The organism is Falsiroseomonas algicola (assembly GCF_011040385.1).
Taxonomy (GTDB): Bacteria; Pseudomonadota; Alphaproteobacteria; order Acetobacterales; family Acetobacteraceae; genus Falsiroseomonas; species Falsiroseomonas algicola.
In genome coordinates this window covers 1-109,614 of record NZ_JAAIKB010000001.1, presented here as the reverse complement: position 1 = coordinate 109,614, position 109,614 = coordinate 1, and the positions used below count along the sequence as shown (strand labels likewise).

General features: G+C 71.3%; 110 protein-coding genes, 3 tRNA genes and 1 riboswitch. Of the genes, 51 read left to right on the top strand and 62 right to left on the bottom strand.

All coding sequences use genetic code 11. The features are described 5' to 3' along the window. Positions 1-70: 70 nt before the first annotated feature. The 6 genes from G3576_RS00565 to G3576_RS00540 all read right to left on the bottom strand — a co-directional run bounded on the left by G3576_RS00565 (position 71) and on the right by G3576_RS00540 (position 6,696). Positions 71-1,234, bottom strand: coding sequence for a WD40 repeat domain-containing protein (locus G3576_RS00565; protein ID WP_164692379.1), 1,164 nt, complete (start codon positions 1,232-1,234; stop codon positions 71-73). A gap of 73 nt (positions 1,235-1,307) precedes the next feature. After that, the gene (locus G3576_RS00560; RefSeq protein WP_164692378.1) at positions 1,308-2,720 is read right to left on the bottom strand and encodes a sigma-54-dependent transcriptional regulator; all 1,413 of its coding nucleotides are present in this window, start codon (positions 2,718-2,720) and stop codon (positions 1,308-1,310) included. Then, positions 2,713-2,982 (bottom strand): hypothetical protein, encoded by a 270-nt coding sequence (locus G3576_RS00555; protein ID WP_164692377.1) that lies wholly within the window; start codon positions 2,980-2,982, stop codon positions 2,713-2,715. Before G3576_RS00555 ends, G3576_RS00560 begins: the two co-directional genes overlap by 8 nt. A 100-nt stretch (positions 2,983-3,082) precedes the next feature. Next, on the bottom strand, positions 3,083-4,072 hold the full coding sequence (msrP, locus tag G3576_RS00550; RefSeq protein WP_164692376.1) for a protein-methionine-sulfoxide reductase catalytic subunit MsrP: 990 nt from the start codon (positions 4,070-4,072) through the stop codon (positions 3,083-3,085). 78 nt (positions 4,073-4,150) lie between these two features. Then, positions 4,151-5,599, bottom strand: coding sequence for a glycosyltransferase family 39 protein (locus G3576_RS00545; RefSeq protein WP_164692375.1), 1,449 nt, complete (start codon positions 5,597-5,599; stop codon positions 4,151-4,153). Next, a complete protein-coding gene (locus G3576_RS00540) occupies positions 5,596-6,696 on the bottom strand; it encodes a glycosyltransferase (protein WP_164692374.1) in 1,101 nt (366 codons plus the stop codon). The genes G3576_RS00545 and G3576_RS00540 overlap by 4 nt, the downstream gene beginning before the upstream one ends. A 151-nt stretch (positions 6,697-6,847) precedes the next feature. Here G3576_RS00540 and G3576_RS00535 point away from each other — a divergent pair, with 151 nt between their 5' ends. The 4 genes from G3576_RS00535 (at position 6,848) to G3576_RS00520 (ending at position 11,249) form a co-directional block, all read left to right on the top strand. Beyond that, entirely contained in the window at positions 6,848-8,563 is a 1,716-nt protein-coding gene (locus tag G3576_RS00535; RefSeq protein ID WP_164692373.1) for a hybrid sensor histidine kinase/response regulator, read from the top strand. A 156-nt stretch (positions 8,564-8,719) separates the two neighbouring features. Beyond that, the gene (gene kdsA, locus G3576_RS00530) at positions 8,720-9,550 is read left to right on the top strand and encodes a 3-deoxy-8-phosphooctulonate synthase (protein WP_328728186.1); all 831 of its coding nucleotides are present in this window, start codon (positions 8,720-8,722) and stop codon (positions 9,548-9,550) included. After that, positions 9,547-10,287 (top strand): 3-deoxy-manno-octulosonate cytidylyltransferase, encoded by a 741-nt coding sequence (locus G3576_RS00525; RefSeq protein ID WP_164692371.1) that lies wholly within the window; start codon positions 9,547-9,549, stop codon positions 10,285-10,287. Before kdsA ends, G3576_RS00525 begins: the two co-directional genes overlap by 4 nt. Next, the gene (locus G3576_RS00520) at positions 10,284-11,249 is read left to right on the top strand and encodes a KpsF/GutQ family sugar-phosphate isomerase (protein ID WP_328728184.1); all 966 of its coding nucleotides are present in this window, start codon (positions 10,284-10,286) and stop codon (positions 11,247-11,249) included. Before G3576_RS00525 ends, G3576_RS00520 begins: the two co-directional genes overlap by 4 nt. 85 nt (positions 11,250-11,334) lie before the next feature. Here the strand turns inward: G3576_RS00520 and creD are convergent, their stop codons facing one another. Beyond that, on the bottom strand, positions 11,335-12,600 hold the full coding sequence (gene creD, locus G3576_RS00515) for a cell envelope integrity protein CreD (RefSeq protein WP_164692370.1): 1,266 nt from the start codon (positions 12,598-12,600) through the stop codon (positions 11,335-11,337). Between the two features lie 133 nt (positions 12,601-12,733). On the opposite strand from creD, the gene G3576_RS00510 reads away from it, so the two are divergent. From G3576_RS00510 to G3576_RS00500, 3 genes are all read left to right on the top strand, one after another. Beyond that, positions 12,734-13,405 carry a response regulator transcription factor gene (locus tag G3576_RS00510; protein ID WP_164692369.1) on the top strand — a complete coding sequence of 224 codons (672 nt, stop codon included), beginning with the start codon at positions 12,734-12,736 and terminating at the stop codon, positions 13,403-13,405. Continuing rightward, positions 13,402-14,925 (top strand): sensor histidine kinase, encoded by a 1,524-nt coding sequence (locus tag G3576_RS00505; protein WP_164692368.1) that lies wholly within the window; start codon positions 13,402-13,404, stop codon positions 14,923-14,925. The genes G3576_RS00510 and G3576_RS00505 overlap by 4 nt, the downstream gene beginning before the upstream one ends. 99 nt (positions 14,926-15,024) lie before the next feature. Further along, on the top strand, positions 15,025-15,171 hold the full coding sequence (locus tag G3576_RS00500; protein ID WP_164692367.1) for a hypothetical protein: 147 nt from the start codon (positions 15,025-15,027) through the stop codon (positions 15,169-15,171). Between the two features lie 3 nt (positions 15,172-15,174). On the opposite strand, the gene G3576_RS00495 is transcribed toward G3576_RS00500, so the two are convergent. From G3576_RS00495 to G3576_RS00460, 8 genes are all read right to left on the bottom strand, one after another. After that, positions 15,175-15,990: a hypothetical protein gene (locus tag G3576_RS00495; protein WP_164692366.1), complete on the bottom strand. Its 816-nt coding sequence runs from the start codon at positions 15,988-15,990 to the stop codon at positions 15,175-15,177. A 37-nt stretch (positions 15,991-16,027) separates the two neighbouring features. Beyond that, positions 16,028-16,103, bottom strand: a tRNA-Lys gene (locus tag G3576_RS00490). Positions 16,104-16,145: 42 nt separating this feature from the next. Continuing rightward, complete coding sequence (locus G3576_RS00485; protein ID WP_164692365.1) at positions 16,146-16,682, bottom strand: peptidylprolyl isomerase; 537 nt, start codon at positions 16,680-16,682, stop codon at positions 16,146-16,148. Between the two features lie 42 nt (positions 16,683-16,724). Further along, positions 16,725-17,189: a peptidylprolyl isomerase gene (locus tag G3576_RS00480; RefSeq protein ID WP_207622641.1), complete on the bottom strand. Its 465-nt coding sequence runs from the start codon at positions 17,187-17,189 to the stop codon at positions 16,725-16,727. A gap of 119 nt (positions 17,190-17,308) precedes the next feature. Continuing rightward, on the bottom strand, positions 17,309-17,830 hold the full coding sequence (gene coaD / locus G3576_RS00475; protein ID WP_164692363.1) for a pantetheine-phosphate adenylyltransferase: 522 nt from the start codon (positions 17,828-17,830) through the stop codon (positions 17,309-17,311). Further along, a complete protein-coding gene (gyrA, locus tag G3576_RS00470) occupies positions 17,823-20,582 on the bottom strand; it encodes a DNA gyrase subunit A (protein WP_164692362.1) in 2,760 nt (919 codons plus the stop codon). The genes coaD and gyrA overlap by 8 nt, the downstream gene beginning before the upstream one ends. Before the next feature lie 254 nt (positions 20,583-20,836). After that, positions 20,837-23,398 carry a YbcC family protein gene (locus tag G3576_RS00465; RefSeq protein ID WP_164692361.1) on the bottom strand — a complete coding sequence of 854 codons (2,562 nt, stop codon included), beginning with the start codon at positions 23,396-23,398 and terminating at the stop codon, positions 20,837-20,839. 14 nt (positions 23,399-23,412) lie between these two features. Continuing rightward, positions 23,413-24,969, bottom strand: coding sequence for an NADH-quinone oxidoreductase subunit L (locus tag G3576_RS00460; protein WP_164692360.1), 1,557 nt, complete (start codon positions 24,967-24,969; stop codon positions 23,413-23,415). A gap of 103 nt (positions 24,970-25,072) precedes the next feature. Here G3576_RS00460 and G3576_RS00455 point away from each other — a divergent pair, with 103 nt between their 5' ends. Beyond that, complete coding sequence (locus G3576_RS00455) at positions 25,073-25,939, top strand: LysR family transcriptional regulator (protein ID WP_164692359.1); 867 nt, start codon at positions 25,073-25,075, stop codon at positions 25,937-25,939. Here the strand turns inward: G3576_RS00455 and G3576_RS00450 are convergent. The 4 genes from G3576_RS00450 to G3576_RS00435 form a co-directional block, all read right to left on the bottom strand. Further along, a tRNA-Arg gene (locus G3576_RS00450) sits at positions 25,940-26,013 on the bottom strand. A gap of 22 nt (positions 26,014-26,035) precedes the next feature. Next, positions 26,036-26,362: an ETC complex I subunit gene (locus G3576_RS00445; protein ID WP_164692358.1), complete on the bottom strand. Its 327-nt coding sequence runs from the start codon at positions 26,360-26,362 to the stop codon at positions 26,036-26,038. 88 nt (positions 26,363-26,450) lie between these two features. After that, positions 26,451-28,148, bottom strand: a complete 1,698-nt coding sequence (locus G3576_RS00440) for a methyl-accepting chemotaxis protein (RefSeq protein ID WP_164692357.1) — start codon at positions 28,146-28,148, stop codon at positions 26,451-26,453. A gap of 98 nt (positions 28,149-28,246) precedes the next feature. After that, positions 28,247-28,323 (bottom strand) — tRNA-Pro (locus tag G3576_RS00435). 170 nt (positions 28,324-28,493) lie between these two features. Between G3576_RS00435 and G3576_RS00430 the strand changes: the two genes are divergently transcribed. Then, positions 28,494-29,339 (top strand): serine hydrolase, encoded by an 846-nt coding sequence (locus G3576_RS00430; RefSeq protein WP_207622593.1) that lies wholly within the window; start codon positions 28,494-28,496, stop codon positions 29,337-29,339. Here G3576_RS00430 and G3576_RS00425 read toward each other — a convergent pair. Genes G3576_RS00425 through G3576_RS00410 form a run of 4 tightly spaced genes read right to left on the bottom strand, consistent with a single transcriptional unit; the run spans position 29,336 to position 33,697 of the window. Next, on the bottom strand, positions 29,336-30,898 hold the full coding sequence (locus G3576_RS00425) for an ABC transporter substrate-binding protein (protein WP_164692356.1): 1,563 nt from the start codon (positions 30,896-30,898) through the stop codon (positions 29,336-29,338). The two genes, G3576_RS00430 and G3576_RS00425, sit on opposite strands and share 4 nt — an antisense overlap. A 29-nt stretch (positions 30,899-30,927) precedes the next feature. After that, positions 30,928-32,010 carry an Ldh family oxidoreductase gene (locus G3576_RS00420; RefSeq protein ID WP_164692355.1) on the bottom strand — a complete coding sequence of 361 codons (1,083 nt, stop codon included), beginning with the start codon at positions 32,008-32,010 and terminating at the stop codon, positions 30,928-30,930. 2 nt (positions 32,011-32,012) lie between these two features. Further along, positions 32,013-32,798, bottom strand: a complete 786-nt coding sequence (locus tag G3576_RS00415; protein WP_164692354.1) for a fumarylacetoacetate hydrolase family protein — start codon at positions 32,796-32,798, stop codon at positions 32,013-32,015. After that, a complete protein-coding gene (locus G3576_RS00410; protein WP_164692353.1) occupies positions 32,798-33,697 on the bottom strand; it encodes a TauD/TfdA dioxygenase family protein in 900 nt (299 codons plus the stop codon). The genes G3576_RS00415 and G3576_RS00410 overlap by 1 nt, the downstream gene beginning before the upstream one ends. Before the next feature lie 205 nt (positions 33,698-33,902). Here G3576_RS00410 and G3576_RS00405 point away from each other — a divergent pair, with 205 nt between their 5' ends. Next, positions 33,903-34,505 carry a hypothetical protein gene (locus G3576_RS00405; RefSeq protein ID WP_164692352.1) on the top strand — a complete coding sequence of 201 codons (603 nt, stop codon included), beginning with the start codon at positions 33,903-33,905 and terminating at the stop codon, positions 34,503-34,505. A gap of 3 nt (positions 34,506-34,508) precedes the next feature. On the opposite strand, the gene G3576_RS00400 is transcribed toward G3576_RS00405, so the two are convergent. Genes G3576_RS00400 through G3576_RS00390 form a run of 3 tightly spaced genes read right to left on the bottom strand, consistent with a single transcriptional unit; the run spans position 34,509 to position 37,074 of the window. After that, a complete protein-coding gene (locus G3576_RS00400; protein WP_164692351.1) occupies positions 34,509-34,994 on the bottom strand; it encodes a DUF192 domain-containing protein in 486 nt (161 codons plus the stop codon). Next, positions 34,991-36,142 (bottom strand): acetoin utilization protein AcuC, encoded by a 1,152-nt coding sequence (locus G3576_RS00395; RefSeq protein ID WP_164692350.1) that lies wholly within the window; start codon positions 36,140-36,142, stop codon positions 34,991-34,993. The genes G3576_RS00400 and G3576_RS00395 overlap by 4 nt, the downstream gene beginning before the upstream one ends. Positions 36,143-36,162: 20 nt before the next feature. Next, positions 36,163-37,074 carry an alpha/beta hydrolase gene (locus G3576_RS00390; protein WP_207622592.1) on the bottom strand — a complete coding sequence of 304 codons (912 nt, stop codon included), beginning with the start codon at positions 37,072-37,074 and terminating at the stop codon, positions 36,163-36,165. A gap of 74 nt (positions 37,075-37,148) precedes the next feature. Continuing rightward, positions 37,149-37,252: riboswitch (TPP riboswitch) on the top strand. Here G3576_RS00390 and G3576_RS00385 point away from each other — a divergent pair. The 6 genes from G3576_RS00385 to G3576_RS00360 all read left to right on the top strand — a co-directional run bounded on the left by G3576_RS00385 (position 37,248) and on the right by G3576_RS00360 (position 42,396). After that, positions 37,248-37,976 carry an ABC transporter ATP-binding protein gene (locus tag G3576_RS00385; RefSeq protein WP_328728171.1) on the top strand — a complete coding sequence of 243 codons (729 nt, stop codon included), beginning with the start codon at positions 37,248-37,250 and terminating at the stop codon, positions 37,974-37,976. It overlaps the preceding riboswitch by 5 nt. Continuing rightward, entirely contained in the window at positions 37,976-38,740 is a 765-nt protein-coding gene (locus G3576_RS00380) for an ABC transporter permease (protein WP_328728469.1), read from the top strand. Before G3576_RS00385 ends, G3576_RS00380 begins: the two co-directional genes overlap by 1 nt. Next, the gene (locus G3576_RS00375) at positions 38,737-39,702 is read left to right on the top strand and encodes an ABC transporter substrate-binding protein (protein WP_164692349.1); all 966 of its coding nucleotides are present in this window, start codon (positions 38,737-38,739) and stop codon (positions 39,700-39,702) included. Before G3576_RS00380 ends, G3576_RS00375 begins: the two co-directional genes overlap by 4 nt. 61 nt (positions 39,703-39,763) lie before the next feature. Further along, the gene (locus G3576_RS00370; protein WP_164692348.1) at positions 39,764-40,243 is read left to right on the top strand and encodes a YaiI/YqxD family protein; all 480 of its coding nucleotides are present in this window, start codon (positions 39,764-39,766) and stop codon (positions 40,241-40,243) included. 10 nt (positions 40,244-40,253) lie between these two features. Then, positions 40,254-41,168, top strand: coding sequence for an alpha/beta fold hydrolase (locus G3576_RS00365; RefSeq protein ID WP_164692347.1), 915 nt, complete (start codon positions 40,254-40,256; stop codon positions 41,166-41,168). A 253-nt stretch (positions 41,169-41,421) separates the two neighbouring features. Further along, positions 41,422-42,396, top strand: a complete 975-nt coding sequence (locus tag G3576_RS00360; protein WP_235951333.1) for a Bug family tripartite tricarboxylate transporter substrate binding protein — start codon at positions 41,422-41,424, stop codon at positions 42,394-42,396. 65 nt (positions 42,397-42,461) lie between these two features. On the opposite strand, the gene prpB is transcribed toward G3576_RS00360, so the two are convergent. After that, positions 42,462-43,385 (bottom strand): methylisocitrate lyase, encoded by a 924-nt coding sequence (prpB, locus tag G3576_RS00355; RefSeq protein WP_164692345.1) that lies wholly within the window; start codon positions 43,383-43,385, stop codon positions 42,462-42,464. 180 nt (positions 43,386-43,565) lie between these two features. After that, the gene (locus G3576_RS00350; protein ID WP_164692344.1) at positions 43,566-44,000 is read right to left on the bottom strand and encodes a cupin domain-containing protein; all 435 of its coding nucleotides are present in this window, start codon (positions 43,998-44,000) and stop codon (positions 43,566-43,568) included. A gap of 135 nt (positions 44,001-44,135) precedes the next feature. On the opposite strand from G3576_RS00350, the gene G3576_RS00345 reads away from it, so the two are divergent. Further along, positions 44,136-44,498 (top strand): MarR family winged helix-turn-helix transcriptional regulator, encoded by a 363-nt coding sequence (locus tag G3576_RS00345; protein WP_207622591.1) that lies wholly within the window; start codon positions 44,136-44,138, stop codon positions 44,496-44,498. 6 nt (positions 44,499-44,504) lie between these two features. On the opposite strand, the gene G3576_RS00340 is transcribed toward G3576_RS00345, so the two are convergent. The 4 genes from G3576_RS00340 to G3576_RS00325 all read right to left on the bottom strand — a co-directional run bounded on the left by G3576_RS00340 (position 44,505) and on the right by G3576_RS00325 (position 48,065). After that, positions 44,505-44,957, bottom strand: coding sequence for a nucleoside deaminase (locus G3576_RS00340; RefSeq protein ID WP_164692342.1), 453 nt, complete (start codon positions 44,955-44,957; stop codon positions 44,505-44,507). A gap of 13 nt (positions 44,958-44,970) precedes the next feature. Then, positions 44,971-45,564 carry an MSMEG_1061 family FMN-dependent PPOX-type flavoprotein gene (locus G3576_RS00335; RefSeq protein ID WP_164692341.1) on the bottom strand — a complete coding sequence of 198 codons (594 nt, stop codon included), beginning with the start codon at positions 45,562-45,564 and terminating at the stop codon, positions 44,971-44,973. Positions 45,565-45,576: 12 nt separating this feature from the next. Next, entirely contained in the window at positions 45,577-46,551 is a 975-nt protein-coding gene (locus tag G3576_RS00330) for a Bug family tripartite tricarboxylate transporter substrate binding protein (protein ID WP_164692340.1), read from the bottom strand. 92 nt (positions 46,552-46,643) lie between these two features. After that, on the bottom strand, positions 46,644-48,065 hold the full coding sequence (locus tag G3576_RS00325) for a sodium:proton antiporter (RefSeq protein ID WP_235951331.1): 1,422 nt from the start codon (positions 48,063-48,065) through the stop codon (positions 46,644-46,646). Between the two features lie 313 nt (positions 48,066-48,378). Here G3576_RS00325 and G3576_RS31410 point away from each other — a divergent pair, with 313 nt between their 5' ends. Genes G3576_RS31410 through G3576_RS00295 form a run of 6 tightly spaced genes read left to right on the top strand, consistent with a single transcriptional unit; the run spans position 48,379 to position 53,895 of the window. Beyond that, positions 48,379-49,077 (top strand): CoxG family protein, encoded by a 699-nt coding sequence (locus G3576_RS31410; RefSeq protein ID WP_235951329.1) that lies wholly within the window; start codon positions 48,379-48,381, stop codon positions 49,075-49,077. Between the two features lie 2 nt (positions 49,078-49,079). Next, a complete protein-coding gene (locus tag G3576_RS00315) occupies positions 49,080-49,976 on the top strand; it encodes an AAA family ATPase (RefSeq protein WP_164692339.1) in 897 nt (298 codons plus the stop codon). A 19-nt stretch (positions 49,977-49,995) separates the two neighbouring features. Continuing rightward, on the top strand, positions 49,996-51,219 hold the full coding sequence (locus G3576_RS00310; RefSeq protein WP_235951327.1) for a vWA domain-containing protein: 1,224 nt from the start codon (positions 49,996-49,998) through the stop codon (positions 51,217-51,219). After that, complete coding sequence (locus tag G3576_RS00305; protein WP_164692338.1) at positions 51,216-51,557, top strand: XdhC family protein; 342 nt, start codon at positions 51,216-51,218, stop codon at positions 51,555-51,557. The genes G3576_RS00310 and G3576_RS00305 overlap by 4 nt, the downstream gene beginning before the upstream one ends. Continuing rightward, entirely contained in the window at positions 51,554-52,252 is a 699-nt protein-coding gene (locus tag G3576_RS00300; protein ID WP_328728161.1) for an XdhC family protein, read from the top strand. The genes G3576_RS00305 and G3576_RS00300 overlap by 4 nt, the downstream gene beginning before the upstream one ends. Then, entirely contained in the window at positions 52,249-53,895 is a 1,647-nt protein-coding gene (locus G3576_RS00295; RefSeq protein WP_164692337.1) for an NTP transferase domain-containing protein, read from the top strand. The genes G3576_RS00300 and G3576_RS00295 overlap by 4 nt, the downstream gene beginning before the upstream one ends. Before the next feature lie 705 nt (positions 53,896-54,600). Here G3576_RS00295 and G3576_RS00290 read toward each other — a convergent pair. Both G3576_RS00290 and G3576_RS00285 read right to left on the bottom strand, forming a co-directional pair. Beyond that, on the bottom strand, positions 54,601-55,503 hold the full coding sequence (locus tag G3576_RS00290) for an alpha/beta fold hydrolase (RefSeq protein ID WP_164692336.1): 903 nt from the start codon (positions 55,501-55,503) through the stop codon (positions 54,601-54,603). Then, positions 55,500-55,907, bottom strand: a complete 408-nt coding sequence (locus G3576_RS00285) for a hypothetical protein (protein ID WP_164692335.1) — start codon at positions 55,905-55,907, stop codon at positions 55,500-55,502. Before G3576_RS00285 ends, G3576_RS00290 begins: the two co-directional genes overlap by 4 nt. A 111-nt stretch (positions 55,908-56,018) precedes the next feature. Between G3576_RS00285 and G3576_RS00280 the strand changes: the two genes are divergently transcribed. Next, positions 56,019-56,825 carry an MmyB family transcriptional regulator gene (locus tag G3576_RS00280; protein ID WP_164692334.1) on the top strand — a complete coding sequence of 269 codons (807 nt, stop codon included), beginning with the start codon at positions 56,019-56,021 and terminating at the stop codon, positions 56,823-56,825. On the opposite strand, the gene G3576_RS00275 is transcribed toward G3576_RS00280, so the two are convergent. Next, positions 56,818-58,284 (bottom strand): methyl-accepting chemotaxis protein, encoded by a 1,467-nt coding sequence (locus G3576_RS00275; RefSeq protein ID WP_164692333.1) that lies wholly within the window; start codon positions 58,282-58,284, stop codon positions 56,818-56,820. The two genes, G3576_RS00280 and G3576_RS00275, sit on opposite strands and share 8 nt — an antisense overlap. A gap of 209 nt (positions 58,285-58,493) precedes the next feature. On the opposite strand from G3576_RS00275, the gene G3576_RS00270 reads away from it, so the two are divergent. Continuing rightward, positions 58,494-60,101, top strand: coding sequence for a methyl-accepting chemotaxis protein (locus G3576_RS00270; protein ID WP_164692332.1), 1,608 nt, complete (start codon positions 58,494-58,496; stop codon positions 60,099-60,101). A gap of 13 nt (positions 60,102-60,114) precedes the next feature. On the opposite strand, the gene G3576_RS00265 is transcribed toward G3576_RS00270, so the two are convergent. Next, entirely contained in the window at positions 60,115-60,501 is a 387-nt protein-coding gene (locus tag G3576_RS00265; protein WP_164692331.1) for a hypothetical protein, read from the bottom strand. Between the two features lie 145 nt (positions 60,502-60,646). After that, a complete protein-coding gene (locus tag G3576_RS00260; protein WP_164692330.1) occupies positions 60,647-61,915 on the bottom strand; it encodes an amidase in 1,269 nt (422 codons plus the stop codon). Between the two features lie 75 nt (positions 61,916-61,990). Between G3576_RS00260 and G3576_RS00255 the strand changes: the two genes are divergently transcribed. The 5 genes from G3576_RS00255 to G3576_RS00235 are packed head-to-tail and all read left to right on the top strand — an operon-like array spanning position 61,991 to position 65,565. Then, positions 61,991-62,488 (top strand): hypothetical protein, encoded by a 498-nt coding sequence (locus G3576_RS00255; RefSeq protein WP_235951325.1) that lies wholly within the window; start codon positions 61,991-61,993, stop codon positions 62,486-62,488. A gap of 20 nt (positions 62,489-62,508) precedes the next feature. After that, positions 62,509-62,961 (top strand): hypothetical protein, encoded by a 453-nt coding sequence (locus tag G3576_RS00250; RefSeq protein ID WP_164692329.1) that lies wholly within the window; start codon positions 62,509-62,511, stop codon positions 62,959-62,961. Positions 62,962-62,973: 12 nt separating this feature from the next. After that, positions 62,974-64,227, top strand: a complete 1,254-nt coding sequence (locus tag G3576_RS00245) for an MFS transporter (RefSeq protein ID WP_328728155.1) — start codon at positions 62,974-62,976, stop codon at positions 64,225-64,227. Between the two features lie 19 nt (positions 64,228-64,246). Further along, positions 64,247-65,224: a Gfo/Idh/MocA family protein gene (locus G3576_RS00240; protein WP_164692328.1), complete on the top strand. Its 978-nt coding sequence runs from the start codon at positions 64,247-64,249 to the stop codon at positions 65,222-65,224. 41 nt (positions 65,225-65,265) lie between these two features. Beyond that, positions 65,266-65,565 (top strand): hypothetical protein, encoded by a 300-nt coding sequence (locus tag G3576_RS00235; protein ID WP_164692327.1) that lies wholly within the window; start codon positions 65,266-65,268, stop codon positions 65,563-65,565. Here the strand turns inward: G3576_RS00235 and G3576_RS00230 are convergent. Beyond that, positions 65,547-65,828 carry a hypothetical protein gene (locus G3576_RS00230; protein WP_164692326.1) on the bottom strand — a complete coding sequence of 94 codons (282 nt, stop codon included), beginning with the start codon at positions 65,826-65,828 and terminating at the stop codon, positions 65,547-65,549. The genes G3576_RS00235 and G3576_RS00230 overlap by 19 nt on opposite strands. A gap of 89 nt (positions 65,829-65,917) precedes the next feature. Between G3576_RS00230 and G3576_RS00225 the strand changes: the two genes are divergently transcribed. From G3576_RS00225 to G3576_RS00215, 3 genes are all read left to right on the top strand, one after another. After that, a complete protein-coding gene (locus tag G3576_RS00225) occupies positions 65,918-66,268 on the top strand; it encodes a RidA family protein (RefSeq protein WP_164692325.1) in 351 nt (116 codons plus the stop codon). A 381-nt stretch (positions 66,269-66,649) separates the two neighbouring features. After that, positions 66,650-67,606, top strand: a complete 957-nt coding sequence (locus G3576_RS31400; protein WP_235951323.1) for a CHAP domain-containing protein — start codon at positions 66,650-66,652, stop codon at positions 67,604-67,606. Between the two features lie 62 nt (positions 67,607-67,668). Then, the gene (locus G3576_RS00215; protein ID WP_164692324.1) at positions 67,669-68,175 is read left to right on the top strand and encodes a cupin domain-containing protein; all 507 of its coding nucleotides are present in this window, start codon (positions 67,669-67,671) and stop codon (positions 68,173-68,175) included. A 9-nt stretch (positions 68,176-68,184) separates the two neighbouring features. Here G3576_RS00215 and G3576_RS00210 read toward each other — a convergent pair whose 3' ends face one another. From G3576_RS00210 to G3576_RS00200, 3 genes are all read right to left on the bottom strand, one after another. After that, positions 68,185-69,180, bottom strand: a complete 996-nt coding sequence (locus tag G3576_RS00210; protein ID WP_164692323.1) for a lysophospholipid acyltransferase family protein — start codon at positions 69,178-69,180, stop codon at positions 68,185-68,187. Next, complete coding sequence (locus G3576_RS00205) at positions 69,177-70,565, bottom strand: cytochrome P450 (protein WP_235951321.1); 1,389 nt, start codon at positions 70,563-70,565, stop codon at positions 69,177-69,179. The genes G3576_RS00210 and G3576_RS00205 overlap by 4 nt, the downstream gene beginning before the upstream one ends. Positions 70,566-70,642: 77 nt before the next feature. Beyond that, positions 70,643-71,710 carry an alcohol dehydrogenase gene (locus G3576_RS00200; protein ID WP_164692322.1) on the bottom strand — a complete coding sequence of 356 codons (1,068 nt, stop codon included), beginning with the start codon at positions 71,708-71,710 and terminating at the stop codon, positions 70,643-70,645. A gap of 127 nt (positions 71,711-71,837) precedes the next feature. Here G3576_RS00200 and G3576_RS31180 point away from each other — a divergent pair, with 127 nt between their 5' ends. Further along, positions 71,838-72,542 carry a YidB family protein gene (locus G3576_RS31180; protein ID WP_164692321.1) on the top strand — a complete coding sequence of 235 codons (705 nt, stop codon included), beginning with the start codon at positions 71,838-71,840 and terminating at the stop codon, positions 72,540-72,542. Here G3576_RS31180 and G3576_RS00190 read toward each other — a convergent pair. The 4 genes from G3576_RS00190 to G3576_RS00175 all read right to left on the bottom strand — a co-directional run bounded on the left by G3576_RS00190 (position 72,539) and on the right by G3576_RS00175 (position 75,623). Next, positions 72,539-73,507 (bottom strand): tripartite tricarboxylate transporter substrate-binding protein, encoded by a 969-nt coding sequence (locus G3576_RS00190; protein WP_164692320.1) that lies wholly within the window; start codon positions 73,505-73,507, stop codon positions 72,539-72,541. The two genes, G3576_RS31180 and G3576_RS00190, sit on opposite strands and share 4 nt — an antisense overlap. A 75-nt stretch (positions 73,508-73,582) precedes the next feature. Beyond that, positions 73,583-74,662 carry a toxic anion resistance protein gene (locus G3576_RS00185; protein ID WP_164692319.1) on the bottom strand — a complete coding sequence of 360 codons (1,080 nt, stop codon included), beginning with the start codon at positions 74,660-74,662 and terminating at the stop codon, positions 73,583-73,585. Continuing rightward, positions 74,659-75,429, bottom strand: coding sequence for a hypothetical protein (locus G3576_RS00180; RefSeq protein ID WP_164692318.1), 771 nt, complete (start codon positions 75,427-75,429; stop codon positions 74,659-74,661). Before G3576_RS00180 ends, G3576_RS00185 begins: the two co-directional genes overlap by 4 nt. Beyond that, positions 75,426-75,623, bottom strand: a complete 198-nt coding sequence (locus tag G3576_RS00175; protein WP_164692317.1) for a hypothetical protein — start codon at positions 75,621-75,623, stop codon at positions 75,426-75,428. Before G3576_RS00175 ends, G3576_RS00180 begins: the two co-directional genes overlap by 4 nt. A gap of 159 nt (positions 75,624-75,782) precedes the next feature. Here G3576_RS00175 and G3576_RS00170 point away from each other — a divergent pair, with 159 nt between their 5' ends. From G3576_RS00170 to G3576_RS00155, 4 genes are read left to right on the top strand one after another with little or no spacing between them, the layout of a single operon-like run. Further along, positions 75,783-76,643, top strand: coding sequence for a phosphate/phosphite/phosphonate ABC transporter substrate-binding protein (locus tag G3576_RS00170; RefSeq protein WP_164692316.1), 861 nt, complete (start codon positions 75,783-75,785; stop codon positions 76,641-76,643). Positions 76,644-76,671: 28 nt separating this feature from the next. Beyond that, positions 76,672-78,585, top strand: a complete 1,914-nt coding sequence (locus tag G3576_RS00165; protein ID WP_164692315.1) for an ATP-binding protein — start codon at positions 76,672-76,674, stop codon at positions 78,583-78,585. Positions 78,586-78,633: 48 nt separating this feature from the next. Continuing rightward, positions 78,634-78,999, top strand: a complete 366-nt coding sequence (locus G3576_RS00160; RefSeq protein WP_164692314.1) for an ArsR/SmtB family transcription factor — start codon at positions 78,634-78,636, stop codon at positions 78,997-78,999. Continuing rightward, positions 78,996-79,517, top strand: a complete 522-nt coding sequence (locus G3576_RS00155; RefSeq protein WP_164692313.1) for an SRPBCC family protein — start codon at positions 78,996-78,998, stop codon at positions 79,515-79,517. Before G3576_RS00160 ends, G3576_RS00155 begins: the two co-directional genes overlap by 4 nt. 16 nt (positions 79,518-79,533) lie before the next feature. Here G3576_RS00155 and G3576_RS00150 read toward each other — a convergent pair whose 3' ends face one another. From G3576_RS00150 to G3576_RS00095, 12 genes are all read right to left on the bottom strand, one after another. Next, positions 79,534-80,418 carry an ABC transporter permease gene (locus G3576_RS00150; RefSeq protein ID WP_164692312.1) on the bottom strand — a complete coding sequence of 295 codons (885 nt, stop codon included), beginning with the start codon at positions 80,416-80,418 and terminating at the stop codon, positions 79,534-79,536. Then, positions 80,415-81,362, bottom strand: coding sequence for an ABC transporter permease (locus G3576_RS00145; RefSeq protein ID WP_164692311.1), 948 nt, complete (start codon positions 81,360-81,362; stop codon positions 80,415-80,417). Before G3576_RS00145 ends, G3576_RS00150 begins: the two co-directional genes overlap by 4 nt. Before the next feature lie 64 nt (positions 81,363-81,426). After that, a complete protein-coding gene (locus tag G3576_RS00140) occupies positions 81,427-82,941 on the bottom strand; it encodes an ABC transporter substrate-binding protein (protein WP_235951319.1) in 1,515 nt (504 codons plus the stop codon). Between the two features lie 5 nt (positions 82,942-82,946). Next, positions 82,947-83,993, bottom strand: coding sequence for an ABC transporter ATP-binding protein (locus G3576_RS00135; RefSeq protein ID WP_328728144.1), 1,047 nt, complete (start codon positions 83,991-83,993; stop codon positions 82,947-82,949). A 23-nt stretch (positions 83,994-84,016) separates the two neighbouring features. Then, positions 84,017-85,006, bottom strand: a complete 990-nt coding sequence (locus G3576_RS00130) for an ABC transporter ATP-binding protein (RefSeq protein WP_207622590.1) — start codon at positions 85,004-85,006, stop codon at positions 84,017-84,019. Continuing rightward, positions 85,006-85,713: a DUF1028 domain-containing protein gene (locus tag G3576_RS00125; RefSeq protein WP_164692308.1), complete on the bottom strand. Its 708-nt coding sequence runs from the start codon at positions 85,711-85,713 to the stop codon at positions 85,006-85,008. The genes G3576_RS00130 and G3576_RS00125 overlap by 1 nt, the downstream gene beginning before the upstream one ends. 126 nt (positions 85,714-85,839) lie before the next feature. Then, positions 85,840-87,819 (bottom strand): methyl-accepting chemotaxis protein, encoded by a 1,980-nt coding sequence (locus tag G3576_RS00120; RefSeq protein WP_164692307.1) that lies wholly within the window; start codon positions 87,817-87,819, stop codon positions 85,840-85,842. Between the two features lie 72 nt (positions 87,820-87,891). Then, a complete protein-coding gene (locus G3576_RS00115) occupies positions 87,892-88,887 on the bottom strand; it encodes a branched-chain amino acid ABC transporter permease (RefSeq protein ID WP_164692306.1) in 996 nt (331 codons plus the stop codon). Between the two features lie 2 nt (positions 88,888-88,889). After that, positions 88,890-89,774, bottom strand: a complete 885-nt coding sequence (locus G3576_RS00110) for a branched-chain amino acid ABC transporter permease (protein WP_164692305.1) — start codon at positions 89,772-89,774, stop codon at positions 88,890-88,892. 73 nt (positions 89,775-89,847) lie between these two features. After that, positions 89,848-91,098: an ABC transporter substrate-binding protein gene (locus G3576_RS00105; protein WP_164692304.1), complete on the bottom strand. Its 1,251-nt coding sequence runs from the start codon at positions 91,096-91,098 to the stop codon at positions 89,848-89,850. A gap of 46 nt (positions 91,099-91,144) precedes the next feature. Then, the gene (locus tag G3576_RS00100) at positions 91,145-91,837 is read right to left on the bottom strand and encodes an ABC transporter ATP-binding protein (RefSeq protein ID WP_207622637.1); all 693 of its coding nucleotides are present in this window, start codon (positions 91,835-91,837) and stop codon (positions 91,145-91,147) included. Between the two features lie 40 nt (positions 91,838-91,877). Continuing rightward, positions 91,878-92,654, bottom strand: coding sequence for an ABC transporter ATP-binding protein (locus G3576_RS00095; protein ID WP_164692302.1), 777 nt, complete (start codon positions 92,652-92,654; stop codon positions 91,878-91,880). A gap of 297 nt (positions 92,655-92,951) precedes the next feature. Between G3576_RS00095 and G3576_RS00090 the strand changes: the two genes are divergently transcribed. The 11 genes from G3576_RS00090 (at position 92,952) to G3576_RS00040 (ending at position 103,757) form a co-directional block, all read left to right on the top strand. Beyond that, positions 92,952-93,992, top strand: a complete 1,041-nt coding sequence (locus G3576_RS00090) for an MBL fold metallo-hydrolase (RefSeq protein ID WP_164692301.1) — start codon at positions 92,952-92,954, stop codon at positions 93,990-93,992. 105 nt (positions 93,993-94,097) lie between these two features. Next, positions 94,098-95,072 (top strand): cytochrome c oxidase assembly protein, encoded by a 975-nt coding sequence (locus tag G3576_RS00085; protein ID WP_207622589.1) that lies wholly within the window; start codon positions 94,098-94,100, stop codon positions 95,070-95,072. Positions 95,073-95,083: 11 nt separating this feature from the next. Beyond that, complete coding sequence (locus G3576_RS00080; protein ID WP_164692300.1) at positions 95,084-95,824, top strand: gluconate 2-dehydrogenase subunit 3 family protein; 741 nt, start codon at positions 95,084-95,086, stop codon at positions 95,822-95,824. 10 nt (positions 95,825-95,834) lie between these two features. Beyond that, on the top strand, positions 95,835-97,613 hold the full coding sequence (locus tag G3576_RS00075) for a GMC family oxidoreductase (protein WP_164692299.1): 1,779 nt from the start codon (positions 95,835-95,837) through the stop codon (positions 97,611-97,613). Beyond that, the gene (locus tag G3576_RS00070; protein WP_164692298.1) at positions 97,610-98,317 is read left to right on the top strand and encodes a c-type cytochrome; all 708 of its coding nucleotides are present in this window, start codon (positions 97,610-97,612) and stop codon (positions 98,315-98,317) included. The genes G3576_RS00075 and G3576_RS00070 overlap by 4 nt, the downstream gene beginning before the upstream one ends. Further along, a complete protein-coding gene (locus G3576_RS00065; RefSeq protein ID WP_164692297.1) occupies positions 98,314-99,012 on the top strand; it encodes a c-type cytochrome in 699 nt (232 codons plus the stop codon). The genes G3576_RS00070 and G3576_RS00065 overlap by 4 nt, the downstream gene beginning before the upstream one ends. Further along, on the top strand, positions 99,009-99,362 hold the full coding sequence (locus G3576_RS00060; protein ID WP_207622588.1) for a c-type cytochrome: 354 nt from the start codon (positions 99,009-99,011) through the stop codon (positions 99,360-99,362). Before G3576_RS00065 ends, G3576_RS00060 begins: the two co-directional genes overlap by 4 nt. Further along, positions 99,359-100,294 carry a cytochrome c oxidase subunit II gene (locus G3576_RS31175; RefSeq protein WP_164692296.1) on the top strand — a complete coding sequence of 312 codons (936 nt, stop codon included), beginning with the start codon at positions 99,359-99,361 and terminating at the stop codon, positions 100,292-100,294. Before G3576_RS00060 ends, G3576_RS31175 begins: the two co-directional genes overlap by 4 nt. After that, positions 100,291-102,819, top strand: coding sequence for a cbb3-type cytochrome c oxidase subunit I (locus tag G3576_RS00050; protein ID WP_328728139.1), 2,529 nt, complete (start codon positions 100,291-100,293; stop codon positions 102,817-102,819). The genes G3576_RS31175 and G3576_RS00050 overlap by 4 nt, the downstream gene beginning before the upstream one ends. After that, entirely contained in the window at positions 102,819-103,103 is a 285-nt protein-coding gene (locus tag G3576_RS00045) for a hypothetical protein (RefSeq protein ID WP_164692294.1), read from the top strand. Before G3576_RS00050 ends, G3576_RS00045 begins: the two co-directional genes overlap by 1 nt. 60 nt (positions 103,104-103,163) lie before the next feature. Beyond that, positions 103,164-103,757, top strand: coding sequence for a type 1 glutamine amidotransferase domain-containing protein (locus G3576_RS00040; protein WP_164692293.1), 594 nt, complete (start codon positions 103,164-103,166; stop codon positions 103,755-103,757). Here G3576_RS00040 and G3576_RS00035 read toward each other — a convergent pair. From G3576_RS00035 to G3576_RS00015, 5 genes are read right to left on the bottom strand one after another with little or no spacing between them, the layout of a single operon-like run. Next, on the bottom strand, positions 103,754-104,488 hold the full coding sequence (locus G3576_RS00035) for an ABC transporter ATP-binding protein (protein WP_164692292.1): 735 nt from the start codon (positions 104,486-104,488) through the stop codon (positions 103,754-103,756). The two genes, G3576_RS00040 and G3576_RS00035, sit on opposite strands and share 4 nt — an antisense overlap. Beyond that, on the bottom strand, positions 104,485-105,318 hold the full coding sequence (locus G3576_RS00030; protein WP_164692291.1) for an ABC transporter ATP-binding protein: 834 nt from the start codon (positions 105,316-105,318) through the stop codon (positions 104,485-104,487). The genes G3576_RS00035 and G3576_RS00030 overlap by 4 nt, the downstream gene beginning before the upstream one ends. Continuing rightward, positions 105,315-106,208, bottom strand: coding sequence for a nickel transporter permease (gene nikC, locus G3576_RS00025; protein WP_164692290.1), 894 nt, complete (start codon positions 106,206-106,208; stop codon positions 105,315-105,317). The genes G3576_RS00030 and nikC overlap by 4 nt, the downstream gene beginning before the upstream one ends. After that, the gene (locus G3576_RS00020; protein ID WP_164692289.1) at positions 106,205-107,212 is read right to left on the bottom strand and encodes an ABC transporter permease; all 1,008 of its coding nucleotides are present in this window, start codon (positions 107,210-107,212) and stop codon (positions 106,205-106,207) included. Before G3576_RS00020 ends, nikC begins: the two co-directional genes overlap by 4 nt. Further along, positions 107,209-108,807 (bottom strand): ABC transporter substrate-binding protein, encoded by a 1,599-nt coding sequence (locus G3576_RS00015; RefSeq protein WP_164692288.1) that lies wholly within the window; start codon positions 108,805-108,807, stop codon positions 107,209-107,211. The genes G3576_RS00020 and G3576_RS00015 overlap by 4 nt, the downstream gene beginning before the upstream one ends. Positions 108,808-109,212: 405 nt before the next feature. Here G3576_RS00015 and G3576_RS00010 point away from each other — a divergent pair, with 405 nt between their 5' ends. Both G3576_RS00010 and G3576_RS00005 read left to right on the top strand, forming a co-directional pair. Beyond that, entirely contained in the window at positions 109,213-109,389 is a 177-nt protein-coding gene (locus tag G3576_RS00010; protein ID WP_164692287.1) for a Flp family type IVb pilin, read from the top strand. A gap of 34 nt (positions 109,390-109,423) precedes the next feature. Then, positions 109,424-109,606, top strand: coding sequence for a Flp family type IVb pilin (locus G3576_RS00005; protein WP_164692286.1), 183 nt, complete (start codon positions 109,424-109,426; stop codon positions 109,604-109,606). Positions 109,607-109,614: the final 8 nt, after the last annotated feature.

Genomic DNA, 109,614 nt, shown 5'->3' with positions numbered 1-109,614 from the left:
GTGAGATCGACGCGACCAGGCCCTGGATCAAGGGCTGCGGCACCCCGGTCACATCGCAGGGGAAGCGCTGTCAAGCACCCAGGCGTTCATGGACGGCCACCGCGGATCCTTGCCCGATGGCGAGCCGGCGTCCGTCATCGGAAAAGGCGACCTGATGGACGATGTCGCCACGCACCCCGATCCCACCTGCCACCGCATCGCGTCCCGGCGCCAGCAGGCGAACCGCCCCATCAACAGCACCCGCTGCGACGGCGAGCATGCTGCCATCCGCCGTCCATGACACGTCCTTGGCGGAGGCCTCGTCGTCCGGCCAGACCCAGCTTTGCAGGCGCTCACCGGTTGTCGCTTCGACCAGATGCACGCGGGCGATGGGTGTCCCGCGCGGGGCGGGCGTGATGCCGTCCGGCATGTTGGCGAGCAGGCTACCCGTGCCGACCGCGATGGTCGTGGTGCCAGGTCGCCAGGCGGGACGGGACAGTACGAATTGGCCAAGCCCCCCGATCGAGCGGATCTCCCGACCGGCGCGCCAATCCCACAGGACAAGGGGAAATCTCTCGCGCGGATCCAGGACGCGGTAACGTTGGCCAACAAGGGCCATGACGGTGCCGTCAGGGGAGAAAGCCAGGTTGACGCCGCCGAACCCAGGTGTGTCGAAAGCGGACACGACTGACCAGGTCACGGTGTCGTAGACGGTGATCCGATCGCGGCTGAACAGGACGGCCAGGAAGTGGCCATCCGGGCTCAGCGAGAAGGCCTGCGCGCCCCCAGTCAGGCCCGGCCGAAGGCCTTCCCGTATGACGTGCAGTTCCGCGCCGGTCTCGGCGTCGCAGACGGTGAAGCCGTAATCAATTGGCCCTGACGGAGACCGGCGATGGAGAGTCACCGCGACGTAGCGGCCATCCCGCGTGAAGGCGGCGGCGTTGGTCGTTGTCTGGCTGCGCGGGATGCGGATGACCTCGCCGGTAGCAAGATTGAAGATGTGGAAGGGACGGAGCGAGACGGCGCCCACGGCGATCCGTTGTCCGTCGGGATGCCAAGCGACGCTTTGCACCAGGCTGCCCGTGAGGAAGCCGCGTGACGGCGGACGGTCCGGATCGCTTGGCTGGAAGGACCCGATCCGGCGCCAGCCGAGGCCCGTTCCCGTGGCGCAGGAGGCGATTGCGGGGAGCGCGGAGGCGATCAGGGAACGGCGGGCCAGGGCGCCGGTGGTCATCAGCGCAGTCAGTCGCAGCATCGCGCCGTCTCCGTTCCGGGCGACGATCGAAGCACTGCCTTGCCGGGCGGCCAAGGGCCGCGTGATGTCCGCCCTACCCCGCCACCCCCCAGGCGAGGCGCTTGCGGTAGAGCGTGCTAGGGCTGATGCCGAGATGGGCGGCGGCCTTCGGGATGTTGCCGTCGCAGAGTTCGACCGCGCGCTCGATCGCCTCCCGCTCGATCTCCGCCAGCGGGCGGATCTGGCGCAGTCGGTCGGCTTCCGTCGTCGAAGGGCGCGGAGGGGTCGCGCGGGGCGCGTCCTCGCGCGGCGGGACCTCACGCAGGGGCGCATCGCGGAGCGTGGCGGGCAGCATCGCGGCGGTCACCCATTCGCCGTCATGCAGCACCACGGCGGTGCGGACCGCATTCTCCAGCTCCCGCACATTGCCGGGCCAGCGATGGGCCAGCAGCGCGGATTTGGCGTCCTCCGCCAGGCCGCGGAAGGCGCGGCCTTCCTCGGCGGCGCTGCGGGCCAGCATCGCCTCCGCGATCGTCACCACATCGGCGCCGCGATCGCGAAGCGGCGGCAGCGCCACGGGGACGACGTGCAGGCGGTAGTAGAGGTCCTCCCGGAACCTTCCCTCCCGCACCTCCAGCAGCGGGTCGCGGTTGGTGGCGCAGACGAAGCGGACATCGGTGCGGCGGAGCTGCGTGGAGCCCACGGGCTGGAAGGTGCCGGTCTGGATGAAGCGCAGCAGCTTGCCCTGCAGGCCGAGATCCATCTCGCAGAGCTCGTCGAGGAACAGCGTGCCGCCATCGGCCGCGGCGGCCGCGCCCTGGCGGTCCGCGACGGCGCCGGTGAAGGCGCCGCGGACATGGCCGAAGACCTCGCTCTCGATCAGATCCTTCGGAATGGCGGCGCAGTTGATGGCGATGAAGGGACCGTCGCGCCGGGGCGAGAGCTTGTGCACCGCCTCCGCCGCCAGTTCCTTGCCGGTGCCGCTCTCGCCCGTGATGAAGACGGTGGCGCGGGAGGAGGCGGCGGTTTCCAGGATGCGATACACCGCCTGCATGGCCGGTGCCGCGCCGATGAAGCCCTGGAAGGCGGTGCGGGGACGGGCGGCGGCGAGGTCCCTCACCTCCCGCCGCAGCGCCGCACGCTCGATCGCGTTGGTGAGCGTGACGGCCAGGCGTTCGGCGGCGAAGGGCTTGACCAGGAAGTCGGCGGCGCCGGCACGCATGGCGTCGACGGCGGTGGCGACGCTGCCATGCGCCGTCATCACCACCACCGGCAGGTCCGGGCTGTCCCGCCGCAGCACCCGCAGCACGGTCAGGCCATCGCTGTCCGGCAGGCGCAGATCGAGCAGGACGCAGTCGGGTTTCTCCTGCGCCGCCAGGCGGAAGGCTTCCTCCGCCGTGCGGGCGTGGCGGGCGGCGAAGCCGGCCGTGCGGAGATACTCGCCATAGACGGCGGCGAGCGACGCCGTGTCCTCCACCAGGAGGATGCGCGGTGCCGCTTCAGCCATGCCCCTTCTCGGCCTGGCGGCCCACCCAGTAGAGCAGCGCCACGCCGATCACGGCGGGAAAGATCCAGGCGGGCCAGCTCAGCACGGGCAGCAGGACGCGGTCCCAGAGCCGGGCGGAGATGTTCTGGTCCACCGCCGCCTGCAGCATGCGGAGCGAGCGCGGGTAGAGCGCCACCATGACGCCGGCCAGCGAGTAGAGCGGGCCGAAGCCGGCGGCGATGGCGACGGCGGCGGCGCAGAGGATGAGGCCGAGGGACCGCATGGGTCAGCAATCCCCCGCCGCCAGCGATCCCGCGTCCCCGCACCCTGCCGCCATCGCGCCCATCCGCCTCTGCGCGCCCCGGGCGGCAGCGCGGCGGCTGTCAGGCCCAGAGGCGTTCGTTCTGCCGGTTGGTATAGAGCGAGGCCACGAATTCGCCATAGCCGTTGTAGAGCCGCGTCGGCACGCGTTCATTGCTGCCGATCAGCCGCTCCGACGCCTGGCTCCAGCGGGGATGCGGCACTTCCGGGTTCACATTCGCCCAGAAGCCGTATTCGGAGGCCTGCAGCGTCTCCCAGAAGCTCTTCGGGCGCTGGTCGGTCAGGGTGATGCGGGCGATCGACTTGCCGGACTTGAACCCGTACTTCCAGGGGAAGAGCACGCGGAAGGGCCCGCCATTCTGCGCCGGCAGCGGCTTGCCGAAGAGGCCGACGGGCATGAAGGTCAGTTCGTTCGCCGCCTCGTCGATCGTGCAGCCCTCCACATGCGGCCAGGGATACCAGGACTGGCGGAGGCCGGGCATGACGGCGGGGATCGTCGCCGTCTCGAACCGGACGTAGCGCGCCGAGGCAAGCGGCGTGACCAGGCTGAGGAGGGAGGAGAGCTGGAAGCCGGTCCAGGGCACGGTCATGCCCCAGGCCTCCACGCAGCGCAGGCGATAGACGCGCTCCTCGACGCCGATGCGGCGGATCAAATCGTCCACGTCGAATTCGGACGGCTTCTCCACCATGCCGTCGACCTTGATGGTCCAGGGCCGCGTCGGCATGGCGCGGGCCGCGGACCAGATGCCCTTGTCGGTGCCGAATTCGTAGAAGTTGTTGAAGGTGACGGCATCGCGCTCCGGCGAGATGGCGCGGCCCGCGGCATAGCGCGTGTTGCGCATGGCGGGCGGCAGGTCCGGCACCTCGGCGGGGTTGCGGGCCCAGGGGTCGGCCGGTTCGCCCCGGCGCCAGAACTGGGCCTGGGCGGCGCCGGGCAGCAGCATGGTGCCGGCGCCGGCCGCCTTCATGATGGAGCGGCGGTTGGCCACGAGGTGTTCGGGGGTCGCCTGGCTTTCGGGAATCTCCCAGCCGCGCCTGCGCCTGATCAGCATGGTCGTCTCCGCCTTCCGGGGCCGTCGTCGGTGGTAGAGGATCGGTGCGCGCCGCGTGCCGTCAAGCGGCGCCACCGTTCAGGGACGCGGCATCACGGCAGCGGCGGGCAGGTCCGGGCGGATGGTGACGCGGAAGGCGCGGTAGCGCTCCGCCTCCTGCCCCCGCCTTTCACGCAGCAGCGATCCTTCGGCGCGCGCGAGGGGCTCGGCCCCGGGCCAATCGGGCACGCTGTCCCGTCTTTCGCTCTGCACCAGCAGGCCGGTTACGGCAGGGCCGAGCGATTGCGGGCGCGGCAGGTCGAAAAGGTCCCAGCGCGGATTCAGCGCCACCACCGGCGTCCCTGGCGGCAGGAGGAGCGCGAGCTGGGCGGCGAGGCCGTATTCCTCGGCGGCGACGAAGCTGGCGCCGCTGCGCGCGCGCTCCTGCTCCACCAGGGCCGCGAAGTCGTCCCAGCCGCCGAGCCGCGCGAGGGTGGGGTCGAGGCGGCGCGGCAGCGGCACTGGCGCCAGCGCGGCCTGGACATAGGCGGCCAGCGCCAGCACGGCGCCGAGGACGACGGCCGGGCGGCGGAGGCGCGCGAGGCGCGGCGTGATGAAGGCGGCGGCCAGGATGCAGGCGGCGGGGTAGAGGATGGCGGGCCAGTTGCCCTGCACGCGGCTGCCTGTCGCCTGCCAGGTGAACAAGGCCGCGCCCGGCACGACCAGCGCGGCCAGCAGCGCCGCGGCGGCGTCGCCCCGCCGCGCCCAGGCCATGAGGGCCATCGCCGTGCCGGTGATGCAGAGGATGAAGACCAGCGGGTTCGCCAGCCCCGCCTGCCCGGCCACCAGCTCACCGAGGTAGCGGAGCGTGAAGCCGCCCGCATCGGCGCCGGCGCGGCCGCCCTGCTTCACGAAGCTTGCCCAGCCATGGGTGGCGTTCCAGATCACCACCGGGGCGAAGGTGGCGGCGGCGATGGCGCCACCGGCCCAGAGCCGCCAGTCCCGCCACCAATGCCAGGCACCGCGGCAGGCGATGAGCCAGGCGACCACGCCGATGCCGAGCAGCCCGGCGGTGTATTTGGAGACCAGCGCCAGCCCCGCGAAGAGCCCGAAGGCCAGCCACCAGCGCCCGTCCTGGCTGGCGTGCAGCATCGCCAGCGCCCAGACGGCCGCGACCCAGAGCACCAGCAACGGCAGGTCCGGCGTCATCAGCACGCCGCCGACGCCGACCAGCGGCATGGCATTGAACAGCAGCGCCGCCCAGATCCCCAGCCTGCGATCGGGGAACAGCGCATCCGCCGCGCGGGCCAGCAGCACGGAGGCCAGCGCGATGGTCAGCGGCCCCATCAGCCGGATGCCGAAGGCATTCTCGCCGGCCAGCAGCGTGCCGGCGCGGATGAACAGCGCCACCATCGGCGGGTGGTCGAGGTAGCCGGGCTGCAGGACCCGCGACCAGACCCAGTAATAGGCCTCGTCCGGCGCCAGCGGCGTGACGCCCGCCACCAGCAGCCGCAGCGCCGTGACGGCGGCGAGCAGCGCCCAGATCATCGGGCGCGCCAGACCAGGGTGGAGGAGACAGCGTAGTTCCACACCACGGTCAGCAGCGCCCCCGCCGCGCCGGCCAGGCCCCAGGCCAGCACGCCGTCCCGCACCAGCAGCCCCGCGATGCCGACATTGGCCGCGGCGCCGATGCCGCAGACCAGGTAGAACAGCAGCAGGCCGCGCCACAGGGCCGGGCCGCGCAGCCGGGCGTCGCGGTAGGTGATGCGGTTGTTCAGCGCGAAATTGGCGGTCATGGCGACGAAGGTGGCGCCCCATTGCGCCGGGCCGAAGCCGAGCCCGCCCGCCTGCACCAGCAGGAACAGCGCCGCCATGTGGACCAGCACGCCGATGCCGCCCACCAGCGCGAAGGCCAGGAAGCGCAGCGGCACGATGCCGCCCGTGGCCTTGTCCAGCAGCAGCGCGCCGAATTCCAGCAGCACCGTCGCATCCAGCTTGCTCTCTCCGGCCTGGCGGCTGCGGAAGCTGTAGGGTATCTCCGCCACCCTCAGCTTCCGCCGGGCGGAGAGCAGGATGTCGAGCAGGATCTTGAAGCCGCGGCCGGCGACGCGGGGCGCCACCTCCTCCACCAGCGCGCGGGGCAGCAGGAAGAAGCCGCTCATGGGGTCCGCCACCGGCGTCGGCAGCAGCAGCCGGGCGAGCTTCGCCCCGGTGTCGGAGAGTGCGCCCCGCGCGGCCGAGAAGCCGGAGGCCGCGGCACCGCCCTCGACATGGCGGCTGCCGATGGCGATGTCGGCGCCGGCCTCCACCGCCGCCAGCATGGCGGGCAGGATCGCCTCGTCATGCTGCAGGTCGCCATCGATCACGGCGACGAAGGGGGCGGAGGTGGAGAGGAAGCCCTCCATGCAGGCGGAGGCGAGGCCGCGCCGGCCGATGCGGCGGAGGCAGCGGATGCGCGGGTCCCGGGCGGCGATGGCGCGGGCGACGGCGGCGGTGCCATCGGGGCTGTCATCGTCGACGAAGATCGCCTCCCACCCGATGCCGGCCAGCGCGGCGTCGAGGCGTTCGACCAGCGGGCCGACATTCGCCGCCTCGTTGAAGACCGGGACGATGACGGCAAGGCGGATGGGGGCGGCGGTGGACACGCGCGGCGTCTAGCAGCCGGGGGGCGAACTGGACAGGCCGCGCGCCCATGGTGCCCACGGCGCCCCGCGCGCCGATGGCGCTCTTGGCGGGAACGCGACCGGGACGGCACAATCAGGGGATGAGACGCGGCGCGCAGGCGGACCACCGGAGATGACGATCGCGCCGCGGGCGAGGCCGGCGGGGGCGCGGGCGCTGCGCACCCTCTGGGCCATCACGGTGGTGCTGCCGCTGGCGGGCCTCGCGATCATGGCGATGCAGGCCTGGCAGGGCACGCTGGACGCAGCCGAGGAACGCGTGGGCCGCACGGCGGAAATGCTGCGCGAGCACGCGCTGCGCGCCTTCGAGGCGCAGGAGATCGCCATTGCCGCCGCGGAGTCCCGCGTGGTCGGCATGACGTGGGAGGAGATCCGCGCCAGCCAGCCCCTGCACGACTTCCTGCTGGCGCTGGATGCGGTGACGCCGGCGGCGGGCGGCGTGACGCTGGTGGACCCTTCGGGCCGCTTCGCGGCGTCCAGCACCACCGGCTTTCCCACGCCGCCCATCGACGTCACGGGCCGCGACTACGTGGCGGCGCATCCGGCCGGCAGTGGCGTGCGGGAAGCGCCCACCATCGGCAAGGTGGTCACCAGCCGGTCCGTCGGCGTGCTGATCTTCCCCATGGCGCGGTCCCGGCGGCGGCCGGACGGCCTCGGCGATGGGGGGATCGTGGTGGCGACGCTCTGGCCGCACTACTTCCAGGCCTTCTACCGGTCCATCCTGGAAACCCCCGGGGATACGGTGGTGCTGTTCCGGCTGGACGGCGCGGTGCTGGCCGCGGTGCCCGAACCGCCGAACCCCGAGGCCGCCGCCCTGCCCGCCGCGATGGGCCCGCTGCTGAGCCAGCTTCGCCGGGGGACGCAGGGCCGGCTGGTGCAGGGCGAGAGCCCGGTCGACGGGCAGCCGCGCCTGACCGCCTTCCGCCGCGTGCCGGGCCATGACGTCGGCGTGGCCTATGGGCTTTCCACGGCCGGGCTGGTGGCGGATTGGCGGCGGCAGATGCTGTTCCCGGTGATGAGCGCGATCGCGGCCATGCTGCTGCTCGGCACCGTGACCTATTGGGCCGAACGCGCGCTGCGCGCCCGCGCGGCCGCCGAGGCGCGGTCCCGCACCGCGGAGCGCCAGGCGACGATGGGGCTGCTGGCCGGTGGGCTCGCCCATGATTTCGGCAACATCACGCAATCCGTCATGGCCGCCGCCGTGCTGCTGGCCAAGCATGCGGAGAACCCGGCGCGGGTCCGCCAGGTGGCCAGCCACCTCGGCCGGCACGCGGAGCGCGCCACCGCCCTGTCCCGCCGGATGCTGGACACGACCCGTCGCAACGGGCTGGGCAGCGAGGCCCAGGGGCCGGTCGACCTTGGCGTGGCGATGCGGGAACTGGCGCAGCTGCTGGATTCGACGCTCGGCGCCGGCATCCGGGTGCGCTGCGAGGTCACAGGTCCGCTGCATGCCGCGCCATCGGTGGACCGGGCGGAGCTGGAGACGGCGCTCATCAACCTGGCCGCCAATGCGCGGGACGCGATGAAGCGGGGCGGCACCATCACCATCAGCGCGGCCCGCTTCGCCATCCCGCCGCGCCCGGCCGATGCGCCCGACCTGCCGCCCGGCGACTACATCCGCCTTTCCGTCCGCGACGAGGGCGAGGGCATGCCGCCGGCGGCGATCGCCCGGCTGGGCGAGCCCTTCTTCACCACCAAGCCGGAGGGCCAGGGGACGGGCCTCGGCCTTGCCATGGTGGCAGCCTTCCTGCGCGGCGCGGGGGGCGCGCTGGCGGCGGAGAGCGCGCCTGGGCAGGGAACGACCATCCACCTGATCGTGCCGGCCGGCTGAGCCACGCCGCCTTGCTTGGCGCGGGCGGCCCGGTGACCTAAACCCCGGCGGCGTTCGGCTGGCATCGGCGGGACCCCCTCCCCCATCCTCCCCCGCAGGCGCGGGGCGGGAGCGCCCAGTTCCAGGCGTCAGTCTCAGGCCAAGGAAATGCTGCCCGTGTCCGTCTCCGTCGCGATCGGCCCCGTCACCCTCGGCAACCACCTGCCGCTCGCGCTCATCGCCGGGCCGTGCCAGATGGAAAGCCGCGCCCATGCGCTGGAAACGGCGGCGCGGCTGAAGGAGATCTGCGGGCGGCTCGGCATCGGGCTGGTCTACAAGACGAGCTACGACAAGGCGAACCGCACCTCCGCCAGCGCCGCGCGCGGGATCGGCATGGCGAAGGCGCTGGAGGTCTTCGCCGAGATCCGGGAGACGCTCGGCCTGCCGACCCTGACCGATGTGCATGAGGCCGCGCAATGCGCGCCAGTGGCGGAGGCAGTGGATGTCATCCAGATCCCGGCCTTCCTCTGCCGCCAGACGGATTTGCTGCTGGCCGCCGCCGCGACGGGGCGCGTGGTGAACATCAAGAAGGGCCAGTTCCTGGCGCCCTGGGACATGAAGAATGCCGCGGCCAAGGTGACGGGCGCGGGCAATCCCAACGTCCTGCTGACGGAGCGTGGCGCCAGCTTCGGCTACAACACGCTGGTCAGCGACATGCGCGCCCTGCCGATCATGGCCCGCGACACCGGCCTGCCGGTGGTCTTCGACGCCACCCATTCCGTGCAGCAGCCCGGCGGCCAGGGGACGTCATCGGGCGGCCAGCGGGAATTCGTGGAGACGCTGGCGCGCGCGGCCGTCGCGGTCGGTGTCGCGGCGGTCTTCATCGAGACGCATGAGGACCCGGACCGCGCGCCGAGCGATGGGCCGAACATGGTGCCGCTCGACCAGTTCGAGGCGCTGATCGGCCGCCTGATGGCGATCGATGGCCTGGTGAAGTCCTTCCGATGACGCCGATCGTGATGATCCCGGCCCGGATGGCGGCGAGCCGCCTGCCGGGCAAGCCGATGGCCGACATCGGCGGCGAGCCGATGATCGTCCATGTCTGGCGCCGCGCGATGGCGGCCGCCATCGGCGACGTCGTCGTGGCAACGGATAGCGAGGAGATCGCGGGCGTCGTCCGCGCCGCGGGCGGCCGTGCGCAGATGACGCGGGATGACCATCCCTCCGGCTCCGACCGCATCCATGAGGCGATCACGGCGATCGATCCGGAGGGGCGCTTCGACGTGGTGGTGAACGTCCAGGGCGACCTGCCGCTGATCTCCCCCCAGGCGATCCGCGCCGTCTTCGCCGCCATCGATCATCCCGACATCGCGCTCGGCACGCTGGTGGCGCGGATCGAGCGGGAGGAGGAGCGGACGGCGAGCCAGGTGGTGAAGATGGTGGGCAGCGAGACGGCGCCGGGGCGCTTCCGCTGCCTGTATTTCACCCGCGCCACCGCGCCCTGGGGCGACGGGCCGCTCTGGCACCACATCGGGCTCTATGCCTGGCGGCGCAGCGCGCTGGCGCGCTTCGTGGCGCTGCCGCCCTCGGCCCTCGAGACGCGGGAGAAGCTGGAACAGCTGCGCGCGCTGGAGGCGGGGATGCGCATCGATGCGGTCGCCGTGGATGACGTGCCGCTCGGCGTCGATACGCCGGCCGACCTCCACCGCGCGCGGCAGCTGCACGCGCAAGGGGCCGCACCGTGAGCGACGACCACCTGCGCGACAGCCTGCGCCGCACGGTGCAGCTGGAAGCCGATGGGCTGGCCGCGCTGCGGGATGCGCTGGACGGGACGCTCGGCGATACGCTGATCGCGGCCGTGCGCATGATGCTGGAGAAGACCGGCCGCTGCGTCGTGACGGGCATGGGCAAGTCGGGCCATGTCGGGCGCAAGATCGCGGCGACGCTCGCTTCCACCGGCACGGCGTCCCACTTCGTGCATCCGGCGGAAGCGAGCCACGGCGACCTCGGCATGATCCGGCCGGAGGATGTGATCCTGGCGCTGTCCTGGTCGGGCGGGGCGCCGGAACTGGCCAGCATCATCGGCTACGCCCATCGCTTCGGGGTGAAGCTGATCGCCATCACCTCGGTCGCCGATAGCCCGCTCGGCAAGGCCGCCGACTATCCGCTGATCCTGCCGCGCATGCCGGAAGCCTGCCCGAACGGGCTGGCGCCGACGACCTCCACGACGATGCAGCTGGCGGTCGGCGATGCCTTCGCGATGGGGCTGCTGGAGGCGCGGGGATTCTCGGCGGCGGATTTCCGGGTGTTCCACCCCGGCGGCAAGCTCGGCGCGCAGCTGCTGCGGGCCTCGGACCTGATGCACACCGACCTGCCGCTGGTGCCGCAGGGCGCGACGCTGGCGGAAGCCATCGTCACCATGACGTCGAAGCCCTTCGGCACGGGCGGCGTGGTGGATGGCGAAGGCCGGCTGCTGGGCGTCATCACCGATGGCGACATCCGCCGCGCCTTCCGCAAGGGCTTCGTGGACCGGCCGGCGACGGAGGCGATGACGCGCAAACCGCTGGTCGCGGCGCCGGACCAGCTGGCGCCGGACCTGGTGAAGACCATGAACGAGCGGCGCATCACCAGCATGTTCGTGGTGGTGGAGGGCGTGCCGCGCGGCGTGATCCACCTGCATGACCTGCTGCGGGCGGGGGTGGTGTGAAAGGGGGAGCGCTGCTCCCTGTCCCGCCCCCTTGGGACCCCCTCGCCAGGGTCCAGGGGGACCCTGGACCGCCGGGTTATGGGGCTCAACCCCAGCGGACGCGCCGCGTCAGGGCCATGACCACGGACAGGACCGTGAAGAGGGCCAGCGTGCCGACCAGCAGCGCATAGGCCTCCAGGCTGAGCACGACGTAGAGGAAGCCGAACAGCGCGGCGAGCACGCCGGCGAAGGCGGCGGCCAGGATGCGCCTTCCCGTGACGGCGGCGGTGAACAGGCTGGCCTGCGCCATCACCAGCAGCGTGGCCGCGGCATAGGCCGCCGCGAAGCCCAGCGGTTCGCCGATCGCCAGCAGCAGCAGGGGGAACATGACCACCGAACAGCCGAGCATGGCGTATTGCACGATGTGGATGCGCAGGCCCGCCAGCAGCTCGAACAGCGTGTAGGTCACGAAGGACAGCGCCAGGAACAGCATGGCGTATTTCGAGGCGCGGTTGACCATGCGGTAGGTCGGCACGGCCTCCAGCAACTCGACGCCCGCCGCCGGCGACTGGCGGCCACAGAGGGTGTTGCGGGCGGCCCCCCATCCCCCGACAAGGGACCAGTTGGCGCTGAAGCCCGCCTCCTCCACGCTCGACTGCTCCGGCAGGTCATCGCCGATAAAGCTCGGTGTCGGCCAGGCAGCCGACATCGCAAGGTTGGTTCGTACCGGGCCGGGCATCAGGCCGAACCGTTCGGACCCGCGCAGCGGCAGCGTCACAGCGAAGGAAACGGGACCATCGGGCGCCGCGGCCAGGCGCGGCTGCCACATCACGCCGCGGGAGGGCATGCAGCCATCCCATCGCGGTAGGCCCTCCTCCGCGGGCAGCATTGCGTCGCCCAGGCGGAGCGACGGCGCCTGCCCCGCCAGGCGAAAGGCTTGGCCGCCGGCGATCACCCGCGCATCCTGCCAATGGGGGACCGCTGCAATGTCCTGCGGCATCATCGCATCGGTGACGTTGAAGCTGCCTTCCAGCCGGGCCATCGCGGTGAAGACCGGCACCTCATACAGCCCGCGACGCCGCAGCTGGGGGGCCAGTTCAACAGTCGCATCCAGACGCTCGGGTTGGATGAAAAAGTAGCCGCGCCGGGCATCCGCGGACCATGGGACCGCGAGGACAGGACCCATCAGCACCTGCGGCCCACCCCATCCTGCGCCGATCTCCCGCTGCACCGCGCGGTGGCGTTCCTCCCGCTCCTCGATCACGCCGCCGATCATGAGGTGCGGGATCAGCATCGCCATCAGCACCAGGCCGACGGCGACGAGCTTCGCGGTCGGCCCCTCCAGCAGGCCACGCTTGGGTTCGGGTTCCATTGGGTTCTCCTCCGTTCCAGGGATGGCGCGGAGCATCGCGGGCGCGCGTGCAGCGGTGACGGAGGGCGCTTGCAGGGACGCCGGAGATTTGGTGCAGATGCGGTGCAGGGCCGCGTGGCCCGACAGGGGGCGCATGCCGAAGGTCCTGGTCGTGGATGACGACCCGCATATCCGCAGCGTGCTCCGCTTCGCGCTGGAGAGGGACGGCTTCGCGGTGGCGGAGGCCGGGGACGGCGCCGCGGCGCTGGCGGCGGTGGCCGACCAGGCGCCGGACATCCTGCTGCTGGACGTGACCATGCCCGAGATCGACGGCACGGAGGTCTGCCGCCGGCTGCGCCGGACCTCCGACCTGCCGGTGATCTTCCTGTCGTCCCGCGACGAGGAGGTGGACAGGATCCTTGGCCTGGAGCTCGGCGGCGACGACTACGTGACGAAACCCTTCAGCCCGCGGGAGGTGGTGGCGCGGGTGCGCGCGGTGCTGCGGCGGCGCGCGGCCCCGGCCCCGCAGGCGCCGGTCGTGGCGCGGGGGGAGTTGCGCCTGCTGCCGGACAGCCACCAGGCCTTCTGGGGGGAGGCCGAGATCACGCTGACGGTGACGGAATTCGCGCTGCTGCGCTGCCTGGCGGCCCATCCCGGCCGCGTCTTTACGCGGGATGCGCTGATGGATGTCGCCTATCCCGACCGGCGGGTGGTCAGCGACCGCACCATCGACAGCCACATCCGCCACATCCGCGCAAAATTCGCGGCGCTGGGCGCGGAGCCGATCGGGACGGTGCACGGGCTCGGCTACCGGTTCTCCGCGTGAGGTTCCGCAAGCCGAGGCTGCGCACGGTGCTGCTGGCGGCGAACCTGCTGCTGCTGGTGCTGCCGCTGGGCGGGCTGTGGCTGCTGCGGCTGTATGAAAGCGCGCTGGTGCGCCAGACGGAAACGGAGCTGGTGGCGCAGGCCGCGGTGATCGGCGCGGCCTATGAGGCCGCCTGGCATGGCGGCGCGCCGCCGGCGTCACAGCCTGGCTGGGCGCCGCGATGGGCGGTGCTCGACCTGGCGCGCGATCCCGTCCTGCCGCCCGCGCCGGATGCGCTGGCGCCCGAACGCCCGGCCGATCCCCGTGCGCTGGCGGCCGGGGCCACGCTGATGCCGGTGCTGGCGGCGGCGCAGCGCGTCACGCTGGCGGGGATGCGCGTCACGGATGCCGCGGGGATCGTCGTGGCATCCAGCGGCGGGGAGATGGGGCTGTCGCTGCACCACCGGCAGGAGGTGGCGGCGGCGCTGGCGGGGCGGTCATCCTCCGTGCTGCGGGACCGGCCGGCGCAGCCGGGGGTGGGATCGGCCTCCATCAGCCGGGCGGCGCCCTTCCGGGTGTTCCTGGCGCATCCCGTGACGGAGGGCGCGGAGGTCATCGGCGTGGTGGTGCTGTCCCGCACGCCGGCCAGCATCGACCAGGCGCTCCATGGAAAGCGATGGGAGATGGCGGGGCTGGCGGCGGCGCTGCTGCTGGCCGCCGGCGGGCTGGCGCTGGTCATCGCCTATACCGTGAGCCGCCCGATTGAGGCCGTCGCCGCCCAGGCCCGCGCCGTGGCGGCCGGGGCGCGGGCCACCGCCCTGCCCCGCACCCGCCGCGCCGCGGTGCGCGAAGCCGATGAGATGTGGGCCGCCATCCAGTCCATGGCCGCCACGCTGGAATACCGCGCGGATTACATCGGGGCCTTCGCCGCCGAGATGAGCCACGAGTTCAAGACGCCGCTCGCCGCCATCCGCGGCGCGCTGGAATTGCTGGCGGACCATGCCGCCACGATGACGGAGGCGGAGCGCGCCACCTTCCTCGGCCAGGCGGCGTCCGACGTGGCGCGGCTGGACCGGCTGGTGCGGCGGCTGCTGGAACTGGCGCGGGCGGAGGCGCCGGTGCCGCGGGGCGAGGAATCCTGCGACGTCGCCGCCGTGATCCATGCGCTGCCCATGCCGGTGCCGGTCGCGCTGGAAGGCGGCGCGCTGCGGGCGGCGATCGGGGCGGAGCGGCTTTCGACCGTGATTCGCAACATGACGGAAAACATCGCCCTGCACGCCGGCCCCGGCGCCACGGGACGGATCGCCTGGCGGGCCGAGGGCAGGCGCGTGGTGATCGAGGTCAGCGACGACGGGCGGGGGGTGTCGCCGGGCAATGCGGGGCGGATCTTCGGGCGGTTCTTCACCACGGCGCGGGAAGCTGGCGGCACGGGGCTCGGCCTGGCCATCGCGCGCAGCCACCTGGCGGCGGCGGGGGGATCGATCGAGCTGGTGCCGAGCCCGAGAGGGGCCTGCTTCCGGCTCTCGATGCCGGCGGCGTGACCCCATGGCCCTCGGTGTGGCTGCCATGCCCGAAATTGAGGCGACATTTCGCTGCCGACGCCCCATAGAGGGTGGGACACACCAGCCGGAGGACCGCCGATGCGCAAGCCGAACTACGATTTCGAGAGGTCCCAGCGCGAGAAGGCCAAGGAAGCCAAGGCGCAGGAGAAGCTGGCGAAGAAGCAGGCCGCCAAGGAGGCTGAGCAGAAGGCCAAGGCCGCCGAAAGCGAGCCCGAGCAGGGCTGAAGCCTATCGCGGCGCGCCGGGCGCCGATTCGGGCACGCCTATCAGCAGCAGGTTGATGAGGTGCACCACCAGGTCCCGGTCATGCCGATCGTCCGTCACCGCCCAGGCTCGCGGGTCGCGGCTGGCGGTGACGGTGCCAAGGTGGAGCCGGTCACCACGCCAGGTCGCTTCCACGGCGTAGATCAGGTGGCCGCCCGCGCGGCGGCGGAAAAGCAGATGCCCGTCGCGGGCGCAGATGAGCCACTTGTCGCGCATGGCGCGCGGTGCGGTGCCGCGCCAGATCAGCCAGCTGTCGAAGGGATCATAGGTGTGGTCCAGCCTGAACCGGGCCTGTGAAGCGGCCATCGGCGGCTTCGGACCTGGCAGCGACTCCTCCGTAACGCCATCCAGCATGGCGGTTTCCTCCCGGCCGAAGAGGCAGCGCGCATAGGCTGGTCCGGTCATCGTCGTCACCGGCGCGCCATCCTCGTCCGCTGTGAAGCGGGAGGGAGGGAACCGGTCAGTGAGCAGGGAGCAATGCTCCCTGAACCAGTCGAAGGTGAGCGGCGTGATGACGACCAGGCGTTCGGTGCCGGCCTCATCGGTCGTGCTGCCGAGGATGAGGCCGGGACCGCGCTGCATGACCTGCAGCCGCACCGAGTCCCGGATCGCTACCACGGGGCGGAAGGGACGGATGACGTGGAGGTCGAGAAGCCTGCGGCCGGAGCGAAGCGGGGCCAGCGCGGTGACGAAGACCGGGCCGGGGGGCCAGCCGGCGTGCCTGCCGGGTATGTCCTGCCAGCCGATCCATTCACCCGGTCTGAGGGTCAGTGCCGGCATCGGAGACGGATGCCCTTGGCGCGGCCCCGGGCGTTCATGGTGAGCCCGGTGGGACTCGAACCCACGACCCCATGATTAAAAGTCACGTGCTCTACCGGCTGAGCTACGGGCTCACGCAACGCGCGGCCCCCTGACGGGGCCGCGCGCCGGGCGTGTTAGGCGTCGGCGGAGGGGGTGGAGTCAACCCCTTCCGCCGGCGTCGCGGGCGCCGCGGCGCCGCCGACGCGGGCGGCCTTGATGCGATCGGGCTCGCGCACCATGCCGTTCGGGCCCTGGCCGCGCTTGATCTTGTCGACGACGTCCATGCCTTCGACGACCTTGCCCCAGATGGTGTACTGGCCATCCAGGCTCGGCGCCGGTGCGAACATGATGAAGAACTGGCTGTTCGCGCTGTTCGGGTTGTTGGTGCGGGCCATGCCGCAGGTGCCGCGCAGGAACTTGGCCTTGCCGGGCGGGCTGAATTCGGCGGGCAGGTCCGGATGCGGGCTGCCACCCGTGCCGGTGCCGGTCGGGTCCCCGCCCTGGGCCATGAAGCCCTCGATGACGCGATGGAAGGGCGTGTTGTCGTAGAAGCCCTCGGAAGCCAGCGCCTTGATGCGCTCCACATGCTGCGGCGCCAGGTCCGGCAGCAATTCGATGACGACGTTGCCGTCCTTGAGTTCCAGGGTCAGCGTGTTCTCGGTGGCGCTCATGGGCCGGGTCTCCGATGGAGGAAAGGGGCGCGTCAGCCGATGTCAGCGGACATCGGCGGCGACGCGCATGGTCCGGATGCGGTCGGGCGGGTTGGGCACCTGGCCGGACTGGCCGACACCGCGCTTGATCTTGTCCACGGCCTCCATGCCCGACACGACTCGGCCCCAGATGGTGTACTGGCCATCGAGGAAGGAGCCGGGCGCGAACATGATGAAGAACTGGCTGTTGGCCGTGTTCGGATCGCTGGTGCGGGCCATGCCGCAGGTGCCGCGCAGGAAGCGGGCGCGGCTGGGCGGGCTGAATTCCGCCGGCAGGTTCGGCAGCGGGCTGCCGCCGGTGCCGGTGCCGGTGGGGTCGCCGCCCTGGGCCATGAAGCCCTCGATCACGCGGTGGAAGGGCGTGTTGTCGTAGAAGTTGCTGCGCGTCAGCGTCTTGATCCGCTCGACATGGCGCGGCGCCAGTTCCGGCTGCAGCTGGATGGTCACGCGGCCATCCTTCAGCTCCATGAACAGCGTATTCTCGGGATCGGTCGCTTGCGCCAGGGCGTCGCGCGGCAGGATGAGCGCGGGGGCGGCGACGAGGCCGGCGGCGGCGGCCAGCCCCTGGCGGCGGGTCACGATCACGGTCATTCGGCGGCTTCCTTGCGGCTGCGCACGCGGGCCAGCGTGCGGTCGAGGGTGAGCGGCGGGACGAAGGAGGAAACGTCCCCGCCCAATGTGGCCACTTCCTTCACGAAGCGGGAGGAGATGAACTGGTTCGTTTCGCTGGCCATCAGGAACACGGTCTCAACGTCCGGGGCCAGCCTGTGGTTCATTCCCGCCATCTGGAATTCATAGTCGAAGTCGGAGACGGCGCGGAGCCCCCGGATGATCATCTTCGCCCCGTATTGCCGGGCGAATTCGACGAGCAGGCCGGTGAAGGGCACGACCTGCACCTCGGAGCCCACCTCGGCGGCGATGCGGTCCGTTTCCGCCTTCACCAGCTCGACGCGTTCGTCGAGCGGGAAGAGCGGGCCCTTGCCGGCATTGATGGCGACGCCGACGACGAGGCGATCCACCAGCCGCGCGGCGCGGGCGATGACGTCGAGATGCCCGTTGGTGACGGGGTCGAAGGTGCCGGGATAGATCCCGACGCGAAGTTCAGGCATCGGCGGTCCCTTCCGCTGCGCTCTCCTCGCCCGTCTCCATCACGGGGAAGCAGGAGGTCACGCGCTCATTCTCGTTCAGGCGCAGCAGCGTGACGCCCATGGCGCCGCGGCCGGTCACGCGCACCTGGTCGGCCGGCAGGCGGATCAGGCGCCCGCCATTGGTCACCAGCATGACGCCGTCGCCCGGACGCACGGCGAAGGTGGCCACCACCTCCCGCCCCGTCCGTGCGGAGAGGGTGATGTTGGTGATCCCCTGCCCGCCCCTTCCCGTCACGCGGTATTCGTAGGCGGAGCTGCGCTTGCCGAAGCCGCGATCCGTGACGACGAGCAGGATCTGCTCCAGCCCCTCCAGCTCCGCCAGGCGCTCCGCCGTCACGGGCTGGGCGTCGCCATTCGGCTCCTCCGCCTCCTCCGCCGGCACGGGGGCCTCGGCCTCGCCGGCAACCTCCTCGCCCGCCGCGCGGCGCTTCTGGGCGCTGTGGCGGAGATAGGTCTCGCGCTCGCCTATGCTGGCCTCGACATGGGTCAGCACGGCGAGAGAGATGACGGCATCCTCGCCCAGCAGGCGGATGCCGCGGACGCCGGAGCTGTCGCGGCCCGCGAAGACGCGGAGCTGGTCGGATTCCGCCTGGAAGCGGATGCAGCGGCCGTTGCGGGTGGCCAGCATCACGTCATCGCCTTCCCGGCAGGTGGCGACGCCGATCAGGCTGTCACCCTCGTCCAGCTTCATGGCGATGAGGCCCATGGCGCGGACGTTCTTGAAGTCCGACAGCTTGTTGCGGCGGACATTGCCCTGCTTGGTCGCGAAGACCAGGTGCAGGTTCTCCCACAGCCCTTCGTCCTGCGGCAGCGGCAGCACGGCGGTGACCTGTTCGCCATCCTGCAGCTGCAACACCTGGCGCAGGCTGCGCCCCTTGCCCGTGGCGCCGCCTTCCGGCAGCTGCCAGATCTTCTCCCGGAAGGCCATGCCGCGGCTGGTGAAGAACAGCACCCATTGGTGGGTGTGGGCCACGAAGCTGCGGACGACAATGTCATCCTCCCGCGTCGCCGCGCCGCTGCGGCCGCGGCCGCCGCGGTTCTGGCTGCGGAAGACGTCGAGGCCCGTGCGCTTGACGTAGCCATCGCGCGTCAGGGTCACGACCATCGTGCCCGGCTCGATCAGGCTTTCGTCGTCCTGCTCGGCGAAGCCATCGACGATCTCCGTCATGCGCGGCGTCGCGATCTGGGCGCGGACGGCGAGCAGTTCCTCGACCATCACCTCCTGGCGCCGGATGGCGGAGCCCAGGATCTCCAGCAGGCCGCGGATGGTGGCGCCGACCTCGTTCAGCTCGGCGCTGATCTTTTCCCGCTCCAGCCCCGTCAGGCGCTGCAGGCGCAGCGCCAGGATGCCATTGGCCTGTTCCTCCGTGAGGCGGACCGTGCCCTCGGGCGAGATGACGTTGCGGTAGTCATCGACGAGTTCGAGCAGCACGCCGACATCGCCCGCCGGCCAGTCCCGCGCCATCAGCGCGGCGCGGGCGGCATTGGCGTCCGCGCTGGCGCGGATCAGCGCGATGACCTCGTCGATGTTCGCCACGGCGATGGCCAGGCCGATCAGCTGGTGGCCGCGGTCGCGCGCCTTGTTGAGGCGGAAGCGGGAGCGCCGCTGGATCACCTCGTCCCGGAAGCGGATGAAGGCGCGGATCGCGTCCAGCAGCCCCATCTGGCGCGGCCGGCCCTCATCCAGCGCCACGAAGTTCACGCCGAAGGAGGTCTGCAGCTGGGTGAAGCGGTAGAGCTGGTTCAGCACCACCTCCGGCGTCGCGTCCTTCTTCAGCTCGACGACGACGCGCAGGCCATCGCGGTCGCTTTCGTCACGCAGGTCGCTGATGCCCTCGATCGCCTTGGCGCGCACCAGCTCCGCGATCTTCTCGATCAGCGTCGCCTTGTTCACCTGGTAGGGGATTTCGGTGACCACGATCATGGAGCGGCCGCCGCGCATCTCCTCGATCGTCGCGCGGGCGCGGAGCGCGATGGAGCCGCGCCCGGTCTCGAAGGCGGAGCGGATGCCGGCGCGGCCGAGGATCAGCCCGCCGGTCGGGAAGTCCGGCCCCGGCATGATCTTCATGACGTCTTCGAGCGTGGTGTTCGGCTCGCGAATCAGCGCCAGCGTCGCGTCGATGACCTCGCCCGGGTTGTGCGTCGGGATGTTGGTCGCCATGCCGACGGCGATGCCGCCGGCGCCGTTCACCAGCAGGTTCGGGAAGGCGGCGGGCAGCACGCGCGGTTCCTGCGCGGACTCGTCGTAGTTCGCCTGGAAGTCGACGGTATCCTCGTCGATGCCCTCCAGCAGGGCTGCGGAGGCGCGGGCCAGGCGGACTTCCGTGTAGCGCATGGCCGCCGGCGGATCGCCATCCATGCTGCCGAAATTGCCCTGGCCGTCGATCAGCGGCACCCGCATGGAGAAGGGCTGCGCCATGCGCACCAGCGCGTCATAGATCGAGGCGTCGCCATGGGGGTGATACTTACCCATGACGTCGCCGACCACGCGGGCCGATTTCCGGTGCGGCTTGTCATGGGTGTAGCCGGCCTCGTGCATCGCATAGAGGATGCGGCGATGCACCGGCTTCAGCCCGTCCCGCGCATCAGGCAAGGCGCGGGAGACGATGACGGACATCGCATAGTCGAGGTAGGAGCGGCGCATCTCCTCCTCGAGGCCGACCGGCGCGATATCGCTCTTCGGCTCGTCCGGCGGTGTCGGCGTGTCGCTCAACGTGGCATCCTTGTGGCGGTCCCGGGGTGGTGGCCCCGGGCAGCGTTCGGTGGTCCGTGGAGGGGATTAGGCGCTTCCCGGGCATCCGGGAAGGTGGGCCCCATGGGAAGGCCCGGATCGGTCCTTCCCCGGACTCCGCCGGACGCGCCTAACCCCTAGCATGACCAGCGTTTTTCCGCCAATCGGGCACCCGTTGCCCGGGCCTGCCGGGGTGGTGCCGGAGTCGCGCGCCCCGGCCCGACCCGAGCCCCCTGTCAGGCCGCTTCGGTCACCCAGCCGCCACCAGGCACCCGCCGGCGGATGACGCGGCCGTCCTCGGCCAGGGCGTGCAGGTGCAGCCAGCCATTCTCGACCAGGTCGCGCACGCCCTGGTGCTTGGCCATCACCGCCTCCATCGCGGCTTCCGGAGCGGCGATGAAGACGGAAAGGCGCAGCGGTTCGTGCACGAAACGCTCCCCGTCATGCACGGATTGCCAGGGCAGGCCGGCGCGGAGGTCGCCCGCATTGCCCTCCAGCACGCCCAGCTGCCCGATGACGTTGTGCAGCACCTTGTTGCCGCTGCCGAAGGCGTCGTTGTTCACGGTCGAGCCGAAATACTGGAGGTTGATCCAGGAAGCGACGACCAGCGGCGCCGTCATGATCAGTTCCAGCACCGCGCCGCCTTCGTCCTGCGCGACCTCGTAGTCATGCAGGAAGGCGCGACCGCCGAGCGCCAGGCCGCGCGTGACCGACCGCGGCGCGGCGATGAAGGCGGCGTTGCCGGCCAGGCCCCATTCCGGCCGCACCTCCGACCAGTCCCGGCTGCGGGCGGCGATGCGCGCATCGAGGTCGGGCACGCCCTCCAGGCCAAGCAGCGCGGCGCGTTCCATCCGCGCCAGCGCGCCGGCGCGGGCCAGCGCGTCCTTGAGCCGTGCCAGATCCGCCGCGTGGCTCGCGGGGACGGCATCCTCGCCGAAGATCGTGACGGCATCGGTGGTGGTGTCGTGCAGGGCGGGCAGGAAGTGGGTGTCGGCGGGGATGGTGATCCCCTTGCCCGCCAGCCCCGCCCGCACGGACGCGTCGTTCAGGATGGCGGCGGCGATGCGCGCATTCGCCTCCCCGGTCTGGCCGCCGCAGGCGCCGCAATCGAGTCCCGCGGCATGCGGGTTGTTGACCGTGCTGCTGCCATGGCCGGCCAGCAGGACCAGGCGGGCGAAGCTCGTGCCCGTGAGTGACATGCCCTTCAGCACGGCCTCCGCCATCGCCAGGCGCTGGGCATCGTCGAAGCCGGTCAGGCGGCCCGCTTCCTGCCGCGCCTCGATCCGCGGGCCGAGCCTGGCGGCCGTCACCGCATCCAGCGCCGCATCGCGGGGATGCGCCACGGTGCGAGTCAGGCCGAGGCTGTCGGAGGCGATCTTGGCGCCGAAGAGCAGCCCGGCCGTCTCCACATGGGTGAAGGAGGAGACGGCGGAGCGCTTGAAGCCCTTCCAGGCCCGCTCCGCCCGCTGCCGCAGGCGCCGCAGCCCGTGCAGGCCGGACTCCTCGGCCGGTGTGGCGCCCTGCACCGCCTCGCAGACCGTGAAGGCGGGCTTCAGCAGCACCGGGCAATGCGCCGCGCCCCGCGAGCGCCCGAAGGGGACGTATTCGATGGGGAAGCCGAAGAAGCCCGCGAAGCCGATGGTGGAGGCGCCGGGCATCGCCGTCTCGAAGGCGCGGCGGAAGACCTCCGACCGGACGTCGATGCAGAAGGCGGCCTGGACCTCCGGCCGCGTCGGCAGGCGCGTCGGTGCGTCGTGGCCGCGCAGCCGGGCGACGAGGCGCCGGCGCGCCGCTTCCTCATAGGCCTCGTGCAGCAGCAGGTCGGTGGCGAGTTCGGCATCGAGGCCGAGCTGGACATCCTGCGGCGCGGAGGCGGCGGCGGCGATGGCGTTGGTCCAGGCGCGGCGGAAGCGGCCATCCTGCGACCGGGCCTGGAACAGCCCCCAGCCCCAGGCGATGCGGATGGCCAGCAGCCCGACCAGCGCCTCGTCATCCCTTCCCTGCTGCGCCGCCACCCAGCCGCGATGCCGCGCATAGGCAGCCCAGCCGCGGATGTCGAAGAGCGCGCGGTGCAGGTAGTCCACTTGCGCGCGTTCCGGGATGCGTAGCCCCGCCAGCACGCTGCCGATCGCCTCCACCGGGTCGCAGGGCAGCGCGAGCACGGCGGCACGGAAGCCGGTGATGCCCATCGCCTCGGGGTTGAGGTCATGCCGCGTGGTGGCGCGCCAGGCGGCGTAGGGGGCCAGGTGGCGCAGCGGAAGCCGCCAGCTGGCCTGGCCCTCATCGAAATAGGCGCCGCACCAGCGGCTGATCTCGTCCACCATGAAGCGGGTGCGGGATGCCTCTCGGTCCCCGCCGGAGAGGCTGTCCAGCACTTCCGCGACCGTGGCGACGGCGGCGGGATGGCGGGCGCCGGGCAGCGTGCCATCCCAGCTGCGTTCCTGCTGGGCTGCGGCGCGCAGGGCGGCGAGATCGGTGGGTGCGCCGGGGATCGCTGGCGCAGCGGCGAGGGCTGCTTCCAGCGCGGCATCGTCGATCTCGCCCCGCGCCAGCGCATCCCGGTAGAAGTCGCGCGGCATCAGCATGTCCACGCGGGCCACCCGGCGCATCGTCGCGCAGGTGGCGGCGAAGCCCTGGCCGGTGAAGCCGAGGAAGGGGTTCACGGCTACGAAGCCTCGCAGCGGCCAGAGCGGCGCGATGCGGGCGCAGGCCTCCCGGATCGCGGCTTCCAGCGCCAGGCGAGAGGCCGCCGGCGTGGTGGCGGGGACAGCGAGCTGGATGGGGTTCTGGATGGTCATGGGTCAGGTTCCCGTCACGGCCGCGCGGGCCAAAGCCGCAGGACAAGCCGGTTGGCGAGGGTATTGAGGTAGAGGCCGTTGGCGAGGTGGATGTAGGCGGCGAGCCAGAAGCGGCGGCCGCGCTGCGCCTCCGCCGCCATGGCGGATTGGAACAGCATCACCCCCGCGAAGCTGGCGACGACGAGGACCAGCAGCACGGCGTCGAAGGGCCCGCGCAGCGGCGGCGCGGCGGGCAGGCTGGCGCCGAAGATGTGTGCCGCCGCAGCCTGCAGCGCGAACCAGGCCACCGCCACCAGGGCCGCCATGCCCGCCACGCGGCCCGCCAGAGCAGGGGCGGACACACCCTCGAAGGCCTGGGCGCCGAGATGCACGAGGCCCATCACCAGCACCGCGCCCAGCACGAAGGCGGCGGGATGCGCGGCCGGCGTCCAGCCCAGAGCCGAGGCCACCACCGCGAAGCCCGCCAGCGCGGCGGCCAGCACCAGGCCGACCCGGGCGGGATGCGGCGCGCCCTGCGGCACCCAGGCCGCGCGCGCCTGGTCCACCACGCTGCCGGAGGAGAGGAAGGCATGCGCCTTGTAGAGCGAGTGGGCCACCAGGTGCAGCGCCGCAGCCGCGAAAGCGCCGAGGCCGCATTGCAGCATCATGAAGCCCATCTGCGCGACGGTGCTGTAGGCCAGCTGCGCCTTCACCGAGGTCTGCGTCAGCATCACCAGCGACCCGAACAGCGCGGTGGCGCCGCCGACCAGGATCAGTGCCTCCATCGCGGGCGCGGAGAGGACCACGAGGTCCGCCATGCGCAGCACCAGGAAGCCGCCGGCATTGATGATGCCGGCATGCAGCAGGGCGGAGACCGGGGTGGGGGTCTCCATCACCTCCACCAGCCAGCCATGCACCGGCAGCTGCGCGGATTTCAGCAGCGCCGCCGCCACCATCAGCACGCCCGCCAGGATGGTCGGCGCATCGGCCACATGGCCCGCCTTGGCCGCGGCGAAGAGGGGCGCGAATTCCAGCGTGCCGAAGGCGCCCAGCAGCAGGCAGGCAGCCATCAGCAGGCAGAGATCGCCGATGCGGCTGGCGATGAACTTCTTCTTCGCCGCCAGCTCCGCGCCCAGCCGGTGCGGGTAGAAGAGCAGCAGCCGGTTCAGCCCGATGGAGGTCGCGACCCAGGCCAGGAAGAACAGCGCCAGGTTGCCCGCGATGGTCAGCAGCAGCACGGCCGATAGCGTCATCGCCATCCAGCGGAGGAAACGCCCCTGCCCCGGATCCCCCGCCAGGTAGTTCCGGGAATAGCGCAGCACCACGGTGCCGATGAAGGCGACCAGCAGGAAGACCGCGGCCGACAGCCCATCGACATGCAGGCCGAGGCCGATGCCCGCGGCGCCCCAGGTCGGCGTGGTGATGCGCCCGCCGATCGCGACCGCGATCGCCGTGACGGCGGCCACCGCCAGCGCCACCAAAGCCGCGGCGATGCCGAGCGTCGCCATGCGTCGGGGCGCCTCGTCCGGACGCGGCAGGCAGGCCACCAGCAGCGGGGCCAGGGGGGCGAGCAGGATCAGCCAGGCGGACAAGGGGAGGAGCCTCCGGGGTGGGAGGCGCGGGTGTAGCTTCGGTAATCACTTCTGAAAAATTCAAAGATTGAAATGGATCGTTAGATCAGACAGAAGGCATGTCATGGCTGCCCTGAACTACCACCACCTCCGCTACTTCCACGCCGTGGCGCGGGAGGGATCGCTGACGCGGGCGGCGCAGCAGCTGAATGTCTCGCCCTCCGCCCTCTCGGTGCAGATCGGGGCGCTGGAGGCGCAGCTGGGCCAGAAGCTGTTCGACCGGCGCGGCCGCGGGCTGCTGCTGACGGAAGCCGGGCGCATCGCGCTGGCCCATGCGGAGACGGTGTTCCGGTCCGGCGAGGAGCTGCTCAGCACGCTGAAGGGCCTGGCGCCCGGGCAGCGGCAGGTGCTGCGGGTGGGCGCGGTGGCGACGCTGTCCCGCAACTTCCAGCTCGGCCTGCTGCGGCCGCTGCTGGGCCAGCCCGAGGTCGGGCTGGAGATCACCTCCGGCGGGTTCGAGGAGCTGCTGGCCCGGCTGGAGGCCCATGCGCTGGACCTGGTGCTGGCCAACCAGCCCGCGACGATCGGGGCGGAGAGCGAATGGCAGAACACGCTGGTGGCCGACCAGCCCGTGAGCCTGGTGGGGCGGCAGCGCGCCACGCCGCTCCGCTTCCCGGCGGACCTGGCGACGGAAGCCTTGGTCCTGCCCGGCCGGGGCAGCGCCCTGCGCGCGGGCTTCGACCGGCTGATGGACGAGGCCGGCATCACGCCCCGCGTGCTGGCGGAGGTGGACGACATGGCCATGCTGCGCCTGCTGGCCCGCGAATCAGGGGCGGTGACGCTGGTGCCGCCGGTGGTGGTGGTGGATGAGCTGGAGGCGGGCGTGCTGGTGGAACATTGCCGCCTGCCGCAGCTGCATGAGGCCTTCTACGCCATCACGCGCCGCCGGCGCTTCCCCAACCCGCTGCTGCGGCTGGTGGTGGGGGGGTAACGCACCCGGAGGGATTCGAACCCCCGACCAACGGAGTAGAAATCCGATGCTCTATCCAGCTGAGCTACGGGTGCAGAAGGCCGGCCGGATGGCGCCTCAGTGGCTCCAGTTCTCGGTGCGGCCGAAGCGGAAATTGTCGGCATAGGCCTTGGGCTTGATGTCGGCCTTCACCACCGGCGTGACCTCTAGGTCGTAGGGGATGCCCCGCGCCTCCGCATAGGCCACGGCGGCTTCCTGGGAAGGGAAGCGCAGGCTGACCTGGGCCTTCGTGTCGCCCGACCCCGACCAGCCCATCAGCGGATCGATCCGCTTCGGGCCGAGGGGCGCAAAGGCCAGGACCCAGTCGGCGGTGCGGGCGCGGCCCGACTGCATGGCGGATTTCGGCTGGCGGTAGATGCGGGCGGTCTGGCTGTCGCGCGACATGCGGCGAGGCTCTTCCTGAGGCGATGGTTCGGGGAGAGTTTACACCCGGGGCGAGGCCGGGGAAAGCGGCCCCTCCCCGGCCCGTGGTTCACGCGGCGCGGATGCCGTCCAGGAAGGTCTCGACCTCCGCCGTCATGCGCTTCGCGCTGCGGGCCACGTCGCCGGCGGCGGTGCGCACCCCGCGGGCGCTGTCCTGCGTGCTGCGCGTCGCTTCCTCCACCTGGCCGATGCTGGCGGTCACCGTCTCCACGCCACCGGCGGCGTGCTGCACGTTGCGCGCGATCTCCTGCGTCGCGGCGCCCTGTTCCTCCACCGCGGCCGCGATGGCGGAGGCGATGACGTTGACCTCGTCGATCGTGGCCGAGATCGCCTGGATCGCCGTCACGGCGCCCTGCGTCGCGCCCTGGATGCCGGAGACCTGGGCGGCGATCTCCTCCGTCGCCTTGGCGGTCTGGCTGGCCAGCGTCTTCACCTCGCTCGCCACCACGGCGAAGCCCTTGCCGGCTTCGCCCGCGCGGGCCGCCTCGATCGTCGCATTCAGCGCGAGGAGGTTGGTCTGTCCCGCGATGGCGCTGATCAGGCGCACCACCTCCCCGATCCGGCCGGCGGTGTCGGCGAGGTGACGCACCGTCTGGTCGGTTTCCCGCGTCTGGCTCACGGCGCGCTGCGTCACCACGGTGGCCTGGCCCACCTGGCGGGAGATTTCCTGGACCGAGGTGGCCAGTTCCTCCGCCGCCGCGGCGACCATCTGGACATTGGCGGAGGCCTGCTCGGCCGCGGTGCCGATGGCGGCCGCGCGCTCGGCGGTGCCGGTGGCGATCCCGGCCATGTTGCCCGAGGTCGCGTCGAGCTCGGTCGCGGCGGATGAGAGGTTCTGCGTCAGCTCGCCCGCCGCACCCTGGAAGCCCGCCGTCAGCGCCTGCACCCGCGCGGCGCGGGCAGCCTTCGCCGCCTCCTCCGCCCGCTGGGCCTCGGCCAGGCGATCGGCTTCCCGCAACCCCTCCCGGCAATGGTCGATGGCGCGGGCCATGTCGCCGATCTCGTCCCTGCGGACCACGCAGGGCAGGTCGAAGGCGTAGTCGCGGCGGGCCAGCTGCGCGAGGGTGGTGGACAGGCGGACGATGCGCGCCGCCACGCTGCGATTGAGCCAGAGGGCGCAGGTCACGCTGAGGCCCAGCGCCAGCGCCGCGGCACCGAGGACGGCCAGGACCGCGTCGCGATAGGCCTGGTCCGCTTCCGCCACGTCCGCGCGCGCCATCTCGATCGCCAGGGCCGAGAGTTCGCCGATCCGCTCCTCCAGCCGGACGTAGACGTCGCGCATCTCCCCCGCATAGGCGCGGATGGCGGCGGGGTGGTCCGTGAGGGCAAGGGCGGCATTGCGCTGCATGGGCATGAGGAAGGCAGCCCAATCCGCCTTGATGGCCGCGAAGATCGCCTTGCCGCGGGGCGAGCCGATGAGGGGTTCGAGCGCGGCCAGCGCCTGTTCCACGCCGGTGATCGCCTGGCGCTGGCGCTGGGCGGCCTCCGCCCGTTCGGCCTGGCTCTCGAAGAGCAGGATGTTGGCTTCCCGCATGCGCACCAGGGTGACGCCATTGGCGAGCCGGCCGATGGCATCGAGTTCAGGCACCCAGCGGTAGCCGAGTTCCTGCACATCGTGGCGGACGATGCCGAGCTGCCCGATGGCCATGCTGCCGACCGCGAGCAGCAGGGCCATGAACGCGCCGAAGGCGAGAGACAGCTTGGAACGAAGGCGGAGATCGGCGAGCCAAGACAAGGTCGGATCCATGGAGGGTGGTTGTCATGCCAGCCTGACACCACAAACGTTTGCGGAAGCTGAACGGGAAAACGGCCGGCGTGTCGGCTTATGTCGAGGGCGGGGCGGGTTGGTCGGGGCGGCGGGATTCGAACCCACGGCCTCCTGTACCCAAAACAGGCGCGCTACCAGGCTGCGCCACACCCCGACCGGCCGGACGAGGCGCCTCACAGCCGCCTCGTCCTCTCGGGCAATCCCATGGAACGGGGGGTCGTGGCAACCTGCGGTATTTTCCTTTTCTTCCTTCTCCTTCCGGCGCCGGTGGCCAGCCCCCCTGCCCCGCCCTAGACTGCCCGGACAAGACACAGGAGGAAGACGGTGCAAGCACTCAAGGACCGGATGGACGCCATCTGCGAGGAGCAGCCCTTCAAGACGCGCTACTTCCTGCGCGACCTCCGCACGGGGCAGGAGATCGACCGCGAGGGATCGGTGGAGACGCCCTCGGCCAGCGTGCGCAAGATCTCCATCATGATGGCGGCGCTGGCGGCGGTGCATGCCGGCAAGCTGCGCCTGGACCAGCCGGTGACGCTGGAGGCGCGGCTGCAGAAGGATGTCGCTTCCGGCACCTACCGCTACATGACGCCGGACTGCGTCATCCCCTTCCGCGACGTGCTGGTGAACATGATCATCACCAGCGACAATGTCTGCACCCAGGCCGTGCTGGAACGCCTCGGGCCGGGCGCCATGGACGAGTATTGCCAGGCGATCGGCATGGTCGGCACGCGGCATCGCGGGCTGATCCCGCCGCTCGGCATCGGCTGGGACCACCCGGTAGAGGCGACCGCCAGCACGACGCAGGCGGACCAGGTGAACCTGCTGCACGCCATCCTGCGCGGCACGGAGGATGAGGCGGCGGCGGCGAGGCTGCATTGCTCGACCGAACTGTGCCAACTCGGCCTGCAGATCCTGACCTGGCAGCTGCTGCGCAACCTGATCCCGAACCTGCTGCCCTTCGGTACCAAGGTCGCGCACAAGACGGGGCGCGGCCGGCGCGGGCGCATGGATGCGGGGATCGTCTATGACGGCGACAGGCCCCTCTTCATCCTGGCCGCCGCGACGGACTGGGTGCCGGACACGATGCCGGACGGCCTGCCCGGCTTCGCGGCCAGCTTCTCCACCATCGGCCGCATCGCCCGCGCGGCGTGGGAGGAGCTGCGGGGTTAGCGCAGCGAGACGTCCTGGGCGCGGGTGCGTTCATCCACCCGCGCCTCATGCGCGATGCCGCGGCGCATCGCCCAGACATTCTTCTGCAGATGCGTGCTGATGATGCCGACATCGGCGATCAGCATGCGCGTCGCCTCCTGCAGCATCGCTTCCCGCTTGGCATCATCCAGTTCGCGCGCCGCACGGGCGAGCTGGGCATCGAACTCGGGGTTGGAGTAGCGGCCGCGATTGACGGCGCCCGTGCCGCGCGCCTGGTCGTAGGTGGCGGCGACGCTGCGCAGCCCCGCCATGGGCTCGCCCGTGGACGACCCCCAGGAGACGAGGAAGGCGGAGAATTCCTGGCGGCTGGCGCGGGCGATGAAGCTGGCATAGGGCGCGACATCGACCTGGGTGCGCACGCCGATGCGCGTCCACATCTGGCTGACCGCCTGCACGATGCGCGCATCATTGGGGTAGCGGTCGTTGGGGCCGTGCACGGTGAGGCGGAAGCCGTTGGGGTAGCCGGCCTCTGCCAGCAGGGAGCGCGCCGTATCGGCATCCGCCCGCGGCACAGGAAGGTCCGGCACGAAACCGATGGCGCCGGGCGGCATCACCTGCACCGTCGCCGTCGCCGCCCCTTCCATGACGCGGGAGACGATGGCGGCACGATCGACGGCGAGCGAGAGCGCACGGCGCACGCGCACATCCTTCAGCGGATTGCGGTCCAGCGGGCGACCGTCATTGTCCGTGATGAAGGGCGAGGGTCCGGTCCGCATGTGGTCCAGCGCGAAATAGATGTAGCGCATGGCGTCGATCTCGCTCAGCAAGAGACGGTCGTTGCGGCGCAGGCGATCGATGTCCGGCGTCGGCACCTGGTCGATGAGGTCGACATCGCCCGCCAGCAGCGCGGCGGTGCGACCCGCGTCATTCGTGATCATTCGGTAATCGACGGTGGCGAAGGCCGGACGGCGGCCCCAATAGTCATCGTTGCGGACCAGCTCCGCACGATCGCCGGAGCGGAAATGCTGCAGGCGGAAGGGCCCGGTGCCGATGGTGGCGCGGCCGGTGTTGAAGGCTTCCGTCGTGACGCCGCCATGCGTCTCCCGGTCCAGCATCGGCACCTGGGCCAGGTCGGTCGGCACCAGCGGCGCGGGGCCGTTGGTGCGGAAGCGGATGGTGTGGCTGTCCACGATCTCCACGCCGCGGATGGCCTGGGTGTAGGTGCGGAAGGATCCCGGGCTGTTCAGGACCTGCGGGATGCGTTCCAGCGTGAAAGCCACGTCCTCCGCCGTGAAGTCATTGCCGTTGTGGAAGCGCACGCCGCGGCGGAGCTTGAACTCCCAGACATCCTCGCCGACCGCGCGCCAGCCTTCGGCCAGCATCGGCACCAGCCGCGCATTCGCATCGGTCTCCAGCAGATTGTCGAAGACCATGGAGGCGAAGGCGTTGTTGGGCGAGATGTTGTGGAAATGCGGATCGGCGGAGGTGATCTGCGCGCCGACGCCCATGCGCAGCGTCTGCGCGTGCGCGCCGAACGTCGCCAGCAGCAGTGCCGCGGCGATGGTCCCGGTCTTCTTCATTGTTGCCTCCCCTTTGGTGTTCTTCGTTGTCAGCTCAAGAGGTATGGCGCCCCGCATCGCTCGCAGATGGCGCGGATGTGCCTGTCCAGCGCCTCGGGCACCGGGATGCCGTGTTCCAGCCGGCGCTGCCGTTCCGCCTCCTCCGGATCGCCGGCCACGAGGACGGGGCGCGCGGGGTCGGAGGCGGGGGTCGCGTGCAGCACATCGATGACCTCGTCCAGGTCATCCTCGAAGGCGCCGGGCTCGCGGAAGGCGGCGGGATCGATCGCCATGAAGAAATGGCCGAGCCGATCGGGATCCTCCGGCTTCTGCGTGCGGTTGCGGATGGGCGAGAAGGAGGCACCGACCAGGGTGCCGCCGAGGATGTGCACCATCATCGCCAGGCCATAGCCCTTGTGGCTCGCCATCTCCGCGCTGCCGCCGAGCGGCGAGAGGCCGCCCTGGGGTTCGTCGAACACCACCTGCATGCCGCGCTTCGCGTCCCGCACGGGCGTGCCATCCGCCTCCAGCACCCAGCCCGCGGGCAGTTCCTTGTTGTTGAGGTCGTAGACCTTCACCTTCCCCGCCGCCGTCGTCGTCGTCGCCATGTCCAGCACGAAGTCGCGATTGCGCTTCGCCGGTGCGGCGAAGGCCAGCGGGTTGGTGCCGAGCACCGGCATCGCACCCCGCGTCGGCACCATGGCGACACCGCGCGTGGCGCTTGTCACCATGCCGATCGCCCCACGTCGCGCCGCGATGCGCGCATAGACGCCGGCCGCGCCGAAATGATGGGAGTTGCGGACGCCGACGACGCCCACGCCCACTTCCTTCGCCATGTCCACCGCCAGGTTCATGGCAAAGGCGGAGACGGGATGGCCGAGGCCGTCGCCGCCATCGACCAGCGCGGTGCAGGCGGTGCGCTTCTCGATGCGGGGCGACACGGTGAGCTTCACCTTCCCCTCCTGCACCCGCTTCTCATAGGTCATGAGCATGGAGATGCCGTGGCTGTCCACGCCGAGCAGGTCGGTCTCCGTCATCGCCTCCACCGTGGTGGCGGCGAGGTCGGGCGACATGCCCCAGGCATCCAGGATCGCGGCGATCTGCGCGCGCACGCGATCGTGCTGCACCAGCATCGTCACATCCCTTCCCGCACGAAGGTGTTCGTCAGGTTGCCGAGGCCGGTGATCTCGATATCGACCACGTCACCATGCTTCAGGTCGGGGCTGACGCCATCGGTGCCGAGCCAGATGACGTCGCCGGGCCAAAGCGTCAGGTACTTCGTCATCACGCTGATGAAGTGGGCCGCGCTGAACAGCATGTGGCCGGTGGCGAAGCTGGTGCGGACCTCGCCATTCAGCCGGACATTGGTCGTCGCGGAGTCCATGTCGAAATCCGTCTCGATCCAGGGGCCCATGGGCTTGAAGGTGTCGGTGTTCTTGCCGCGCCAGAAGGTGCGGTCGTTCTTCTGCCAGCTTCGTTCGGAGACATCGTTGCCGATGGTCCAGCCCATGACGCAGGACAGGGCCTCGGCCTCCGACAGGTTCTTCGCCTTCTTCCCGATGACGGCGACGATCTCGCCCTCATAGTGGATCTTCTCGCCGGCATCGGCGGGGATGACGACGTTCTCCCCATGGGCGATCAGGGCATTGACGGCGCGGTAGCCGATATCCGCCTTGGTCGGGATGTTCGGCGTCTCGCCGCGTTTCTTCGCGCCCTCGATCACATGTTCGACGTAGTTGAGGCCGGCGGCGTAGAAGGTGCGCGGGATCAGCGGCACCTCGATCTTCACCGCCGCCAGGTCATGGCGGCGAGAGGTTGTCTCGTAGCCCGCGAAGGGATCGCCCGCGACTTCCGCGATGCGGTCGCCTTCGAGGATGCCGTAGGCCGTGCGGCCTTCGGCCGTGAAGCGGATCCAGCGCATCAGGCGGCGAGCGCGCGCTGGATGAAATCGGTCTGGAAGACGCGGTCCGCCATCACCTGGCAGCGCTTCATCAGGCGATGCTCATGCGGCTGATAGTCGGGGATGGCGTTGTGCAGCGTGCCGATATTGTCCCAGATCAGCACATCACCCTCTGTCCAGACATGCGTGTGCAGGAACCGATCCTCCAGCTGGTGCGCGAAAAGGATGTCGAGGATGCGGTCGCTCTCTTCCTCCTGCAGCTCGTTGATCCGCACGGCATAGCCGGGGTTGCAGTAGAGGACCTGGCGGCTGGTGATGGGGTGCGTCAGGAAGATCGGGTGCACGGAGGGCGGGCGCTTGGCGCGCTGCTCCGCCGTCAGCGGCGGGCGGATGCTGCCGGGGCGGCTCACCATCTTGTCCCAGAACTTGTTGAAGTCATGCGTGGCCGTGCAGTTGGCGAGCTTCGTCTTCAGCGCGGGATCCAGCTCGTCATAGGCCGCATGCATGTTCGCGAACATCGTATTGCCGAGCGGCCTGCCGTCGCGCTTCGGCACCTTGAAGGCGTTCAGCACATTCACGAAGCCCATCGTGTCCCGGTAGGACATGTCGGTGTGCCAGTCCTGTCCCGCATCGTTGATGCCGAGCGCCACGCCGTTCTCGACGATGTTCGAGAGGAAGCCGACTTCCGGCACCTCCTTGTCCTGGAACTTGCCGGTGATGGAGGTCTGGATGCTGCCGAAGCGCGCGGAGAAGTCGCGCAGCGCCGCGGATTCCAGGAACTGGTTCGGGAAGCAGAGCACGCCGTAGCGGCCGAGGGCGCGCAGCACGGCGGCGAAATCGGCGTCGTTCATCGGCTTCGACAGGTCGAGGTCGGTGATGCGGGCGCCAAGCGTGGAGTCATTGGGCGTGACGGTGACCATGGCTTGTTTCCCCTCGGGGCGGTCGCGCCGCCCGCTCAATTATTCCCGCATCCTGGCACTGTGTAGCGGCGGGTCGCAATCCCGCGGCGAGCGCGGTGCCGTGATCGGGAAAGCGCCGGCAAAAAGGAGTTCTCCTTCCAACTATAGCGGGCATCACCTATTCTTTCCTTCGCCAGCGCCTCCGCTGCGACAGAGCATGAACATCATGGCAACCCGGAACAGCGGCCCCGATCCGGTCCGCGCCCGCATCCTGGACGCCGCGCGGGACCGCCGGCTGGGGCTCAAGGCGCTGTCCCTGCGGCTGGGGCGGAACCCCAGCTACCTCCAGCAATTCGTCGCCCGCGGCACGCCGAAGCGCCTGCCGGAGGATCTGCGCCAGGCACTGGCGACGATGCTGGGCCTGCCGGAAGCGGCGCTGCGGCCCGAAGGTGCATCCCCCCTCCCCGCCCCGCCTGGCCGCCGCCTGCCGCTGTTCCGGGAAGGCGAGGACAGGATCGCCTCCGGCGTCACGCCGGCGCGTCGGCTGGCGATGGAGGAGTTCGCGCCGGCGGAGCCCGGAATGGTCGCGGTGATGCTGGCGGAGCCGCGCGGGCTGCTGCAGCCGCGCCACCTCCTGCTCTGCGATCCCGGTCAGCCGGCGCGGGTGGGCGATGTCGTGCTGGTGGTGGAAGCGGGTGCGATCACGGGACTCGGCCTGCTGCAGGCCGGGACGCGGGAGAGGATCGACTGGATCGAGGACGGCACCGCGCGAAGCATGGCGCGCAGCCAGGCGCACGCCTGGCGCGTGGTGGCGATGCGGCTGGCGTGACCGCTAAGGCGCCGTGCCGAAGATGCGGTGAAGGACGCGGTCGCCGACGCGGATATCGAGGCGCTCGGTGATGCCCGCCTGCAACTCCAGCGTCGCACGCACGGGGCCGCGGCTGTCGATCGGCGTCAGGCTCAGCGGCACGGTGCGTTCCGCGATGCGGTGGATGCGGCCATCGGCGGCGATGAAGAGCATGTCGAGCGAGGCCAGCGTGTTGCGCATCCACATGGAGCTTTCGCGCGGGCTGCCCCAGTCGAACAGCATGCCCTCATTCGCGCCGACGGTCGGGCGGAACATCAGACCGATCATCTGGTGGTCGGGGCTGATCGCCATCTCCACGTCGAAGTCGTGGCGCCGGCCTTCCCGGCCGACGATCACCAGGCGCTCCGTGGGCAGCTTGGGCTGCGGGCGGTCCACGCCGGGCTGCGCCGTCGCGGCCACGGGGGCGGCGATCAGGCCGAGGGTGGAGAGCAGCGTCTGGCGTCGGGTCATGCGCGCAGCATAGCAGCGGCCTCGATCGCCTCGGAAGGCTCCGGCAGGTTACGGAGCGTCAAGGGCGCGAGCGCCCGCACTTCCTCCCGCACCGGGCCCGGGCGGAGCGGGTCGGCGATGGTGGTGAACCAGTGTTCCGGCGGGTTGCGACCGGCGGCGCGGGAGAAGGTCAGTCCGCGCAGAACGGCCTCTGCCGCCTCCGGAATGCGGGGCGGGATGGCGCGGTCGTTCAGCGTGGCCCAGACGCCCGCCCAGCAACGCGCCACGGACCAGGGGTTGTAGCCGCCCCCGCCCAGCACGATGAGGCGCGGCGCCAGGCCGCGCAGCGAGGCCACCACGGCGCGATGGGCGTTGTTGGAGAGCGAGAGTTTCGAGAGCGGGTCTTCCTCGATCGCATCCGCCCCGCATTGCAGCATGATCGCCTGCGGCCTCCAGTGCCGGATCAGCGGCAGGATGACGTGGGCCTTGAGAAAATCCATCTCGCTGTCGTTGAAGCCGGGCGGCACGGGCAGGTTGCGGGCATGGCCGCCGGCCTGGTCCTCCACGCGGCCGGTATGCGGCCAGCGCCCGGCCTCATGGACGGAGACGGTGAAGACGCGCGGATCATCGGCGAAGGCGTCCTCCACCCCGTCGCCGTGATGGGCATCGATGTCGAGGTAGAGGATGCGCGTCAGGCCGAGGTCGAGCCACTGCATCAAACCCAGCACGGCATCGTTGAGGTAGCAGAAGCCGCTGGCGCGGTCCGGCCGCCCGTGATGGGTGCCGCCGCCGGGCACATGCACCACGCCGCCCTGTTCGGTGAGGCGCGCCGCCAGCGTCACGCCGCCGGCGCCGGTCGCGGGGCGGGAGAAGACCTCCCGGTAGACCGGGTTGCCATCGGCGCCGATGCGGAAGCGCTCGCGATGGGCGGGGTCCACCTGCTGCGTCGCCTCCGCCTGCATCAGGGCGGCGATGTAGTCGCGGTGGTGGAAGCGGGTCAGCGCCTCCGGCGTCGCGCGGGGGCTGTCGAGGTACTGGCCCGGAGCGACCCAGCCCATGGCGCTGATCAGGTCGAGGGTCGTGGAGACGCGCGGGATGGCCAGCGGATGCTTCGGGCCATAGGTGGAGCCGCGATAGATCTCGGAGCCGATGAGGAGGGGCGTGGTCATCGGCTCCGAGATGGGCGCGATCAGCGCCGGATGAAGGCCAGCAGCGGCGCGGTCAGGGACGTATCCGCCATGCCGATGGCATAGACCTCCGAGATGTGGCTGTGGCCTTCCAGCGTCACGGCGGTCGGGCAGCGCCCGGCGGCGCAGAGAGCCTCTCGCGCGCGGAGCGAATGCTGGACGAAGCGCTCGGGATCGAGCGTGCCATGGGCGAGGAAGATCGGCTGGGTGACGCGCGTCAGGCCCGGCAACGGCGACCTCGCCGCGGCTTCCGCGCCCAGATAGGCGTTGTCATTGGCCGCCATGTCGGGGCCGGTGAAATCGAAGAGGCCGGAGACGAAGGCATAGGCGACGGGCGGCGCCACGCCCGCGGGGTGGAAGCGAGGCTCGGCGGCGTAGAGCGCGGCATGGATGGCGCCGGCGGAGTGGCCGGAGAGGATCACCCGCGCGGGGTCGCCGCCATGCGCCGCGATGTTGGCGGAGACCCAGGCGAGGGCCGCCGCCACATCCTCCTGCGCCGCCGGATAGGGGTGCGCGGGCGCCAGGCGGTAGGTGATGTTCACGCCGATCAGGCCGTTGCGCGCCGCCCAGACGCCGACATTGGCATAGAAGGGGCTGCCATCCGGCCCCTGCTTGTCGCCGGCGACGAAGCCGCCGCCATGGATGAAGACCAGCACGGGCAAAGGCTGCGTTGGCCGCGTGGCGGGGGTGAAGACGTCGAGGCGATGGCGCGGATCCGTGCCGTAGCGGGCATCGCGCGTCACCGCCACGCCGTCCCACGGTTCGCGGCCATGCAACGGCGCATAGAGCGCGCCAGTGGGCGGGGGCGCGATGACGCGGCCGATGCGCGCCAGGCCGGCCGCGATCTCGGGCGGGGGCTGGGCCAGAGCGGGGCCGGCGGCGAGAAGCAGCATCAGGAGGAGAAGGCGGCGCATGGGACGTTCCTTGTCGTTGCGCACAGGCTAGCCCCCTCCCCTTGCCCTCCGCCATCGCCCACCGCATAACCGCCCCCGTCATCGGGGGGAGCCCATCGGGGGCTGAGAGGCGGGCGACCGCGACCCCACGAACCTGATCCGGGTCATGCCGGCGAAGGGAACGGTGTCTGCCTGTGGCTGAACGCGCGCCCGGATTCCGCATCCACCTGCCCGAGGGGCTGTCCCTGGGCGGCCAGCCCGTGCTCGGGCCGACCGACCTGTCGCTCGAAGGCGGGCGGGTGACGGCGCTGCTCGGGCCCTCGGGCTCGGGCAAATCGACGCTGTTGCGCCTCGCGGCCGGGCTTCTCGCGGTGCCGGCGGGGGGAAGCGTCACGAAGCTGGCGGGGCGGGTCGCCTACATGGCGCAGCAGGATCTGCTGGTGCCCTGGCGGGACGTGCTGGGCAACGTGACCATGGGCGCGCATCTCCGCGGGCAGGCCCCGGACCTCGCCCGCGCCCGCGCCCTGCTGGCCGAGGTCGGGCTGGCCGAAGCCGATGCGCTCAAGTCCCCCGCGCAGCTCTCCGGCGGCATGCGGCAGCGGGTGGCGCTGGCCCGGACGCTGATGGAGGACCGGCCCATCGTGCTGATGGACGAGCCCTTCAGCGCCGTCGATGCGCCGACGCGCCACCGCATGCAGTCCCTCGCCGCGCGGCTGCTGGCCAGGCGCACCGTACTGCTGGTGACGCATGACCCGCTGGAGGCGTTGCGCCTCGCGGACCGCATCCTGGTGCTGGGCGGCCGCCCGGCGACGGCCAGCGAGGTGCCGGTGCCGGCCGGCGCGCCGCCCCGCGCGGCGGGCGATCCGGCGCTGCTGGCGGCGCAGGCCGCGCTGCTGGAACGGCTGGCGGAGGCGGTGTCCTGATCCGCGCCGCCATCGCCGGGCTCGGGCTGCTGCTGCTGTGGCAGGGCTTCGTCTGGGCCACGGACGTGCCCCCCTTCCTGCTGCCCTCGCCGATGCGGGTCGCCAGCGCGCTGGTGGACCGCTGGGACATCATCCTTGGCCATGCGGCCACGACGGGGACGGAGATCCTGCTGGGACTGGCGCTGGGTTCGCTGCTGGGCTGCCTGATGGCGCTCACGCTCGCCGCCTGGCCGGCGGGGCGGCGCTGGCTGCTGCCGCTGCTGCTGGTCAGCCAGGCGGTGCCCGTCTTCGCCATCGCGCCGCTGCTGGTGCTCTGGCTGGGCTACGGCATGGCCAGCAAGGTCGCCATGGCGGTGATGATCATCTTCTTTCCCGTCGCCACCGCCTTCCATGATGGGCTGCGGCGGACGGAGCCCGGGCTGCTCGACCTCGCCGCCACCATGGGCGCGTCACGCACCGCCGTGCTGTGGCGCGTGCGGGTGCCGGCGGCGCTGCCGTCGCTCGCCTCCGGGCTGCGGGTCGCGGCGGGAGTCGCGCCGATCGGGGCCGTGGTCGGCGAGTGGGTCGGGTCCTCGGCCGGGCTCGGCTACCTGATGCTGCAGGCCAATGGCCGGTCCCAGGCGGATGTCATGTTCGCCGCGCTGTTCGTGCTGGCGGTGATGTCGCTGGCGCTCTGGTTCTCCACCGATCGGCTGCTGAGGCGGGCCATCCCGTGGCAGCCGGACTCGCTTCTTTCCGACCAAGACAGAAAGGTTTTGCCATGAAGCGGCTCATTCTCGCGCTGGCCGCGCTGCTGGCCCTGTCACCCCCGACCGCCGCGCAGCCGGCGCGGGACCAGGTGACGGTGCTGCTCGACTGGTTCGTGAACCCGGACCATGTGCCGATCATCGTGGCGCAGGAACGCGGCGACTTCACGCGCGCCAACCTCGATGTCCGGATCGTGGCGCCGGCCGATCCGAACGACCCGCCGCGGCTGGTGGGGGCGCGGCGCGCCGATCTCGGCGTCTTCTACCAGAAGAACCTGCACCTCGCCGTGGACCAGGGCCTGCCGCTGATGCGCGTCGGCACGCTGGTGGCCACCCCCTTGTCCACCCTGACGGTGCTGCGGGACGGGCCGATCCGCACGCTGGCGGACCTCCGCGGCAAGCGCGTCGGCTTCTCCGTCGCGGGGTTCGAGGAGGTGACGATGGGCACCATGCTGGAAAGCGTCGGGCTGCGGCTTTCCGACATCCGGCTGGTGAACGTGAATTTCGGCCTGTCCTCCGCGCTGATGTCGGGCCAGGTGGACGCCATCCTCGGCGGATTCCGGAACTTCGAGCTGCATCAGCTCGACATCGAGAACCGCCCCGGCCGGGCCTTCTTCCCGGAGCAGTACGGGATGCCGGCCTATGACGAGCTGATCTACATCACCCATCGCGACCGCGCCCGCGACCCGGTGCTGCGCCGCTTCATCGATGCGACGGAGGCCGCGACCCACTTCCTGGTCAACAACCCAGAGGAATCCTGGCGCATGTTCATCGCGGGCCAGCGGCGGGAGCTGGACAATGAGCTGAACCGCCGCGCCTTCGCCAGCACGGCCAACCGCTTCTCGCTGAGCCCCGGCGCGCTGGACCGCAACCGGTATGAGCGCTTCGCCCGCTACCTGGCCGATCGCCGCATGATCCGGACGGTGCCGGCGCTCGAGACCTATGCGGTGGAGTTGCCGCCGGCTACGACGGCACGGTGACGAGGTTCATCGATGGCCGAAGGGCGCAGGCCATCGGCCGAGCACCCGGAGGCCTGAATCGATGAACCAGAATGCCACCCGCTTCCTGGTCGATGCCGATGCCTGCCCCGTGCGGGAGGAGATCCTGCGCGTGGCGGCGCGGCTGGGGCTGGAGGTGATCTTCGTCTCCAACGGGTCCCGCCACATCCGCCCGCCGCAGCAGGCGATGGTCCGCATCGTCATCGTCACCGATGGCGCGGACAAGGCGGATGACTGGATCGCGGAGGAGGCGCGGCCGACGGATGTCTGCCTGACCGCCGACATCCCGCTGGCCAAGCGATGCCTGGAGAAGAAGGCCTTCTGCCTGAACTTCAAGGGCCATCCCTGGACGGAGAACAACATCGGCTCCGCGCTCGCGGGCCGGGCGGTGTCGCAGCACCTGCGCGAACTCGGCATGGGCGGCGGGCCACCGCCCATGGGCAGCGCGGACAAATCGCGCTTCCTCAATGCGCTGGACGCCATGGCGCATGCGGCGTTGCGGGTGGCGCGGGCGCAGGGATAGGCTTTCCGGCATGCTCAAGACCGCCGCGCATGCCGCCTTCCTGCCGGGTGAGGCCTTCGAGGGGGTGGGCCCGCGGCCGCCGCTCGATGGCAGCTATTCCATGCGGCGGATGCGGCTGCCGACCGGCGTCACCATGGCCTTCACATACCGGCCCGGCAGCGGGCTGCCGGTGCTGTTCCTGACGGCCAACCGCACCACGCGGCGGATCTTCGACTTCGTCCTGGCCGAACTCGACCTGCCCAACCCGGTGCTGGCGCCGGATTACCGCGGCCTCGGCGAGAGCGACGCGCCACCCGGTTCGCTCTTCCGGCTGGAGGAGCACCGTGAGGATCTGGTGGCGCTGACGCGGGCGCTGGGCTGGACGCGCTTCGCCGTGGTGGGGCAGGCGACGGGCGGGACGCTCGCCCTGATGCTGGCGACGCGGCTGCCGGAAGGCGTGGTGGCCGTGGCTGCGGGCGATCCCGCGATCGGGCTGCGGGACGATGTCTTCGCCCTCTTCCTCGACCAGGTGGAGCGCCATGACCGCGGCTTCTCGACGCGGGCCGAGGCGCTGGCGGAGACGCCATTCCGGGAGGCCTGGAGCGACGCCGTGGCGGCGCATTGGCTAGATACCGCGCTGATGCCCTGCCCGGATGGGCGGCTGCGCTGGCGCTACGATGTAGCGGGCATCACGGAGACGCAGCGGGCGCTGACGGCCGATTTCTGGGGCGACATCGCGGTGGCGCAGCCGACGCTGTTGTTCGGCGGCGAGAACTGCACGGTGATCGGCGAGGCTGCGATGCGGCGCGCCCAGGCGGCGATCCCTCAGGCGCGACTGGAAGTGCTGGGGGGCGCCAACCACCGGCTGACCCAGGACAACCCGGCCGGCTTCGCGGCGCTGGTGCGGGATTTCCTGGCGAAGGAATGCGCCGGTGTGGCTTTTTAGCCACTAACCCTTTTAAGCCGATTATGCCGTTTAGCCGCGTTTAGCACCGTTTTTCGCGGCACCTCCCCGCCCCCCGCCCGGACGCGACCTTCCCAGGGGGGCGCGGAAGGGGTGGTTCGGGCATGGGGACGGGGTGGCGGCATCGAACATATCAGGAACACATCGCCGAAGCGAGCTTTTCCTGCGCGCTGCCGGGCGCTTGTGCATTCGCCGAATCCGGTGCGCAATGCGCACGCGGTATCGAGGAACGAACATGACCCTGACACGACGCAGCCTGGCGGCGCTGGCCGCGACCGGCCTGGCTGCCCCCGCCCTCGCCCAGGCCCCCTGGCCGACCCGGCCGATCCGCTGGATCGTGCCCTATGCGCCCGGTGGCGGCTCCGACTTCCTGGCGCGCAGCCTGGCGGCGGCCATCAGCGGGCCGCTCGGCCAGGCGGTGACGGTGGACAACCGCCCGGGTGGTGCCACCATCCCGGCCAGCGAGGCGACGGCCCGCGCCGCCCCCGATGGCTATACCCTGCTCTCGGCCGACCTGACGGCGCTGGTGATCACGCCCGCCATGGCGCGGCGCCTGCCCTATGACCCCATCCGGGACTTCAAGCCGGTGGCGCCGATCGCGCGCTTCCCCTTCGTGCTGGTGGTGCATCCGAGCCTGCCGGTGCGCACGGGGCCGGAGTTGGTTGAATGGGCGCGGGCGCGGCCGGGCGCGCTGAACGTGGGCAGCCCGGGGGTCGGCACGCCGAGCCACCTGGTGACGGAGCGCTTCATGCGGGCGACGGGCACGCAGGTGGCCCATGTGGCCTATCGCGGCGGGGCGCCGGCGGTGCAGGACCTCGTCTCCGGCGTCGTGCAGGCGATGTTCATCGACTACGCCTCGGGCGCGCCGCACATCGCTTCCGGCAATGTCCGCGCCATCGGCATCCCGGCGCCGCAGCGGCTCGGCCTGCTGCCGGATGTGCCAACCCTGGCGGAACAGGGGCTGACGGGGTCCGACATCTATTCCTGGCAGGGCGTGGTGGTGCCGGCGGCGACGCCGGATGCGATCGCGGGGCGGCTGCAGCGGGAGCTGGACCGGGCGCTGCGGACGGAGGAGGTCGCGGCGCGGCTGCGCTCCATCAGCCTGGAGCCGCTGCCGGGGACGGGGGCGGAATTCGCGGCGCTGATCGCGAGCGAGACGGCGGTCTGGGCGCCGCTGATCCGGGAGTTGGGGATCACGCTGGATAGTTGAAGGGGGGGGGTTGCGCAGACCCCCACCCCGACCCTCCCCCGCAACCGCGGGGGAGGGAGCATCCATCACTTATCCTGCGGCATGCCGGTCGGGATGACGGTCTTCACCAGGGTCGAGTCCAGCGCCTCGTAGTCGTGGTAGCCGATGGTCTCGTAGAGCTGGGCGCGGGTCTGCATGCGGTCGAGCTGGTTCTGGGTGCCGCCATCGCTGCGGATGGCCTGGTAGAGCGTCTCCATGGCGCGGGCGGCGACGCGGAGGTGGCTGACCGGCCAGATCACCATGCTGTAGCCGAGGTCCTCGAACTCCTTGGCCGTCAGGAAGGGCGTGCGGCCGAATTCCGTCATGTTGGCCAGCAGCTTCACGCCCGGCATTCGCTTCGCGAATTCCGCGAACATTTCCCGCGTCGTCAGCGCCTCCGGGAAGACGGCATCGGCGCCGGCTTCGAGGTAGAGCTTCGCGCGCGCGACGGCGCCGTCCATGCCTTCGCTGGCCGCGGCATCGGTGCGGGCGATGATGTAGAGGTGGCGGCGGGCCTTGCGGGCGGCGGCGACCTTGGCGGCCATGTCGCGGGCATCGGCCAGCTTCTTGTCGTTGAGGTGGCCGCACTTCTTCGGCAGCAGCTGGTCTTCCAGGTGGACCGCGCCGGCGCCGGCTTCCTCGAAGACGCGGACCATGTGCATGACGTTCAGCGCCTCGCCGTAGCCGGTATCGCCATCGACGAGGGTCGGCAGCCCCGCGGCGCGGGTGACCTGGCGGATATAGGCGGCGACCTCATCCACCGTGATCATGCCGAGGTCGGGCAGGCCCATGGTGGCGGACATGGCGGCGCCGGACATGTAGAGCGCCTCGAACCCCTGTTTCTTGGCCAGCAGGGCGGCGATGCCGAGATGGGCGCCGGGCATCTGGAGGATCTGCGGCCGGTCCAGCAGGGCGCGGAAGCGGACGCCGGCGGGGGCGTCGGGCAGGTCGTCGGCGATCACATAGGGCATGGACGGCTCCGTGGTCTCGGGTTCGGGCCAGTTTGGCCCGGAAGCCGCGCCCCGGCCAGCCACGCAGCCCGGCCCTCCCGCGATGGCAGCGTTGAGGATGGCGCCAAAACCCGGCGGTCCAGGGTCCCCTTGGACCCTGGCGAGGGGGGCAGGGGGAGCAGCGCTCCCCCTGCCCCGCCCTCAGGCCGGGATCAGCCCATGCCGTTCCATGATCCCCGCGATCCGCGCCGGGTCCGGCTTGCCCGGCCCCGCGACGGCTTCGGCCATCTCCTCGAAGTAGCGACGGCCGATGGAGCCCGGCGTCAGCACGACCAGGGCCTTGGCGGGTTCGTCGTGCCGGTTCTCGTGGTGGTGGACGGCGCCGCGGGGGATGAAGGCGACGTCGCCAGGGCGGAGTTCGCGGCTGGTGCCGTCGATGGTCGTCGTCAGCGTGCCGGAAAGGCCATAGACCGCCTCGTCCACCGCTTGGTGGAAATGCGGCGCCGGGACGCGGGCGCGGGGTTCGACGGCGAATTCGAAGACGATCATCTCCCCCGCGCCATCGGTCTCGTCCACGAGGAAGGTCAGGGTCAGCCCGCCGATGCGGACCACGCGTGCGGGCTTCGTCGTTTCCATGTCGTCGCCTCCGATGTAAAGTCTCTTTACGTAGAACAGACGTAAAGAGACTTTACTATGGGGTCAAGCGAGGGGACGGGTCCGCCCTATGTCGGCGCACTGGCCCACCAGCTTTATCGATTGGCGCGCGAAAGGGTGGTCCAGTCGATCCGGGATGCCGGCGGCACGGATGTGCATGAGACGCATCTGCCGGTCTTTTCCTATCCGCTGCCGGACGGGATGCGGCCAGCGGATCTGGCGCGGCGGCTCGGCATGTCCCGCCAGGCGGGGAACCATGCGATCCAGCAGTTGGAGGCGCTGGGCTATCTGGAGCGGCGGCCGGCACCGGGCGGCGGGACGCGGCGGCTGGTGTATCTGCAGCCAAGGGGCTGGCGGATCGCGGAGGCGATCTGGGCGTCCATGCGGGCGCTGGAGGCGGAGCTGGCGGCGGAGGTGGGCGAGGAGCGCTTCGCCACCTTCATGGCGGTGCTGCGGGAGGTGACGGCGGCGCGGCGGTGAGGCGGCTCAGGCGGGCGGGTCCACTCCGATATCCTCCGCCCAGACCGCCGGCTTCTCCCGCTGGAAGCGCTGCATGAGCGCGATGCAGGCGGGGTCGTCGAGGACCGTCACAGCCACGCCGCGCGACCTGAGAAGATCCTCGTTGCCGTCGAAGCTGCGGTTCTCCCCGATCACGACGCGCGGGATCCCGAACTGGATGATGGTGCCGGTGCACATCATGCAGGGGGTGAGCGTGGTGTAGAGGGTGGTGCCGGCATAGCTGCGCATGCGGCCGACGCGGCGGAGGCAATCCATCTCCCCATGCGCGATGGGATCGCCGTCCTGGACGCGGCGGTTGTGGCCGCCGCCGAGCAGGCGACCCTCCACGCCGACGAGGACGGCGCCGACGGGGACGCCGCCTTCGTCGAAGCCGCGCTGCGCTTCGGCAAGGGCGAGCGCCATGAAGGCCTGGTCGTCCATCGGCGTGGCTCCCTCAGTAGAGATGCGCCTCATAGGCATGGGCGATGCGCGTCTCCGCCTCCTTCGCCGCGATCTTGCCGGTCTGGCCGGCGAGGATGCGGCCGAGGCTCGGGATCTCCCCGGGGACTGCGTGGCGGGCGGGGTCCCAGAGGGCGCTACGCTTCAGCGCCTTGCCGCAATGGAAGAAGACCTCCTCCACCGTCACCATCAGGGCGCTTTTCGGCAGGCGGTCCTGGGCGGAGAGGCCGCCCAGCGTCGCGGTGTCCGTGACCATCTCGGCGCGGCCATTCACGCGCAGCGTCTCCAGCACGCCGGGGACGAAGAAGAGCAGGCCGAGACGGGGATTGGCCGCGAGGTTCGAGAGACTGTCCACGCGGTTGTTGCCGGGGCGGTCGGGCAGCAGCAGGCGCTTCTCGTCCAGCACTACGACGAAGCCCGGCGCATCGCCGCGGGGCGAGGCATCGCAGTTCCCCCCGCCATCCGCCGTCGCCATGACCAGGAAGGGCGAGCGCGCGATGAAGAGGCGCGCGAACTCATCGAGGTGGTCGAGCTGCTTGTCCACGGCGAGGCCCGCGGGAGGCGGGTAGAGCGTGCGGAGATCGTCCATGGTGGCGCGTCCTCAGCTGGCCGTGGCGCCGGAGGCGCGCACGACGGGTTCCCATTTCGCCAGCTCCGCCTGCACGAAGGCGGCGGTGCCTTCCGGCGTCGTGCCGGTGACGGCGGGCTGGCCCATCTCCGACAGGCGCTGCGCGACCTCGGCTTCCCCGACGACTGCGTTCAGCGTGGCGTTGAGGCGCTGGATGACCGGCGCGGGGGTGCCGGCGGGGGCGAAGACGACGTTCCAGGTATAGGCCTCGAAGCCCGGCATTCCGGCCTCGGCGAAGGTCGGCACCGAAGGCAGGGCGGCCGCGCGATCGGGGGTCGCGATGGCAATGGCGCGGATGCGGCTGTCCTGCACGAAGGGCACGACGGAGGCGAGGGCGTCGGTCGCGAATTCGACGCGGCCGGCGAGCAGATCCGCCACCATGGGCGCGGAGCCGCGATAGGGGATGTGGGTGGCCTGGGCGCCGAGCTGCTGCATCAGCAGCACCGCCGCAAGGTGGCCCATGGAGCCGGTGCCGGAGGAGCCGTAGTTCATCTGGCCGGGCCGGGCGCGCAGCAACTCGATGAAGCCGCGGAGGTCGCGGGCGGGCAGGTCGGGATGAGTGACCAGCACGATGGGCACGCGGGCGATCTGCGCGATGGGCGCGAAGTCCCGGATCGGGTGGAAGGGCAGCCGGCCTTCCTGCAGCGCCGGGTTCACCGCATGGGTGGTGGCGGTGCCGATCAGCAGGGTCAGGCCATCCGGCGCGGCGCGGGCCACGGCTTCCGCCGCGATGGCGCCGCCGGCGCCGGGGCGGGGATCCACCACCACGGGCTGGCCAAGCCTGGCCGCCATGCGGTCCGCGACCAGGCGGGCGACGATGTCAGTCGGCCCGCCGGCGGCGAAGGGGATGACCAGGCGGATGGGGCGGGCGGGCTGCGCCCGCGCGGGCGCCGCCAGCGCCGTCGCGATGCCGCCAAGGGCCGAGAGGGCAAGGCGTCGCGAGGGCATGGGCGGTTCCGTTGTCGTTCGTGACGTCCGGTTCATCCTGCCGGGATGGGGGCGGCTGTCAACGCCGCCCCACCCCGTCAGAACAGGCCGCGTCAGAAGAAGATGAAGGTCACCAGCACGAAGAGCGGCACCAGAATGCAGGCGGCCCAGGCGCAGTAGCCGAAGAAGCTCGGCATGCGCTCCCCATTCTCCTCCACGATGGCCTTCACCATGAAGTTGGGCGCGTTGCCGATGTAGCTGTTGGCGCCCATGAAGACTGCGCCGCAGGAGATGGCGGCCAGCACCAGCGCGCCCTGCGTCATCAGGTAGGCGGGGTCGCCGCCGGCGAGCTCGAAGAAGACGATGTAGGTCGGCGCATTGTCGAGGAAGGAGGAGAGCGCGCCGGTCAGCCAGAAATAGACCCAGGGGATCGGCACGCCATTGGCATCCGAGGTCAGCGCCACCAGACCCGCGGCCGCGCCCGCGCTGCCGGCGCGGAGGATGGCCAGGACGGGGGCCATGGTGATGAAGATGGCGGCGAAGAGCTTGGCGACCTCCAGGATCGCGCCCCAGGCGAAGCCGTTCGCCTCCCGCAGCGCGGGGCTGGTGCCATAGACGGAGATCAGGGTGATGGCGGCGAAAAGGGCGATGCCGACCAGCTTCTCCACCTCCATCGGGTGGCCGAGGACGGGGACGACGCCGAGCTTGACGTAGCCCATGGCGATGACGACGGCGACGATGGCGGCCAGCAGGGCGACGTTCAGCCAGCCCTCGATCGAAAGCGGTTCCTTCGCCGCGACGGGGGCCACGGGCTTCTCCCGGTTCCAGGCGATGGTGTCGAAGACCCAGTAGAGCGCCAGCAGCAGCACGGCGCAGAGCAGGAATTCGCTGAACATGTGGGTGGTGGGCCAGAAGAAGGACACGCCACGGAGGAAGCCGAGATAGAGCGGCGGATCGCCCACGGGCGTCAGGCTGCCGCCGATGTTGGCCACCAGGAAGATGAAGAAGACGAAGGTGTGGGTCTTGTTGCGGCGGAAGGCATTGGCGCGCAGCACCGGGCGGATCATCACCATGGCGGCGCCGGTGGTGCCCATCAGGCTGGCCATGACCGTGCCGATGGCCAGCAGCGCGACATTGGTGCCGGGCGTGCCGACCAGGGAGCCCTTGAGCATGACGCCACCGCCCGCGGTGTAGAGCGCGGCGAGCAGGGCGATGAAGGGGATGTATTCCAGCACCGCGACATGGGTGAATTCGTACCAGGCGGCGCCTGGGCCGAAGAAGGCCGCGAAGGGCAGCAGGAACAGCACGGCCCAGATGGCGGCGATCTTGCCGTAGTGGTGGTGCCAGAGGCTGGCGGCGAAAAGCGGCATCAGCGCGATGGAAAGCAGGATGCCCACGAAGGGAATGGCCCAGGCCAGCGACAGTTCCGCCCCCGATACCCCGGCCGCCAGGGCCGGCATCGGCACCAGCATCGCGGGCAGCAGGGCCCAGGCAGCCCCAGTCACGACGCGTCGCGCGCGCAGCGTCCCCATCATGTCGTCTCCCCAGACCCCTCCGCTGCGCATACAGGCAACCAGCGCGCGCGTCACGATCCCGTCCGCGGGGCCGGTCCGCGGTGCCCCCTGCCCTTCCCGGGCGCGCCCGGCGGCCTTAAGACACGGGGAGAGAACACTGGCGGGTCGGTTTCGCGGGGCCCTCGCCGCCCCTGGCGCCCTGGCGGACCTGGCGATGCAACCGGCATCGGCGGGCCCCGCTATGCCCCGGGACGGCAAGGCCCCTGGCGAGCCCCCGGCCGCCGGCATTCACGAACGGTCCTCGATTTCGGCCGCAACCGACGGAGTGATCCCCATGGAAATGACTGGCGAACGCCGGATCGGCGCCCCCCGCGAAACGGTCTGGGCGGCACTGAACGACCCCGCGGTGCTGAAGGAAGCGATTCCCGGCTGCGAGAGCGTGGAGCGGATCGGCGATGACCAGTTCCAGGCCAAGGTGTCCATGAAGCTCGGCCCGATGTCCGCCAAGTTCGGCGGCAAGGTCACGCTGTCCAACATCAACCCGCCGGCCTCCTACACCATTTCCGGTGAGGGCACGGGCGGCGCCATGGGCTTCGCCAAGGGCGGCGCCGACGTGGCGCTGGACGAGATCGGGCCCAGCGAGACGCTGCTGCGCTACAACGTGAAGGCGCAGGTCGGCGGCAAGATGGCGCAGCTCGGCGCGCGGCTGATCGACAGCACGGCCAAGTCCATGGCCGACCAGTTCTTCGACCGCTTCGCCGCCCAGCTTGCGCCGGCGGCGCCGGAGCCGGTGGCGGTCGCGGGCACGGATACGGAATACCTGGCGGGCTCGGCCGAAGCCGGGCCGATCACGCAGCATGCGGCGGAGGGCCAGTCCCCCGGCGGGCCGGTGCACAAGCCGAACCCGACCTCCGGCGAGATGCCGCTGCCGCTGCGCCTGCTGACGCAGGACTTCATGGGCTTCCCGGCCCAGGTCTGGTTCGGCGGCGCGGCGATGATCGTCATCCTGGCGCTCATCTTCCTGGTGGGCTGAGCGTGACCATCCCCGCCGACGTCGCCGCGACGCAGCGCCTGCTGGCGGAGGGCGGCTACGTCGCCGACCGCCAGCTGGCCACCACCATCCACCTGGCGCTGCGGATGGGCCGGCCCATCATGCTCGAGGGTGAGCCGGGCACGGGCAAGACGGAGATCGCCAAGGTCCTGGCCGCCCAGCTGCCGCGCCGCCTGGTGCGGCTGCAATGCTATGACGGCATGGACCTGGCCTCCGCGGCCTATGAGTGGAACCATGCGCGGCAGCTGATGGCGATCCGGCTCGCGGAAGCGAGCGGCGAGGCGGGGGACCGGGGCAGCCTGGAGCGGGGGATCTATGACCGCCGCTTCCTCCAGGCGCGGCCGCTGCTGCAGGCGCTGGAGGGTGAGCCGGCGGTGCTGCTGATCGACGAGCTGGACCGCGCCGACGAGCCCTTCGAGGCCTTCCTGCTGGAGATCCTGGCGGATTTCCAGGTGACGATCCCGGAACTCGGCACGGTGCGCGCGGCGACGCCGCCGGTGGTGGTGATCACGTCGAACCGGACGCGGGAGGTGCATGACGCGATCCGGCGGCGCTGCCTCTACCACTGGGTGGACTACCCCGATGCGGCGCGGGAACGCGCGATCCTGAAGATCCGGGCGCCGCAGGTGGGGGAGAGGCTGTCCGCGCAGGTGGTGGCCTTCGTGCAGGCGGTGCGCGGCGCCGATACCTTCAAGCCGCCGGGGGTGGCGGAGACCATCGACTGGGCGGCGGCACTCTCCGCGCTGGATGCGAAGGAGCTGGAGCCGGCGCTGGTGGATGAGACGCTGGGCGCGCTGCTGAAATACCAGGACGACATCGCCAAGATCCGCGGCGCGGAGGCGGCGCGGCTGGTGACCGAGGCGAAGCAGGCGGCGGGCTGAGGGTGGCGGGCCCGGCCGGATGATCCCTCCCAGGACCGCCATGCTGCTCCGCCCGCATGAGGGGGGTGCTGCCATCGGCAACAACCTGGTCGCCTTCGGGCGGCTGCTGCGCCGCGCCGGGCTGCCGCTGGGGCCCGCGGAGCTGCTGGCGGGCGCGGCGGCGCTGGAGGCGATCGAGATCGGGGACAAGGCGCAGGTCCATGCCGCGCTGCGGGCCACGATGGTCCACAAGCACGAGCACTTCTTCCTCTTCGACCACGCCTTCAGCCTGTTCTGGCGCGATCCGGAAGCCAGCGCGCACGCCGCCGCCATGGCGCTGATGGACGGGATGAAGGAGCAGCCCAAGCCATCGCCGGCGTCGCGCCGCATGGCGGAGGCGATGCAGGGCGACCGGCCCAACCCGCCGAAGCCGCCGGAGCAGCCGCCCGAGGATCGCGTGGACATGACCTTCACGGTCAGCGAGCGCGAACGCCTGCAGACCATGGATTTCGAGGCGATGTCGGCCGCCGAGCTGAACGCCGCGAAGAAGGAGATCCGCAAGCTGGTGCTGCCGCTGGATGCGCGGCCGACGCGGCGGTTCCGGCCCGACCATGCGGGCCCCTACACCGACCTCCGCGCCACGATCCGGGAAGGCCTCAGGACGGGCGGGGAGATCATGGACATCTCGCGCCGCCGCCGCGTGGTGCGGCCGCCGCCGCTGGTGGCGCTCTGCGACATTTCCGGCAGCATGGCGCGCTACGCGCAGATCCTGGTGCATTTCCTGCACGCGGTGGCGAATGACAGGGACCGCGTGCACACCTTCCTGTTCGGCACGCGGCTGACCAACGTCACGCGCCAGCTGAAGCACCGGGATGCCGAGGTGGCCTTCGAGATGGTGGCCCATGCGGTGCCGGACTGGTCGGGCGGCACGCGGATCGGCGAATCGCTGGAGGGCTTCAACAAGGCCTGGTCGCGCCGCGTGCTGGGCCAGGGCGCGGTGGTGCTGCTGATCACGGACGGGCTGGACCGGGAGGGCGCCAAGGGCCTGGCGGAGGCGACGGATCGGCTGCGCAAATCCTGCCGCCGGCTGATCTGGCTGAACCCGCTGTTGCGTTACGCCGGCTTCCAGCCCAAATCCCAGGGCATCCGGGCGATGCTTCCGCATGTGGACGAGTTTCGCCCGGTCCATAATCTCGCCAGCCTGCGCGACCTGGTCTCCGTGCTCAGCGACCCGCGCGCCGGCCAGAGGGGGAATGCCGCATGAGCGCCGCCACCGATTCCGAGGATATCCTGGCCACCGCCGCCGGCTGGAAGGCGGAGGGCGAGCGCGTCGCCATCGCGACGGTCGTGGAGACCTGGGGCTCCTCCCCCCGCCCCGCCGGGTCGCGGCTCGCGGTGACGGCGTCCGGGCGCATCGCGGGCAGCGTCTCCGGCGGCTGCATCGAGGGGGCGGTGGCGGAGGTCGCGCGCGAGACGATGGAGACGGGCGTGCCGCAGCTGCTGGATTTCGGCATCAGCGACGAACGCGCCTGGGAAGTGGGACTGGCCTGCGGCGGCAAGCTGAAGGTCTTCGTTGAGCCCCTTGGGGAGCGCCTCGGGTGAAGAGTGACCTCCTCGACCGGCTGATGGCCGCGCGGGCGGCGAAGGTGCCGCTCGCCCTGCTGACGCGCCTGCCCGATGGCGCGCAGCTGCTGGTGCCGGGGGACGCGGTGCCGGAGGCGCTGGCCGCGGAAGCCCGGGCCGCGATCGATGCGGATGCCGCGCGCAACGTGACGATCGGCAACGAGACCTGGTTCATCGCGCCGGAGAACCCGCCGCTTCGCCTCATCATCGTCGGCGCCGTGCATATCGCGCAGGCGCTGGTGCCGATGGCGCTGCCGCTCGGTTTCGCGGTGAACGTCGTGGACCCGCGCCGCGCCTTCGCGACCGAGGAACGGATGGGCGACCGCGTCACCATCTCCGGCGACTGGCCGGATGAGGCGATGGCCGCGCTGAAGCCGGATGCGCGCACCGCCGTCGTGACGCTGACGCATGACCCGAAGCTGGATGACCCGGCGCTGGAAGTGGCGCTGCGCAGCCCGGCCTTCTATGTGGGGTCGCTCGGCAGCCGGAAGACGCATGCGAAGCGCGTGGCGCGGCTTACGGAAGCCGGGCTGACGGAAGCCGAGATCGCGCGCATCGCGGCGCCGGTCGGCCTGGATATCGGGGCGGTGACGGCGCCCGAGATCGCCGTCTCCATCCTGGCGCAGATCGTCTCCGCCCGCCGCGGCGGGCCGAAGAAAAGGGCTGAGGGATGATCTTCGGGCCGACGCCGCTGGACGAAGCCAAGGGGGCCGTCCTCGCTCATACCGTCCGCCTGACCGGGCGCGTGCTGAAGAAGGGCACAGTGCTGGATGAGGGCGCGATCGCCGCGCTGCGGGAAGCCGGGCGGCGCGACGTCATCGCCGCGCGCATGGAAGCCGGCGACGTGCCGGAGGATGAGGCGGCGGACCGCGTCGCGGATGCGCTGATGGCGCCGCTGGTGGCGAAATCGCGCGCCGCCACCGGGCGGGTGAACCTCTTCGCGGAAAGCGCGGGTCTCTTCACCGTCGATGCCGGGCTGATCGACCGCATCAATGCGGTGGACGAAAGCGTCACCGTCGCGACGCTGCCCAACCATTCCGTGGTGGCGGCGAAGGAGATGCTGGCCACCATCAAGGTCATCCCCTTCGCCAGCCCCGGCCGTGTGCTGCAGGTGGTGGAAGCGATGGCCCGCGGCCGCACCGGCATCGCCATCCATCCCTTCCAGCCCCTCTCCGTCGGCCTGGTGCTGACGGAACTGCCGGGCATCAAGGAAAGCGTGATGGAGGGCGCGGTCGAGGCGACCGAGGCGCGCATCAAGGCGCTGATGGGCACCATGCTGCCGGTGGAGCGCGTCCGGCATGAGGAAGGGCCGGTCGCCGATGCGCTGACGCGGCTGCGCAAGGCGGGGGCCGATCTGCTCCTGGTGGCCGGGGCCTCGGCCGTGGTGGACCGGCGCGATGTGGGGCCGGCGGCGATCGTGCGCGCCGGCGGCGTGATCGAGCATTTCGGCATGCCGGTCGATCCGGGGAACCTGATCTGCCTCGGGCGGATCGGGGAGGTGCCGGCGCTGGTCCTGCCGGGCTGCGCGCGCAGCCCGAAGCTGAACGGCTTCGACTGGGTGCTCGCCCGGATCTTCGCCGGGCGCCGCGTGACGGCGCGCGACGTGATGGGCATGGGCGTCGGCGGATTGCTGAAGGAGATCGAGGTGCGCCCCCTGCCCCGCGCCGATGCGCCCCGCGTGCCGCCGCCGGCCACCGCGCCGCGCCGCGCGCGCAAGGTCTGCGCGTTGGTGCTCGCCGCCGGGCGTTCGCGCCGCATGGCGCCGCTGAACAAGCTGCTGGTGCCGGACACCAAGGGCCTGCCGATGATCCTGCGCGTCGTGGACAATGCGCTGGCCTCCCATGCCTCCCCCGTCATCGTCGTGACGGGGCATGAGCGGGAGCGGATCGAGGAGGCGCTGGCGGGGCGCCCGGTGCTCTTCGCGCATGCGGAGGGCTATGCGGAGGGGCTTTCGGCCAGCCTCAAGGCCGGGCTGGCGGCGGTGCCGCCGGATGCGGAGGGGGTGCTGGTGTGCCTCGGCGACATGCCGCTGGTGACGGCGGCGATGCTCGACCGGCTGCTGAGCGCCTTCGACCCGGAGGAAGGCCGCGCCATCGTGCAGCCGACCTATCGCGGCAAGCAGGGCAACCCGATGCTGTGGAGCCGGGAATTCCTGCCGCAGATGCTGGCCATCAGCGGCGATGTCGGCGCGCGGCATTTGGCGGGCAAGCATGCCGACCGGCTGGTCGATGTGGAGATGGCGAATGACGCGGTGCTGCGCGACTTCGACACGACGGAGAGCCTGAAGGGGCTGCCGGAGTTCGCGGGGAAGAAGTAGGCGGGGGAGTCCGCGTTCGCCTTGAACTTTGATGCAAAAGGCGGCGCGTAGGAAGATAATCCAATTACATCTCAAGAATTGCGCTGATCTAAATTATTTCTGCCATGACTGTCGTAGCAATTTGTTCTTTGGTGTTCTATTTCAGTATATGTGCTAACTGCAGTACCGATACGCTGCTGAGAGACCGTTTGAGAACACCGGCGGGTCGGTTTCGCTGGGCTTTTCGGCGCTGGGTGCGTTGCCGGGCTTGCCGATGCAACCAGCATCGGCCGCACCCGGCGCCTTCCCAGCACGCAAAATCCCTCGCGAAGCCTCAGCCGCCGGCATTCTCAAACGGTCTCCGATAGCCGCGCAAGTTGCAGGCGCACAAGGGTCAAGGAGGTGTAGCGTGAACGTCTCTAGGTTTAGATCGCGCTGGCGGGCGGTTTACGACTTCGGACAGCACTGGGAAAAACTTGGCGCGCTTAAATGGTTCGGCGAGAATATTGCTATATTTCGATGCAAAATACTTTACTCGATTAGAGATAAAGTTCGAGTTATAGAAACCGAAGCACACCTAACGCATGAAGGAAAGCTTTGGATCCGGCCTGAGGGTTGGTTGACCGCCGCTGACCACTATACTGAATTTAAGATTGAATATCAAAATTTCACATTTACGGAAGAATATTGTCTACGAATTGAAGGAACGGGGCCGAAGATTGGAGCCTATTGGCTTGAGCTAGAACCGGCGACCTGAGCTGATCTTGTTTTCGGGCGCATTCGTGCCGATCCCTCCCCCCGCGCGAAGCCCGCGATTGCCGTCGCCAGCAGCGCCGGGTGGCTCGCGATCAGGCCATGGGTGCCGCCCGGCACCACGACCAGCCGCGCGCCCTTCACCAGATCAGCGGTCGGACGGCCGGTGAGGTCGAGGGGGCAGGTGGCGTCCGCATCGCCCTGGATGACCAGCAGCGGCAGGTCGAGGGCCGCGAGTTCGGCGCGGAAATCGGTCTCGGCCAGTGACTGGTGAAAAGCCAGCAGCGCGGGCAGCGAGGCGGTGAGCGCGTCGGCGCGGATGGCGTCGAGCAGCGCGTCGGAGGGAAGCGGCCCGCCGAAGGGGCGGGCATTCTCCGCCAGCCAGCGCGGGAAGTCGTCCAGCAGCGCGCCGCGCAGCGCCGCCAGCGCCTCCGCCGGGATGCCCGCCGGGTTGTCGGGGCGCTGGAGCAGCAGCGGGGTGGTGGGGCCGATCAGGACCAGGCGCGCGATGCGGCCCGCGCCGTGGCGCGTGAGGCAGCGCACCGCCTCCCCGGCCGCGCCGGACATGGCGACGAGGGTGACACCGTGCAGGTCCTCCGCCGCCAGCACATCGGCCAGGTCGCCGGCCAGCGTGTCGTAATCCATGCCTTCCCCTTGGGCGCCGCCCGGGTCGGCCGAGCGGCCATGGCCGCGGCGGTCATAGGCCAGGGCGCGAAAGCCCTCCCCGGCCAGCCGCGCCATGATGGCGCCCCAGGAGAGGGAGGAGAGCGACCAGCTCGCCAGCAGCAGCACGGGCGGGCCGGCGCCCGCCCCCCGGCTGAACAGGGCCACGCCGTCGCGCGTGACGACGTGACCCGTCGGGAGCAGCGCGCTCATGCCAGCGCCGCCCGCAGCGGAGCCTGGCGCAGCGCGGCGGCCTGGGCCAGGGCCAGGGCCAGCACGGCGACAGCCTGGAAGGCGATGAAGCCGTTCCCGAGGGCGGTGGCGCCGAGCAGCGCCAGGCCCAGCGCGCTTTCCGCCACCCAGGCCAGGTTCAGCGCCACCACCAGCCGCACGGCGTTGCGGGGCGGCGCGGCCGCCAGGCCCAGCCAGGCGACCAGCGCGGCCCAGGGCAGGAAGAACAGGCCCACGCCGCGCAGCAGGGCAGCGGACAGGCCGAAGGGGCCGGCCAGCCAATCCGCGCCCCCGGCCAGCAGCAGGCCGGTGGCACCGCTGGCCGCGGCATCGGCCAGCAGGGACAGGCGCAGGAAACGCGTGGGGGTCAGCCTGGTGGTGAACATCCTCGTCCTCCTTCTGCTTGGGACGGGGACAGCCAACACCCGGGGCGGGCAGCGCGGCGATGACCTCCGAGGTCATCGTGACGCGGCGGGGCGGCGCGGTAGGGTTCGGGCATGCAGACCCATCCCCTCTCCGCCGCGCCGGATATCGGCCCCCTGCTCCGCGCCTGGCGGGAGCGGCGGCGGCGCAGCCAGCTCGACCTCTCGCTGGAGGCGGGGATCAGCCAGCGGCATCTGAGCTATGTGGAGGGCGGCCGCGCCCGGCCGAGCCGGGAGATGGTGCTGCGCATCGCGGAGGAGCTGGCGGTGCCGCTGCGCGACCGCAACGCGCTGCTGCTGGCCGCGGGCTATGCGCCCGCCTATCGGGAGGAAGCGGCGGAGGCGGCGCCCTGGCGCGGCGTGGTGGAGGCGATCCTGGCCGCGCATGCGCCCTTCCCGGCCCTGGCGGTGGACCGGCACTGGGTGATGCTGGCGGCGAATGCGGCGGTGGCGCCGCTGCTGGCCGGCGTCGCGAACCGGGCGCTGCTGACGCCGCCCGTCAACGTGCTGCGGCTGAGCCTGCATCCCCGCGGGCTGCTGCCGATGATCGGCAATGCGCCGGAATGGCGGGCGCATATCCTGGAACGGCTGCGGCGGCAGGTGGCGGCGACGGCCGATCCGGTGCTGGCCGCGCTGCTGTCGGAACTCTCCGCCCTGCCGGCGCCGGCGGAGGCACCGGCCGCCGCGCCCGCCCTGCCGCCGGGCGGCATCGCCGTGCCGCTGCTGCTGGACACGCCGGCGGGGCGGCTTTCGCTGCTGTCCACCACCACGGTGTTCGGCACGCCGGTGGAGGTGACGCTGTCCGAACTGGCGATCGAGGCCTTCTACCCCGCGGATGACGCGACGGCGGCGGCGCTCCGCGCGCTGGCTGCCGCTACCTGACCAGCGCCTGCGCGGCTTCCATCGTCTGGCGGACGGCGCCGGAGACTTCCTGCACGGCGGCGGAGATCTCCTCCACATTGCCGAGCACGGTGGCGACGGCGGTGGAGGCGCTCTGCGCGCTGGCCGACATCTCCTGCGTCACGGCGGCCTGTTCGCTGACGGCGCTGGCGGCGCGGGAGACTTCCTCCCGCACCGTCGTCACCTGTTCGCGGATGCTGGCCATGGCCATGGCGACGCTGGCGGAGCGCGCCTGCAGGCCATCGATCTCCTTGGTGATCTGTTCCGTCGCGCGGGCGGCCTGGATGGCGAGGTTCTTCACCTCCGATGCCACCACGGCGAAGCCCTTCCCGGCCTCCCCGGCGCGCGCGGCCTCGATCGTGGCATTGAGGGCGAGGAGGTTGATCTGGCTGGCGACGTTGCTGATCAGCGCGACGATCCCGCCCATGGCCTTGGCCGCGGCGGCGAGGCCATCGGTATCGGTGCCGACCGCCTCCGCCTGTTCGAAGGCGACGTCGGTCGCGGCGCGGGAGGTTTCCATGTTGCCGGCGATGGCGTTGATGGAGGCGGCGAGCGCTTCGGCATTGCCGGCGACGGAGTGCACATCCCCCGTCGCGGTGCCGACGGCATCGCGCGCGGCGTTGGCTTCCCGGTTCGACCGGCCGACGGCGACGTCGATGGAATCGATCTGCACCTTGAGCTGGCCGAGCAGATCCATCTGCGCGGTGATGTCGGTGGCGAACTTCACCACCTTCGTGACCTGACCGCGATGGTCGAGGATGGGGTTGTAGGAGCCCTCGATCCAGACGGGGCGGCCGCCCTTGGCCAGGCGGCGATACTGCGCGGCGAGCGGCGCGCCGGAGGCGAGCTTGCGCCAGAATTCGGCGTAGTCGGCCGACCGTGCCGTTTCCTCATCCACGAACATCCGGTGGTGGCGGCCCGCCACCTCCGCCTCGGCATAGCCCATCAGCTGAAGGAAATTCTGATTCGCCTTCATGATGGTGCCGTCGACGGTGAATTCGATCACGGCCTGGGCGCGCTGGATGGCGGCGATCTGCGCGGCGTAGTCGAGGTTGAGCAGGCGGTGATGCGCGTCCTCCCACTCCACCACGAAGCCGCTGCGGCGGCCGGCTTCCATCAGCGGCGTCACCAGCAGGTCGAAGGCGCGGCTGCCGATGCGGATGGTGGCGGCATGGGGCTTGTCGAGTGCCGCCAGCATGCGGCGCTGGTGGTCGGGCGTCTTGTGGAAGACGTCGATGTTGCTGCCCATCAGCGTCGCCATGCTGAAGCGCGGCAGCTCCCGCTTCAGCTCCTCCTCGGCCTCGGCCATCATCTCCCGCACCGCGCGGTTGAGGTAGACGATGTTGAGGTCGGGATCGGCGATCATGATCTTGGCGCGCAGGCAATCGAGCGCGGCGAGGCGCTCGGCGTGACGGTCCGGACGGGCGGGGCGCATGAACATGGGGGGGCTCCGGGCCTGCGGGGGGGGGGCGTTGGCGGGAGCGTCTACGATCTTCGGATTGCAGGAACATTAACGGCAATTTTCAATCGTAACCGCAACGTGATCGCCGTGCCGGTGGCGCGGGTTCGCGCCCGGCCATCGTAACGACGTCTCAAGCCTTTCGCGTCAGGGTGGCCGCGCCCGCGCCCTGCGGGTGCGCGAGGATTTCCATGCCTTCTTCCCACCAGCCCTCCCCAGGGTCCGCCGGCCTGCTGCTGTCCGGCATCGCATCCCGCTTCCTCGCCCTGGCGGCGCTGCTGCTGCTGCCGGGGCTGGCGGCTGGGCTCCTTGCCTTGGCGGAGCCTGGCGGGACGGAGGCGGCGCGCCGGACCCTGGCGCTGGTGCCGATCCTCTGGCCGGTCGTGGCGCTGCCGCTGGCGGGCTATGCGGGATGGCGCCTTGCGGCGCGGGCTCGGGCGGTGGCGGGGGCGGTCGATGCGCTGGCGGCCGGGCGGCTGGATGCCGCCATGCCCAGGATCGGCCGGCGCGACGAATGGGGCCTGGCCGGGCGTGCGCTGCGGGACTTCCAGGCGGCGCTGCGCGACGATGCGGCGCGTCGTGCGGCGGAGTCCGAGGCCCGCGTTGCGGCGGAGGCCGCGCGCGGCGAGGCGATCCGGGACATGGCCGATCGCGTGGAAAGCGCCACCGGCGCGGCGGTGGATCTGGTGGCCCGCAGCATGGACCGCATGGCGGATGAGGCGGAGGCGATGGCGGGGTCCGCCGCCACGGTGTCCGTCAACTGCGCCGATGTCGCGGATGCCGCCGGGGCGGCGCGGCAGAATGTGGAGGCCGTGGCCGCCGCGACGGAGGACCTGACCGCCGCCATCGGGGAGATCAGCGCGCGGATCGGGGAGGCGACGAACGCCACCGGCCGCGCCAGCCGCAACGGCGTGCTGGGGCGGGAGAGCATCGATGCGCTGGCGCAGGAGGTGGAGCGCATCGGCGGCGTCGCGCGCCTGATCGCGGGCATCGCCGGCCAGACCAACCTGCTGGCGCTGAACGCGACCATCGAGGCCGCGCGCGCGGGCGAGGCCGGCAAGGGCTTCGCGGTGGTGGCGAACGAGGTGAAGAGCCTGGCGGCCGAGACCGCCAAGGCCACGACCGAGATCGCCCGGCAGGTGGAGGAGGTGACGCAGGCCACCTCTCGCGCCGTTGCCGTCGTCGGCGACATGGCGGATGCGGTGGCGGAGGTGGATGCCGCCGCGGCCGCCATCGCGACGGCGATGGAACGGCAATCCGCGGCGACGCGGCGGATCGTGGACTCGGTGGCGGAGACGACGCGCGCGACGGATGCCGTGACGCAGCGGATCGACATCGTCGCGGCGGAGACCGGCGGCGCGGTGGAACGCGCGATGCAGGTGAATGCCGCGGCCTCCGACGCCCGCACCGGGGTTGGCGAGTTGCGGCGGAACCTGGTGCGGGCGGTGCGGGAATCCGCGCCGGAGGCGCAGCGCCGCGCCCATCCGCGGCTCGCGCAGCCCTTGCCCGTGCGGGTGGATACCGGCGCGCCGGAGGGTCCGGCCGCCGGCGTGCTGGCCGACATCTCGGTCGGCGGCTGCCGCTTCCAGCCCGGCGCGCCGGCGGTGCCGGTGGGCAGCACCGTGACCCTGCTGGCGGATGGCGTCTCCCCGGGGCTGACGTTGCGGGCGGAGGTGGTGGAGGCGGAGGACGCCGCGGCGGGCAGCGCGATGCGGCTGCGCTTCCTGGCGATGCCGGAAGGCGCGCAGCGGGCGCTGGAGGCGGGGATCGAGCGGTTGCGGGGGAAGGAGGCGGCGTGATGAACTACGCGAATCAGTTTCCGCTCCACCAGTCGATATCAAGGTGGACACGAAAAGTACCCATGCTGGCGGCAATTTCAGAAGCGTACTGCTGGTAGCGTTCGCTGATACTCGGAGTTAAGCCGATTACAGACACCGCTGGCAGCCTGCGCGGACACCGCTTGCGCAGATTCTGCATTACGATACCATCAAGAGGTACCTCAAGTTTATTCTCGACCGCGTCCAGCAAAAGTAATTCGCGCATCCAGATATTGTGCGACAAGTCGCGGACGAAGAGATTGAGCGCTTTCCGCGCTGCACCAAACGGGAAGCCCAAATCCACCTGAACCGTATCCGTCCACTGCTGGAGCACTTCGGCGAAGTCCCGCTCTTTCAAATCTAGAAGGCGTATCTCGCTCATCCAGCGGCATATCTGGCGCCGCCCGCCCGGTTTGACCATGCGCCGTAGGGTAGTGGGACCGACTGCACACCAGGCGATGTGCCGTTGCAGGTTATCGTTTCTTGGTGCTGGATCCCATGCAGACGTTCGGTTTGCCACTCCCAATTTACCCCATCGCCGCCTGCACCCAGCGCGCCACCGCCAGCACCCGAGCATCCTCTCCGATCCGCCCCGCCAGCTGCACGCCCATCGGCAGGCCCTTCGGGCCCGTCGCGACGGGCACGGTGACGTTGGGGCCCCAGAGCAGGGTCCAGAGCAGGTTGAAGGTGGCGTCGCCGGTGTAGCTCAGGCCCTCAGGCGCCTCTCCGGGCGCGGAGGGGGTCAGGATGGCGTCGAGGCCCTGCGTGGCGTGCTCGAAGGCGGCGCGGGCGGCGGCGGCGGCGGCGCGGGCCTCGTCCAGCATCGCGGCGGGCTGGGCGCTGGCCCAGTCCATGCGGTCCAGCAGCACGGCGGAGAGCTGCGGGCGGCAATGCGCGACTTCCCAGGCCAAAGCCTGGCGGGTCTCCATGTTCATCATGTGGCCGTGCAGCGCCGCCGCGCGCGTCAATTCGGGCGGCAGGGCGAAGGGGACGACCTCCGCCCCCGCGCGCCGCGCCGCTTCTGCGGCACGGTCCAGCAGGGCGAGCGTCTCCGGCGTGGCGGCGGCGGCGTCGTGGCCGGTGGTCAGGCCGAGGCGCGGGGCGCGGGCGGGCTTCGCCTCCGGGTCGCCAAGGTCCCGGCCGGTCATGGCACCCATGGCGAGCGCGCAGTCGGCGACGCTGCGGGCCATGATGCCGATGGTGTCGAGGCTTTCGGAGCAGACCTTCATGCCGCCGCGATGCAGCGTGCCGAAGGACGGCTTGTAGCCGACGACGCCGCAATAGGCGGCCGGGCGCACGATGCTGCCCGCGGTCTGGGTGCCGAAGGCGACCGGCACCATGAAATTCGCCACCGCGGCGGCGGAGCCGGAGGAGGAGCCGCCCGGCGTATGGGCGGGGTTGTGCGGGTTGGTGGTGGCGCCGGGGTTGCGGGTGGCGAATTCCGTCGTGACGGTCTTGCCCATGATGACGCCGCCGGCGGCGCGCGCCGCGGCGACGGCGGCGCTGTCGCCCCTCGGGCGGTGGCCGGCCCAGATCGGGCTGCCATAGCCCGTCGGCAGGTCGGCCGTGTCCAGCACGTCCTTCACGCCGAAGGGGATGCCGTGGAGCGCGCCCGGCCGTGCCGCGGCGGCGGCGCGGCGGGCGGCGGCCGGGTCGATCCAGGCGAAGGCGCGGGTCGTGCCCTCCCGCTCCGCCACGCGGGCGAGGCAGGCTTCCATGAGCGCGGCGGGGGAGAGGGTGCCCGCGGCGATGGCGCGGGCGGCCTCGGTGGCGGTCAGGCGGCTGGGATCGGTCATGGCCGCATCACGCCACGGTCAGCCCCGCTTGCGAAGGGGTGGCGAAGCCCTGGCCGCGGGGCCAATCTGAGGGGAATGCCAGACAGCCTGATCAAGGTGGCCGGCGGCGCCGATGGTGCCCTGACCTATGCCATCGCCGTGCCGCCGGAATCGCTGCCCGCCGTGACGACCGCCGCGTTGCTCGGCGCCTGGGACGCGGCGCGGGCACGGGCCGCCGCCGGTGCCTGGGGGCCGCCCCGCGACATGCTGTTCCGCCGCGCCGATGGCGGCGCCACCCGACTCGCCATTGCCGACCGGGACGCGCGCAGCTGGGCGGAGGCGGTGGACCAGCGGGCGGACCTCGGCACGCTGGCCGGCCTCTCGCTCTGCCTGCGGCTGCTGGCGCTGGTGGAGGTGATGGGGCGGAGCGCCTGGCTGGCCGGGCTGTTCAGCGTGACGGCGGAGGGGGTGGAGCTGCACCCGGCGCTGCTGCGCGCCGCGGCCTCCATGCCGCTCGACTCCGGGGCAAGGTTCGACGCGGCCGCGCTTCGCGGGCTATTGTCCCGGGCGCTCCCCGCGCGCATGCCCGCGTGACCCGACTGAGAGAGTGATCCATGCCCTGCCCTGCTTTCCCCCGCCTGATGCTGGTTGCGCCGATCCTGGCGCTGGCGGCCTGTGGAACCTCCCTGCCGCCGGTCACGCCCATCACGGCGCCGGCGCCGGTGCCGCGGGGCGAACGCGATGCGCGCTACGAGGCGTGCCGGGACCAGGCGACCCGGGTGGTGCAGTACCGCGAACGCGGGCAGCTGATGCGCAGCGACGAGACCGAATCGGGCCGCGGCACCATGGGCGTCGCGCCCATGATGCGGGTGGAGAATGACCGCGGCGCCGCGCAGATCGACCGCGACCGGCTGATCGCGGAATGCCTGCGCGCCAGCCCGGACCCGGTGCGCGGTCCGGCGGCGGCGACGCCGGCGACGACCGACAGCACCGCGACCACCACGACCGGCACGCGCCGGCCCGCCACCAGCCGCGCGCTGCCGCCGCCGGGCGTCGGGACGCGCTGACGGGCGCGGGCGGTGGCCTCGCTCGGCGCGCTGGGCCGGGCGCTTTCGACCCGTGATTCGAGGCTGTTCTTCTCCGGCTCCATGGTGGCCTGGACGGGCCTCTGGATGCAGCGGATCGCCGTCTCCTGGCTGGCCTGGGAGCTGACGGGCAGCGCCTTCTGGGTGGGCATGGTCGCCTTCTGCGACCTGGCGCCGGCGGTGCTGGTCAGCCCCATCGCCGGCGCCATCGCGGACCGGGTGGACCGGGTGCAGCTGGCGATCTGGACGCAGGTGGCGATCGCGCTGCAGGCGGCCGCCGTCGCCGGCATCACGGCCAGCGGGCACATGACCATCAGCATCCTGCTGGCGCTGGAGGTCTGCGGCGGCATCGCCGCCAGCTTCGCCCAGCCGGCGCGGCAGACGCTGATGCCGGGGATCGTGGCGCGGGCTGATCTGCCGGCGGCCGTCGCGGCCAATTCGCTGTGCTTCGCCGTCGCCCGCTTCACCGGGCCTGCGATCGCGGGGCCGGTGATCGCGGCCTGGGGGGTGGTGCCGGCCATCGCGGGGAACGCCATCGGCTACAGCTTCGCGATCCTGTCCATCGCGCTGCTGCGCGTCGATGCGCGGGAACGGCGCGGGCATCCGGCCTCCGCCAGCCTGTGGCGGGAGGTGACAGGCGGGCTCGGCTATGCCTGGCGGCATCCGGGGCTCGGGCCGCTGCTGCTCTATGCCGCCATGGGGGCGCTGCTGATGCGCGGCGTGCAGGAGATCCTGCCCCCCTATGTGGAGCGGCTGTTCGGGCGCGGGGCGGAGAGCCTTGCGATCCTGACTGCCTGCTTCGGGGTGGGCGCGCTCTGTGCCGGGCTCTGGGTGGCGTCGCGCGGCCGGCTGGAGGGGACGACGCGGATCGCGATCTTCGCGGCGCTGGCGCAGGCCGTGGCGACGGTAGGGTTCGTCGCCACGGGGTGGTTTCCGCTGGGGATGCTGTGCGGCGCGCTGATCGGGGCGGTCGCCTCCATGCACGGGATCAGCGTGCAGACCCTGCTGCAGAGCGCCGCGGACCCGGCCTATCGCGGCCGGATGCTGAGCCTCTGGGGCCTGATCACCCGCGCCTTCCCGGCGCTGGGCGCGCTGATCCTGGGCGGGCTCGGCGAGGTGTTCGGGCTGCGGCTGCCGACGCTCGCGGCCGCCCTGCTGTTCCTGGGCGTCTTCGCCTGGGGTGTGACGAAGCTGAAGCGGATCGAGGCGGCGCTGGAAGGCCAGTCAGCCTCCACCGCCAACCGATAGAGAGAGGGATACGGGATCGATGCTGGACGCCGCCATCGTGGGCATGGGGCGCTGGGGCCAGGTGCTGGCCAACAGCGTGCAGGGGAAGAACGATGCGGGGATCCGCTTCGTCTCGGGGTGCACCCGGACGCCGGCCAAGGCCGAGGCCTGGGCCGCGGAGAAGGGCATCCGGATGCTGCCGGACTACGATGCGGTGCTGGCGGACCCCGCCGTGAAGGCGGTGGTGCTGGCGACGCCGCATGGGCAGCATGCGGAGCAGGTGATCGCCGCGGCGCGCGCGGGCAAGCATGTCTTCGTCGAGAAGCCCTTCACGCTGGACCGGGCCTCCGCCGCCGCCGCCGTCGCGGCCTGCCGGGAGGCGGGGGTGGTGATGGCGCTCGGCCACAACCGGCGCTTCCTGCCGGCGATCCAGCTGATGAAGTCGATGCTGGCGGAGGGGCAGCTCGGCACGCTGCTGCATGTGGAAGGGCAGTTCAGCGGGCCGGGGGCGCGGGCCTATGTGCCGGGGATGTGGCGGGCGGACCGGGCGGAAAGCCCGCTCGGCGGCATGGGCGGCATGGGCATCCACATGATCGACGCCATCATCAACCTGGCCGGGCGGTTCAAGGAGGTGACGGTGCGCAGCCATGCGCAGGTCAGCCAGACGATCGACGACACCACGGCGATGCTCGGGCTGCTGGAGCGCGGCGCGACGGTCGGCTTCGCGACGCTGTCGCTCTCGCCCAGCTTCTGGCGCGTGGGCCTGTTCGGGACGGAGGGGATCCTGGTGCTGCAGGGGCATGAGCAGCTGACCTGGACGCCGCGGGAGGGCGAGGGCTGGGTGAAGCAGTTTCCGAAGACCGACATCGAAGCCGCTGAACTTGCAGCATTCGCGTCGGCCGTCGCGGGCGGCCCCGCCTACCCGCTGCCGGTGGAGGATGCGATCCACGGTGTCGCGGTGTTCGAGGCGATGATCGGCGCCGCGACCTCGGGCAGCACCTACGCCGTGGTCGGATGAAACCGTGGCGGCGCGGCGGGCGGTTGCCTTATGATGGGGGCATGAGCACGCCGCGCCGCCGCTTTCTTGCTTGCCTCCCCGCTGCCGGGATGGCCACGCCTGCCCTCGCCTTCCGGCTGGAGGCGCCGAGCGCCGCGGTGGTGGCGGAATACGGCAGCGGCGCCTGCGCGGAACAGCAGGTGCATGAGGCGCTGCGGGCGGAGCTCGACCGGCTGCTGGATGGGCGGCCCCTGCCCGCCCCGATCGCGCCGCAACTGGCCAGCCTGGCCCGCTGCCCCTTCTGCGGCTGTGGCGTGACGGGTGCGGTGGACCATGGGGAGGGTCAGCCCTCTCCCGGCTGATCGCGCCAGTAGCGCACGCGCCAGGCCGGGCCGAGTTCGCAAGCGAGCCAGGCGGCGAGGCGCCGTCCCTCGGCCTCAAAGGCGCCCGCATTGGGGATGGGGGGCGAGGCGGCGGGGTCGTCCCAGTCGAAGCCGGCCTCGAACCAGGCGGCCCAGGCGGAAAGCGCGGCCTTCAGGGCGGCCGAGACCGGCAGGGTCTCCGGGTCGATGTTCCCGCCCTCGCCGTCATCCCGCCAGAGCGGCCAGCACGCATAGTCCGGCATCACCCTGATCGCGCCGGCGCGTCCGTCTTGCCCGGCCGTCATGGCACGCCTAGGAGATGCGGGCCAAACCGCTCGAGGAGCAAAGCGCGATGTCGAAGATCACCCGCCAGGGCAGCAACCCCATCCTGTCCTCCTCGGTGGAGTACCACAATTTCGTCTACCTCGCCGGCATGACGGCCGACGACCTGTCCCAGGACGTGACGGGCCAGACCCGCCAGGTGCTGGCCAAGATCGACGCGGCGCTGGAGGCGAACGGCACGGACAATACCCGCCTGCTGCAGGCGCAGATCTGGCTGAAGGACATCCGCGACCGCGACGCCATGAACAAGGTGTGGATCGAGTGGCTGGGCGATGCCGGCCGCCCGGTGCGCGCCTGCGTCGAGGCGAACATGGCCGATCCGCGCCACCTGGTGGAGATCATGGTCACGGCCTGCCGCTGAGGCAGCTTGCCGGGACCCATGGGGGCGGCGGCGGGGCAACCTGCGGCCGCCCTTGTCGTTCCGGGGGGCTGCGAAATACCCCCGGCGCGGGGGCATATTCCAACATGGCATGACAGTCATGTTGCCGAGTCAGGACAGCGACGCGGAAGGCCTCGGAACCGTGGCAAAAATGCCGCAACACTGTGTCGTCGTGTTTCGTCAGGTTTCGTCCTAGGACGATTATCTGTTTCGGCCCACGATCACGGACCCTCGATCAGCGAATCACGCCAGATTTCGCGAGGTAACAACGGAGCGGGTTGTCCCCGCCCCCAAGCCCCGGTTACCGCCGTGATCACGGAGCACCAACCGGTGCCCGTAGGGCAGGCAATCGGGGGATCACTCATGCGGGCGACGGGCACGCTGGCTGTATTCTGCGTCCTGTTCGGGACGGCAGCCTTCTCCATCGACACGGCGCAGGCGACGGAGCGCAACCCGCGCACGGCCCAGAAGCAGGCGCGCCCCGGCCAGGTGGCCGTGACCCCGCCTCGCGCCCCCGCCCCCGTTCAGGCCCAGGCCGCCAGCCGTGTTGCCGCCGCCAAGCCCGCGCAGCCCGCCAGCCGCACCGCCGCGGCCCCGCAGCGCGGCACGCAGGTCGCCGCCCTGCCGCCCCCGCCGCCGCCGGCCCCACCGCCCCGCGTGCGCGTGCTGAACACGGCGCCGGCCGCGGTCGCGGCGCCGCCGATGCAATTGGCCTCCGTTGGCGTGATGCGCCCGGCGCTGGCGAACCCGGCGATCAGCCAGCCTGCCCTCAGCCAGGGCGGCACGCCGATCCTGCCGGTCTCGATCAGCAGCGGCCTGTCCTGCGTGCCCTTCGCGCGCATGGCGACGGGCATGAACATCAGCGGCGATGCCCGCATGTGGTGGCACAACGCCGCCGGCGCCTATGCCCGCGGCAACATGCCGGAGCGCGGCTCCGTCCTGGCCTTCACGGCCTCCGGCGGGATGTCCCGCGGCCATGTCGCGGTGGTGAGCCGCGTGGTGAATGCCCGCACGATCCATATCGACCACGCCAATTGGGCGGGCCCGGGGATCCGGCGCGGCGCGGTGATGCGCGGCGTCGTCGTGATCGATGTCTCCGACCGCAATGACTGGACGGCGGTGCGGGTGCAGGTGGGGCATAACGACGATGCCTTCGGCCGCACCTATTCGACGCATGGCTTCATCTACAACCGCCCGGCGCGCGGCGGGGAGCGCATGATGGAAGCCCGCATCCGGGGCTTCGAGGAAGTGGCGGAGGGCGCACCCTCCCCGCATGTCGCGCAGCATCTGCGCCGCACGGCGGAGCTTTTCGCCGAATAGGCTTCGCGCAACCTTCGCGCCCCTGGCATGCTTGAATCAGCCAGGGCCGGGAGGATCGGGCGATGCATGAACGCGGACGCGACGGGGCGGAACGGCTGCTGCTGCCGCCGGGCAGCGGGGGCGATATCCCGAACAACCCGCGCCTGCCCGTGCTGCTGCATCGCGGCGCCGTGCCTTCCGGCGACCCGGCGGCGGCGGAGGCGCTGTTCGCGCGCCATGGCTGGCCGCCGGCTTGGCGGAACGGCATCTACGACTTCCACCACTACCACCCCAATGCGCATGAGGCGCTGGCCATCGTGGAGGGCGGGGTGCGCGTGCGCCTCGGCGGCGATCCCGGCGTGACGCTGGACCTGCAGGCCGGCGACGTGGTGGTGCTGCCGGCGGGCACGGGGCACCGCAACCTCGGCGCCTCCGGACGGCTTCTGGTGGTGGGCGCCTATCCGCCGGGCGATCCGCCGGAGCAGTTCACCGGACGGCCTGGCGAGGCCGCCAAGGCCGCCCACGCCATCCCGGCGACGCCCGACCCGCCCTGCGATCCCGTGACGGGCGCCGCCTATCCGGCGGGCTGAGGGCGCCGCTCAGCGGTCGAAGCGAAACGCGTGGAGCATGAACCACTGCTCCGGATGGGCGCGCACCACCGGGTCGATGGCGGCATCCAGTAGCGCCATGTCCTCCAGCATGCCCGCGCGGCCGCGGCCGGCGGGGCCGACCTCCACCGGCGGCAGGAAGGTGACGCGGAAGCGGGGGCCATCCGCGATGCGGAGCCCGTAGCAGGGGATGATGGCCGCGCCGGTATGGGCGGCGAGCCGCACGGCCCGCATGATGTTGCCGTCCAGCTTCGGCGGCCGGCCGAAGGCGGGGGCATGGACCCGGCCCTCCCAGAACTCATCGACGTAGTAGAGCAGCGCGGAGGAGCCATCGGCCAGCAGGCGATGCGCCTGGAAGGCGGCATCGAGCGTCGGCAGGATGGGGTTGGAGACCGGCGCGTTGGCAAATTGGCGCCCGTGGTTGCGCATGTTGAAGGCGATGCGCATGCGGAAGCGGTTGGGCAGGCGCTGGAAGATGACGTGGAAGGGCAGGCCGATCCTCGCCAGGCCGGCCGGCACCATCTCCCAGTTCCCGACATGCAGGCCGGCGATGATGACGGGGCGGCCGGCGGCGCGCAGCGCGTCCACATGCTCGCGCCCCTCGATCTCGATCCGGCCTTCCGGCAGGAAGCGGTACTGGGCGGAGAATTCGGCGAAGCAGCGGCCGACATGGCGCCAATGCGCCTCCACCAGCGCCTCGATCTCGGCCTCGGTCGCCTCCGGCCGCAGGTGCCGCAGCAGGGCGCGGGCCCGGGCGTGGTCGCGCTTGCGGTACTGGAAGGCGCCGATGCGCAGGCCGATGGCGGAGACGCGCTCCGACGGCAGCAGCCGCAGCCCGTGATGCAGCGCCATGTCGGCGGCGCCCGCCACCACATCGGTCACCCAGTAGCGCCACAGCGCCCGGCGTTCGGCCCAGCGCAGCGGCGGGGGCGGGTAGAGCACATCCAGCGCGCGACTATCCGTGCGGGGATCGGGCGGCGGCTTCATGCCGGGCGGACCCGCATGGGCAGCGCCTCCCCCGGGCGGAGCGTCAGGCGCGCCACGGGCATGACCTCCGTCCCCTCCACCAGTTCCAGCCGCACGGCCTGCCAGAGCGTCGCCAGGCAGAGCGTCGCCTCCATCAGGCCGAGCTGCTGGCCGGTGCAGACGCGGGGGCCGGTGCTGAAGGGGATATAGGCGTGGCGCGGCGGGCGGGGCGCGCCGGGCATGAAGCGGTCCGGCACGAAGGCGTCCGGCTCCTCCCAGATCGTGGGGTTGCGGTGGAGCAGCCAGGGCGCGACCAGCACCATGGCGCCGCGCCGCACCGGCCGGCCCGCGATCTCCCCGGGCGCGATCGCCTGGCGGGAGAGCATGGGCACGGGCGGGTAGAGGCGCATCGTCTCCTCCAGCACCGCGCGGGTGAAGGGCAGCGCGGGCAGGTCCGCATGGGTCGCGGGCCGGCCGCCGAGCGCGGTGGCAAGCTCCGCCCGAAGACGGTCGGCGCTGGCCGGGTCCTGCGTCAGGATGAAGAGGGCCCAGGCCAGGACATTGGCCGTCGTCTCATGCCCCGCCATGAACAGCACGATGGCCTCGTTCCGGAAGGCGCGGCGGTCCATCGGGCGGTCGGTGCCGGGGACCTTGGCCTCCGCCATGGAGCGGATGAGGGAGGCCTCCCCCTCCCCGCCATCCAGGATGGCGGCGATCAGGCCATCCACCACGGCGTGGATGCGGCGGGCGGCGGCGCGGGCGCGGCGGTTGGGCAGGCGGGGCCACCAGTCGGGCAGGCCGAGCAGGGAGGCGATGTCGGTCTGGCCGATCTCCCGCTGGTATTCCGCGAAGGCGGCGACGACGGCGGCGGCGGCATCGGCGCCGAGCGCACGGCCGAAGATGGTGCGGCAGATGATCTCCGCGGTCAGGCGCCCCATCTCCGCCAGCACGTCGATCGTTGTGCCGGGCGGCAGGGCGGCCCAGGCGGCGGCGCGATCGGCGGCGGCTTCCGTGATGGTGGGGGCCAGGTCGGGCAGGCGGGAGGCATGGGTGACGGGCGCCACCACGCGCCGCCTTTCCCGCCACAGCGCGCCGTCGGAGACGAAGAGCCCGTCGCCCAGCAGCGGAATCAGCGCGTGGCGGTGCTGGGCGGATTTGCGCTGGAAGGCCTCATGCTGCTCGACGAAGGCCTGGTGGACGGTCTCCGGCGTGTTGCAGATGACGAGGTCGCGGAACAGGACGCGGGTGAAGACCGCGTCGCGCCTGAAGGCGCCGGCGGGCCAGATGGCGAGCCAGTTGTGGCGCGCGAGCTTCAGCATGCGGAAGTTGCGCGGCGCCTTGTCCGGCCGCGGCGGATAGGGCGGCGTGTAGCGGGCGGCGGGAGATGCCTGCGCGATGTCCTGCATCGCATCAATCTACGCCGGTGACCGCGCGGCGGCCATGGCGGGGCGGGGTCGGTTTCCCGGCCCCGCCCCGGTCTTCTTCAGGCGGCGTCGGCGGTCAGGACGATGCGGCCGGTGACATGGCCGGCGCGGAGCCGCATCAGCGCGCTGTCGGCGTTGCGCAGCGGCTCCCGCGTCACGGGGATGGCGGGCAGCGCGCCGCCCTGCGCGATCTTCACCAGCGCGCGCAGTTCCTTCGGGCTGCCGACATAGGAACCCTGGATGGTGATGGCCTTCATCGCCATCAGCGGCAGGGGCAGCGACAGCTCCCCGCCGAAGAGGCCGACCTGCACCAGCTTGCCGCCCTTCCCCAGCGCATCGAAGGCGAAGCGGGCGGTGGCGCTGCCATTCACCAGGTCCACCACGGCCATGACGGGGCCGCCGCAGACCTCCATCAGCTTCGCCGTCACGCCTTCGCCCCGCGCATCCACGGTGTCGGTGGCGCCGGCGGCCTTCGCGGCCTCCAGCTTCTCCGCGCTGACATCGACGGAGACGATGCGGCGATGGCCGAGCGCCTTCAGCACCGCGATGGCCTGCAGGCCGAGCCCGCCAGCGCCCACCAGCACGATGGGATCATCGGGGTCCATCGGCATCAGCTTGTTGATGGCGGAATAGACGGTGATGCCGGAGCAGGCGTAGGTGGCGGCGAGCGCCAGGTCGAGGTTGCCGGGATCCACGAGGTGGCGCGGTTCCGGCACGATGATGTGGGTGGCGTAGCCGCCATTCTGGAAGACGCCGAGCGAGCGGCCATTGGCGCACATGTTGTCTTCCTCCGCCCGGCAGCGGGCGCAGGTGCCGCAGCCCACCCAGGGGAAGACGATGCGGGTCTGGCCGACTTCCAGCCCCTGCCCTTCGGCTTCCGGGCCCCAGGACAGCACGCGGCCCACCGTCTCATGCCCCATGGCCAGCGGCAGCTTCACCCCGCGGTCGGAGAGCTTCATCTTGCCCCGGCTGCCGAGGTCGTATTCGCCTTCCCAGATATGCAGGTCGGAATGGCAGACGCCGGCATGCGTCACTTCCAGCAGCACCTGCTTGCCGGTCGGCACCGGCGTCGGCCACTCGACCTCCTGCAACGGCTTGCCCGTCTCGACCACGGCCCATGCCCGCATGGCGCATTCCCTCCTCACGCTTCATGGGCACGGCAGCACCGGGGCGCGGCGGGGTCAAGCCGCGGCCGGGATGGGCGAACCCCGTGGGATGGGGGGCGTTGCCCCTGGGATCAGGGAGATGACGACCATGAGCGATATCCTGTCCCGCATCCTCGCGGGCGTGCTGGGCGATGGCGGCGTGATGGGCGGGCAGCAGCCCCGCCAGGACAACAGGGGCGGCGCATGGGGCGATTCGCCGCTCGGCCGGCCCCGGCTGCCGGATGAGGAGGCCGGGCGGTCCGGCGGCGGCTATGCGGGCGGGCATGCCGGCGGCATGGGCGGCGGGCTGGGCGGCGGCCTGGGCGGCGGCCTGGGCAGCATCCTGGGCGGGCTGCTGGGGGGCGGGCGCGGGGGCGCGGCCTCCCCGATGCCCTCCGGCGGCGGGCTCGGTGGCCTGGCCAGCGGGCTCGGCGGCATCAAGGGCATGGCCCTGATGGCGCTGCTCGCCTACCTCATGCGCGGCCAGGGCGGGGCGCGCGGGCTGACCAGCCTGACGGACCAGCTGCGCGGCGCCGGGCTCGGCGACCGCGTGGATAGCTGGGTGCAGGATGGGCCGAACGGCGATGTCTCGCCGGAGGAGCTGCGCCGCGCCATCCCGCCGGAGGCGCTGGACCAGCTCTCCGCCGCGACCGGCGAGGGGCAGGACGAGATCCTGTCCCAGCTCAGCCGCGGCCTGCCGGGCATGGTGGACCGGCTGACGCCGCAGGGGCGCCTGCCGGAGCGGGACGAGGACCTGCCGCAGGCGGAGCCGGATGAGCTGCTGCGGCCCTTCGGCTTCGACCGGAAGTCCTAATCCGGCCGGATCCCGTTCTCCCGCACCACCCGGCCCCAGGTGGCGATCTGGGTGGAGAGGAAGGGGCCGAAGACGGCCTCTCCCTGCGGGTCGAGGTCGATGCCGAGGGCGATGACGCGGGCGCGGACCTCGGGGATGGCGAGCGCGCCGCGGATGGCGCCCTCCATCCGCTGGCGGATCGCCGCCGGCAGGCCCGCGGGGCCGAGGAAGCCCCAGAAGGCGCGGGCATCGATGCCCGCCACGCCGGAGTCCGCCAGCGTCGGGATATCCGGCATGGAGGGGGAGCGGGTGGCGCCGGTCTGGGCGAGCGGCAGCAGGGCGCCGGTGTCGATATGCGGGCCGATGGCGGGGCGGGTCGCGATGGGCAGGTCCACCTCCCCGGCCACGGCCGCCACGGCCAGCGGCCCGCCGCCGCGATAGGGCACATGCACGAGCTGCAGCCCGGCGGCCCGGCCGACCAGCGCCATGGTCAGGTGGGCGAGCGACCCGTTGCCGATGGTGCCGTAGGTGATGGTGTCGGGCCGCGCCTTCGCGGCGGCCGCCATCTCGGCGAAGCTGCGCCAGGGGCGGGTGCGATGCGCGGTCAGCACCATGGGCGCCGTGCCGAACAGCAGCAGCGGCGTCAGGTCCTTTTCCGTGTCGAAGCCGATCGTCGGGATCAGGGACGGGTTCACCGCATGGGTGTCGAAGACCAGCACCCAGTTGTTGCCATCGGGCTGGCTGCGCGCAACCAGCGCCGTGCCGAGCGCGCCGGAGGCGCCGGCGCGGTTCTCCACCACGATGGGCTGGCCGAGCGCCGCCTGGAGATGCGGTTGCAACAGCCGTGACAGTGCATCGGTGGAGCCCCCCGGCGGAAAGGGCACCACGATCCGGATGGGGCCGGAGGGCCAGGACTGCGCGAGCGACGGGGCAGCGAGCGTGGCGCCGGCCGCGGCAAGCAGCCCACGCCGCGAGATGGCGGGCATGATCGTTCCTCCCTGGGTATTCTTGCCCGCCATTGGGCCCGGGAAGGGTGCCCGGCGCAACCGGGATCGCGCGGCCTAGACCGGCCGCGTGACCGGTGCCCCCGCCTTGGCCTGGACGAGCACGCGGCGGATGTCGCCCTCCAGCTTCGCCAGTTCCTCCGCCGCGCGGGCGCGCTGGCCGCGCGCCTCGTCGGCTATCCTCAGGGAATCCTCGATGGTCGAGACCAGGGCGGCATTCGCCTTCTGAACGGCGGCCAGGTCGAAGATGCCGCGTTCCAGCTCCGTGCGGGCTTCCAGGTTGCCGCGGCGCAGCGTTTCGGCATTCGCGGTCAGCAGCTGGTTGGTCAGGTCGGTCGCCTGCTTCACCGCCGACCCGGCCTCGCGCATCCGGTGGATGGCCAGGGCCTGGGCCAGCTGCTGGCGCCAGAGCGGGACGGTATTGGCCAGCACCGAGTGGATCTTGCTGGCCAGCGCCTTGTCGTTCTCCTGGATAAGGCGGATCGAGGGCAGCGCCTGCATCGCCACCTGGCGGGTCAGGCGGAGGTCGTGCACGCGGCGATCCAGCTCATCCCGCGCGCCGCGGAGGTCGCGGAGGCGCTGCGGCGCCAAATCGTCGCCGGGATTGGCGGCGACGGCGGCCTCCATGGCGGGGATCGCTTCCTTGTCCGTACGCGCCAGCACGGCCTCGCCCGCCTGGACGTGGTCGCCCAGCGCGTGGAACCACTCCAGCGTCGCCTGGTAGAGCCGCTCCAGCCGCTCCACATCCTCCAGAAGCCGCGTGCGATGGGTGTCGAGCTTGTCGCCGATGCCCTCGATCTGGCCCTTCACCGTCTCGTATTTCTGGATGATGCCCGTGACCTCGGCGCCCGCCTTGGTGAAGACGCGGGCGAAGAAGCCGGGGCGTTCATCGAGCTTGGTGACGTCGAAGCCGCGCAGCGTGGAGAGCAGGGAGGAGAGGGTGCGCCCCGCCTCCCCCGTCTCCTGGTTCCGCGCGCCTTCCAGCATGGCATCGGCCGCCGCCTGGGCGCGGGTCTGGGTCTGCTGGCCGAAGCGCAGGATCGAGCCGGGATCGGAGAGGTCGATCTGGCGGGCGAGTTCGTCGATCTCCGCGACGGGGGTGCCGGGGGGCGTCGTGGTCGGCTGGGTCGTGCTCATGCGTATCCTTCCTGGCGCAGCCTCTCGGACAGCACCTTCACCTGGATGTCGAGGGCGGCACTCTCCTCGGCGCGCAGGCGGGCGCGGAGTTCCTCGGCGGCGGATTGGAGGTCCGTCAGCAGTTGCGGCATGCCGGGCGGCGGCTCCGCGCCCGCGGCCAGGCGGTCGGCGATGCGTTCCAGCCCATCGAGATGGACGGCGAGGAAGCGCCGCGCCTGGGGCAGGCGATCGGGGCGGGCATCGAGGTCGTCGAGCACCGAGCCCATGGCGCCGGTGACGCCGGCCAGCGCCGGCGCGGCGGCGATGCGGGCCAGGCGCGCGCGGGCTTCGTCCAGCGGGCCCGGGGCGGGCGGCGGCTCCGGCGCCTCCACTTCCGGCACCGCGCCGTCATAGAGCAGGCGGGTGCCGGCCCAGGCGCCGGCGGCGAGCAGGACCGCCAGCGGCGCGGCCATCTGCGCGCCGAGGCCGGCGACCAGGCCTGTCGCGACCGCGACCATGACGGCGGCGCGGCGCGTGTCGCCCGCCCTGCCCCGCCGCAGGATGCGCAGCGCCAGCAGCGGCAGGCCGATGCCGAGCCCGGCCGCCACCACGCCACGCGTGTTGCCGCGCGCGATCTCGATCACCGCATCCGGCAGCAGCGGCCAGGTGAAGAGCGGCAGCAGCAGGCCGCGCGTGCCGGCGCGGAAGCGCCCGGCCTGCTCTTCCAGCTTGGTCCGCGCATCGCGCCAGGCGTCGGGGTGGCGCCAGCCGGGGCCCGTGGTGCTCATCGGAAGAGCGCCAGGATGCTGGCCATCCAGAGCGTGAGGCCGAGCATCCACATCCCCGCAACGCGGCGGACCGGCCAGGGGATGGAGGGCAGCAGGATGCGCGGCCGCGCGAGCCTGCCGGTTCGGGTGTCCTGGTCGGATCGACGGTGATGGCGCATGGCGGGCGGAGAGATCGCCCCTCGGCCGGGCCGCATCAAGGCCTGCTTGCGGCAAGTTGCGGGGGGGGGGGCGCGGAGGCGTTGCCGGGACGCGGTTCCGATTCTGGCAATGTCCACCCAGCGAGAATGGCTGCGCCCGGTCCGATTGCGTGTCAGAATGAAGGCGTCGCCGGCCCCGGGAATGAACGGAGAAGCATGATGGTGGGTCATCGCCTGACACGACGCGCCATCGGGGCTGCTTCCCTGCTCTGCATGCCATCCCTGCTGCCTTCCCGCGCCCGGGCCCAGCTGGCGCCGCTGCAGTTCGGCGTCATGCCCAATGTCAGCGCCCGCGTGCTACTGGCGCAGTACCAGCCCTTCCGCGCCTTCCTGGAACAGGACCTCGCCCGGCCGGTGGAGGTCGTCACGGCGCCGGGGCTGGCGCCCTTCCACGAACGAACGGTTGCGGGTGCCTATGGGCTGGTGGTGACGGCGGCCAATCTCGGCCGCGTGGCGCAGCGCGATGCGGGGCTGGTTCCCTTCGCGATCTATGAGCCCCGCATCCCCGGCCTGCTGGTGACGCACCGGGACCGGCCGATCACCGATATCGGCGCCATCCGCGGTCGGCAGGTGGCCATGACCAATCCGCAATCGCTGGTGGCGCTGAAGTTCATCCATTGGGCGCGGGCGGCGGGCGTGACCATCGGCCGCGATGCCACCGCCGTGCATGCGCGGAACGAGGACAGCCTGGCGCAGCTGCTGACCGGCCCGGCCACGCCGCTGGCGGTGATGAGCCGGGGCGAGTTCAACGCCATCGGCCCCGCCGTGCGCGAAACGCTGGTGGTCTGGCAGCAATTCATCACCGTGCCGGGCTTCCTGGTGATGCTGCGGGCCGGCATGCCGGAGGCGGAGGCGCGGCGCATCACCACCTGCGTCACCCGCTTCCCCGCCAGCGAGGCCGGGCGCCAGTTCTTCGAGCTGACCGGCTTCCGGGGGATCCGCCCGGTGACGGAGGCCGACCTGGCGGAGCTGGACGACGTGGTGGACGAAACGCGCAGCCTGCTGCGCAGCGCCTGACCCCGGGCAGCAGGGGCACGCGACCGGCATGCTGCGCCGCCTGCCCTTCCGGCTGAAACTCTTCTCGCTGGCCGCGCTGGCGCTGGTGGCACTGGCCACGGCGCTGACCGTGATCCAGGACCGGCTGGTGCTGCGGGTGCTGGAAGCGCAGTTCGAAAGCCGGGCCGCGGCGGCGCGGCCGATCCTGGAAGCCGCGCTGGCGGCGCCGCTGGCGGAGCGGGACTTCGCCACGATCCAGGCGATCATCACGGAATCCGTCAACGCCGGCAGCTTCGCCCACCTGGTCCTGCTGGATGCCACGAGCCAGCCGGTGGCGGCGGCGGGCTGGGACGTGGCGCGGGATGGCCTGCCCCGCCACCAGACGGTGCCGCTCGACCTGCCAGGCAGCGCGAGCCGCATGGTCTACGAGGCCGCGATCACCATGGCCGGGCAGCCGCTCGGCACGCTGCATTTCGGCATCTCCCTGGAGCCGATCGAGGCGGCGCATGCCGCGCTGGTCACCGGCGGCATCGTCGCCGCCATCCTCTGCGTCGCGCTGCTGGTGCCGATCGTGGAGCTGGGGTCGCGCTGGCTGTTCCGGCCGCTGCGGCGGCTGGAAGCGGCGGCGGCGGCGATCCAGGGCGGCGACTACGACACGCCGCTCGATCCCCGGGCGCTTCGCGCGCAGGGCGGGACGGGAGGGGGCGACGAGATCGCGCGGCTCGGCAGCACCTTCATCGCCATGGCGGCGGCGTTGCGGGAGCGGCTGGAGGCGCTGTCGGCCAGCGAGGCCCGGCAGCGCGCGCTGCTGGAGGAGGCGCGGCTGCGGGAGGTTCTGCTGCGCAACGCCAAGGACCAGGCGGAGGTCGCGACAAGGGCGAAGAGCGAATTCCTGGCCAATATGAGCCACGAGGTGCGCACGCCGCTGAACGGCATCCTCGGCATGGCGCAGATCCTCTCGACCTCCGAGCTGAACGAGGCGGACCGGGAGGCGGTGCAGGTGATCCTGGAAAGCGGGAACCTGCTGCTCGGCATCATCAACGACATCCTCGACATCTCCCGCCTGGAGTCCGGGCGCGTGACGATCGAGGCGGCGCCCGCGGAAACCGTGGGGATGCTGACGCAGCCACTCTCCGCGCTGGCGGCCGCGGCGTCGCGCAAGGGGCTCGGCTGGACGCTGGAGATGGCGCCGGACCTGCCGCGGCAGGTCATGGCCGACCGCATGCGGGTGGCGCAGGTGCTGGTGAACCTGGCCGGCAACGCCGTGAAGTTCACCGAGAGCGGGGAGGTCCGCATCCGTGCGCAATGGCAGGCCCTGCCACCGGGCGGAAGGCTGCGCGTGGAGGTGGCCGATACCGGCATCGGCATTCCCGAGGAAGCCTGGCCGCGGCTGTTCGAGCGCTTCGCGCAGGCGGAGATGTCCACGACCCGGCGCTATGGCGGGTCGGGCCTCGGCCTCGCGATCTGCCGCCAGCTGGTGGAGCTGATGGGCGGGCGCATCGGCTTCGACAGCCGGCCGGGGCGCGGCAGCATCTTCTGGTTCGAGCTGCCGCTCGGCCTGCCGGCCCTGGCGCGGATGGACCCGCCGCAGGGCCGCCGCGTGCTGGTGGTGGAGCCCCTGCCCAGCCACCGGACCGCCGCCGGCGCCCTGCTCCGGCAGCTCGACCATGCCGCCACCACGGTCGGTGACGTGGAGGCTGCCGCCGAGGCGCTGCGCGGCCAGCCCTTCGACCTGGTGATGCTCGACCTCGATGCGGCAGAGGCCTGGCAGGATGCGGAGCGACTGCGCGCATTGGCGGCGACGCGGGGCGCGGTGCCGATCATCGGCACGACGGAACAGCCGGAGGCCGGGCTGCGCGCCCGGGCCGAGGCAGCGGGCCTCGCCGGCGTGCTGGCCAAGCCGATGCGGCTGCGGGACCTGCACCCCGCCATCCAGGCCGCTGTGGTGACGCCCGCCCGATAGTCAATAATTTGGTTGACTGTTTCCGGTCCTGCGCTGATATTCAACGACATGGTTGAATCAGAATCCCACCCGCTCGACAGCGTCTTCCACGTCCTTGGCGATGCCACGCGGCGACGGATGCTGCGTGACCTGGCGGCGGGGGAGCGGACGGTGGGCGAACTGGCCGCGCCAGCCGCCATGTCCCTCGCCGCCGCGTCCAAGCACATCCAGGCGCTGGAGCGGGCCGGGCTGATCCACCGTGAGGTCCGGGGCCGCACCCATTGGTGCCGGCTGGCGCCGGGAAGGCTGGCCGCCGCGCATCGGTGGCTGGGCTTCTACGAACGCTTCTGGACCGATCGCCTCGACGTGCTGGAAGGCCTGCTCCGGGAGGAGGAGGCGATGCGCAACCGGACCCCGAAGGGAGAGGAAGGATGAGCGACGTGATCGATGCCCATGGCGTGGTGGACGGGGATTCCACCCTGACCATCCAGCGCCTGCTGCCCGGCCCGATCGAGCGGGTCTGGGCCTATCTGACCGACAGCGAGTTGCGCCGCCGCTGGCTGGCGGCGGGGGAGATGGAACTGCGCCTCGGCGCGGAATTCGAGCTGGTGTGGCGGAACGACGCGCTGGGCGGCGGGGAGCGGCCGGAGGGCTTCGGGGAGGAGCACCGGATGACGAGCCGCATCACGGCGCTGGACCCGCCGCGGCTGCTGGCCATCGAGTGGGGCAGCACGGGCGGCGTGACCTTCACCCTGGCGCCGGCCGGCGGCCGCGTGCTGCTGACCGTGACGCATCGCCGCGTGGCGGAGCGCGCGATGCTGATGAATGTCAGCGCCGGCTGGCACGCCCATCTCGACGTGCTGGTGGCGGTGGCGGAGGGCCGGCCCCTGCCCCCCTTCTGGCCGGCCTGGCAGCGGCTGAAGGGGGACTACGCGGCACGGCTAGGGGGCTGAACGTCCTCCGGGACGCTCAGCGCCTGTCGGCGCGGGGATCCAGCGCGTCCCGCAGCCCGTCGCCGACCAGGTTGAAGGCGAGCACGACCAGGAAGATCGCCGCGCCCGGCGCGATGGCCAGCCAGGGGGCGCTGTCCAGGAAGCGCTGGGCGCTGTTCAGCATGCTGCCCCAGGACGGCGCCGGTGGCTGCTGCCCCAGGCCGAGGAAGCTCAGCGAGGCTTCCGCGATGATCGCCTCCGCGATCGCCAGCGTGGACTGCACCAGCAGCGGCGGGATGATGTTGGGCAGCACGTGGACGAAGGCGGTGCGCCAGGGCGGGTTGCCGAGGCTGCGCGCCGCCTCCACCCAATCCGTGCTCTTCGCATCCAGCGCCATGCCGCGCGACAGGCGGACGAAGATCGGGCTCGCCGTGATGGCGATGGCGATCATCGCATTCTCCAGCGCCGGGCCGAGGAAGGCGGCCAGCGCGATCGCCAGGATCAGGAAGGGGACGGAGAGCATGGCATCCGCGATGCGGGAGATCGTCGCATCCACCCAGCCGCCGGCCAGCCCCGCCAGCAGGCCGATGGGCACGCCGATCGCGACCGCGCCCATGACGGAGATGACGCCGGCCATGAGGGAGGCGCGCGCGCCCCAGATCAGGCGCGAGAGCACGTCCCGGCCATTCTCATCCGTGCCGAACCAGTGCAGCTCCGAGGGCGGCTTGCGGATGCGCGACCAGCTGGTCGCGATGGGGTCGTAGGGCGCGATCCAGGGGGCGAGGATCGCGATCAGGATGAAGGCCAGCACCACCACCAGGCCGGCGACGGCCAGCTTGTGGCGCAGGAAGCGGCGCAGCGCGCGGCGGGCCGGGGACTGCCCCTTCTCCAGCGCGGGCGCGGTCACGGTGGTCGTGCTCATGCCTGCCTCAGCCGCGGGTTGATCGCCATGTAGAGGATGTCGGCGATGAGGGAGAGGAGGACGAAGATCAGCGCGGTGGCCAGCACCACGCCCTGCACCACCGGATAGTCCCGGTTGAAGACGGCATCGACGACCAGCTTGCCGAAGCCCGGGATGGTGAAGATCTGCTCCGTCAGCACCGCGCCCGCCAGCAGCCGGCCGAATTCGATGGTACCCAGCGTCACGACGGGGATCAGCGCGTTGCGCAGCGCGTGGCGGCGGATGACGGATTTCTCCGACACGCCCTTGGCGCGGGCGGTGCGGATGTAGTCCTGGCTGAGTGCCGTCAGCATCGCGGCGCGGGTGTGACGCATCAGCACGGACGCCACGCCGGTGCCGAGCACGAAGGCGGGCATGATGGTGGTGGCCAGAGACTGCACCGGATCCTCCCACAACGGCACGTAGCCCGAGGGCGGCAGCCAGCCGAGCTCCACGCTGAACAGCAGGATCATCATGATGCCGAGCCAGAAATTCGGCGTGGAGATGCCGAACAGCGCGACGCCATTCGCCGCCCAATCCGTCGGCGTGTCACGCTTCACGGCGGAGAGGATGCCGAGCGGCACGCCGATGACGATGGCGATGAGGAAGGACATGGTGGCGAGCTGGATCGTCACCGGCAGCTTCTGGAGGATGAGGTCCGTCACCGGCATGCGGATGCGCCAGGAGAAGCCGAAATCCCCCTGCACGACATTGCCGACCCAGTAGAGATACTGCTCGACGATCGGACGATCGAGCTTCAGCTCCTCCCGGATCTGCTGCAGCACCAGCGGGTCGCCGCGCTCCTCCCCCGCCAGGATCAGCGCGGGATCGCCCGGCATCAGCTGCTGCAGGCCGAAGATCATGAAGGAGAGGATGATCAGCGTCGGGATGATCTGCCCGATGCGGCGCAGCAGCCAGGCCCACATGGCGTCGATGCTCCGGGTATCGTGGGAGAGGCGGGGGAGGCATCGTGCCTCCCCCGCCCGCCGCTCAGTTGAAGCGCAGGCCCTGCAGGCGGATCAGCCCGTCCGGCACCGGCACGAAGCCCGTGAGGCGCGTGGAATGGCCGACGATGTTCTTGCGGTGCCACAGGTAGATGCGGTGGCGGTCCTGCCGCAGGCTGATCTGCCACATGCGTTCATAGAGGGCGAGGCGCTTGGCCGCATCCGTCTCGACGCGCGCCTCGTTCAGCAGGCGATCGACCTCGGGGTTGGAATACTTGCCGTCATTCTGCGGGCCCTGGGTGTGGATGAAGGTCCAGGTATTGCCGTCCGGATCGGCGCGGCCGGACCAGGCCAGCAGATAGGTCTCGAAGTCCCCGCGCGTCGCGGCCTGGAGGGAGGAGGCGAATTCCATCGCGTTGATGCGGAGTTCGAAGCCGGCTTCCCGCACCATGGCCTGGATCACCTCCGCGACCTGGCGGAGATCGGGGTTGTTCGGGACGGTCATCTCCACCGGCACCGGGGTGCGCACGCCGGCCTCGGCCAGCAGCTGGCGGGCGCGGGCGACGTTGCGGGCTTCCGGCTGGATGGAGCGGGCGTGGAAGGGGTTGGAGGGCGGCACCGCCTGGGCGGTCGGCGTGTACTGGCCCTCATAGACCACCTGGTTGATGGCGGCGCGATCGATGGCGAGTTCGAAGGCCTCCCGCACCCGCGGGTTCTGGCCCATCGGCGTCTGTGCGCGGGCGCCATTGCCGATGTTGATGGTGATGCCCTGGTAGCCGAGCTCGTCGGAGACGCTGACGCGCAGCCGCGAGTTGCGGTTCACCTGGCGGAGGTCATCGGGCTCGATCGTCTGCACCATCTCCAGCGAGCCGGATTGCAGGTTCGCGAGCCGCACCGTGTTGTCCGGGATGGGCAAATAGGTCACGCGGTTCAGGTGGATGCGCGAGGCGTCCCAGTACTCGGGGAAACGCTCCAGCACGATCCGGTCCTGCGCGACCCGCTCCACGAAGCGCATCGGGCCGGCGCAGACGGGGCGGTTGCCGAAGTTGCGGCCGGCGGCCTCCGCGGCGCGGGGCGAGACGATCATGCCGGCGCGGTCCGTCAGCTGCGACACGAAGGGGGCGAAGGGTTCGCGCAGGCGGATGCGGACGGTCTGCGGGTCCACCACCTCCACCGCGGTCATGGAGTTGATCTCGCCGCGGCGGAAGCTGCCCTGCATGGTCAGGTGGCGGTTCAGCGAATAGACGACGGACTCCGCCGTCATCGGGTCGCCGTCGTGGAACTTCACGCCCTGGCGGAGGGTGATGAGCAGCGATTGCGGGTCTTCCCAGCGATAGCCGGTGGCGAGCTGGGGGACGATCTCCAGCTTGTCGTTGATGTCGAAGAGCTTGTCGCAGAGGCCGGCGAAGACGATGCGGCCGACGAAGGTGCGGGCCAGCGTCGGGTCGAGGATGTCCGGATCCTCCCGCAGGCCGATGCGGATGTTCTGCGCCTGCGCGGCGGGCGCCGTGGAGAGCGCTGCCAGGGCGACGAGGCCCATGGCGAGTGTCTTGCGGATCATTGCCGTCATTCTCCCGTTCTCTGGTCGCTGAAGAAGGCTTGCAGGCGCTTCAGGCGTTCGCCCCCGGCATCGCGTTCGTGGCGCGCGATGGCCGGGGGAAGCTGGTGCTGAAGGTGGCAGGCGGCGCGGTGGCCGTGATCGGCCAGCGGCGGGACCTGTTCCGCGCAGATCGCCTCCGCATGCGGGCAGCGCGTGCGGAAGCGGCAGCCGCTGGGCGGGTTGATCGGGCTCGGCACATCGCCTTCCAGCAGCGCGGCCGCCCCCCTGCCCTGCCCCGGCACCGCCGCCAGCAGGGCGCGGGTGTAGGGGTGCTTCGGGTTGCCGAACACCTCGGCAGCGGGCCCTTCCTCCACGATGCGGCCGAGATACATGACGGCGACGCGATCCGCGATGTGGCGCACCACGCCGAGGTCGTGGCTGATCAGCACGAAGGTCAGGCCGAGTTCGCGGATCAAATCCTGCAGCAGGTTGATGACCTGCGCCTGCACGGAGACATCGAGCGCGCTGACCGGCTCGTCGCCCACGATCAGCTTGGGGCCGGAGGCGAGCGCGCGGGCGATGGCGATGCGCTGGCGCTGGCCGCCGGAGAATTCATGCGGCCAGCGCCGCGCGAGTTCGGGCCTGAGGCCGACGCGGGAGAGAAGCTCCGCCACCCGGTCCCGCTCCTTCGCGCGCGGCACGATGCCGTGCAGGCGGAGCGGCTCCGCGACCGCCTGCTCCACCGTCATGCGCGGGTCGAGGCTGGCGAAAGGGTCCTGGAAGATCAGCTGCATGTCGCGGCGCCGGGCGCGCAGCGCGGCGGCGGAGAGGCTGCGAAGATCCTCGCCCTCGAACAGGATGCTGCCTGAATCGGGCTCGATCAGGCGCAGCGCCAGGCGGCCGAGGGTGGACTTGCCGCAGCCGGATTCGCCGACGATGGCGAGCACGCTGCCGCGCGGGACGCTGAGGGAGACGCCATCCACGGCGCGCACCGCGCCCTTGGAGCGGCCGAGCGCGTCCCGCACCGGGAAGGCACGGGCGACGTCGCGCAGTTCGAGCATCGGCGCGGTCACGCCGATTTTTCCGCCCGCGCCGCTCACGCGGCGACCTCCAGCAGGGTGTCGAGCGGCGCGCGCCAGCAGGCGACGTTGTGGCCGGGCAGGACCTCGCCCAGCGGCGGCGATTGCTCCCGGCATTTCTCGATCGCGAAGGGGCAGCGGGCGGCGAAGCGGCAGCCGGCGGGCGGGTGCAGCAGGTCCGGCACCGTGCCCTCGATGCTGGCCAGGCGGGCGGCGCCACCCTCCAGCTTCGGCGCGGCGCCGAGCAGGCCGATCGTGTAGGGGTGCTGCGGCGTTGCGAAAAGCTGCTCCGCCGGCGCGCGTTCGGCGACGCGGCCGGCATACATGACGACGACATCGTCGGCATGGTCGGCGACGACGCCGAGATCGTGCGTGATCAGCACCACGGCCGTGCCCGTCTCCCGCTTCATCTCGTCGATCAGGGCGAGAATCTGGGCCTGCACCGTGACGTCGAGCGCGGTGGTGGGCTCATCGGCAATGAGCAGGCGCGGGCGGCAGGCCAGCGCCATGGCAATCATCACGCGCTGGCGCATGCCGCCCGAGAGCTGGTGCGGGTACTGGCGCGCGCGGCGCGCGGCATCGGGGATGCGGACGCGGGCCAGCATCTCCACCGCGCGGTCGAAGGCGGCCTTCGGGTCCAGGCGCTGGTGGATGCGCAGCGCCTCCGCCACCTGTTCGCCGGCGGTGAAGGCGGGGTTGAGGCTGGTCATGGGTTCCTGGAACACCATCGCCATCTCGCCGCCGCGCTTGCCGCGCCATTCCTCCGGCGTCAGGGTCGAGACCTCCCGCCCCGCCAGGCGGATGGAGCCGCCGATGCGGCCGCCGGAGGGCAGCAGGCCCATGATGGCGAGGGCGGTGACGGATTTCCCGCAGCCGCTTTCGCCGACGACGGCGGTGGTGCGGCCCGGTGCCACGGCGAAGGAGATGCCATCGACCGGGCGCAGCAGCCCGCGATCGGTCGGGAAGCTGATGGTGACGTCGCGGAGTTCGAGGACGGGATCGGCCATCACTCGGTCTCCGCCTGCGCCGCGGCGATCGCCGCCTGGATGACGGCGCGGTCGAAGACGCCGGGGTGGTCGACGCCCGGCAGGAAGCGCCGGAAATGGCGGGTATAGCCGTGCCAGACCCGGTAGATGCGCCGCAGCTCCGCCAGCGGGTCCGCATGGTCATCGACCCGCAGGTCGAGGTCGGGGATCGGGCCGTCCGAGGCGATCTGGAGCGCGACGGATTGCCGCCCGCGCTTGTCGCCGCCGGCGGCCTCCCCGGCTTCCATGGCCAGCATCAGGCGTTCGGCCAGCGGCAGGCCCGCGCTGCCCAGGAAGGCGTCGCGCGTCGCCTCGATCACCTGCGGGCCGGCCAGCATGTTGCCGGCGACGGAGACGTCCGGGCCCGAGACATGGCCGCACCAGCCGACGCAATCGGCGCCGGTGTGCCGCGCGCTGCGGCCATCGGCGGCCAGCACATGGGCCTGGCGCGTGGCGCTTCCGGCATCGGCCTCGATCAGGTCGGCCAGCGCCCTCTCAGGCCCCTGCCCCGCCTTCAGCCCTTCTAGCGCGCGGGGCGCGATGAAGGGGTTCACCAGGGCCTGGGTGGCGGCGGCGCCGACGCCGCCCTCGACCCGCGGGCAAAGGGCGCCGACGGCCAGGAAGCGGCTGGCGACGGCGACGCCGAGTTCGCCCGTCGCCGCGTCTCGCGCAAGGATGGACCAGGTCATGGGGGGTCATGTGACACAGACTTGCGTGGAAGCAAGCCTGCATCCCAGCGTCTTGGCGCGCCACGGGGCAGGAATCTGCCCAAGCGCCGGCCAGACTGCCTGGGCCGGCGGCAATGCCGGCCGCGATCAGGCGGCCTGTCTGGACCTTTCGCCCGTCAGGTCGCGCAGCGCCGCCGGCTCCAGCGGCTGGTCGAAAGCGAGACGGAGCTGCCCGTCCTGCTCCCCCAGCACCTGCGCGGCCAGCGTTCGGCCAAGCGCGGGCAGGTCGAGGGTCACCGCCGTGCCGCCGCGCAGCGCGGGCGCCTTGGACAGCGCGGCGCCACCCTCCGCGATGCTGTCCACCCGCACGGCGTGGACATGCCCATCGGCGCGCAGCACCGCGGGCAGGTCGGTGGACAGGCGTGGCGCGCCGCGGCGGTCCACCTGATCGGTCGATCCGCGCACCGCCTGCACCAGGGCGCGCCGCATCGCGGCCATGCCATCGGCCACGCTGGCGGCCGCGCCGTTGACCGCGGCGGCGCGATCGCCGACCTCGCGGCTCGCCTCGCCGACCGAGGCGATGCGGCCCGTCATCTCCCGCGCCGCCGTCGCGGTGCCGGCGACGGTGCGGGCGATGTCGGTGGCGGCGCCCTGCTGCTGCGTCATGGCGGCCGCGATGCTGCCCGCGATGCGGTCGAGTTCGGCGATGGTGCCGAGCGTCGCCTGCACGGCGCCGACGGCGGCTTCCGTCGCGGTGCCGACCTCCTGGATGTGGCGGGCGATCTCCTCCGTGCTGCGGGCGGTCTGGCTGGCCAGCGCCTTCACCTCCGACGCCACCACGGCGAAGCCCTTGCCGGCCTCCCCGGCGCGCGCGGCCTCGATCGTGGCATTGAGCGCGAGGAGGTTGGTCTGGCCGGCGATGTCGCCGATCAGCCGCGCCACGTCGCCGATGCGCGCCACCGCCTGCTGCAGCCCGGCGATGGCCTGGCTGCCGGCCTCCGTCTCCCGCACCGCGCGGCTCGTGGCCGCGGCGGCGGCGCCGACTTCGGTCGCGATGCTGCGGATGCTGGCGGTCATCTGCTCGGTCGCGGCGGCGCCGTTCTCGGCGTTCTCCAGCACGGCGCGGGCGGCGGCGCCGACATCCGCGGTGGCGGTCGCGGCGGTGGCGGCCTGGGCGCTCATGGCCTCCGCATCGGCGGCGACCCGGGTGACCTGGTGGCCCATCGCCTCCGCGGCGGTGCGGGCCTCCGCCTCCACCCGGTCCGCCATGGCACGAAGCGAGCGGGTCTCCGCGGCATGGGCGGCTTCGCGGATGGCGTCCTGTTCGGCATGCAGGCGGACGGCGTCCTGGCTTCGCCGCTTCAGCACCTCCAGCGCCGCGGCCATGGCGCCGACCTCGTCCGCGCGCGCCGTCTCCGGCACGGCCATGTCGAGCCGGCCTTCCGCGATGTCGCCCATCGCGGCGGTGAGGCGGGAGAGCGGGCGGATGACCTGGCGGCGCAGCAGCAGGATCGCGAGCAGGCCGCCGAGGGCGGAGAGCCCGCCGATCGCCATCAGCGCCGTCAGGCCGAGCGTGCTGCCATGCGCCTTGATCTCCGCCGTCAGGGCATCGGCTTCCGCCATGAAGCGCTGCGTCGCGGCATCCAGCGCGCGGTTCACGGCGGTGCGGTTGGCGCGGTTGACCTCGTTGTTGCCCATCCGGTCGGCGCCGGCGGCGCCCTCGGCCTGGGCGACGCGGACCATCTCCTCCCGGAAGCGCATGAAGTCGCGCAGCGATGCGGCGACCTGCAGCACGGTGGGATCGCCGGGCGGGGTCTTCGCTTCCAGCTCCCGCAGGTGGCGGTCGATGGAAGCGAGATGCCGGCGGAGACCGGCGCCGAAGCGGTTGACCTCCGCCATGTCCTTCGAGAGGTAGAGACCGCGGCTTTCCATCACCACGGCATAGACCTGGCCATCGAGCTGCGCGGTCAGGCGCGCGCGGGCCAGGGCGACTTCCATCTCCTCCACATCGTCATTGTAGTCCGTGACGATGTAGAGCGCGGCGACGCCGCCGCCGACGCCGCAGAGCGACAGCAGCACCAGGACGATCTGGATCCGCGCGGCAAGCGTCCGGAAGAGTCGCGGCATGATGTGCACCCCAGGGGACCGGGGTGCAGGTTGATGCCGAAACCCTTAACCATCACTGTAAAGTGACAGAACCTACAGCTTGACCCGCAGCAGGTTCCCGATCTCCCCCACGATGCCGCGGCGGAAGGCCAGCACGGCGGCGATGAAGATGACGCCCTGGATCACCAGCACCCAGGCGCCGAATTCCGCCAGGTAGGTCTGCATGGTGACGATGGCGGCGGCGCCCGCGACCGGGCCGAAGATGGTGCCGAGGCCACCGACCAGCGACATCAGCACGACCTCTCCCGACATCGTCCAGAGGACATCGGTCAGGGTCGCGATCCGCATGGCGAGCGCCTTCACCGCGCCGGCCAGGCCGGCCAGGCCGGCGGAGAGCACGAAGGCCATCAGCTTGTAGTCGTCGGTGCGGTAGCCCAGCGAGATGGCGCGCGGCTCATTGTCCCGGATCGCCTTCAGCACCTGGCCGAAGGGCGAATGCACCACGCGGTGGATCAGCAGGAAGCCGCCCAGGAAGACGCCGGCCACCACCCAGTACATGGCGAAGTCGCTGCTCAGGTCGAAGATGCCGAAGAGATGCCCGCGCGGGATGGCCTGGATGCCGTCCTCGCCGCCCGTGAAGGGCGCCTGGACGCAGAAGAAATAGACCATCTGCGCGAGCGCCAGCGTGATCATGGCGAAGTAGATGCCGGTGCGGCGGATGGCGAGCCAGCCGAAGGGGATGCCGAGCAGCGCGCCCGTCGCGGCGCCGAGCAGGATGGCCACTTCGGGCGTGACGCCCCAGGCCTTGGCGGCATAGCCGCTGACATAGGCGCCCATGCCGAAATAGGCGGCGTGGCCGAAGCTCAGCAGCCCGACATAGCCGATCAGCAGGTTGAAGGCGCAGGCGAAGAGCGCGAAGCAGAGCAGCTTCATCAGGAAGAAGGGATAGACGACGAAGGGGCTGGCCAGGACGATGACGACCAGCGCCAGGAAGGCCGCCGCCTGGGGGCGGGTGAAGCCGAAGAAGGTAGCCTCATCGGTCGCGGGGGGCGCGCCGGGGGATGCGGTGGCGATGCTGCCCTCGGCCATGATCAGGCCCTCCCGAACAGGCCGGCCGGCCGCGTCAGCAGCACGATGGCCATGATGACGAAGACGACGGTCTGCGAGGCCTCGGGCCAGAACACCTCCGTGATGCCCTGGATCAGGCCGAGCATGAAGCCCGTGACGATGGAGCCCGCGATGGAGCCCATGCCGCCGATGACCACGACGGCGAAGACGGTGATGATGAAGTTGGCGCCCATGGCGGGGCTGACGGAATAGATCGGCGCGGCCAGCACGCCGGCGAAGGCGGCCAGCGCCACGCCGGCGCCATAGGTCAGCGTCATCATCAGGGGGACGTTGATGCCGAAGGCCTGCACCAGCTGCGGGCGTTCCGTCGCGGCGCGGAGGTAGCTGCCGACCTTCGTCTTCTCGATGACGAGCCAGGTGGCCAGGCAGACGGTGGTGGCGGCGATCAGCACCCAGACGCGATAGCCCGGCAGGAAGAAGTCGCCGAGTTCGAGGTCGAGCGCGCCGAATTCCCGCGGCGGCGCGTAGCGCTGGCCGGAGGAGCCGAAATTGTTGCGCAGCACGCCCTCGATCACCAGCGCGCAGCCGAAGGTGAGCAGCAGGCCGTAGAGATGGTCGATGCGATACAATCGGGAGATCATGGCCCGTTCCATCGCGACGCCGATCGCACCCACGATCAGCGGCGCCAGGATCAGCGCCGGCCAGTAGCCGATGCCGAGCCAGGAGAGCAGCATCCACGCCACGAAGGCGCCCAGCGTGAACTGCGCGCCATGGGCGAAGTTGATGACGTTGAGCATGCCGAAGATGACGGCGAGGCCGAGCGACAGCAGCGCATAGAAGGCGCCGTTGATCACGCCGAGGATGACCTGCGGCAGGGCCAGTTGGATCTCGAACAGCAGGTCTTCCATACCGCAGCAGCGCCCCGCTTGGGTGGTCGGTCAGGAGGCCCCGGGGGTTGTCACCCCCGGGGCGCGGGCAGGATCAGGAACGGACCAGCGGACAGGCGGCTTCCGTCAGCGGGCGGAAGGCCTCATTCGCCGGGATCGTCGAGATCAGCTTGTAGTAGTCCCAGGCGCCGCGGCTTTCGGCCGGGGTCTTCACCTCGAACAGGTAGGCCGGGTGGATCTTGCGGCCATCGGCGCGGATGGTGCCCTCCCCGAAGGCGTCGTCGCTGGTGGGCATCGCCTTCATGCGGGTAGCGGCTTCGGCGCCGGAGGCCTTGGCGGCCGCGACACCCATCTCCGCCACCGCCTTCAGGTAGTGCAGCACGCCGGAGTAGCAGCCCGCCTGCACCATGGAGGGGCGGAGGTTGCCCGGCATCTGGCCGAGGCGCTGCGTGAAGGCGCGGGTGCGGTCGTTGAGGTCCCAGTAGAAGCTTTCCGTCACCACCAGGCCCTGCGCCACTTCGAGGCCGAGCGAGTGCACGTCGGTGACGAAGACCAGCAGGCCCGCGAGCTTGGTGCCGCCGCGGGTGATGCGGAATTCCGCCGCCTGCTTGATGGAGTTGATCGTGTCGCCGCCCGCATTGGCCAGGCCGATGACGTTGGCGCGCGACCGCTGCGCCTGCTGGAGGAAGGAGGAGAAGTCCGTCGTGCCCGGGAAGGGCGTGCGGACGCCGCCCAGCACGCGGCCGCCGGCGGCGTTGACGAAGGCGGTCGTGTCACGCTCCAGCGCATGGCCGAAGGCGTAGTCCGCCGTGATGAAGAACCAGGTGCGCCCGCCGGCCGCCACCATCGCGCCACCCGTGCCCTTGCCGAGCATGTAGGTGTCGTAGGTCCAGTGGATGGTGTTGGGGGAGCAGGCGGGGCCGGTGAGGTCGGAGGTCGCGGCGCCGGAATTGATGAAGAGCTTGTTCTTCTCCCGCGTGATGGTGCTGACGGCCAGCGCGACGGAGGAGGTCGGCACGTCGACGATCACGTCGATGCCGTTCTGGTCATACCACTGGCGCGCGACGGTGGAGCCGACATCCGGGCGGTTCTGGTGGTCCGCCTGCACGACCTCCACATTGATGCCGCGCTGGGTGATGCCGGATTCGCGCACCGCCATCTGCACGGCGTGGGTGGAGCCCGGGCCGGAGATGTCGCGATAGAGGCCGGACTGGTCGTTCAGCACGCCGATGCGGATGGTGTTGGCCGCCTGCGCGCGGGCGCTGCGATAGGGCAGCCCGCCCAGCGCGGGCAGGGTCGCGGCGCCCAGGGCGCCCTTGATGACGGAACGGCGGTCAAGGCTCATTGCTGCTTCCTCCGAGGATGTCCGATGGATCCGGCCGCTGGGCTTGTCAGACGCCCAGGTATTCGTGCAGGCGGTCGAGGCTGGCGGTGAGCTCATGGTTCGCCACCTCGTCCACGACACGCCCGTGTTCGACGACATAGTGCCGGTCCGCGACGGTCTGCGCGAACCGGAAATTCTGCTCCACCAGCAGCACGGTGAAGCCGCGCTGCTTGATGTTGCGGATCATGGCGCCGATCTGCTGGACGATGACGGGGGCGAGCCCTTCGGACGGCTCGTCCAGCAGCAGCAGCCGCGCGCCCGTCCGCAGGATGCGCGCGATGGCGAGCATCTGCTGTTCGCCGCCCGAGAGCTTGGTGCCCTGGCTGCGCGCGCGTTCCTTGAGGTTGGGGAAGAGGGTGTAGATCTCCTCGATGCTGAGGCCGCCCGGCGCGATCACCGGCGGCAGCATCAAATTCTCCGTCACGTCGAGCGAGGCGAAGATGCCGCGCTCCTCCGGGCAATAGGCGATGCCGGCGCGGGCGATGAGGTCGGGGCGAAGGCCGATGGTCTCCTGGCCCTCGAACCTGATCGAGCCCGAGCGGCGGCCCGTGAGCCCCATGATGGCGCGGAGCGTGGAGGTCTTGCCCGCGCCGTTGCGGCCGAGCAGCGTAACGACCTCGCCCTGCCGGATGTCGATGTTCATCCCGTGCAGGACATGGCTTTCGCCGTACCAGGCCTCGAGGTTCCGCACCTCCAGCATGGAAGCGCCCGTCGCGGCGGGGCGGTCCATGGTCATCGCCTCAGCCATGCTGCGTGCTCCCCGCGATGCCGGGATCGGTGCCGAGATAGGCGGCCTGGACTTCGGGGTTGCGCGACACCGTGGCGTAGTCCCCCTGCGCCAGCACGGCGCCGCGGGCCAGCACGGTGATGGTGTCGCAGAGCCCTTCCACGACCTTCAGATTGTGCTCCACCAGCAGCACGGTGCGCCCGGCCGCCACGCGCTTCACCAGGGTGACGATGCGATCGACGTCGTCATGCGTCATGCCGGCCGTCGGTTCGTCGAGCAGCATCATGGTGGGCTCGAGCGCCAGCGTCGTCGCGATCTCCAGCGCCCGCTTGCGGCCATAGGGAAGCTCGCCCGCATTGTGGCGGGCGTAGCCCGTGAGGCCGACATCCTCCAGCAGTTCCATGGCGCGCGAGTCGTACTGCTTCAGCAGCGATTCCGGACGCCAGAAATCGAAGGAATTGCCGCGCGCGCGCTGCAACGCCAGGCGGACATTCTCCAGCACCGTCAGGTGGGGGAAGACCGCCGAGATCTGGAAGGACCGCACCAGGCCGAGCCGCGCGATGTCGGCCGGCTTCAGGTTGGTGATGTCCCGGCCTTCGTAGCTGATCTTCCCGCGCGTCACCGGCAGGAACTTGGTCAGCAGGTTGAAGCAGGTGGTCTTGCCCGCGCCGTTGGGGCCGATGAGTCCGTGGATCGTGCCGCGCTTGACCTGCAGCCGCACGTCGCTGACCGCGACGAAGCCGCGGAACTCCTTCGTCATCCCCTCGGTCTCGAGGATCGTGTCGGACACCCTCGAACGCCTCCCATTGCCCCTGTCGCGCCGGAAAGGTCGTGAGGCTCCGAGGGTGCCCGACCGGTAACCCGATCGCGATGCCCCCGGCGCATGCCCGCCGTGCGCTGCCTGCATTCATGGAGGGGCGCGGCGCGCGACGCAAGGGCGCATGTGACTGAAACAGTGGGAAGCCCGCAGGCTACCGGCAGGTGTTGAAGCGGACCCGGGAGAAGGCGCTGGCGGGACCGATCGATGACAGCCGGGATGGCCGCCCGGCTGCCTGGGATGTAGGCAGGTGGTTCGCATCGAAGGGGCATGACCATTTCCGACGGCGACGCGACGCGGGCCGGGATTCCCGAGGCGCCCGGCCCTGGCCAGGCGGTGGCGATCCGGCCCGGGCTGCTCTGGATCCGCATGCCACTGGAAGGGCCGCCCTGGCATGTGAACTGCTGGCTGCTGCGCGACGGCGCGGGTTGGCTGCTGGTGGATGCGGGCATCAACCGGCCCGCGACGCGCCTCGCCTGGGATTCCATCTTCGCGGAATACCTGGAGGGGCTTCCCGTCACCCGCGTGCTGGTCACGCATTTCCATGCCGACCATGTCGGCCTGGCGGGCTGGATCTGCGACCGCTGGGATGCGCCGCTGCTGATGGCGCGCAGCGAATACCTGCAGGCGCGGCTGCTGCTGCTGGAGGACCCGGCATCCCTGATCACGGAGCAGGCCGCGCTGGGGCAGCAGGCGGGTGCGCCGCCCGAGTATCTGCGGCACGTGCTGGGGCGGCGGCCCTTCTACCGGCCGGATGTGGTGCCGCTGCCGCTCCGCCACCGGCGCATCGCCGCGGGGCAGGTGCTGCGCGTGGGCGATGCGGACTGGACGCTGCATGTCGGGCGCGGCCATGCGCCGGAGATGATGCTGCTGCATGGCCGCGACGCCGGCGTGCTGATCGCGGCCGACCAGGTGCTGCCGCGCATCTCCCCCTATGTCGGCGTCTTCCCGCCGGAGCCGGAGGCCGATCCCCTCGCGGATTTCCTCGACAGCAACCATCGGCTGCTGGCGCTGCCGGAGGACACGCTCGTCCTGCCCTCCCACGGCGATCCCTTCTTCGGGCTGCACGAACGGATCAAGGTGCTGGCCGCGCATCACGCCGAACGGCTGGCGCTGCTGGAGGCGATCTGCGTGCAGCCGCGCACGGCCTATGAGGCGGCGCGGCTGATGTTCCAGCGCGACTACGACCTGGACCAGATTCTCTTCGTCATCGGCGAGGGGCTGGCGCATCTGAACTGGCTGGTGGCGCGCGGACGACTGCTGCGGGAAGCGGGGGCGGATGGCGTGACGCGGTATCGCTGCCCCGGCTGAGAACGCTCCCTCCTCGCTGAACGCGGCGTGATCGGCGCCGCGCGCCGTCATTGCAACCTATCCGCCTTCGCTCCGTTGGCCTGTTGAGGCGACGAGGGGCTCGGCATGTCAGGCATACCCTATTGCGGCGCGGCGCCCCTGCCCGGCGGCGCCGCCTGGAACCTCGACCCTGTCCTGATCACGCTGCTGGCCGCGGGTGCGCTGGGCACGCTGGCGGCGGCGGCGCGGAGGGCCACGCTGCCCTTGCTGGGCTGGGCGGTGCTGGCGGCGGCGCTGGTGTCGCCGCTCTGCAACCTTTCCGTCGCGCTCTTCGCCGCGCGGTCGGGCCAGCACCTGCTGGTGGCGCTCGTGGCGGCGCCGCTGCTGGCCACGGCCCTGGCGCGCGGCCGGCCGATCGGCACGGCGCTGCCCGCCTTCGCCTTCGGCGCCGCGCTGTGGTTCTGGCACGCGCCGCTGGCCTATGCCGCCACCTTCGCGCCCGATGGCAACGCCTATTGGGCCATGCACGCCACGCTGCTCGGCAGCGCCGTCTGGCTCTGGGTCGCGCTGCTGCGCGGCATGGCGCCGCGGCCGGAAGCGGCGGCGCTGGCCGGGCTGGTCACCGCCATCCAGATGGGCGTGCTGGGCGCGCTGCTGACCTTCGCGCCGCGGGCGCTCTACGCGGAACACGTCGAGGGCGTGACCCTCGCCTGGGGCCTTTCGGTGCTGGAGGACCAGCAGCTGGGCGGGCTGCTGATGTGGGTGCCGGGCGGGCTACTGCTGGGCGCCGTGCTGGCCGCCGGCATGGCGAGGCTGCTGAAGCCCGCGACGGTGGCGCTCGCGCTCCTGCTGCTGGCGCCGGGCCTCGCCTTCGCGCAGGGCAATGACGCCACCACCACGACGCCGGGCGCCACCTCCCGCGCGCCGGTCAGCGTCGGCGTGCTGACGACCGGCGAGGTGACGACGGGCAGCAGCGGGCCGCAGCCCGGAGCCGCCCCTGTCCGCGAGGGCGCCGATCGTCGCGAACGCGTCCTCGGTGCCGTCTGCGAAGGACTGCGCGATGCCGTGCTCGAGCAATGCCGTGCCAAGAGCGGCCTGTGAAGGAACACCCGATGAGCACGCCCGACCTTTCCCGCCGCGGCCTGCTGATCGCCGGCGGCACCGCGGCAGCGACGCCGGTCGTCGTGCCAGCACAGGCGCAGCCCCATGCGCATGGCCAGGCGCCGGCGGCGCCCCCTGCCCCGCATGTCTGGGAGTTCTTCACCGGTGACGAGGCCGCGATGGTCTCCGCGGCGATGGAGCGGCTGATCCCCGCCGATCCCGAAAGCCCCGGCGCCATCGCCGCGGGGGTGCCGGAATTCATCGACCGGCAGCTGGCCGGCAGCTACGGCACGGGCAGCCGGCTCTACCGCCAGGGGCCGTTCCGGGAAGGCACGGCGGAGCAGGGCTACCAGCTGCCCTTCACCCCCGCCACGCTCTACCGCGCCGCCCTGCCCGCCTTCGCCGGCTGGACGCGCCAGAATTACGGCCGCGCCTTCCAGGACCTCGACCAGCGGCTGCAGGACGAGGTGCTGCGCAAGTTGGAGACCGGCGAGGCGGTGTTCGAGGCCGCGCCGTCATCCCTGTTCTTCGAGACGCTGCTGGCCAACACGATCGAGGGCTTCTTCAGCGACCCGATCCATGGCGGCAACCGCGACATGATCGGCTGGAAGCTGGTGGGCTTCCCCGGTCCCTATGCCGGCTATGTGGAGCTGGTCGGGCGCCACAACCTCCGCTTCGACCGCACGCCGCGCGGCATTGCGCAGGCGATGGCCGAGCATGCGCACCACGCCGCGCCCATGAACCATCGCTGAGGGACGCCCCATGACCACCAGGCTTCCCGAGGTTGATGTCGTCCTTGTCGGCATGGGCTGGACCGGCGCGCTGCTGGCGAAGGAGCTGACGGATGCGGGGCACCGCGTCGTCGGCCTGGAACGCGGGCATCCGCGGCAGACCGTGCCGGATTTCCAGTCCCCCACCATGCATGACGAGCTGCGCTACGCCGTGCGCCACGGCCTCATGCTCGATCCCGCGACGGAGACGGTGACCTTCCGCAACTACCAGGCGGAGGTCGCGCTGCCGGTGCGGCAGCTCGGTTCCTTCCTGCCCGGCAATCACCTGGGCGGCGCGGGCGTGCATTGGAACGGCCAGACCTGGCGCTTCCAGGAAAGCGACTTCGTGCTGAAGTCGCATCTGGAGCAGCGCTATGGCCGCGGCATCATCCAGGAGGGGCTGACGATCCAGGATTGGGGCGTCACCTATGCGGAGCTGGAGCCGCATTACGACCGCTTCGAGAAGATCTGCGGCATCGGCGGCAAGGCCGGCAATCTGCGAGGCCAGATCCAGCCCGGCGGCGATCCCTTCGAGGCGCCGCGCAGCGACGAATTCCCGAACCCGCCCATGCCGCAGCCCAACGCGGCGGCGCTGTTCACCCGCGCCGCGGCGGAGGTGGGCGCGCATCCCTTCCCCGTGCCGACCGCTAATCTCAGCCGCCCCTACCGCAACCCCTATGGCTGCGAGATGCAGCCCTGCAACGCCTGCGGCTTCTGCGAACGCTTCGGCTGCGAGCATTTCGCCAAGGCCAGCCCGCAGGTCTGCGTGCTGCCGGCACTGATGGGCAAGCCCGAATTCGAGCTGCGCACGCTCTGCACCGTCACGAGAGTCGAATACGACCGCACGGCAAAGCGGGCGACGGGCGTGACCTACATCGACGGCATGGGGCGGGAGGTGTTCCAGCCCGCGGGCCTCGTGATCCTCTGCGCCTTCGCCTACCACAATGCGCGGCTGCTGCTGCTCTCCGGCATCGGCCAGCCCTACGATCCCGCGACGGGCGAAGGCAGCGTCGGCAAGAACTACACCTACCAGACCATGGCCGGTGTCTCCGTCTTCATGGATGAGGGCACGCGCATCAACCCCTATATGGGCGCGGGCGCGCTGGGGGCCGCGATCAACGACTGGAACGGGGAGGCATTCGACCACGGCGGCCTTGGCTTCGTCGGCGGTGGCTACATCGCGGCCTATACGACCGGCGGGCGACCGATCGAGCATCACCCGGTGCCGGGCGATACGCCGCGCTGGGGCAGCGCGTGGAAGCAGGCGGTGAAGCGGCACTACAACTCCACGCTCTCCCTGTCCGTGCACGGATCGTCCATGCCGCATCGCGGCAACTACCTGGACCTGGACCCCACCTACAGGGACAGCCTCGGCAATCCGCTGCTGCGCATGACCTTCGACTTCCCGGCCAATGACCGGCTGATGGCGGATTTCGTGACGGACAAGGCGGAGGAGATCGGCCGCGTCATCGCCGCCCCCCGCAACGGGCGCGTGGAGGCGAGCCGGCGGCGCGGGCGCTACAGCGTCGTGCCCTACCAGACCACGCACAACACGGGCGGCACCATCATGGGCACGAACCCGCGCGACAGCGTGCTGAACCGCTACCTGCAGTGCTGGGACGCGCACAACGTCTTCGTCATGGGCGCAAGCACCTTCGCACACAATCCAGGCTACAACCCGACCGGCACGGTGGGGGCGCTGGCGCTCTGGGCCGCGCGGGCGATCCGGGACGACTACATGCGCGACCCGCGCCCGCTGGTGCAGGCATGAGGGCCGCGTTCGGCATCGCCGTGGCGATCGCGGTGGTGGGCGGCGTGGCGGCGGAGGAATTGCTGGGCGCGCGCCCCGATCCGCAGCGCATCGCCAGCGGCCGCGCGGTGGCCGCTGGCAGCGGCGGCCAGGGGCAGCAGGGGGCCTGCTTCTCCTGCCACGGCTTCGATGGCGCGGGGCAGCAGGCGGCGCTGTTCCCCGCGCTGGCGGGGCAGAGCGCGGAATACCTGCTGCTGCAGCTCGACCGCTATGCCAGCGGCGCGCGGCGGAACGAGGTGATGTCCCCCATCGCCGCGGCGATGACGCCGGAGCAGCGGCGCGATGTCTCGATCTACTACGCCACGCAGCCCGTGCGGGTGCCGGAGCCGCAGCCGCTCGGCGACGTCATGCTGTTGCAGCGCGGCGGCATGCTCTCGGCCTCCGGCGGCGCCGATATCGGCGTGCAGGCCTGCCAGAACTGCCACGGCCCGGCCGGCATCGGCATCGCGCCGATCTATCCGCGCCTGGCCGGCCAGCCCGCGGGCTACCTGGCCGCCAGGCTGACCGCATGGCGCGATGGCGAAGCGCCGGCCGAGGGCGCGTCCCACCAGGCGATGGCGCAGATCGCGAAGCGATTGTCGGATGACGACATCAAGGCCGTCTCGCTCTACTTCGCCAGCGTCCGCCAGGCGGCCGCCAGCACCGGCACCGGGGTGCTGCGATGAGGCGCGCGCTGATCGCTTGCGCGCTGCTGCTGGCCGGCACCGCGGCGGCGCAGCAGGCGCCGCGCTTCGGCATGGCCCCGCTCTGGCCCGCGCCGCAACAGGCGCAGCCCCAGGCGGGCGACCCCCGTGCCGGTCGCGCCGTGGCCGTGGGCGGGGAGCGTGAGGCCGGGTGGTCCTGCGTGTCCTGCCACGGCATCGACGGCGCGGGGGATGGCAGCGGCGCCTTTCCGCGGCTCGGCGGCCAGCCGGCCTGGTACCTCTATCGCGCGCTGCAGGATTACGCGCAGGGGCAACGGCCGAATGCGGCGATGACGCCCATCGCGCGCGGGCTGACCGACCGGCAGATGCAGGATGTCGCCGCCTGGTATGCGGCGCAGACGGCGCCGATCCCGGCGGCACCCACCGCGCCTGCGCGCGTCACGCAGCTGGGCGCATCCCTGCATGCCGTGGGCGCGCCCGATCGCGGCGTGACCGCCTGCGTGCAATGCCATGGCCAGCGTGGCGAGGGCGGCCCGCCGGGCGTGCCGGCGCTGGCGGGGCAGTATGCCGGCTACACGGCGTTGCAGCTGCGCCTGTGGAAGCATGGCGCCCGGGGGCCCGGCGCGCTGGCGGTGATGCCGGCCATCGCCGCGGGGATGAGCGAGGAGGAGATCGACGCCGTCGCGCTCTGGTTCGCCTCCCTCCGCACGCCGTGAGGCGCTTCACGATCATCGCGGCGCTGCTCCTGATGGGCTGCGGGGAGGATCCTGTCCCGACCATCGCCGGCGGCGATGCGGCGGAGGGGCGCAGGATCGTCGCCGCGCAGGGCTGCACGGCCTGCCATGTGGTGCCCGGTTCCGGCGCGCCGCAGGGCCATGCGGGGCCCTCGCTGCAGGGCTTCGCGCGCCGCGGCTACGTCGCCGGCGTGCTGCCGAACACGCCGGACAACCTGATCCGCTTCCTGCGCGACCCAGCGGCGATCGCGCCGCGCACCGCCATGCCGGCGCCGGCGCTGGATGACGCGCAGCTCCGCCATGTCGCGGCCTTCCTGGTGACGCTGCGATGAACAGCCAGAACGTCTTCGACACCGCCGGGCCGGATGGCGACAGGCTCGCGACGCTGGCCTGGCTGCTCTTCGGTGGCGGGCTGATCCTGTTCGTCGCGGTGCTGGGCTTCCTGCTCGTCGCGCTCTATGGCGCGGCGCGGGTGCGGCGCACGCTCGGCAATCCGCGCTTCATCGTGGCGGGCGGCATCGTCATGCCCGTGGTGGTGCTGACGGCGCTGCTGCTGCACACGCTGGGGCTCGCCCGCGCACTCGGCCTGCCCATGCCCGGCGGGGAGCCGCCGCTGCGGATCGAGGTGATCGGCCACCAGTTCTGGTGGGAGGTGCGCTACCCCGGCACGCTGCCCGGCGGCGGCATCGTCACCGCCAACGAGATCCGCATCCCGACCGGCCGCGACGTGGTGCTGGAAGTCACGGCCAGCGACGTGATCCACAGCCTCTGGATCCCCGCGCTGCACGGCAAGATCGACATGATCCCGGGCCTGGTGAACCGGCGCACCATCCGCGCCGACCGGCCCGGCGCGATGCGCGGGCAATGCACGGAATTCTGCGGCACGCAGCATGCGCTGATGGCCTTCATGGTGGTGGCGGAAACGCCGCCGGCCTACGAGGCCTGGCTGGACCGCCAGCGCCTGCCCGCCGCCACGCCGCCGCAGCATGAGATGGGGCGGGCCGTCTTCGCCGCCGCCGGCTGCGGCGGCTGCCATGCCGTGCGCGGCACGGAATGGGATGCGCGGATCGGGCCGGACCTGACGGCACTCGGCGGGCGGCTCACCATCGGCGCGGGCACCCTGCCGATGAACGAGGGCACGATCGCGGGCTGGATCGCCGGCGCGCAGGACCTCAAGCCCGGCAACCGCATGCCGAGCTTCGCGAATGCGCTGGATGGCCCGGAACTCCGCGCCGTCTCCGCCTGGCTGGAGAGCCTGAAGTGACCCCGACCCAAGCGCTGCCGAACCCCCTGCCCCGGCCGGAGGGGGAGCTGGAGGCGCTGGAGGAAGTCTGGAAACGTCCGCGCGGCTGGCGCTTCGTCACTGTCGTCAACAACAACTGGATCGGGGTGCTCTACCTCGGCACCGCCGGTCTGTTCTGCGTCTTCGCCGTCATCCTTTCGCTGCTGATGCGCGCGCAGCTGACCGTCGGCGGTAACGACATCCTGGAGGCCGGGACCTACAACCAGGTCTTCACCGTGCATGGCACGGCGATGATGTTCCTCTTCGCCGTGCCGGCGGTGGAGGCGCTGGGCGTCTACCTGCTGCCCGCCATGCTGGCGGCGAGGGACCTGCCCTTCCCGAGGCTCTCGGCCTATGCCTTCTGGGCCTATGCCATCGGCGGCTTCTTCTTCTTCCTCTCGCTGTTCTGGGGTGTCGCCCCCGATGGCGGGTGGTTCATGTATCCGCCGCTGACCGGCAAGGAATACTCGCCCGGGATCAACGCGGATTTCTGGCTGCTCGGCATCGGCTTCATCGAGATCAGCGCCATCGCCGGCGCCATCGAGATCATCGTGGGCGTGCTGCGCAACCGCCCGCCGGGGATGACGCTGGGCCGCATGCCGATCTTCGCCTGGGCCATGCTGGTCTTCGCGGTGATGATCGTCTTCGCCTTCCCGGCAGTGATCCTGGCGACCATCCTGCTGGAGCTGGAACGCGCCTTCGACTGGCCCTTCTTCCTGTCGGCGCGCGGCGGCGATCCGCTGCTGTGGCAGCATCTGTTCTGGTTCTTCGGCCACCCGGAGGTCTACATCATCTTCCTGCCGGCCGCCGGCGCGGTTTCCATGATCGTGCCGGCCATGGCCGGCACGCGGCTTGTCGGCTACGGGCTGGTGGCGACGGCGCTGGTGGCGACGGGCTTCCTGAGCTTCGGGCTCTGGGTCCACCACATGTACGCCACAGGGATCCCTTCCCTGTCGCTCGCCTTCTTCAGCGCGGCGTCCTTCGCCGTCGCGGTGCCGACCGGCGTGCAGGTCTTCGCCTGGATCGCGACGCTGGCGTCGGGCCGCCCGCGGATGGAGGTGCCGATGCTCTTCGTCATCGGCTTCCTCTTCATCTTCGTCCTCGGCGGGCTGACCGGCGTGATGGTGGCCGTCGTGCCCTTCGACTGGCAGGCGCACGACACCTACTTCATCGTGGCCCACCTGCACTACGTGCTGATCGGCGGCATGGTGTTTCCTTTGTTGGCCGGCCTCTACTACTGGGCACCGCTGGCGTCGGGCGGCGGGTTGCGATACGGGCGCTGGGTGTTCTGGCTGCTCTTCGGCGGCGTCAACCTGACCTTCTTCCCGATGCATGTCGCGGGGCTGATGGGCATGCCGCGGCGCGTCTGGACCTATCCCGAGGGGATGGGGCTGGAGCTCTGGAACATCCTCTCCACCATCGGCGCGGGTGTCTCCGCGCTGGGGATCGTGCTGCTGATCGCGGACCTCGCGAAGAACTTCCGCATGTCCTCGGGCGGGACGGATTCCAATCCGCACAAGGCGGGATCGCTGGAGTGGCTGCCCCAGGGCAACTACAACACGCGGAGCATTCCCCTCATCACCTCCCGCGACCCGCTCTGGGACCAGCCCGGGCTGGCGGCGCAGGTGGAGGCCGGGCAGCACTTCCTGCCGGGGACCGTGAGCGGGCGCCGGGAGACGCTGGTGACCAGCGCGGTCGATGCCGCACCGCAATACATCGCCATCGTGCCCGGGCCTGGCTGGGCGCATGTCATCGCCGCTGTCGGCACGGCGGGCTTCTTCCTGGCGCTGACGGTGCAATGGGTGATGATCAGCGCGGCCTTCGGCGCGGTGGCGCTGGCGGCGGTGCTCTACTGGCTGTGGACCGGCACGGATCTCGGACCCGTGCGCGGGCCGGCCGATATCGGCGGCGGCTACACGCTGCCGCTCTACGTCACGGGGCGCGACAACCTCGGCTGGTGGGCCGTGGTGGTGCTGATGCTGGTGGATGGCACGGTCTTCGGCTGCGTCGCCTTCACCCACATCTTCCTCTGGCTGTCTAACGGGCCGGAATCCTGGCCGCCCTCCGGCACCACCCTGCCCGGCCTGATGGCGCCCGCGATCAGCGCCGCGCTGGTGGCGGCGAGCGCGGCGGTGGTGATGCTGTCCGATGCCGTGCTGAAGCGCGGCGGGCGATGGGCGGTGGCGGCGCTGCTGCTGGTGGCGCTGGCGCTGCTCGGCGCCGGCATGGGGCTCGACCTGCAGGCGCTGTGGGAGGCCGGCGTGCGGCCGACCGCGCATGCCTTCGGCGCCTCGCTCTACGCCAACCAGTTCTGGCAGCTTCTGCACCTCGGCATCATCGCCGTCATGGCGATGTATGTGGTGGCGCGCATCGCGGCGGGGCTGGTGGGTGCCGTGCGGCGGGTGAGCTTCGACGTGGTGCGGCTGTTCTGGTTCTACGTCGTGGGACAGGCGCTGGCGGGGCTGGCGCTGACGCACCTTTTCCCGCGCGGCGCGGGGGTGGCGTGATGGGCGTCGCGGCCTCCCTCCTCGGCATCGTCATCTGGGCGCTGCATTTCGGCCTGGTCTATGGCGGCCAGGCGCTGGCCTGCGAGGTCGGGCGGCCCAGCATCGTCATGCCGCTCGTCATCGGCGCCAGCGTGGTCGCGCTGGCGCTGCTGCTGGTCCTGGCCGTGGTGGCGCGGCGCAGCCGGGGCGGCTTCCTCGGCGGACTCGCGGTCGGCATCGCGGCCTTCTCGGCGCTCGCGGTGGTGTGGGAAGCGGCACCGGTGCTCGCCCTGCCGGCCTGCTGAATGGAACCATCGGGGTGCGCGGCGCGCTTTCCGCCGGGACATTCGAAGGAGCATTTGAGCATGGCCAATGAACTGAGCGGCAAGAAGGTCGCGGTGCTGGCAACCGATGGCTACGAGCAGGTGGAGCTGACGGAGCCCGTGCGCGCGCTGAAGGAAGCGGGTGCGAGCGTCTCCATCGTCTCCATCAAGTCCGGCACCATCCAGGGCTTCAAGCATGACGAGAAGGGCGACAGCGTTGCCGTCGACCAGACGCTGGATGAGGCCAAGGCCGAGAGCTTCGACGCGCTGGTCCTGCCCGGCGGCGTGATGAACCCGGACACGCTGCGCATGACGGAGAAGGCGGTGGTCTTCACGAAGCACTTCGTGCAGTCCGGCAAGCCCATCGCCGCTATCTGCCATGGCCCATGGACGCTGATCGATGCCGAGGGCGTGCGCGGCCGGCGGATGACGTCCTGGCCGTCGCTCAAGACCGATCTGCGGAACGCCGGCGCGCAGTGGGAGGATTCGGAGGTCGTCACCGACCAGGGCCTCGTCACCAGCCGCAACCCCGGCGACATCCCGGCCTTCTGCCGCAAGATGATCGAGGAGTTCCGCGAGGGGCGCCACGAGCGTCGCGGCGCGAATGACCAGGGCGCATCGCGCGCGGCGGGCTAAGCTTCCAGGTCGCGCGACAGCGCGACCAGGTCACGGGTGTGGGGGTGCTGGGCCTGGCCTGCGCGCAGGCTGGCGACATCCAGCGCCTCCACCACCTGGCCCTGCTGCATGACCGCGAGGTGCGCGCAGAGATGCGCCACCACCGCGAGGTTGTGGCTGACCAGGATGCAGGTGAGTTGCCGCGCGGCGCGGAGGTCCGCCAGCAGGTTCAGCACCTCCGCCTGCACCGACACATCCAGCGCGCTGGTGGGCTCGTCCAGCAGCAGCACGGAGGGGTCGGCGATCAGGGCGCGGGCGATGGCGACCCGCTGGCGCTGGCCGCCGCTGAGCTGGTGGGGGTAGCGGAAGCGGACGATGGGGGAGAGCGCGACTTCCTCCAGCGCGCGGCGGATGCGGGCCTCGGCATCGGAAAGCCCATGGATCGCCAGCGGCTCCGCCAGGATGCGGTCCACGGTCTGGCGGGGATGCAGCGAGCCATAGGGGTCCTGGAACACCATCTGCACACTGCGGAAGAAGGCGCGGTCGCGGCGGGCGCCGAGGGGCCTGCCCTGCAGGGTCATCGCGCCCGTCCAGCCAGGGATCAGCCCGGCCAGCGCGCGCAGCACCGTCGATTTGCCGGAGCCGCTCTCGCCGACCAGGCCGAAGCTCTCCCCGGCCGCGATGGCGAAGGAGACGCCGCGCACGGCATGGACGCCGCCGAAGCGGACATGGAGGTCCTGGACCTCGATCATGCCAGCCAGGCCGGATCGCGCGTGAGGACGGGGAGCCGCGCGCGCGGCGCATCGAGGCGCGGCATGCAGTCCAGCAGGCCCCGCGTATAGGGATGGGTCGCGGCGTGCAGGTCCTTCGCGGCCACCTCCTCAACCACCCGGCCCGCATACATGACGGCGACGCGGTCGCAGAAGCGAAAGACCAGCGGCAGATCGTGGCTGATGAGCATCAGCCCCATGCCGCGGTCGGAGACTAGGCGGTCAATCAGCCGCAGGATCTCCGCCTGCACGGTGGCGTCGAGCGCGCTGGTGGGTTCGTCCGCGATCAGCAGGTCGGGCTCCGGCGCCAGCATCATCGCGATCATCACGCGCTGGCCCATGCCGCCGGAGAGCTCGTGCGGATAGGCGTCGAAGACGCGGCGGGGGTCGCGGATCAGCACCTGTTCCAGCAGGCGCATCGCGGCGTCGCGGGCGTCCCGCGCGCTGCCGCGCTGATGGGTGGCCCAGGCCTCCGCGATCTGCGCGCCGGCGGTCATGACGGGGTTGAGCGAGAATTTCGGGTCCTGGAGCACCAGGCCGATGCGGGCGCCGCGCAGCTTCCGCATGGCGCGGGGCGTGGCGGCCGCGATGTCGATGCCATCGAAGCGCAGCGACCCCGCCACGCGCGCCTGCGGCGGCAGCAGGCGCATCAGCGCGCGCCCGGTGACGGATTTGCCGGAGCCGGACTCGCCGACGATGCCGAGCTTCTCCCGCCCCATGGTCAGCGACACGCCGCGCACGGCGGGCACGAAGCCGTTCGGGCCCGGGAAATCGACGCGAAGATCCGCGATCTCAACCAGGGGATGCGTCATCGCTGCTTCGGGTCCAGCACGTCCCGCAGCCCGTCGCCCAGCAGGTTGAACGACAGGGAGGCGAGGAAGATGGCGATGCCCGGGATCACCGGCACCCACCACTGCTCCAGGATGAAGCGCCGCGCCGTCGCGATCATCGTGCCCCATTCCGGCAGCGGCGGCTGAGCCCCAAGGCCGAGGAAGCCGAGCCCCGCCGCCGTCAGGATGATGGAGGACATGTCGAGCGTGACGCGCACCACCAGCGACGGGATGCAGACCGGCGCGACGTGCCGCAGCACGATCCGCCAGGGGGAGGCGCCGGCCATGCGCACGGCGGATATGAAGTCGGCATCGCGGATGCGCAGCGCCTCCGCCCGCGCCAGCCGGGCATAGGGCGGCCAGGCCGTCAGCGCGATGGCGGCGATGGCGCTCTCCACGCCGGGCTTCATGGCGGCGACGAAGGCCAGCGCCAGGATCAGCCGTGGGAAGGCCAGGAAGACATCCGTGGCCCGCATCAGGATGCGGTCCAGCCATCCGCCCGCGTAACCGGCCGCGCAGCCCACCAGCAGGCCGACAGGCGCCACCAGCAGCACCACGGCGACGACCATGCCGAGGGTGATCCGGGCGCCGTAGAGGATGCGCGACCAGACATCCCGCCCCAGCTCATCCGTGCCGAACCAATGCTCGGCGGAGGGCGGCTGCAGCCGGTTGGCAAGGTCCTGCGCGCCGGGGTCATGCGTCGCGAGCAGCGGCGCGAAGACGGCCATCACCAGCATGGCCAGCGCCACCGCGAGCCCGGCGACGGCCAGCGGATCGCGGCGGAAGGCCAGCCAGGCCTGGTAGCGCCGCCCCCAGGCGGCCTGGGCGCGCGACGCGGGTTGGTCGCTCAGGAGCCATGCCCGGCTGATCATCGCACGCGCGGGTCCAGCAGGCGGTAGAGGAGGTCGGCGAAGAGGTTCAGCGCGACATAGATCAGCCCCACCACCAGCGTCGCCCCGAGCACGGCATTCATGTCGGCATTCAGCAGGGACACCGTCAGGTACTGGCCGAGGCCGGGCCAGGAGAAGATCGTCTCCGTCAGCACCGCGCCTTCCAGCAGCCCCGCATAGGTCAGCGCCAGCACCGTGACCAGCGGGATGGCGATGTTGCGGAAGGCGTGGCGCCAGATGATGCGCGTCTCCGACAGGCCCTTGGCGCGGGCGGTGGTGACGTATTCGGAGGACAGCTCCGCCAGCATGAAGGCGCGCGTCATCCGGGCGATATAGGCGAGGGAGAAGAAGGCCAGCACCCCCGCGGGCTGGGCGAGGTGCGCGAGGGCGTCCCAGAAGGCGCCCCAATCCCGCGCCAGCGCCGCATCGAGGGTCAGCACGCCGGTCCGCACATCGACCATGTCCTCATAGGCGATGCCCTGCCGCCCTGGCCCGGGCGCCCAGCCCAGCTTCGCGTAGAACAGCAGCAGGGACAGCAGGCCGAGCACGAAGACCGGCAGGGAGTGCCCCGCCAGGCAGAAGAGCCGCACCGCCTGGTCCGTCCAGCTGCCCGCGCGCACCGCCGCCAGCACGCCGATCGGCACGCCGACCAGAGCGGCCAGGATGATCGCGACCGTCGCCAGTTCGAAGGTGGCGGGGAAGAAGCGGGCGATGTCCTGGGTGACCGGGTTCGCCGTCATCACCGAGCGTCCGAGGTCGCCCTGCGCGATCTGTACGACGAAGCGGAAGAACTGCTCGATCAGCGGCCGGTCGAGGCCGAGTTCGAGCCGCGCGCGCTCCACCACCTCCTGCGGCGCGCGGTCGCCGACGATGGCCAGCACCGGGTCGATGGGCACGACCCGGCCGATCAGGAAGGTCACCAGCACCAGGCCGAACAGCGTGATCGGCACGGTGACCAGCGTCGCGCCAAGGGCGCGGAGCCTCACGCCTTCACGATTCCGGCGAAGTTGGTGCGGTCGCTCATCGGGCCGAGCTCGAGGCCCGTGACATTGGCGCGCGTCACCGCCACCTCGATCTCCTGCAGCATGATGACGAAGGGCGAGACCTGCTGGTGTTCGCGCTGCAGCGCCTGGTAGGTGGCGACGCGACGCGCGCTGTCGGTATCCGTCACGGCGGCCGCGGTGCGGGCGGTGATCTCCGGGATCTCCCAGCTCGCGCGCCAGGCCAGGGTGCGGTTCCGGGCATTGTCGCCATTGTCCGGGTTCATGCTGAAGGCCTCGGCATTGCTGTGCGGGTCGAAATAGTCGGACCCCCAGCGGACAATCGCCATCTCATGCTGCCGGGCGCGGGTCTTCGTGATGACCTGCCGCATCTCCCCGGCCACCATCCGCAGCCGGATGCCGACGGCGCCGAGCTGCGCCTGGATGGCTTGGGCGATGTCGGAGATGGGCGCGCCGGAGGAGTAGTCGAGCGCCACTTCCAGCCCGTTCGGGTAGCCGGCCTGGCGCAGCAGGGCGCGTGCTTCCTCCTGCCGCTGGGCGAAGGGTTTCTCCGTCAGCGCGCCGGGCAGGCCTTCCGGCAGGAAGGCCTGGTGCACGGCATAGGTGGTGGAGACGATGTTGCGCTGGATGCCTTCATAGTCGATGGCGAGCTTGATGGCCTGGCGCACCTCCGGCTTCGCCAGCGCCGGATGGCGCTGGGACAGGCTGAGATACATCAGGCTCGCCTTGCGCTGCGGCATGATGCGGAAGCGGTTGTCGTTGCGCAGCCCATTGATCTGGTCCGCCACCAGGTTGCGGGCGATGTCGATGTCGCCGCGCTGCAGGCCGAGCAGCTGGGCGGAGCTGTCCAGCATGTGGCGGATGACGATTCGCCGCGTGCGGGGCGCGGGATCGGCATTCGGGTTGGCGTCGAGCATCACGCTCTCGCTGGCCCGCCACTGGCGCAGCACATAGGCGCCGCCGCCGGCGGAGTTCTGCTTCAGCCATCCATTGCCCAGGTCATCACCCTGGGCGCGCGCCATGACGACGGCCTTCTCCACGATCGAACCCACCGCGGCGGAGAGGCAGTAGTAGAGGAAGCTTGCCGAGGTCGGCGCGGCGCATTCAAGCACCAGCGTGCGGGCATCGGTGGCGCGGATGCGCTGCTCCGCATTCTCCCTGGTGAAGCCGAACTGGTTGATGATGAAGGCGGGCGACTTGTTGAGGATGGCGGCGCGACGGAGCGAGAAGGCCGCGTCCTCCGCCGTCACGATCGCGCCAGAAGCGAATTTAACCCCTGATTTCAGCGTGAACGTAAAGATTCGGTTATCAGACGTGGTCCAGCTTTCCGCGAGGTCGCCGACCAGCCGCGCCGGATCCTCATTCGGCGTGGTCACCAGCTTCCGGTAGACGTTCCCGATGATTTCGGTGCCGGTATATTCGAATGCCTCCGCGGGATCGAGACTCGTGATGTCGTCGATCTGCTTGGCCATGACGATGACGCCAGGCGGCGACTGTGCCGCGGCAGGCGCGATGGCCGGCGCGGCCAGCGCGGCGGTTCCGGTGGCGAGCAGGGTGCGGCGGGTGAGGCTGGGATGCATCGGGCGGTCCTCCGGCGATGCGGGAAGCCTAGCGGCAGCGATGCCGGGCGGGGAAGCCCGGCCGCGATTCTCGCTTAATGCGACACGATTTTACTTCAGAGACATTCACGCAATCGTGAGTTGGTATCGCCCGTGGCTGGGGCGTCGCGATGATCCGCATAGGTTGAGACGATGCGAATGGCATTCTCATCGGCGGATGTCCGCCATTTTCCGACGATCTGGGATGGCGCCAGGCATGACTCGTCTAAAACTTAAGACAAACTTAAGTCTTGCAACCCTGAGGCGCACCGATCATAAAACCGTTACGGGCTCAATATTGATACACGCCGCAGCCAGGCCCGAGCCGCGGTGAACACCTACCCACCCATGGCCGCGCCGTGGGGCAGACCAGAAAGGGATCACCCCATGTCCGATTTCCGCCGCCTCCTCGCCGCCCTCCGCCAGGACGAGAAGGGTGTCACCGCCCTCGAATACGGCCTGATCGCCGCCATCCTCGGCGCCGCCGTCATCACGGCCTTCACCACCCTCGGCACCGGCCTCGGCACCTTCTTCACCAGCGTCGTCGCCAAGCTGACGCTCTGATCCGCCGAACCGCCCTCCAGAACGGAACGCCACCATGTCCCTCGCCGATTTCCGCCGCCTCGTCGTCGCCCTCCGCCAGGACGAGAAGGGCGTGACCGCCCTCGAATACGGCCTGATCGCCGCCATCCTCGGCGCCGCCGTCATCACCGCCTTCACCACCCTCGGCACCGGCCTCGGCACCTTCTTCACCAGCGTCGTCGCCAAGCTGACGCTCTGATCCGCCGA

Coding starts and splice junctions, on each gene's coding strand:
- G3576_RS00565 (WP_164692379.1), bottom strand. CDS start 1,234: ATGCTGCGACTGACTGCGCTGATGACCACCGGCGCCCTGGCCCGCCGT.
- G3576_RS00560 (WP_164692378.1), bottom strand. CDS start 2,720: ATGGCTGAAGCGGCACCGCGCATCCTCCTGGTGGAGGACACGGCGTCG.
- G3576_RS00555 (WP_164692377.1), bottom strand. CDS start 2,982: ATGCGGTCCCTCGGCCTCATCCTCTGCGCCGCCGCCGTCGCCATCGCC.
- msrP (WP_164692376.1), bottom strand. CDS start 4,072: ATGCTGATCAGGCGCAGGCGCGGCTGGGAGATTCCCGAAAGCCAGGCG.
- G3576_RS00545 (WP_164692375.1), bottom strand. CDS start 5,599: ATGATCTGGGCGCTGCTCGCCGCCGTCACGGCGCTGCGGCTGCTGGTG.
- G3576_RS00535 (WP_164692373.1), top strand. CDS start 6,848: ATGACGATCGCGCCGCGGGCGAGGCCGGCGGGGGCGCGGGCGCTGCGC.
- G3576_RS00525 (WP_164692371.1), top strand. CDS start 9,547: ATGACGCCGATCGTGATGATCCCGGCCCGGATGGCGGCGAGCCGCCTG.
- creD (WP_164692370.1), bottom strand. CDS start 12,600: ATGGAACCCGAACCCAAGCGTGGCCTGCTGGAGGGGCCGACCGCGAAG.
- G3576_RS00510 (WP_164692369.1), top strand. CDS start 12,734: ATGCCGAAGGTCCTGGTCGTGGATGACGACCCGCATATCCGCAGCGTG.
- G3576_RS00500 (WP_164692367.1), top strand. CDS start 15,025: ATGCGCAAGCCGAACTACGATTTCGAGAGGTCCCAGCGCGAGAAGGCC.
- G3576_RS00495 (WP_164692366.1), bottom strand. CDS start 15,990: ATGCCGGCACTGACCCTCAGACCGGGTGAATGGATCGGCTGGCAGGAC.
- G3576_RS00485 (WP_164692365.1), bottom strand. CDS start 16,682: ATGAGCGCCACCGAGAACACGCTGACCCTGGAACTCAAGGACGGCAAC.
- G3576_RS00480 (WP_207622641.1), bottom strand. CDS start 17,189: ATGGAGCTGAAGGATGGCCGCGTGACCATCCAGCTGCAGCCGGAACTG.
- coaD (WP_164692363.1), bottom strand. CDS start 17,830: ATGCCTGAACTTCGCGTCGGGATCTATCCCGGCACCTTCGACCCCGTC.
- G3576_RS00465 (WP_164692361.1), bottom strand. CDS start 23,398: ATGACCATCCAGAACCCCATCCAGCTCGCTGTCCCCGCCACCACGCCG.
- G3576_RS00455 (WP_164692359.1), top strand. CDS start 25,073: ATGGCTGCCCTGAACTACCACCACCTCCGCTACTTCCACGCCGTGGCG.
- G3576_RS00445 (WP_164692358.1), bottom strand. CDS start 26,362: ATGTCGCGCGACAGCCAGACCGCCCGCATCTACCGCCAGCCGAAATCC.
- G3576_RS00440 (WP_164692357.1), bottom strand. CDS start 28,148: ATGGATCCGACCTTGTCTTGGCTCGCCGATCTCCGCCTTCGTTCCAAG.
- G3576_RS00425 (WP_164692356.1), bottom strand. CDS start 30,898: ATGAAGAAGACCGGGACCATCGCCGCGGCACTGCTGCTGGCGACGTTC.
- G3576_RS00420 (WP_164692355.1), bottom strand. CDS start 32,010: ATGCTGGTGCAGCACGATCGCGTGCGCGCGCAGATCGCCGCGATCCTG.
- G3576_RS00415 (WP_164692354.1), bottom strand. CDS start 32,798: ATGCGCTGGATCCGCTTCACGGCCGAAGGCCGCACGGCCTACGGCATC.
- G3576_RS00410 (WP_164692353.1), bottom strand. CDS start 33,697: ATGGTCACCGTCACGCCCAATGACTCCACGCTTGGCGCCCGCATCACC.
- G3576_RS00405 (WP_164692352.1), top strand. CDS start 33,903: ATGGCAACCCGGAACAGCGGCCCCGATCCGGTCCGCGCCCGCATCCTG.
- G3576_RS00400 (WP_164692351.1), bottom strand. CDS start 34,994: ATGACCCGACGCCAGACGCTGCTCTCCACCCTCGGCCTGATCGCCGCC.
- G3576_RS00395 (WP_164692350.1), bottom strand. CDS start 36,142: ATGACCACGCCCCTCCTCATCGGCTCCGAGATCTATCGCGGCTCCACC.
- G3576_RS00390 (WP_207622592.1), bottom strand. CDS start 37,074: ATGCGCCGCCTTCTCCTCCTGATGCTGCTTCTCGCCGCCGGCCCCGCT.
- G3576_RS00375 (WP_164692349.1), top strand. CDS start 38,737: ATGAAGCGGCTCATTCTCGCGCTGGCCGCGCTGCTGGCCCTGTCACCC.
- G3576_RS00370 (WP_164692348.1), top strand. CDS start 39,764: ATGAACCAGAATGCCACCCGCTTCCTGGTCGATGCCGATGCCTGCCCC.
- G3576_RS00365 (WP_164692347.1), top strand. CDS start 40,254: ATGCTCAAGACCGCCGCGCATGCCGCCTTCCTGCCGGGTGAGGCCTTC.
- G3576_RS00360 (WP_235951333.1), top strand. CDS start 41,422: ATGACCCTGACACGACGCAGCCTGGCGGCGCTGGCCGCGACCGGCCTG.
- prpB (WP_164692345.1), bottom strand. CDS start 43,385: ATGCCCTATGTGATCGCCGACGACCTGCCCGACGCCCCCGCCGGCGTC.
- G3576_RS00350 (WP_164692344.1), bottom strand. CDS start 44,000: ATGGAAACGACGAAGCCCGCACGCGTGGTCCGCATCGGCGGGCTGACC.
- G3576_RS00340 (WP_164692342.1), bottom strand. CDS start 44,957: ATGGACGACCAGGCCTTCATGGCGCTCGCCCTTGCCGAAGCGCAGCGC.
- G3576_RS00335 (WP_164692341.1), bottom strand. CDS start 45,564: ATGGACGATCTCCGCACGCTCTACCCGCCTCCCGCGGGCCTCGCCGTG.
- G3576_RS00330 (WP_164692340.1), bottom strand. CDS start 46,551: ATGCCCTCGCGACGCCTTGCCCTCTCGGCCCTTGGCGGCATCGCGACG.
- G3576_RS00325 (WP_235951331.1), bottom strand. CDS start 48,065: ATGATGGGGACGCTGCGCGCGCGACGCGTCGTGACTGGGGCTGCCTGG.
- G3576_RS31410 (WP_235951329.1), top strand. CDS start 48,379: ATGGAAATGACTGGCGAACGCCGGATCGGCGCCCCCCGCGAAACGGTC.
- G3576_RS00310 (WP_235951327.1), top strand. CDS start 49,996: ATGATCCCTCCCAGGACCGCCATGCTGCTCCGCCCGCATGAGGGGGGT.
- G3576_RS00305 (WP_164692338.1), top strand. CDS start 51,216: ATGAGCGCCGCCACCGATTCCGAGGATATCCTGGCCACCGCCGCCGGC.
- G3576_RS00295 (WP_164692337.1), top strand. CDS start 52,249: ATGATCTTCGGGCCGACGCCGCTGGACGAAGCCAAGGGGGCCGTCCTC.
- G3576_RS00290 (WP_164692336.1), bottom strand. CDS start 55,503: ATGAGCGCGCTGCTCCCGACGGGTCACGTCGTCACGCGCGACGGCGTG.
- G3576_RS00285 (WP_164692335.1), bottom strand. CDS start 55,907: ATGTTCACCACCAGGCTGACCCCCACGCGTTTCCTGCGCCTGTCCCTG.
- G3576_RS00280 (WP_164692334.1), top strand. CDS start 56,019: ATGCAGACCCATCCCCTCTCCGCCGCGCCGGATATCGGCCCCCTGCTC.
- G3576_RS00275 (WP_164692333.1), bottom strand. CDS start 58,284: ATGTTCATGCGCCCCGCCCGTCCGGACCGTCACGCCGAGCGCCTCGCC.
- G3576_RS00270 (WP_164692332.1), top strand. CDS start 58,494: ATGCCTTCTTCCCACCAGCCCTCCCCAGGGTCCGCCGGCCTGCTGCTG.
- G3576_RS00265 (WP_164692331.1), bottom strand. CDS start 60,501: ATGAGCGAGATACGCCTTCTAGATTTGAAAGAGCGGGACTTCGCCGAA.
- G3576_RS00260 (WP_164692330.1), bottom strand. CDS start 61,915: ATGACCGATCCCAGCCGCCTGACCGCCACCGAGGCCGCCCGCGCCATC.
- G3576_RS00255 (WP_235951325.1), top strand. CDS start 61,991: ATGCCAGACAGCCTGATCAAGGTGGCCGGCGGCGCCGATGGTGCCCTG.
- G3576_RS00250 (WP_164692329.1), top strand. CDS start 62,509: ATGCCCTGCCCTGCTTTCCCCCGCCTGATGCTGGTTGCGCCGATCCTG.
- G3576_RS00240 (WP_164692328.1), top strand. CDS start 64,247: ATGCTGGACGCCGCCATCGTGGGCATGGGGCGCTGGGGCCAGGTGCTG.
- G3576_RS00235 (WP_164692327.1), top strand. CDS start 65,266: ATGAGCACGCCGCGCCGCCGCTTTCTTGCTTGCCTCCCCGCTGCCGGG.
- G3576_RS00230 (WP_164692326.1), bottom strand. CDS start 65,828: ATGCCGGACTATGCGTGCTGGCCGCTCTGGCGGGATGACGGCGAGGGC.
- G3576_RS00225 (WP_164692325.1), top strand. CDS start 65,918: ATGTCGAAGATCACCCGCCAGGGCAGCAACCCCATCCTGTCCTCCTCG.
- G3576_RS31400 (WP_235951323.1), top strand. CDS start 66,650: ATGCGGGCGACGGGCACGCTGGCTGTATTCTGCGTCCTGTTCGGGACG.
- G3576_RS00215 (WP_164692324.1), top strand. CDS start 67,669: ATGCATGAACGCGGACGCGACGGGGCGGAACGGCTGCTGCTGCCGCCG.
- G3576_RS00210 (WP_164692323.1), bottom strand. CDS start 69,180: ATGAAGCCGCCGCCCGATCCCCGCACGGATAGTCGCGCGCTGGATGTG.
- G3576_RS00205 (WP_235951321.1), bottom strand. CDS start 70,565: ATGCAGGACATCGCGCAGGCATCTCCCGCCGCCCGCTACACGCCGCCC.
- G3576_RS00200 (WP_164692322.1), bottom strand. CDS start 71,710: ATGCGGGCATGGGCCGTGGTCGAGACGGGCAAGCCGTTGCAGGAGGTC.
- G3576_RS31180 (WP_164692321.1), top strand. CDS start 71,838: ATGAGCGATATCCTGTCCCGCATCCTCGCGGGCGTGCTGGGCGATGGC.
- G3576_RS00190 (WP_164692320.1), bottom strand. CDS start 73,507: ATGCCCGCCATCTCGCGGCGTGGGCTGCTTGCCGCGGCCGGCGCCACG.
- G3576_RS00185 (WP_164692319.1), bottom strand. CDS start 74,662: ATGAGCACGACCCAGCCGACCACGACGCCCCCCGGCACCCCCGTCGCG.
- G3576_RS00180 (WP_164692318.1), bottom strand. CDS start 75,429: ATGAGCACCACGGGCCCCGGCTGGCGCCACCCCGACGCCTGGCGCGAT.
- G3576_RS00175 (WP_164692317.1), bottom strand. CDS start 75,623: ATGCGGCCCGGCCGAGGGGCGATCTCTCCGCCCGCCATGCGCCATCAC.
- G3576_RS00170 (WP_164692316.1), top strand. CDS start 75,783: ATGATGGTGGGTCATCGCCTGACACGACGCGCCATCGGGGCTGCTTCC.
- G3576_RS00165 (WP_164692315.1), top strand. CDS start 76,672: ATGCTGCGCCGCCTGCCCTTCCGGCTGAAACTCTTCTCGCTGGCCGCG.
- G3576_RS00160 (WP_164692314.1), top strand. CDS start 78,634: ATGGTTGAATCAGAATCCCACCCGCTCGACAGCGTCTTCCACGTCCTT.
- G3576_RS00155 (WP_164692313.1), top strand. CDS start 78,996: ATGAGCGACGTGATCGATGCCCATGGCGTGGTGGACGGGGATTCCACC.
- G3576_RS00150 (WP_164692312.1), bottom strand. CDS start 80,418: ATGAGCACGACCACCGTGACCGCGCCCGCGCTGGAGAAGGGGCAGTCC.
- G3576_RS00145 (WP_164692311.1), bottom strand. CDS start 81,362: ATGTGGGCCTGGCTGCTGCGCCGCATCGGGCAGATCATCCCGACGCTG.
- G3576_RS00140 (WP_235951319.1), bottom strand. CDS start 82,941: ATGATCCGCAAGACACTCGCCATGGGCCTCGTCGCCCTGGCAGCGCTC.
- G3576_RS00130 (WP_207622590.1), bottom strand. CDS start 85,006: ATGGCCGATCCCGTCCTCGAACTCCGCGACGTCACCATCAGCTTCCCG.
- G3576_RS00125 (WP_164692308.1), bottom strand. CDS start 85,713: ATGACCTGGTCCATCCTTGCGCGAGACGCGGCGACGGGCGAACTCGGC.
- G3576_RS00120 (WP_164692307.1), bottom strand. CDS start 87,819: ATGCCGCGACTCTTCCGGACGCTTGCCGCGCGGATCCAGATCGTCCTG.
- G3576_RS00115 (WP_164692306.1), bottom strand. CDS start 88,887: ATGGCCGAGGGCAGCATCGCCACCGCATCCCCCGGCGCGCCCCCCGCG.
- G3576_RS00110 (WP_164692305.1), bottom strand. CDS start 89,774: ATGGAAGACCTGCTGTTCGAGATCCAACTGGCCCTGCCGCAGGTCATC.
- G3576_RS00105 (WP_164692304.1), bottom strand. CDS start 91,098: ATGAGCCTTGACCGCCGTTCCGTCATCAAGGGCGCCCTGGGCGCCGCG.
- G3576_RS00100 (WP_207622637.1), bottom strand. CDS start 91,837: ATGCTGGAGGTGCGGAACCTCGAGGCCTGGTACGGCGAAAGCCATGTC.
- G3576_RS00090 (WP_164692301.1), top strand. CDS start 92,952: ATGACCATTTCCGACGGCGACGCGACGCGGGCCGGGATTCCCGAGGCG.
- G3576_RS00085 (WP_207622589.1), top strand. CDS start 94,098: ATGTCAGGCATACCCTATTGCGGCGCGGCGCCCCTGCCCGGCGGCGCC.
- G3576_RS00080 (WP_164692300.1), top strand. CDS start 95,084: ATGAGCACGCCCGACCTTTCCCGCCGCGGCCTGCTGATCGCCGGCGGC.
- G3576_RS00075 (WP_164692299.1), top strand. CDS start 95,835: ATGACCACCAGGCTTCCCGAGGTTGATGTCGTCCTTGTCGGCATGGGC.
- G3576_RS00070 (WP_164692298.1), top strand. CDS start 97,610: ATGAGGGCCGCGTTCGGCATCGCCGTGGCGATCGCGGTGGTGGGCGGC.
- G3576_RS00065 (WP_164692297.1), top strand. CDS start 98,314: ATGAGGCGCGCGCTGATCGCTTGCGCGCTGCTGCTGGCCGGCACCGCG.
- G3576_RS31175 (WP_164692296.1), top strand. CDS start 99,359: ATGAACAGCCAGAACGTCTTCGACACCGCCGGGCCGGATGGCGACAGG.
- G3576_RS00045 (WP_164692294.1), top strand. CDS start 102,819: ATGGGCGTCGCGGCCTCCCTCCTCGGCATCGTCATCTGGGCGCTGCAT.
- G3576_RS00040 (WP_164692293.1), top strand. CDS start 103,164: ATGGCCAATGAACTGAGCGGCAAGAAGGTCGCGGTGCTGGCAACCGAT.
- G3576_RS00035 (WP_164692292.1), bottom strand. CDS start 104,488: ATGATCGAGGTCCAGGACCTCCATGTCCGCTTCGGCGGCGTCCATGCC.
- G3576_RS00030 (WP_164692291.1), bottom strand. CDS start 105,318: ATGACGCATCCCCTGGTTGAGATCGCGGATCTTCGCGTCGATTTCCCG.
- nikC (WP_164692290.1), bottom strand. CDS start 106,208: ATGATCAGCCGGGCATGGCTCCTGAGCGACCAACCCGCGTCGCGCGCC.
- G3576_RS00015 (WP_164692288.1), bottom strand. CDS start 108,807: ATGCATCCCAGCCTCACCCGCCGCACCCTGCTCGCCACCGGAACCGCC.
- G3576_RS00010 (WP_164692287.1), top strand. CDS start 109,213: ATGTCCGATTTCCGCCGCCTCCTCGCCGCCCTCCGCCAGGACGAGAAG.
- G3576_RS00005 (WP_164692286.1), top strand. CDS start 109,424: ATGTCCCTCGCCGATTTCCGCCGCCTCGTCGTCGCCCTCCGCCAGGAC.